This is a genomic window from Mixta hanseatica, assembly GCF_023517775.1.
Classification (GTDB): Bacteria; Pseudomonadota; Gammaproteobacteria; order Enterobacterales; family Enterobacteriaceae; genus Mixta; species Mixta hanseatica.
In genome coordinates, this window is record NZ_CP082904.1 from 171,809 (window position 1) to 287,151 (window position 115,343).

Annotated in this window: 96 protein-coding genes, 4 pseudogenes and 1 riboswitch (2 of these 101 running past the window's edge); of the genes and pseudogenes, 53 read left to right on the plus strand and 47 right to left on the minus strand. The window is 55.3% G+C overall.

What is annotated here, in order from left to right:
- Both pdeH and K6958_RS00785 read left to right on the plus strand, forming a co-directional pair.
- Window positions 1-734 carry the 3' portion of a cyclic-guanylate-specific phosphodiesterase gene (gene pdeH, locus K6958_RS00780; RefSeq protein WP_249892903.1) on the plus strand. Its footprint begins 46 nt before the window's first position, so 734 of the gene's 780 nt are visible here — the last part of the coding sequence; its start codon lies off the left edge, out of view; its stop codon occupies window positions 732-734.
- 53 nt (window positions 735-787) lie between these two features.
- On the plus strand, window positions 788-2,851 hold the full coding sequence (locus K6958_RS00785) for an AsmA family protein (protein WP_249892904.1): 2,064 nt from the start codon (window positions 788-790) through the stop codon (window positions 2,849-2,851).
- A 986-nt stretch (window positions 2,852-3,837) separates the two neighbouring features.
- Here K6958_RS00785 and K6958_RS00790 read toward each other — a convergent pair.
- The 3 genes from K6958_RS00790 to K6958_RS00800 form a co-directional block, all read right to left on the minus strand.
- The gene (locus K6958_RS00790; protein WP_249892905.1) at window positions 3,838-5,169 is read right to left on the minus strand and encodes an MFS transporter; all 1,332 of its coding nucleotides are present in this window, start codon (window positions 5,167-5,169) and stop codon (window positions 3,838-3,840) included.
- A gap of 282 nt (window positions 5,170-5,451) precedes the next feature.
- On the minus strand, window positions 5,452-6,456 hold the full coding sequence (gene yhjD / locus K6958_RS00795; RefSeq protein WP_249892906.1) for an inner membrane protein YhjD: 1,005 nt from the start codon (window positions 6,454-6,456) through the stop codon (window positions 5,452-5,454).
- A 54-nt stretch (window positions 6,457-6,510) separates the two neighbouring features.
- Window positions 6,511-7,410, minus strand: a complete 900-nt coding sequence (locus K6958_RS00800; protein ID WP_249892907.1) for a LysR family transcriptional regulator — start codon at window positions 7,408-7,410, stop codon at window positions 6,511-6,513.
- Between the two features lie 115 nt (window positions 7,411-7,525).
- Here K6958_RS00800 and K6958_RS00805 point away from each other — a divergent pair, with 115 nt between their 5' ends.
- On the plus strand, window positions 7,526-8,284 hold the full coding sequence (locus tag K6958_RS00805; protein ID WP_249892908.1) for an SDR family NAD(P)-dependent oxidoreductase: 759 nt from the start codon (window positions 7,526-7,528) through the stop codon (window positions 8,282-8,284).
- A 78-nt stretch (window positions 8,285-8,362) separates the two neighbouring features.
- On the opposite strand, the gene K6958_RS00810 is transcribed toward K6958_RS00805, so the two are convergent.
- Both K6958_RS00810 and K6958_RS00815 read right to left on the minus strand, forming a co-directional pair.
- Window positions 8,363-9,214 (minus strand): PhzF family phenazine biosynthesis protein, encoded by an 852-nt coding sequence (locus tag K6958_RS00810; protein ID WP_249892909.1) that lies wholly within the window; start codon window positions 9,212-9,214, stop codon window positions 8,363-8,365.
- A 245-nt stretch (window positions 9,215-9,459) separates the two neighbouring features.
- The gene (locus tag K6958_RS00815; protein WP_249892910.1) at window positions 9,460-9,672 is read right to left on the minus strand and encodes a microcin H47; all 213 of its coding nucleotides are present in this window, start codon (window positions 9,670-9,672) and stop codon (window positions 9,460-9,462) included.
- Window positions 9,673-10,299: 627 nt separating this feature from the next.
- Here K6958_RS00815 and K6958_RS00820 point away from each other — a divergent pair.
- Entirely contained in the window at window positions 10,300-10,923 is a 624-nt protein-coding gene (locus tag K6958_RS00820; RefSeq protein WP_249892911.1) for a glutathione S-transferase family protein, read from the plus strand.
- 5 nt (window positions 10,924-10,928) lie between these two features.
- On the opposite strand, the gene K6958_RS00825 is transcribed toward K6958_RS00820, so the two are convergent.
- Window positions 10,929-12,386 (minus strand): aminotransferase-like domain-containing protein, encoded by a 1,458-nt coding sequence (locus K6958_RS00825; RefSeq protein ID WP_249892912.1) that lies wholly within the window; start codon window positions 12,384-12,386, stop codon window positions 10,929-10,931.
- 134 nt (window positions 12,387-12,520) lie between these two features.
- Between K6958_RS00825 and K6958_RS00830 the strand changes: the two genes are divergently transcribed.
- Window positions 12,521-13,102, plus strand: coding sequence for a LysE family translocator (locus tag K6958_RS00830; protein WP_249892913.1), 582 nt, complete (start codon window positions 12,521-12,523; stop codon window positions 13,100-13,102).
- A gap of 39 nt (window positions 13,103-13,141) precedes the next feature.
- On the opposite strand, the gene K6958_RS00835 is transcribed toward K6958_RS00830, so the two are convergent.
- Window positions 13,142-15,532 carry a phosphoketolase family protein gene (locus tag K6958_RS00835; protein ID WP_249892914.1) on the minus strand — a complete coding sequence of 797 codons (2,391 nt, stop codon included), beginning with the start codon at window positions 15,530-15,532 and terminating at the stop codon, window positions 13,142-13,144.
- A 148-nt stretch (window positions 15,533-15,680) separates the two neighbouring features.
- Here K6958_RS00835 and K6958_RS00840 point away from each other — a divergent pair, with 148 nt between their 5' ends.
- Entirely contained in the window at window positions 15,681-16,982 is a 1,302-nt protein-coding gene (locus K6958_RS00840) for an SLC13 family permease (protein WP_249892915.1), read from the plus strand.
- A 155-nt stretch (window positions 16,983-17,137) separates the two neighbouring features.
- Here K6958_RS00840 and mqo read toward each other — a convergent pair whose 3' ends face one another.
- The 4 genes from mqo to K6958_RS00860 all read right to left on the minus strand — a co-directional run bounded on the left by mqo (window position 17,138) and on the right by K6958_RS00860 (window position 20,347).
- The gene (mqo, locus tag K6958_RS00845) at window positions 17,138-18,721 is read right to left on the minus strand and encodes a malate dehydrogenase (quinone) (RefSeq protein ID WP_434085231.1); all 1,584 of its coding nucleotides are present in this window, start codon (window positions 18,719-18,721) and stop codon (window positions 17,138-17,140) included.
- Between the two features lie 386 nt (window positions 18,722-19,107).
- On the minus strand, window positions 19,108-19,503 hold the full coding sequence (locus K6958_RS00850; protein ID WP_249892917.1) for a YgiW/YdeI family stress tolerance OB fold protein: 396 nt from the start codon (window positions 19,501-19,503) through the stop codon (window positions 19,108-19,110).
- Window positions 19,504-19,538: 35 nt separating this feature from the next.
- Entirely contained in the window at window positions 19,539-19,934 is a 396-nt protein-coding gene (locus K6958_RS00855) for a YgiW/YdeI family stress tolerance OB fold protein (protein ID WP_249892918.1), read from the minus strand.
- Window positions 19,935-20,104: 170 nt separating this feature from the next.
- Window positions 20,105-20,347 carry a DUF1158 family protein gene (locus K6958_RS00860; RefSeq protein WP_249892919.1) on the minus strand — a complete coding sequence of 81 codons (243 nt, stop codon included), beginning with the start codon at window positions 20,345-20,347 and terminating at the stop codon, window positions 20,105-20,107.
- Between the two features lie 306 nt (window positions 20,348-20,653).
- Here K6958_RS00860 and azuC point away from each other — a divergent pair, with 306 nt between their 5' ends.
- The 3 genes from azuC (at window position 20,654) to K6958_RS00870 (ending at window position 23,362) form a co-directional block, all read left to right on the plus strand.
- On the plus strand, window positions 20,654-20,731 hold the full coding sequence (gene azuC, locus K6958_RS21345; RefSeq protein WP_491562434.1) for a stress response protein AzuC: 78 nt from the start codon (window positions 20,654-20,656) through the stop codon (window positions 20,729-20,731).
- A gap of 377 nt (window positions 20,732-21,108) precedes the next feature.
- A complete protein-coding gene (locus K6958_RS00865) occupies window positions 21,109-21,978 on the plus strand; it encodes an alpha/beta fold hydrolase (protein ID WP_350355819.1) in 870 nt (289 codons plus the stop codon).
- Window positions 21,971-23,362, plus strand: a complete 1,392-nt coding sequence (locus K6958_RS00870; protein WP_249892921.1) for a hypothetical protein — start codon at window positions 21,971-21,973, stop codon at window positions 23,360-23,362. The genes K6958_RS00865 and K6958_RS00870 overlap by 8 nt, the downstream gene beginning before the upstream one ends.
- A 56-nt stretch (window positions 23,363-23,418) precedes the next feature.
- Here the strand turns inward: K6958_RS00870 and K6958_RS00875 are convergent, their stop codons facing one another.
- Together K6958_RS00875 and K6958_RS00880 are read right to left on the minus strand one after the other, a co-directional pair.
- On the minus strand, window positions 23,419-23,895 hold the full coding sequence (locus tag K6958_RS00875) for a YciE/YciF ferroxidase family protein (protein ID WP_249892922.1): 477 nt from the start codon (window positions 23,893-23,895) through the stop codon (window positions 23,419-23,421).
- Window positions 23,896-24,211: 316 nt separating this feature from the next.
- The gene (locus K6958_RS00880; RefSeq protein ID WP_249892923.1) at window positions 24,212-24,376 is read right to left on the minus strand and encodes a con-10 family general stress protein; all 165 of its coding nucleotides are present in this window, start codon (window positions 24,374-24,376) and stop codon (window positions 24,212-24,214) included.
- A gap of 400 nt (window positions 24,377-24,776) precedes the next feature.
- On the opposite strand from K6958_RS00880, the gene K6958_RS00885 reads away from it, so the two are divergent.
- Both K6958_RS00885 and K6958_RS00890 read left to right on the plus strand, forming a co-directional pair.
- Entirely contained in the window at window positions 24,777-24,959 is a 183-nt protein-coding gene (locus tag K6958_RS00885) for a hypothetical protein (protein ID WP_249892924.1), read from the plus strand.
- 345 nt (window positions 24,960-25,304) lie between these two features.
- A complete protein-coding gene (locus K6958_RS00890; protein WP_249892925.1) occupies window positions 25,305-26,651 on the plus strand; it encodes an SGNH/GDSL hydrolase family protein in 1,347 nt (448 codons plus the stop codon).
- Between the two features lie 209 nt (window positions 26,652-26,860).
- On the opposite strand, the gene K6958_RS00895 is transcribed toward K6958_RS00890, so the two are convergent.
- A complete protein-coding gene (locus K6958_RS00895) occupies window positions 26,861-27,862 on the minus strand; it encodes an acetyltransferase domain-containing protein (protein WP_249892926.1) in 1,002 nt (333 codons plus the stop codon).
- Between the two features lie 137 nt (window positions 27,863-27,999).
- Window positions 28,000-28,071: riboswitch (Fluoride riboswitch) on the plus strand.
- 101 nt (window positions 28,072-28,172) lie between these two features.
- On the opposite strand from K6958_RS00895, the gene crcB reads away from it, so the two are divergent.
- Window positions 28,173-28,550, plus strand: coding sequence for a fluoride efflux transporter CrcB (gene crcB, locus K6958_RS00900; RefSeq protein ID WP_249892927.1), 378 nt, complete (start codon window positions 28,173-28,175; stop codon window positions 28,548-28,550).
- Between the two features lie 68 nt (window positions 28,551-28,618).
- Window positions 28,619-29,437, plus strand: a complete 819-nt coding sequence (locus K6958_RS00905) for a sugar phosphate isomerase/epimerase family protein (RefSeq protein ID WP_249892928.1) — start codon at window positions 28,619-28,621, stop codon at window positions 29,435-29,437.
- Here the strand turns inward: K6958_RS00905 and K6958_RS00910 are convergent.
- Window positions 29,434-30,060 (minus strand): alpha/beta hydrolase, encoded by a 627-nt coding sequence (locus tag K6958_RS00910; protein ID WP_249892929.1) that lies wholly within the window; start codon window positions 30,058-30,060, stop codon window positions 29,434-29,436. The genes K6958_RS00905 and K6958_RS00910 overlap by 4 nt on opposite strands.
- Window positions 30,061-30,171: 111 nt before the next feature.
- Between K6958_RS00910 and K6958_RS00915 the strand changes: the two genes are divergently transcribed.
- Window positions 30,172-32,004 (plus strand): ABC transporter ATP-binding protein, encoded by a 1,833-nt coding sequence (locus K6958_RS00915; RefSeq protein WP_249892930.1) that lies wholly within the window; start codon window positions 30,172-30,174, stop codon window positions 32,002-32,004.
- On the opposite strand, the gene K6958_RS00920 is transcribed toward K6958_RS00915, so the two are convergent.
- From K6958_RS00920 to K6958_RS00945, 6 genes are all read right to left on the minus strand, one after another.
- Complete coding sequence (locus K6958_RS00920) at window positions 31,998-33,128, minus strand: GNAT family N-acetyltransferase (RefSeq protein WP_249892931.1); 1,131 nt, start codon at window positions 33,126-33,128, stop codon at window positions 31,998-32,000. The two genes, K6958_RS00915 and K6958_RS00920, sit on opposite strands and share 7 nt — an antisense overlap.
- A 76-nt stretch (window positions 33,129-33,204) precedes the next feature.
- Entirely contained in the window at window positions 33,205-33,969 is a 765-nt protein-coding gene (locus K6958_RS00925) for a hypothetical protein (RefSeq protein WP_249892932.1), read from the minus strand.
- Between the two features lies 1 nt (window position 33,970).
- A complete protein-coding gene (locus tag K6958_RS00930; protein WP_249892933.1) occupies window positions 33,971-34,168 on the minus strand; it encodes a hypothetical protein in 198 nt (65 codons plus the stop codon).
- 119 nt (window positions 34,169-34,287) lie between these two features.
- Window positions 34,288-36,375 (minus strand): TonB-dependent siderophore receptor, encoded by a 2,088-nt coding sequence (locus K6958_RS00935; RefSeq protein ID WP_249892934.1) that lies wholly within the window; start codon window positions 36,373-36,375, stop codon window positions 34,288-34,290.
- Complete coding sequence (locus K6958_RS00940; RefSeq protein WP_249892935.1) at window positions 36,368-37,468, minus strand: ABC transporter substrate-binding protein; 1,101 nt, start codon at window positions 37,466-37,468, stop codon at window positions 36,368-36,370. Before K6958_RS00940 ends, K6958_RS00935 begins: the two co-directional genes overlap by 8 nt.
- 428 nt (window positions 37,469-37,896) lie before the next feature.
- The gene (locus K6958_RS00945) at window positions 37,897-38,484 is read right to left on the minus strand and encodes a hypothetical protein (protein ID WP_249892936.1); all 588 of its coding nucleotides are present in this window, start codon (window positions 38,482-38,484) and stop codon (window positions 37,897-37,899) included.
- 42 nt (window positions 38,485-38,526) lie between these two features.
- On the opposite strand from K6958_RS00945, the gene K6958_RS00950 reads away from it, so the two are divergent.
- The 9 genes and pseudogenes from K6958_RS00950 to K6958_RS00990 all read left to right on the plus strand — a co-directional run bounded on the left by K6958_RS00950 (window position 38,527) and on the right by K6958_RS00990 (window position 49,726).
- Window positions 38,527-38,817 (plus strand): hypothetical protein, encoded by a 291-nt coding sequence (locus K6958_RS00950; RefSeq protein WP_249892937.1) that lies wholly within the window; start codon window positions 38,527-38,529, stop codon window positions 38,815-38,817.
- A 325-nt stretch (window positions 38,818-39,142) separates the two neighbouring features.
- A complete protein-coding gene (gene kdpF, locus K6958_RS00955; protein WP_249892938.1) occupies window positions 39,143-39,232 on the plus strand; it encodes a K(+)-transporting ATPase subunit F in 90 nt (29 codons plus the stop codon).
- Entirely contained in the window at window positions 39,232-40,911 is a 1,680-nt protein-coding gene (gene kdpA, locus K6958_RS00960) for a potassium-transporting ATPase subunit KdpA (RefSeq protein ID WP_249892939.1), read from the plus strand. The genes kdpF and kdpA overlap by 1 nt, the downstream gene beginning before the upstream one ends.
- A gap of 15 nt (window positions 40,912-40,926) precedes the next feature.
- Window positions 40,927-42,975, plus strand: coding sequence for a potassium-transporting ATPase subunit KdpB (kdpB, locus tag K6958_RS00965; protein WP_249892940.1), 2,049 nt, complete (start codon window positions 40,927-40,929; stop codon window positions 42,973-42,975).
- A gap of 10 nt (window positions 42,976-42,985) precedes the next feature.
- Window positions 42,986-43,563: pseudogene (gene kdpC / locus K6958_RS00970) on the plus strand (potassium-transporting ATPase subunit KdpC).
- A 71-nt stretch (window positions 43,564-43,634) separates the two neighbouring features.
- On the plus strand, window positions 43,635-46,313 hold the full coding sequence (gene kdpD / locus K6958_RS00975; protein WP_249892941.1) for a two-component system sensor histidine kinase KdpD: 2,679 nt from the start codon (window positions 43,635-43,637) through the stop codon (window positions 46,311-46,313).
- A 172-nt stretch (window positions 46,314-46,485) separates the two neighbouring features.
- Complete coding sequence (locus tag K6958_RS00980) at window positions 46,486-46,989, plus strand: TIGR00645 family protein (protein WP_249892942.1); 504 nt, start codon at window positions 46,486-46,488, stop codon at window positions 46,987-46,989.
- Window positions 46,990-47,207: 218 nt separating this feature from the next.
- A complete protein-coding gene (locus K6958_RS00985) occupies window positions 47,208-48,587 on the plus strand; it encodes a cation:proton antiporter (RefSeq protein WP_249892943.1) in 1,380 nt (459 codons plus the stop codon).
- A 197-nt stretch (window positions 48,588-48,784) separates the two neighbouring features.
- A complete protein-coding gene (locus K6958_RS00990; RefSeq protein WP_249892944.1) occupies window positions 48,785-49,726 on the plus strand; it encodes an alpha/beta hydrolase in 942 nt (313 codons plus the stop codon).
- Between the two features lie 32 nt (window positions 49,727-49,758).
- Here the strand turns inward: K6958_RS00990 and adhP are convergent, their stop codons facing one another.
- Window positions 49,759-50,772, minus strand: a complete 1,014-nt coding sequence (gene adhP / locus K6958_RS00995; RefSeq protein ID WP_249892945.1) for an alcohol dehydrogenase AdhP — start codon at window positions 50,770-50,772, stop codon at window positions 49,759-49,761.
- Window positions 50,773-50,996: 224 nt separating this feature from the next.
- Here adhP and K6958_RS01000 point away from each other — a divergent pair, with 224 nt between their 5' ends.
- A complete protein-coding gene (locus K6958_RS01000) occupies window positions 50,997-52,823 on the plus strand; it encodes a glycoside hydrolase family 15 protein (protein ID WP_249892946.1) in 1,827 nt (608 codons plus the stop codon).
- A gap of 37 nt (window positions 52,824-52,860) precedes the next feature.
- Here the strand turns inward: K6958_RS01000 and K6958_RS01005 are convergent, their stop codons facing one another.
- The 5 genes from K6958_RS01005 to K6958_RS01025 form a co-directional block, all read right to left on the minus strand.
- On the minus strand, window positions 52,861-54,138 hold the full coding sequence (locus tag K6958_RS01005) for a c-type cytochrome (protein ID WP_249892947.1): 1,278 nt from the start codon (window positions 54,136-54,138) through the stop codon (window positions 52,861-52,863).
- Window positions 54,139-54,142: 4 nt separating this feature from the next.
- Window positions 54,143-55,912 carry a GMC family oxidoreductase gene (locus tag K6958_RS01010; protein ID WP_249892948.1) on the minus strand — a complete coding sequence of 590 codons (1,770 nt, stop codon included), beginning with the start codon at window positions 55,910-55,912 and terminating at the stop codon, window positions 54,143-54,145.
- A 45-nt stretch (window positions 55,913-55,957) separates the two neighbouring features.
- Window positions 55,958-56,683, minus strand: a complete 726-nt coding sequence (locus K6958_RS01015; RefSeq protein WP_249892949.1) for a gluconate 2-dehydrogenase subunit 3 family protein — start codon at window positions 56,681-56,683, stop codon at window positions 55,958-55,960.
- A gap of 269 nt (window positions 56,684-56,952) precedes the next feature.
- A complete protein-coding gene (gene gorA / locus K6958_RS01020; protein WP_249892950.1) occupies window positions 56,953-58,305 on the minus strand; it encodes a glutathione-disulfide reductase in 1,353 nt (450 codons plus the stop codon).
- Window positions 58,306-58,517: 212 nt separating this feature from the next.
- The gene (locus K6958_RS01025; RefSeq protein WP_249892951.1) at window positions 58,518-59,741 is read right to left on the minus strand and encodes an RtcB family protein; all 1,224 of its coding nucleotides are present in this window, start codon (window positions 59,739-59,741) and stop codon (window positions 58,518-58,520) included.
- Between the two features lie 114 nt (window positions 59,742-59,855).
- On the opposite strand from K6958_RS01025, the pseudogene K6958_RS01030 reads away from it, so the two are divergent.
- Window positions 59,856-60,074: pseudogene (locus tag K6958_RS01030) on the plus strand (sigma 54-dependent transcriptional regulator); the annotation flags it as partial.
- A gap of 4 nt (window positions 60,075-60,078) precedes the next feature.
- A complete protein-coding gene (gene rnz / locus K6958_RS01035; protein WP_249892952.1) occupies window positions 60,079-60,990 on the plus strand; it encodes a ribonuclease Z in 912 nt (303 codons plus the stop codon).
- An 85-nt stretch (window positions 60,991-61,075) separates the two neighbouring features.
- Here the strand turns inward: rnz and K6958_RS01040 are convergent, their stop codons facing one another.
- A complete protein-coding gene (locus tag K6958_RS01040) occupies window positions 61,076-61,918 on the minus strand; it encodes a 23S rRNA (adenine(2030)-N(6))-methyltransferase RlmJ (RefSeq protein ID WP_249892953.1) in 843 nt (280 codons plus the stop codon).
- A gap of 102 nt (window positions 61,919-62,020) precedes the next feature.
- Window positions 62,021-62,836 carry a CPBP family intramembrane glutamic endopeptidase gene (locus K6958_RS01045; RefSeq protein WP_249892954.1) on the minus strand — a complete coding sequence of 272 codons (816 nt, stop codon included), beginning with the start codon at window positions 62,834-62,836 and terminating at the stop codon, window positions 62,021-62,023.
- Between the two features lie 174 nt (window positions 62,837-63,010).
- On the opposite strand from K6958_RS01045, the gene prlC reads away from it, so the two are divergent.
- Window positions 63,011-65,053: an oligopeptidase A gene (gene prlC, locus K6958_RS01050; protein WP_249892955.1), complete on the plus strand. Its 2,043-nt coding sequence runs from the start codon at window positions 63,011-63,013 to the stop codon at window positions 65,051-65,053.
- An 8-nt stretch (window positions 65,054-65,061) separates the two neighbouring features.
- Window positions 65,062-65,814, plus strand: coding sequence for a 16S rRNA (guanine(1516)-N(2))-methyltransferase RsmJ (rsmJ, locus tag K6958_RS01055; protein ID WP_249892956.1), 753 nt, complete (start codon window positions 65,062-65,064; stop codon window positions 65,812-65,814).
- A 277-nt stretch (window positions 65,815-66,091) separates the two neighbouring features.
- Here the strand turns inward: rsmJ and uspA are convergent, their stop codons facing one another.
- A complete protein-coding gene (uspA, locus tag K6958_RS01060; RefSeq protein WP_249892957.1) occupies window positions 66,092-66,529 on the minus strand; it encodes a universal stress protein UspA in 438 nt (145 codons plus the stop codon).
- 316 nt (window positions 66,530-66,845) lie between these two features.
- Here uspA and uspB point away from each other — a divergent pair, with 316 nt between their 5' ends.
- On the plus strand, window positions 66,846-67,181 hold the full coding sequence (uspB, locus tag K6958_RS01065) for a universal stress protein UspB (protein WP_249892958.1): 336 nt from the start codon (window positions 66,846-66,848) through the stop codon (window positions 67,179-67,181).
- Between the two features lie 44 nt (window positions 67,182-67,225).
- Here the strand turns inward: uspB and pitA are convergent, their stop codons facing one another.
- Window positions 67,226-68,725, minus strand: a complete 1,500-nt coding sequence (gene pitA, locus K6958_RS01070) for an inorganic phosphate transporter PitA (protein WP_249892959.1) — start codon at window positions 68,723-68,725, stop codon at window positions 67,226-67,228.
- 242 nt (window positions 68,726-68,967) lie between these two features.
- Here pitA and K6958_RS01075 point away from each other — a divergent pair, with 242 nt between their 5' ends.
- A complete protein-coding gene (locus tag K6958_RS01075) occupies window positions 68,968-70,161 on the plus strand; it encodes a BaiN/RdsA family NAD(P)/FAD-dependent oxidoreductase (protein WP_249892960.1) in 1,194 nt (397 codons plus the stop codon).
- Between the two features lie 161 nt (window positions 70,162-70,322).
- Here the strand turns inward: K6958_RS01075 and K6958_RS01080 are convergent, their stop codons facing one another.
- Both K6958_RS01080 and K6958_RS01085 read right to left on the minus strand, forming a co-directional pair.
- On the minus strand, window positions 70,323-70,787 hold the full coding sequence (locus K6958_RS01080) for a YqeJ family protein (protein WP_249892961.1): 465 nt from the start codon (window positions 70,785-70,787) through the stop codon (window positions 70,323-70,325).
- Window positions 70,784-71,530: a winged helix-turn-helix domain-containing protein gene (locus tag K6958_RS01085; protein WP_249892962.1), complete on the minus strand. Its 747-nt coding sequence runs from the start codon at window positions 71,528-71,530 to the stop codon at window positions 70,784-70,786. The genes K6958_RS01080 and K6958_RS01085 overlap by 4 nt, the downstream gene beginning before the upstream one ends.
- A gap of 670 nt (window positions 71,531-72,200) precedes the next feature.
- Between K6958_RS01085 and K6958_RS01090 the strand changes: the two genes are divergently transcribed.
- Together K6958_RS01090 and K6958_RS01095 are read left to right on the plus strand one after the other, a co-directional pair.
- Complete coding sequence (locus tag K6958_RS01090) at window positions 72,201-72,812, plus strand: helix-turn-helix transcriptional regulator (RefSeq protein ID WP_249892963.1); 612 nt, start codon at window positions 72,201-72,203, stop codon at window positions 72,810-72,812.
- 401 nt (window positions 72,813-73,213) lie between these two features.
- A complete protein-coding gene (locus K6958_RS01095) occupies window positions 73,214-74,407 on the plus strand; it encodes a zinc-dependent alcohol dehydrogenase (protein ID WP_249892964.1) in 1,194 nt (397 codons plus the stop codon).
- Window positions 74,408-74,467: 60 nt separating this feature from the next.
- On the opposite strand, the gene K6958_RS01100 is transcribed toward K6958_RS01095, so the two are convergent.
- Window positions 74,468-74,965 (minus strand): CinA family protein, encoded by a 498-nt coding sequence (locus K6958_RS01100; protein WP_249892965.1) that lies wholly within the window; start codon window positions 74,963-74,965, stop codon window positions 74,468-74,470.
- Between the two features lie 386 nt (window positions 74,966-75,351).
- Here K6958_RS01100 and K6958_RS01105 point away from each other — a divergent pair, with 386 nt between their 5' ends.
- The 9 genes from K6958_RS01105 to pqqF all read left to right on the plus strand — a co-directional run bounded on the left by K6958_RS01105 (window position 75,352) and on the right by pqqF (window position 86,194).
- Entirely contained in the window at window positions 75,352-78,294 is a 2,943-nt protein-coding gene (locus K6958_RS01105; protein ID WP_249892966.1) for an autotransporter outer membrane beta-barrel domain-containing protein, read from the plus strand.
- Window positions 78,295-78,419: 125 nt separating this feature from the next.
- Window positions 78,420-79,424 carry an alpha/beta fold hydrolase gene (locus tag K6958_RS01110; protein ID WP_249892967.1) on the plus strand — a complete coding sequence of 335 codons (1,005 nt, stop codon included), beginning with the start codon at window positions 78,420-78,422 and terminating at the stop codon, window positions 79,422-79,424.
- A complete protein-coding gene (locus K6958_RS01115) occupies window positions 79,421-80,461 on the plus strand; it encodes a dipeptidase (RefSeq protein ID WP_249892968.1) in 1,041 nt (346 codons plus the stop codon). The genes K6958_RS01110 and K6958_RS01115 overlap by 4 nt, the downstream gene beginning before the upstream one ends.
- Before the next feature lie 129 nt (window positions 80,462-80,590).
- Window positions 80,591-80,668 (plus strand): pyrroloquinoline quinone precursor peptide PqqA, encoded by a 78-nt coding sequence (gene pqqA / locus K6958_RS01120; protein ID WP_071883753.1) that lies wholly within the window; start codon window positions 80,591-80,593, stop codon window positions 80,666-80,668.
- A 53-nt stretch (window positions 80,669-80,721) separates the two neighbouring features.
- Window positions 80,722-81,633: a pyrroloquinoline quinone biosynthesis protein PqqB gene (gene pqqB, locus K6958_RS01125; protein WP_249892969.1), complete on the plus strand. Its 912-nt coding sequence runs from the start codon at window positions 80,722-80,724 to the stop codon at window positions 81,631-81,633.
- Between the two features lie 2 nt (window positions 81,634-81,635).
- Window positions 81,636-82,391, plus strand: coding sequence for a pyrroloquinoline-quinone synthase PqqC (gene pqqC, locus K6958_RS01130; RefSeq protein WP_249892970.1), 756 nt, complete (start codon window positions 81,636-81,638; stop codon window positions 82,389-82,391).
- Window positions 82,391-82,669 carry a pyrroloquinoline quinone biosynthesis peptide chaperone PqqD gene (pqqD, locus tag K6958_RS01135; RefSeq protein WP_249892971.1) on the plus strand — a complete coding sequence of 93 codons (279 nt, stop codon included), beginning with the start codon at window positions 82,391-82,393 and terminating at the stop codon, window positions 82,667-82,669. Before pqqC ends, pqqD begins: the two co-directional genes overlap by 1 nt.
- Window positions 82,638-83,801 (plus strand): pyrroloquinoline quinone biosynthesis protein PqqE, encoded by a 1,164-nt coding sequence (gene pqqE / locus K6958_RS01140; protein WP_249892972.1) that lies wholly within the window; start codon window positions 82,638-82,640, stop codon window positions 83,799-83,801. The genes pqqD and pqqE overlap by 32 nt, the downstream gene beginning before the upstream one ends.
- Window positions 83,801-86,194 carry a pyrroloquinoline quinone biosynthesis protein PqqF gene (gene pqqF, locus K6958_RS01145; protein WP_249892973.1) on the plus strand — a complete coding sequence of 798 codons (2,394 nt, stop codon included), beginning with the start codon at window positions 83,801-83,803 and terminating at the stop codon, window positions 86,192-86,194. Before pqqE ends, pqqF begins: the two co-directional genes overlap by 1 nt.
- On the opposite strand, the pseudogene K6958_RS01150 reads toward pqqF, so the two are convergent.
- Window positions 86,191-87,159, minus strand: a pseudogene (locus tag K6958_RS01150) (sensor domain-containing diguanylate cyclase). The gene pqqF and the pseudogene K6958_RS01150 overlap by 4 nt on opposite strands.
- A 242-nt stretch (window positions 87,160-87,401) precedes the next feature.
- Entirely contained in the window at window positions 87,402-88,379 is a 978-nt protein-coding gene (hemB, locus tag K6958_RS01155) for a porphobilinogen synthase (protein WP_249892974.1), read from the minus strand.
- 313 nt (window positions 88,380-88,692) lie between these two features.
- Here hemB and K6958_RS01160 point away from each other — a divergent pair, with 313 nt between their 5' ends.
- On the plus strand, window positions 88,693-89,166 hold the full coding sequence (locus K6958_RS01160) for an Hsp20 family protein (RefSeq protein WP_249892975.1): 474 nt from the start codon (window positions 88,693-88,695) through the stop codon (window positions 89,164-89,166).
- 31 nt (window positions 89,167-89,197) lie between these two features.
- On the opposite strand, the gene K6958_RS01165 is transcribed toward K6958_RS01160, so the two are convergent.
- Entirely contained in the window at window positions 89,198-90,028 is an 831-nt protein-coding gene (locus K6958_RS01165) for an MBL fold metallo-hydrolase (protein WP_249892976.1), read from the minus strand.
- A 205-nt stretch (window positions 90,029-90,233) separates the two neighbouring features.
- On the opposite strand from K6958_RS01165, the gene K6958_RS01170 reads away from it, so the two are divergent.
- Window positions 90,234-91,460, plus strand: a complete 1,227-nt coding sequence (locus K6958_RS01170) for a zinc-dependent alcohol dehydrogenase (RefSeq protein WP_249892977.1) — start codon at window positions 90,234-90,236, stop codon at window positions 91,458-91,460.
- A 44-nt stretch (window positions 91,461-91,504) separates the two neighbouring features.
- Here K6958_RS01170 and proP read toward each other — a convergent pair whose 3' ends face one another.
- Both proP and uxuA read right to left on the minus strand, forming a co-directional pair.
- On the minus strand, window positions 91,505-93,010 hold the full coding sequence (gene proP / locus K6958_RS01175; protein WP_249892978.1) for a glycine betaine/L-proline transporter ProP: 1,506 nt from the start codon (window positions 93,008-93,010) through the stop codon (window positions 91,505-91,507).
- Between the two features lie 409 nt (window positions 93,011-93,419).
- Complete coding sequence (uxuA, locus tag K6958_RS01180) at window positions 93,420-94,604, minus strand: mannonate dehydratase (RefSeq protein ID WP_249892979.1); 1,185 nt, start codon at window positions 94,602-94,604, stop codon at window positions 93,420-93,422.
- A gap of 235 nt (window positions 94,605-94,839) precedes the next feature.
- Here uxuA and K6958_RS01185 point away from each other — a divergent pair, with 235 nt between their 5' ends.
- A complete protein-coding gene (locus K6958_RS01185) occupies window positions 94,840-95,529 on the plus strand; it encodes a FadR/GntR family transcriptional regulator (RefSeq protein ID WP_249892980.1) in 690 nt (229 codons plus the stop codon).
- 10 nt (window positions 95,530-95,539) lie between these two features.
- Here the strand turns inward: K6958_RS01185 and K6958_RS01190 are convergent, their stop codons facing one another.
- Window positions 95,540-96,583 carry an AI-2E family transporter gene (locus K6958_RS01190; RefSeq protein ID WP_249892981.1) on the minus strand — a complete coding sequence of 348 codons (1,044 nt, stop codon included), beginning with the start codon at window positions 96,581-96,583 and terminating at the stop codon, window positions 95,540-95,542.
- A 133-nt stretch (window positions 96,584-96,716) separates the two neighbouring features.
- Here K6958_RS01190 and K6958_RS01195 point away from each other — a divergent pair, with 133 nt between their 5' ends.
- Window positions 96,717-97,916, plus strand: coding sequence for an MFS transporter (locus K6958_RS01195; protein ID WP_249892982.1), 1,200 nt, complete (start codon window positions 96,717-96,719; stop codon window positions 97,914-97,916).
- Between the two features lie 83 nt (window positions 97,917-97,999).
- Here K6958_RS01195 and K6958_RS01200 read toward each other — a convergent pair whose 3' ends face one another.
- Window positions 98,000-98,815 (minus strand): TIM barrel protein, encoded by an 816-nt coding sequence (locus K6958_RS01200; protein ID WP_249892983.1) that lies wholly within the window; start codon window positions 98,813-98,815, stop codon window positions 98,000-98,002.
- A gap of 414 nt (window positions 98,816-99,229) precedes the next feature.
- Between K6958_RS01200 and K6958_RS01205 the strand changes: the two genes are divergently transcribed.
- Window positions 99,230-100,735, plus strand: a complete 1,506-nt coding sequence (locus K6958_RS01205; RefSeq protein WP_249892984.1) for a CoA-acylating methylmalonate-semialdehyde dehydrogenase — start codon at window positions 99,230-99,232, stop codon at window positions 100,733-100,735.
- 21 nt (window positions 100,736-100,756) lie between these two features.
- Window positions 100,757-101,578 (plus strand): 5-deoxy-glucuronate isomerase, encoded by an 822-nt coding sequence (gene iolB / locus K6958_RS01210; protein WP_249892985.1) that lies wholly within the window; start codon window positions 100,757-100,759, stop codon window positions 101,576-101,578.
- A gap of 81 nt (window positions 101,579-101,659) precedes the next feature.
- Here the strand turns inward: iolB and K6958_RS01215 are convergent, their stop codons facing one another.
- Both K6958_RS01215 and K6958_RS01220 read right to left on the minus strand, forming a co-directional pair.
- Entirely contained in the window at window positions 101,660-102,499 is an 840-nt protein-coding gene (locus tag K6958_RS01215; protein ID WP_249892986.1) for a MurR/RpiR family transcriptional regulator, read from the minus strand.
- Between the two features lie 267 nt (window positions 102,500-102,766).
- Window positions 102,767-104,695 (minus strand): bifunctional 5-dehydro-2-deoxygluconokinase/5-dehydro-2-deoxyphosphogluconate aldolase, encoded by a 1,929-nt coding sequence (locus K6958_RS01220; RefSeq protein ID WP_249892987.1) that lies wholly within the window; start codon window positions 104,693-104,695, stop codon window positions 102,767-102,769.
- Window positions 104,696-105,249: 554 nt separating this feature from the next.
- On the opposite strand from K6958_RS01220, the gene iolD reads away from it, so the two are divergent.
- From iolD to K6958_RS01245, 5 genes and pseudogenes are all read left to right on the plus strand, one after another.
- Window positions 105,250-107,190: a 3D-(3,5/4)-trihydroxycyclohexane-1,2-dione acylhydrolase (decyclizing) gene (iolD, locus tag K6958_RS01225; protein WP_249892988.1), complete on the plus strand. Its 1,941-nt coding sequence runs from the start codon at window positions 105,250-105,252 to the stop codon at window positions 107,188-107,190.
- A 94-nt stretch (window positions 107,191-107,284) separates the two neighbouring features.
- Window positions 107,285-108,301 (plus strand): bifunctional inositol 2-dehydrogenase/D-chiro-inositol 1-dehydrogenase, encoded by a 1,017-nt coding sequence (gene iolG / locus K6958_RS01230; RefSeq protein WP_249892989.1) that lies wholly within the window; start codon window positions 107,285-107,287, stop codon window positions 108,299-108,301.
- A 68-nt stretch (window positions 108,302-108,369) separates the two neighbouring features.
- Window positions 108,370-109,254: a sugar phosphate isomerase/epimerase family protein gene (locus tag K6958_RS01235; RefSeq protein ID WP_249892990.1), complete on the plus strand. Its 885-nt coding sequence runs from the start codon at window positions 108,370-108,372 to the stop codon at window positions 109,252-109,254.
- A 69-nt stretch (window positions 109,255-109,323) separates the two neighbouring features.
- Entirely contained in the window at window positions 109,324-110,220 is an 897-nt protein-coding gene (iolE, locus tag K6958_RS01240) for a myo-inosose-2 dehydratase (protein WP_249892991.1), read from the plus strand.
- 12 nt (window positions 110,221-110,232) lie between these two features.
- Window positions 110,233-110,346: pseudogene (locus K6958_RS01245) on the plus strand (ISNCY family transposase); the annotation flags it as partial.
- A 123-nt stretch (window positions 110,347-110,469) separates the two neighbouring features.
- On the opposite strand, the gene K6958_RS01250 reads toward K6958_RS01245, so the two are convergent.
- On the minus strand, window positions 110,470-111,024 hold the full coding sequence (locus K6958_RS01250; protein WP_249892992.1) for a DcrB family lipoprotein: 555 nt from the start codon (window positions 111,022-111,024) through the stop codon (window positions 110,470-110,472).
- Between the two features lie 121 nt (window positions 111,025-111,145).
- Window positions 111,146-111,811: a 7-cyano-7-deazaguanine/7-aminomethyl-7-deazaguanine transporter gene (locus tag K6958_RS01255; protein WP_249892993.1), complete on the minus strand. Its 666-nt coding sequence runs from the start codon at window positions 111,809-111,811 to the stop codon at window positions 111,146-111,148.
- Window positions 111,812-112,066: 255 nt separating this feature from the next.
- Between K6958_RS01255 and tusA the strand changes: the two genes are divergently transcribed.
- Window positions 112,067-112,315 (plus strand): sulfurtransferase TusA, encoded by a 249-nt coding sequence (tusA, locus tag K6958_RS01260; RefSeq protein ID WP_249894756.1) that lies wholly within the window; start codon window positions 112,067-112,069, stop codon window positions 112,313-112,315.
- A 3-nt stretch (window positions 112,316-112,318) separates the two neighbouring features.
- Here the strand turns inward: tusA and trpC are convergent, their stop codons facing one another.
- Window positions 112,319-113,104, minus strand: a complete 786-nt coding sequence (gene trpC / locus K6958_RS01265; RefSeq protein WP_249892994.1) for an indole-3-glycerol phosphate synthase TrpC — start codon at window positions 113,102-113,104, stop codon at window positions 112,319-112,321.
- A gap of 84 nt (window positions 113,105-113,188) precedes the next feature.
- Window positions 113,189-115,343, minus strand: the 3' portion of a protein-coding gene (locus K6958_RS01270) for a zinc/cadmium/mercury/lead-transporting ATPase (protein WP_249892995.1). Its footprint extends 89 nt past the window's final position; the window shows 2,155 of its 2,244 coding nt (coding positions 90-2,244); its start codon lies beyond the right edge, outside the window; it ends in the stop codon at window positions 113,189-113,191.

Sequence of the window (115,343 nt, forward strand, 5' to 3'; positions counted from 1 at the left end):
TACAACAACATCAGGAACGGCGGCACTATTGGCTGGAATGCCAGCGTTTTTACACCTTTCAACCGATATATCAGGTTACGGGCCGCCTGATGGCAATTGAGCTGCTGACTGCGGTGTCGCATCCTTCTGCGCCGGGGCAGAAACAGTCGCCGGAACGTTATTTTGCTGCACTGGATATTTCTCAACGCTTATATGTCATTCAGGAACAGCTGGAGTTGCTAAGCCGCTGGGAACACTTTTTCGCCGAGTCCGGATGCGTGGCCTCGGTCAATATTGACGGGCCGGCGCTGCTGGCGATTCAGCACCATGCGCCGCTGCGCGCGCTGATTGCCCGACTGCCCTGGATCCGTTTTGAGCTGGTCGAGCATCATGTTTTGCCGCAGGAAGAAATGGTGGCGCAGATGCCGGAGCTGGGCGCGCTGTGGCTGGATGACTTCGGTTCCGGTATGGCGAATTTCTCAGCCCTGACGGAGCTCAGTTACGACCACATCAAGCTGGCGCGCGAGCTGTTTCTGCTGTTGCGTAATAGCGAAGAGGGCCGCAGCCTGTTTACTACGCTACTGGCGCTGATAAATCGCTACTGCAAAGGCGTGATTGTCGAAGGGGTAGAAACCGCCGAGCAGTGGGAGCAGGTGCGCAATTCGTCCGCTTTTGCCGCCCAGGGCTACTTCTTTGCGCGCCCGCAGCCTTTTGATGCGTTGGTTAACCTGCCGTTTCAGCTTCCAGGATGCTGATTTGCTTCCTCTCTACTATCTTTACCAAATAGCTTGCAGGTAAGGAGACGGAGATGTCACGCGCAGGAAAAATTACCAGCTGGGTGATTGGGATTTTTTGTTTGCTGGTTGTGGTGTTGGTGGTTGTCATCGCAACCTTCAACTGGAATCGCCTGAAACCAACCATCAACCAGAAAGTCTCAACGGAGCTGAACCGGCCTTTCGCTATTCGCGGCGACCTTGGCGTTAACTGGTCGCGCAACCGTGATGAACAGGGCTGGCGCCGTTGGGTGCCCTGGCCGCAAATTCATGCGGAAGATATTATGCTGGGCAACCCGCCCGATATTCCTGAAGTGACGATGGTGCACCTCCAGCGCGCCGATGCCACTATTTCACCGCTGGCGCTGTTGCACAAAGAGATCTTTATTCCCTGGATCAAGCTGCAACAGCCGGACGCCAGACTGATCCAGACCGCCAATAAAAAGAACAACTGGACCTTCGATCTGGCTAACAGCGACCAGCCGGAAACGGAGCCGTCGCCGCCTTCTGCCTGGTCATTCCGTCTGGATAATATTCAGTTTGACCGCGCGCATATCGCTTATCGCGATGCGGTCAATAAAGCCAATGTCAAAATGGAAGTGGATCCGTTGGGCAAACCGGTGCCGTATGGTCAGGTTGTCGGCGGCGATGATAAGCAGAAGGGCGCGGCGGATTTCATCTTCGGCTGGCGCGCCAGCGGAACCTGGAACGATCAGCAGCTGGATGGCCGCGGCAAACTGGGCGGCATGCTTTCGCTACGCAGTAAAAACACGCCGTTCCCGATCCAGGCGGAAGTACGCAATGGCACCACGCGCGTGGGAATTACCGGCAGCCTGCAGGATCCGCTGAACCTGGGCGGCCTGGATCTGCGCGTGCGATTCTCCGGCGATACGCTGGCTAACCTGTACGATTTAACCGGCGTCCTGCTGCCGGATACGCCGCCATATGAAACTGACGGTCATCTCAAAGTGAAGTTCCGCGAAAAAGGCGATGCCGTTTATCACTACGAGAATTTTAATGGTCATATCGGCGATAGCGATATTCATGGCACGCTGACCTATACGCAGGGTAAACCGCGACCGAAGCTGAGCGGCGAAGTGGTGTCACGCCAGCTGCGCATGGCGGATTTGGGGCCGCTGATCGGGGTAGATTCTGCTAAAGAGAGCGATAAGAGCACGCGCGCCGAGGCGCAACGTAGCGAAAGCAGCAATCAGCCCACCGATCGCGTCCTGCCCCACGATCGTTTTGATACTAAAAACTGGGACGTAATGGATGCCGACGTGAAGTTTAGCGGCAAGCGCATTGAACACAGTAATTCATTGCCGTTAAGCGACCTGTATACCCATCTGGAACTAAAGGACGGCGACCTGCTACTGGATCCGCTGCGTTTTGGCATTGCGGGCGGCAATATCAACTCAACGATTCGTCTGGAGGGCAGTAAGTCGCCGATGCGCGGCCGTGCCGATCTGCATGCGCGTCGGCTGCATCTGCGTCAGCTTTTCCCGGACGTAGAGGCGATGCGCAGCAGCATGGGCGAACTGAACGGCGATGCGAAGCTGAGCGGCACCGGCAACTCGGTCGCGGATTTGCTGGCCACCAGTAACGGCGATCTGAAGCTGTTGATGAATGACGGCGTCATCAGCCGTAGCCTGATGGAAATTGTCGGCCTGAATGTGGGCAATTACGTGGTGGGCAAACTGTTTGGCGATGACGAAGTACGTATCAACTGCGCGGCGGCTAACCTGGACGTGCGTAACGGCGTGGCCTCGTCACGGCTGTTTGTTTTCGATACCACTAATGCGGTCGTTAATCTCTCCGGTAACGTTAACTTCGCCAATGAGCGGATGGATCTGTCGATCAACCCAGAAAGTAAAGGCGTGCGTATCGTGACGCTGCGTTCACCGCTTTATGTACGCGGCACCTTTAAAAACCCGGATGCGGGCGTGAAGACCGGGCCGCTGTTAGCGCGCGGCGCGGCGGCGGTAGCGTTAGGTACGGTGCTGACGCCAGCGGCGGCGCTGCTGGCGTTAATCTCGCCCAGCGATAATGAAGATAACCAGTGCGTTAACGTGCTACAGCAGATGAAAGAGCAGAAGTAATCTTTTGCCTGGCTGAAGACTGACATAAGTTGATAAAACCCGTATTCAAATTTGAATACGGGTTTTTTTATTTTGTCGGATAAGTTTATATCTGGTCTGCGCTGCTGTGCATAAAATGACTGCTGCAACATCAATGGCGTTTCACGTCGACAACAAATGGTCGATAGCGGCAATACCATCCAATTCCATTTGATAGAAATTTAAGTGAGCCAATTGCTCGTTTATTTGGAGAAGGAATTCAATTATGAGAGTGCTAAATAATGAAAGCGTCACTAAAGTTTTCGGCGCGGGCGCTAATTCGGGATCTGAAAACGTTGGAATGAACAGGCATTCCGGGAAAGGCAGTCAGGGCCGTAACAATGGTGGCTCAGTTCCCAATACTCCTCAGAACTGCGTGGGATGGAATATTTTTGGTGGATTGATAGCAGGCTCGGTCGGTGGAGCGCCGGGAGTAGTGGCTGGGTCAATTGGCGGTGCGGTTGTAGGTATGGGAACTTGTTTTAACGATAACGGCGCTAACAACGGCTCGGGGTCTCACGGGTCTGATTCTAACTGCTCCGGCAATGATTGCTCTTGGTGAATTATGTGGCCTCCCTATACAACGATTAGAGCGAAAATCATAATCTCGTTCCTGTATCCTGTAGTGCTGTTTTACACGCTGCATCATTGCTCTATATTTTTCATGGCAGAAAACACAGCTGTGGCAGATTATTTTGTTGCATTATTGGCTGCATTTGGCACGAGAAGCTTGTTATTAACGATTTATAAGCTAATTATATGGTATCGCAACTAACTTTATTTTGAAAAGAGAGCTTAACCAATATGTTGTTAGCTCCATTCGTGCGCTTTATAAAGTGGCTGCGGGAAAAACTGTTTAGATACGCTAGTGAAGACAATTGGTCAATCTGACGGGTTTAACCAAGATAATTAATCAAAAAAAGGCCGCAGCATGGGTTTGCTGCGGCCTGTATCTAAACCAGCAAAAATTACGCTTCGTACAGTGTTTGATGGCGCGTCTCTTTGCAGGCGATCAGCGCAACCAGCGTCAGCAGCGCCATCGCCGCCAGATAGAGGCCGACGGCGAACAGCCCGTAATTGGCATTAAGCCAGGCGGCGATATAGGGCGCCACCGAGGCGCCGAGAATCGACGACAAATTGTAAGAGAACGATGCGCCGGTATAACGCACTTCGGTCGGGAACAGCTCCGGCAGCAGCGCGCCCATCGGGCCAAATGTCAGCCCCATAATGCTCAGGCCGATCAGCAGGAACAGCATCATCATCGTCTGGCTACCGGAGGCCATCAGTGACGGAAACAGCAGCGCAAACACCAGAATCCCCAGCGTAATGACGATCATGGTTTTACGACGGCCAAAGCGGTCAGCCAGCAGACCGGCAATCGGCACCATCACACCGAAACCAATTACCGCCACCATCAGCATCCACAGCAGACTATTTCGCGAGAAGCCAAGACCGGCAGGCACCGGCGCAGTGCCGTAGCTCATTGAGTAAACAGTCATAATATAAAACAACGTGTAGGTCGCCAGCATGATAAAGGTGCCGAGGATCGTTGCGCCCAGATGTTTGGTCAGCAGCGTACCGATGGGGATGCGCACCTGCTTTTTCTCTTTTTGCACTTTCGCGAATACCGGGCTTTCATGCAGCGAGACGCGGACATAAAGACCGATAATCACCAGCACCGCCGACAGTACGAACGGCACACGCCAGCCCCAGTTCATAAACTGCTCGTCGGTTAACAGCCAGGAGAGCAGCAGGAAGGTACCGTTGGCGAAGAAGAAACCAATCGGCGCGCCGAGCTGTGGAAAGGAACCATACAACGCGCGTTTTTTCGCCGGGGCGTTTTCCGTCGCCAGCAGCGCCGCGCCGCCCCATTCGCCGCCCAGCCCCAGACCCTGACCGAAGCGCGCCAGCGCCAGCAGCAGCGGCGCAAAGACGCCAATAGTGTCATAGCCGGGCAGCAGGCCGATCACCACCGTAGAGATGCCCATGGTTAACAGCGAGGCGACCAGCGTCGCTTTACGACCGACGCGATCGCCGAAATGACCAAAGAGCGCCGAACCGATGGGGCGGGCGACAAAAGCGATGGCGAAGGTGGCCAGCGACTGTAGCGTAGCCACCGTTGCGTCACCCTGCGGGAAGAAAATATGCGGGAAAACAATCACTGCGGCGGTGGCGTAAATATAAAAATCGAAGAATTCGATAGCGGTGCCCACCAGCGACGCAATAACCACTTTACTGCGTGAATTAACCTGAGCGTTGTCGTTCTCGGTATCGATTGTTGGAGCGATGGATGCTTGCATAATTGTTTCTTATTTTTAAGTCGTGTCGAGGAATCTTACGCACTGGCTCTAACGCGTTCAATGGTGAAAAGCCGCGTCACGGCTGGCTTCGACGGGCGAAAAGTGAATAATTTTTAACAATAAAGCTTTATCGGCGGATGGCAGGGCGAACGGCCTTTTTTCTGGCGGGAATCACTGCAAAACAGGGAAATAAAAGTGAGGGGTTAGTTATTCATGCTGGCTATCGGTTAAAGATTGCGCGCAACGCGGCATTTTCATCTGCGACGCCGCGTCGCGCGTGGGCTATTTTTTCCGGCGTAGCTCCAGTTTCGGGTCATCTTTATAATTAGCGGTCGCGATCCAGGCGGCACAAAACAGCGTCAGGCGCGCAAAGAAGTAGAAAAATGCCATCAGGCCCAGCACCGAACCAAAGGCCGCGCCGGAAGGCGAGGCGGCCAGCTTCGGCAGTGTCATGGTCATGATAAATTTAATCACTTCAAAACCGATTGCCGCCAGCAGCGTACCGCGCAGTAACGCTCGTTTATGGGGGCGATGGCGCGGCAGGATCCAGAAAATCCACAGGAACAGCAGATAATTAGCGAAGATCGAAATCGATAACGCAATCAGCGTCATCGCCGGCCGCAGCCATTCAATATCTTGTAGCCCCAGCGCCCGCACAATCGCATCCTGCGCCGAACCGGCGATAGAAGTCAGCGACAGGGTAATAATTAACGCTACCACTAGTCCGGTCAGGGAAATGAGATCGCGGGTATATTTGAAATAGATCTTTTCTTTGTCCTGCTTACCGCGCTCAAACACGTCGCGCGACTGGGCGCGAATCGCTTCACGCAGGTTACCCATCCAGTTGAGGCCGGAATAAAGCGCAACCAGCAGGCCGGTAATGCCCACCGTGGTGCGCTGCTGAACGGCGGTCTGGACAGTATTTTTTAACGTACTGGCTAAGGTGGGATCGCTGATGCTGTTGACAATGCGTTCAATTAGCTCGTTCAGCAGCGTGGGATGCGACGCCAGCACAAAGCCCACCGCCGCGAAAGAGACCATCAGGATCGGAATCAGCGATAAAAACGAGAAATAGGTAATCGCCGCGCCGAACTGGCTGCCGAGGCGATCGGTAAAGCGTTCCCCGGCGCGAATAAAGTGCGCCACTGCCGGAATGGCCTGGAACCAGCTTACAAAACGCGACACGCGGGTAATCGAACGGTCAACCGTCGCGTTGCCCGTCTTGATATTAATCAGGGGTTTCTCTTCTGCTTGTTCGGCAGGAGGCGTGGGGTTTTTGTCCGTCATCAACCGGAATCATCCTTATGTTTAGGGCTTTAGCTTGTCATTATAGCCGCGCTGTTACGTTACGTAGCCTTTCAACAGCTGCGTTAGCCATTCCATAAAGACCCTGACCCGCTGCGCCAGATTACGACGGTGCGGCCAAAGCAGCGATAGCGGCATCGGACGCGCGCGGAAGCCAGGTAGCACTTCTACCAGCTGCTGATTTTCCAGCAGCGGCTGAATGCCGTGGCGCGGCGCCTGGATAATGCCCAGCCCGGCAAGACAGGCGTGACGATAAGCCTGCGTCGAGTTCACCGTCAGCGCGCCGCCGGTCTGGATAAAGTGGCTGCGCTGACCGTCATAATATTCAAAGCCCGCCGGCGCGCCGCCAAACTGCTGACTGTAATGCACCATTGCATGTTGCGAAAGCGCTTCCAGCCGCAGCGGCATACCAAAACGCATCAGATAGCCGGGGCTGGCGCAGTTCGCCATTTGCAACAGGCCCAGCGTTCGGCTTATCAGGCCAGAATCCTGCAGCTGGCCCACGCGCACCACGCAGTCAAAGCCTTCCCGAATCACATCCACCTGCCGATCGCTGCTGCTGAGTTCCAGCTCCAGGCCCGGATAATGCTGTAGAAACTGCGGCAACTGGGGAATAACAATATCGGTCGCCAGTGCGACCGGCATATCCACTCGCAGGCGTCCGCTTAGGGTGGCCGGCTCTTTCTGAAACAGGGTATCCATTTCATCCAGCGTCGCCAGTACGTCGCGGCAGCGTTCATAATAGGCCAGACCGTCCTGAGTAAGCTGTACGCGGCGGGTGGTACGGTGTAGCAGCCGCGTTCCCAGCTGGTCTTCCAGCGCCTGCACCTGACGCGACAAACTGCCTTTTGGCTGGCCGAGACTCTCCGCCGCGCGGGTAAAACTTTCCATCTCTGCGACCGTAACAAACACCTTCATTGCATGAATTTTATCCATTTATGCACCGTTTGTTGCTAAAAATGAAACAGTGAAGCGTTACAAACCTGGTTTATCGCGATTGATGTTTTCAATATGCTCTATTTTTAAGCAATGTAAAGGCAGGAGAAGCATTATGAGCGATAAAATCGTATTAATAACCGGCGGCAGCCGTGGGTTAGGGCGTAATGCAGCGCTAAAGCTGGCGGAAAAGGGCATTGATGTGATCATTACCTGGCGTCAACAGCAGCAGGAAGCGGAAAACGTAGTGGAAGAGATCCGCGCTCTGGGTCGGCGTGCCGCAGCATTACAGTTGGACGTAGCCGAAGTCAGCAGCTTCGCGGATTTTACCGAACGGTTGCAGCAGACGCTGCGTACCCACTGGCAGCGCGCGCGCTTTGATTATCTGTTTAATAATGCTGGCATCGGCATGTATAACTCTTTTGCTGAAACCAGCGAGCAACAGTTCGATACGCTGATGCTGACCCACTTTAAGGGCCCTTTCTTTCTGACCCAGCGCCTGTTGCCGTTGATTAATGACGGCGGCCGCATTCTGAATGTCTCCAGCGGGCTGGCGCGCTTTAGCCCACCGGGCTATGCGGCCTATGCCTCAATGAAAGGCGCGATGGAAGTACTGACGCGCTATCAGGCGCGTGAACTGGGGCCGCGCGGGATTGCCGTTAATATTCTGGCGCCCGGGGCGATTGAAACTGATTTTGGCGGCGGCTCGGTGCGTGATAATCCTGAAGTTAACGCCTGGGTCGCAGCGCAAACTGCCATGGGACGTGCCGGTCAGCCGGATGATATCGGCCGCGCTGTCGCTGCGCTGCTTAGCGAGGATACCGGCTGGATCACCGCACAGCGTATTGAGGCGTCGGGCGGCATGTTTCTGTAAGCCTTAACGGGCGCGCCGGACCATCCGGCTGCCGGTATAGCAGGCCGGGCGGAGCATTTCCGCGCCGGCCGCAGGGCGTTAAACCGTTAAGGTACCGTCAATAAGGGTAACGGCTTTGCCGCCGATCCAGATGCCATCATCGCGATAGTGAACGGAAACCAGGCCGTTGCGTTGAATAGCGCTACCCTGACGCGCCAGGTAATCATGCGGGCGGCCCTGCACCGCCAGATAGCGCGCCAGGCAGGCATTGGCGCTGCCGGTAACTGGATCTTCCGTTAACGCGCCCTGTTCCACCAGCAGCCCGCGCACCTCATACTGTACCTGGCCGTCGTTGGCCGGGCCAAACGGCATCAGGCCGTTCACGCCGGCATCCTGCAACAGCTGCGCCAGACGCGGCACATCAGGAACGATATCCAGCACCGCCTGTGCCGAGGCCATCGGCACCAGCAGCCAACGAATGCCCATATCGACAATCGTTACCGCCTGCTGCATATCAAACGCTTCGCTGTTAAGGGCGGCGGCGATACCCGGATGCTCCCAGCCGGTCAGGGTCGCTTCCGGCGCGGAGAAGGCTAAATCGCCGTTAGCCGCTATGGTAACCGGCACCAGGCCTACGCCGCACTCCTGCACGATACGGCCCGGCGTCTTAACCTGATGGCCTGCTTCCAGTAGCGCGTGCGCTGTGCCCAGCGTGGGATGACCGGCAAACGGCAGTTCGCCTTCAATGGTAAAAATGCGTACCCGATAATCCGCGTCAGGGTGCTGCGGCGGCAGCACAAAAGTGGTTTCGGAAAGGTGCGTCCAGCGGGCGATCGCCTGCATTTGCGCATCGCTCAGCTCGCTGGCGGCCAGGATCACCGCCAGCGGATTGCCACAGAAAGCTGTATTGCTGAAAACATCGACCTGCTTAAAAGGAAGTTTGTTTGCCATAACCATCCCCACGTTGATCCAGAAAATGGATTACTAGCCTGTTTACATTGCCAACGTCAATCTTTAGATCGCTTTGCGCCTGGTTACTGGCCCCCGCTCGACCTTCTTACGGATGGGTTATTTGTTGCAGGAGTGGACTAATTATCTATAATGGGAAGGTTACGCTAATTACTTCTATAAGTGGCAAATATATTTTTTGCCGCTTAAATATTTAATTTATTGAACGGAGGAAAGCAGAGCATTAACTAAAATCTGAATAAAGGCCCGTTACTATTAATCATTCCTATACCTGTATAAATCCCTGCTAAAGCGGCACCGCTAACCATTCCCCATGGCCCAAAATATATGCCAGCTAAAGCCCCTGTAATCATGGATGCGCCAATATTATTAGCGGGTGAGGCAGGAGCGCCTCTCGCTCCAGATATTTTATCTAATACATTGAGAGAGATTTCTTTCATTTTACTTCCTTATGTGGTGTGTTTTTTTTGTTATTTGCTTTTTATAAAAAAATTAATAATTAATATTGTTATGTATTTTACGCCGAAGAATACCATCACAATAATTATAACATCCCATATGTGTTGGTGACTGCCATCATACATGATTTTCAATGAAGAGAGATGAGCCAGTAAGATACTGAAGCATAATCCCACTATGTTGGACACAGCGCTTTTTGTTAGCTTTTCCATCTTTTCCCCAATGCTTAATTATGGCGTGGCATGAGTATTATAGCGTGAGTTTTCAGGTAATAAGACTAACTCTCATATGATCGAATCGTTTATTTCTATTTTATGAAAATCATCATCACTTTCGCTAAAAAATAAAACTTTCTTATATAAAGGCAATAAAGATTTTGAACATAATAGTTTAACCTGTCTCGTGTTCGCTCAGGTCAACGTCTGGCGAGGGCATGCGGATACCGATAGAAAAGCGTCAGACAATAAGCCTCAACGTTTCATCCAGGTTTTGCGCACGGCGACGGCGTAACGACGACAGAAAATGGATTACTAGCCTGTTTACATTGCCAACGTCAACGGCGGCAACTATGAATAAGAGTAACCGTATAAAAATTCAGGGCTGAATTGATGCTGACAATTTTAGGACGCGCCTCCTCTATTAACGTACGCAAAGTGCTTTGGCTGTGCGATGAGCTCTCCCTGCCGTACCAGCGCGAGGAGTGGGGGGAGGGATTCAGATCAACGCACGAGGCGCGTTTTCTGGCGCTGAATCCTAATGCGATGATACCGGTGATCAAAGATGAAGAGTTTGTGCTGTGGGAGTCGAACACTATTATTCGCTACCTGGCCAATGCTTACCAGGGCGAATGGCTCTATCCCACCGCGCCGCGCGCGCGCGCGTTGGTTGATCGCTGGATTGACTGGCAGGCCACTGAACTGAATACCGCCTGGCGCTACGCCTTTATGGCGCTAGTGCGACAGTCGCCCGCCCATCAAAACGAACGGTTGCTGGCTGCCGCCTGTAAAGGCTGGACCTATACCATGGGCATTCTCAATCAGCAGCTGGAAAAAACCGGACGTTATATTGCGGGCGATCGCTTCAGCCTGGCGGATATTCCTATCGGCCTGTCGGTTAACCGCTGGTATGAAACCCCGCTTGAGCATGCGGATTACCCCGCTATTCGCGCCTACTATGAGCGACTGACCGCCAGAGCAGGCTACGTAACATGGGGGCGCAACGGCATCCCCTGACGGCCTTACGCCAGCGCGCCGGCGGGTAGCTTGCTTATTTCACACGCCAGCGCGCCCGCGCGACTGATGGCGTAGCGATAACGGTCGTCAAAGGGATAGCAGCAGGAGAGCCGCACCGCATGGTTAGCACGATCGCTTAGCGTGTAAAGCGCGCCGGGCGTCAGGCAGATTTTTTCCTGTAGCAGCTGATGAAACAGCTCCTCAGTATCAATGTTGTCCGGCAGCGTTATCCAGAAAACAAAGCCGCCCTGCGGCCGCGTGGCGCGGGTGCCAACCGGAAAATGCTGCGCAATTAACGCTCGCGCTTCATCCAGGTTCGCCGCATAGCGACGGCGCAGCGATCGCAGATGGCGATCGTAGCCGCCGGTTGCCAGAAACTGCGCCAGCGTCTCGCACAGCAGCGCCGATTCCGCCATGGAAGAGAAGGCTTTCAGCCGGGCGATCGCTTTACTGTAGCGGCCTGCCGCCATCCAGCCGATACGAAAATCCGGCGCTACGGTTTTGGTAAAGCTGGTGCAATAAATTATCCAGCCGTCGCGATCGAACGCTTTTACCGTTGGCAGCTGCGGCTCGCGGAACTGCAGCTCATCGTATAAGCCATCCTCAATCAGCGGCACCTGCCAATGGTTCATCAACGCCGCCAGCCGCTTTTTATTTTCCGGCGTCATGCTGCAGCCTAACGGATTTTGCAGGCCCGGCATGGCGATCAGCGCCTGAATGCGTCCTTCCTGCAACACCATCTCCAGCGCATCCAGCGACAGGCCGGTTTGCGGATCGGTGGGAATTTCCAGCGTCTTCAGGCCCAGGCTGGAGAGCAGCGGAAACAGGAAAAAATAGGTCGGCGTTTCCAGGCCAACGCAATCTCCCGGCCGCGTTGTGGCGCGCAGCGCCAGCTGTAGCGCTTCCATACAACCGTGCGTCAGCGTAATCGCTTCGGCCGTCAGCTTCATACCCATATAGCTGGCGCGCCGCGCGATCTCTTTACGTAAGCTCTCGCTACCTGGCGGCAGCGCATAACGTCCGATAATTTGCGGATGGCGGCGTAGCAGCGAGGCGGTAATGCGCGCCAGCCTGGCGGTAGGATAGAAATCGCCGTCGCGTGGGCAGGCCAGGGAGATATTGATATAGTCGGGGTGATTTTGCGCCGCGAACACCGTATCGATCAGATCCAGCTTAGCCTGCCCCGGCGTGCTGACGGTGGCCTGGTAGCTCAGACTTTTTTCCGGCGCGGGCAGCATACTGCGCACGTAATAACCGGACTGCGGACGCGATTCAATCAGCCCGCGATCTTCCAGCACGCGCCAGGCGCTAAGCACGGTATTAATGCTTACCTGCTGCGCCATCGCTACGCGGCGAATAGCGGGTAAACGGCTGCCCGGTAGCCAGGTACCGTCATGAATTGCGCTGGCGAAATTATCCGCCAGCTGCTGGTAACGCCGAGGTTCGCTGAGATCGATGGACACAGTTGCTCCCGGAAAGTATGGATACAGTGTTATAAGAGGCAGGTTGTACCCATCACAATACTCTTTTGCTGTCTCTGTTACCATTCTGTCGCGCTGCATAACATAAAGCTTCTGTTCTTAAGCCGGAGCTTGCCATGATCGATCCCTCTTTTTTCAGCTATGTCACCGTTATGTCGATAACGCCAGGGCCTAACAATCTGTTACTGGCGACCTCCGGCGTGAACTTTGGTTTGCGACGCACGTTGCCGATGGTCGGCGGCTTTATACTGGGTTGTCTGGTGCAACTGCTGCTGCTGGCCATGGCGCTTGATCTGCTGCTGGGCTGGATGGAAGAGATCCGCAAGCCGCTAACGCTGCTGGGCTGCGGCTGGATGCTGTGGTTGTCGTGGAAAATCTGGCGTTCGGCGGCGCCGACGCTCCAGGCCAAAGCGAGGCCGATGACCACGCTGGGCGGCGCGCTGTTTCAGGCGGTTAATCCAAAGGCCTGGCTGATGGTCAGCAACGTGGCGCTGCTCTATATCGCCGATAATGGACTGGTCACCGTACTGACGGGGTATGCGCTGTTGAATCTGCCCTGTATTTTGCTCTGGGCCTTTCTTGGGGAGCGCCTGCGCGTTCTGTTGACGGTAGAGTGGAAGCGTCGTCTGTTTAACAGCGTGATGGCCAGCTCGCTGGCGCTGACGGCGCTGTGGATGCTGTATGAGGTATGGCGTTAAGGGAATAAAGCGGCCTCGAGCAGGAGGCCGCCAGGCGGGTTATTCCGGCGCGTCGCTGCTGCCCTGCTGCGATGGCCATTTCCAGTTGCGCACTTCCGGCAGATCTTCGCCATATTCACGCACGTGACGATGGTGTCCAGCGATTTTCTCCGCCAGCTCATCAAGAATAGTGTCCGCCTTGCCCGCCAGCGACGGGATACGCAGTATCGCTTCCTGCGCCAGGTGATAGCGGTCCAGCTCATTCATTACCGTCATATCGAACGGCGTGGTGGTTGTGCCTTCTTCCATAAAGCCGCGGACGTGGAAGTTATGATGGTTGTTACGCTGATAGGCCAGCCGGTGCACCAGACTGGGATAGCCGTGGAACGCGAATATCACCGGTTTGTCACGGGTAAATATCTGGTCAAACTGATCGTCTTCCATACCGTGCGGATGTTGATCCTTAGTTTGCAACGCCATCAAATCCACTACGTTAACGACGCGCACTTTCAGTTCCGGCAGGTAAGTTTTGAGCAGATCCACCGCCGCCAGGGTTTCCATCGTCGGCACATCGCCCGCGCAGGCCATCACTACATCCGGCTCGTCGCCCGGCTGTTCGGTGCCTGCCCACGGCCAAATCCCTAACCCTGCTTCACAGTGCGCAATCGCCTGATCCATGGTCAGCCACTGCGGCTCCGGCTGTTTACCGGCCACGATAACGTTAATGCGGTCCCAGGTTTTCAGACAGTGATCCCCTACCCACAGCAGCGTATTGGCATCAGGCGGCAGATAGATACGCACAATATCCGCCTTTTTGTTGGCAACGTGGTCCATAAAGCCAGGATCCTGATGGCTGTAGCCGTTATGGTCCTGACGCCAGACGTGCGATGAGAGCAGGTAGTTAAGCGAGGAAACCGGCTCGCGCCACGGCAGCTTGCGCGTCACCTTCAGCCATTTCGCATGCTGGTTAAACATCGAATCGATGATATGAATAAAGGCTTCGTAGCAGTTAAACAGGCCATGGCGTCCGGTCAGCAGATAGCCTTCCAGCCAGCCCTGGCACTGATGCTCGCTCAGGATCTCCATCACCCGGCCATCACGCGCCAGCTGCTCATCATAAGGCTTCACCTCTTCCATCCAGGTGCGATTGGTAACATCAAACACGTCGCTCAGACGGTTAGAGGCGGTTTCATCCGGGCCAAACAGACGGAAGTTATCTTTATTACGCTGGAAAATTGCGCGCAGATACTGCCCCAGCACCTCGGTAGACTGCACCTGCTTTTCGCCCGGCGTGGTGACATCTACGGCGAACTCGCGAATATCAGGCGTATCCAGTTCGCGGCGCAGTCGTCCGCCGTTGGCGTAAGGTGAGGCGCCCATGCGTTTTTCGCCCTGCGGCGCCAGCGCGCGCAGTTCCGGCTTCAGCTTGCCCTGCTCATCAAACAGATCGTCCGGCTGATAGCTGCGCATCCACTGCTCAAGGATTTGGCGATGTTGGTCATTCTCACGACAGGAAGAGACCGGCACCTGATGCGCACGCCAGAAATCTTCGACCTTTTTGCCATCTACCGTTTTCGGGCCGGTCCAGCCTTTCGGGCTGCGCAGAATAATCATCGGCCAGCGCGGGATGCTCTCCTGCGCTTCGCCGCTACGGCCGCGCTGCTGATACTCGCGAATCTTATCGCAGGCCTTATCCAGCGTTTCAGCCATCTGCCGGTGCATTTTTTCCGGCTCGTCCCCGCAAACAAACAGCGGCTCATAGCCGTAGCCGCTGAACAGTTGATGCAAATCCTCATCGCTGCTGCGTCCAAGCAGCGTCGGGTTGGCAATCTTGTAGCCGTTAAGATGCAGGATCGGCAGCACCGCGCCGTCGCGAGCGGCGTTAAGGAATTTGATGCCGTGCCAGCTGGAAGAGAGCGGGCCGGTTTCCGCTTCGCCGTCGCCAATTACGCAGGCGGCGATCAGGTTGGGATAGTCGAATACCGCGCCAAAAGCGTGCGACAGCGAGTAACCCAGTTCGCCGCCTTCGTTAATCGAGCCAGGCGTTTCCGGCGCAGCGTGGCTGGGAATGCCGCCGGGAAAAGAGAACTGCTTAAACAGCCGCTGCATACCGGTCGCGTCCTCGCTTACCTGCGGATAGATCTCGCTGTAGCTGCCTTCCAGCCAGGTGTTCGCCACCATGCCCGGCCCGCCGTGGCCCGGCCCGCAGATGTAAATCATATCCAGGTCGCGATGGCGGATAAGGCGGTTAAGGTGCGCATAGATAAAATTCAGGCCGGGCGTGGTACCCCAGTGGCCGAGCAGACGCGGTTTAATATGTTCGGGCTGTAACGGCTCACGCAGCAGCGGGTTGTTCATTAAATAGATTTGGCCCACTGATAAATAGTTAGCGGCGCGCCAGTAGCGATCGAGCAATTTTAGTTCTTCCTGAGTATCTGGTGCATTCGTCATGCTTTTCCTCCGGTGACGTCAATCACAATTTCGGGCAGGGAGCGCTTTACCCGGGTGAAATGAAACTCAATACTCTTTAACCCTACTAGAAGAAAACTTAATCAGCCAAAAAACAGGCTTTTTAGACATGCTGGCAAGGAGCGGTGCTGTGTTTACCTCTGATGTTCATCTGTGGCTGACCGCGCTGGTGGTTACAGTCACTATCCTGCTATGGGCCAGCGCGCGCCTGCCGGAATTTATTACCGCACTACTGTTTTTTGCCGCCGCCATGCTGTTGCATATCGCGCCAGCGGCCAGCGTGTTTGGCGGCTTCGCCTCTTCGGCTTTCTGGCTGGTGCTCAGCGGTTTTATTCTTGGCGTGGCGATCCGCAAAGTTGGCCTGGCCGATCGGCTGGCGCACGTGTTGGCGCCGCGCTTAAGCGCCAGCTGGCCGCGGATGGTGGGCGGAACGATCATTATCAGCTATCTGCTGGCGTTTATTATGCCTTCCAATATGGGCCGCATAGCGCTGTTGATGCCGGTGGTCGGCGCGCTGGCGAAACAGGCTGGTCTAAAAGAGGGCAGCCGCGGCTGGGTGGGCCTGGCGCTGGCGGTGGGCTTTGGCACCTTCCAGCTTTCCGCCAGCATTCTGCCGGCTAATGTGCCCAATCTGGTGATGAGCGGGGCGGCGGAAACCGCTTACCATCTGCATCTGGGCTATATGCCGTGGCTGTTTTTACAGGCACCTGTGGTGGGGTTGTTGAAAGGGGCGATATTAACGCTGTGCATCTGCTGGCTGTTTCCGGCGCGACCGCAGACGGTTACGCGCGGCGCGCCCTTGCCGACGCTTAGCCGGGAAGAGTGGCGGCTGATTATTCTGTTGCTGCTGACGCTGATCCTGTGGATGACCGACAGCCAGCATGGTATTTCACCCGCCTGGATCGGCCTGTGCGCCGCCTGTTTTTGTTTGTTGCCGCGCGTCGGCTTTATCTCCAGCGAGGCGTTCGCCAGCGGAGTCAACTTCCGCACTTGTTTGTATGTGGCGGCTATTTTGGGCGTGACGGCGGTGGTGGTGGATTCCGGCCTGGGTCATCTCATCGCTCAGGGGCTGCTGCGCATTACACCGCTCGATCCTGCCACGCCCTTTGTTAATTTTGTCTCGCTAAGCGCCCTGACCAGCGCGCTGAATTTTGTGGTGACCGCCAACGGCGTTCCGGCGATGTTTACGCCGATGGCGCAGAGTTTCGCCGACGCCTCCGGTTTCCCATTAGGCAGCGTTATTATGCTGCAGGTGCTGGCGTACGCGACGCCGCTATTGCCCTATCAGGCCTCGCCGATCGTACTGGCGATGGCATTAGGCAATGTGTCGGCGCGCGACGGCCTCCGGCTATGTCTGCTGGTGGCGCTGATCGGTCTGGTGCTGTTGTTGCCGCTTTATTACGGCTGGTTTCTGCTGTTGGGATATTTGTAACGGCTGGCAAGGTTCCTCCTGCTGCCGCTGGGCTGCCTGGACGAAAAAGTCCAGCGATAAACCGCAGATGGCATAGCTAAGGTGGGCAAAAAAACAGGCGGCATTGCCGCCTGCTGATCTTGCTGTCAGGTTCAGCCTGACGGCTGCGTTCAGGCTTATTTATGGGCCGCGATGACAGCGTGAGAGGCTTCGTCGTTAGCGGCGGCTGGCGTCATCGGCGCATAATCCAGTTGCAGGATACGGCTGGTTTCCGCCAGCTCATGCTCGGTTGCACTGATATTGCCGTTCAGCTTCTGACCGTAAGATGGGATCATCTCTTTCAGCTTCGCCTGCCATTCTGGCGAGGCGAATCTATCTTTAAACACTTTCTGCATCAGGTTCACCATGATTGGCGCCGCGGTGGAAGCGCCCGGTGATGCGCCGAGCAGGGCAGAAACGGTGCCGTCCTGCGAGGTCACTACTTCCGTGCCCAGGCGCAGCACGCCGCCTTTTTCTGCATCTTTCTTGATGATCTGCACGCGCTGGCCAGCCTGAACCAGATGCCAGTCTTCTTTCTTCGCCTCCGGGAACCAGGCCTTCAGCGCCGTATAGCGATCGTCGTCGCTCAGCATCAGCTGGCTGACCAGATACTTCACCAGGTTAAAGTTATCCATTCCCACATGCACCATTGGCATAAGGTTGCTGGCGGTGATGGAACCGAACATATCCCACAGGGAGCCGGTTTTCAGAAACTTAGTTGAGAAGGTGGCGAACGGGCCAAACAGCAGAACCTGCTTGCCATCCAGCATGCGGGTATCCATATGCGGAACGGACATCGGCGGCGCGCCAACCGAGGCCTTCCCATATACTTTCGCCAGATGCTGCTTCACGACTTCCTGATTCTCCGTTACCAGGAAGGAGCCGCCCACCGGGAAACCGGCGTAGTTTTTCGCTTCCGGGATGCCGGTTTTTTGCAGCAGCGGCAGGGCCGCGCCGCCAGCGCCGATAAAGAGATACTTCGCGTTAACGATTTTCTCCGCGCCGTTATTCTTCAGATCGGCAATGACGACACGCCAGCTACCGTCGTCGTTACGCTTAATATCGCGCACTTCATGGCGGGTTTGCAGGCTAAAATTCGGGCTTTTTGCCAGCGAAGCGACCAGCTGACGCGTAATTTCGCCGAAGTTAACGTCAGTTCCGATATTGATGCGCGTGGCCGCCACTTTCTGCTGCGGATCGCGGCCTTTCATTACCAGCGGCACCCACTTCGCAATCTGCGCGTGGTCTTCTGAGTATTCCATGCCGCGGAACAGGGTGCTTTTCTGCAGCGCTTCATAACGTTTACGCAGGAAAGTAACGTTCTCTTCGCCCCAGGCAAAGCTCATATGCGGCGTCGTATTGATAAAACTGGGCGGGTCGTGCAGTACGCCTTTCTGTACCTGTGAGGCCCAGAATTGACGAGAGATCTGGAAGGCTTCGTTAATATCGATCGCTTTGTTGATGTCGATCGAACCCTCTTTTTCTGGCGTATAGTTCATTTCCGCCAGTGCGGAATGGCCAGTACCGGCGTTGTTCCAGCCGTTAGAGCTCTCTTCCGCGACGTTCTCCAGACGCTCTACCATTTTGATAGACCAGCCTGGTTCCAGCTCCTGAAGATAAGTCCCCAGGGTGGCGCTCATAATTCCCCCGCCGATGAGTAGTACATCGACGTCCTCTTTATCTTCTGCTACTGCATGCTTACTTAGGCCTAAAGCATTCATACACAGCGTCAGAAGTAATGCTGTTTTACGCATGAGGCGGCATCTCCGTCTGTTGATGGCTCAACAGATAATTGCAGGTGAAAGAGTCCAGCTTCTGCTAGGCGGGTTGCTCTCTTTCCACAACTAAAAGCGAACGAAATAACCCCACACAATGTGAAGGTTAACCACACGTTATAAGTGCGCTAAGGAATATAACATTCTCGCAATAAAATTGAATAATTTGTTTAAAATTTAAAAGTTGTTTGAATTTTAACCAAGCTGAAGCGGTTAGCCTCACACTTTTTGTGATAAAAAGGCCAGAAAAACGCAGAAGGCTTAACAAAAGGGATCCCAGGTAAGCGTTCCCTTACTTTTTGCGGTAAGGGAACGAAAAATCGCGAGGGATTTTACAGCAGGTGCAACTTCTTCACGTCAATCAACAGAGTTTTGCCGTGGCGCAACAGGGTACCGTTAACCGAGATCAAATCGTCCGGTTTTACTTCCTGACCCTGCCAGACGCCATCGTCAATTTGTAACTGTACGGTGCCGGAGCGATCGCGCAGTTCCCAGGTTTTTTTACCGGTCTGGCGGATAATATTGCCCTGCAAGGTTACCCAGGTGCCGGTAGAAAGCTGCGCTAGCTGATGGGTGGCGGTCAGCTGTTGATTATCCGTGACCGCGCGGTAGCCATCTTTCTGATCTTCCGGCGGCGGCGCTTTGCCGTCTGGATTAAAGCCGCCATCGGCGGCCAGAGCCGGAGCGGCAAACAGAGCTGCCAGGCATAACGTCAGGATTTTATTCATCGCCTTCTCCTGCGGTTATCAGTAGCGCTGCGCTATCAGGGATCGCCCAACTGTTGCACATCAATCCAGCGACGCTCACCATCCTGACGAACACGACCGTTCATACGCACCTGATCTTTGGCATCATAGGTTTTGCCTGCCCAGACTTTTTCCGGGATAACCAGGTCAATGGTTTGATCACCATGACCGCGTAGCTGATAGCGGTTATCGCCTTTTTGCTTAATGATATAGCCTTCAACCGTTACCCAGGCGCCATCTCGCATGGTTTTTACCAGTTCCAAAGGCGCTGAGGTGGTATCTTCGGTTCCTTTATAGCCGCTATCCTGATTGGTCGGCGGCGCTTCGCCGCTTTTATAGCCGCCGTTATCCTCGGCAAAGGCTGGCAGCGTGAAAAGGGCGATCAGGGCTGCAATAGTCAACTTTTTAGCCATACATTCTCCTTAATAACTGTCCGTTCGGGCCAGGCGAAAAACGCCTTTGCTGACTATAAGCCTGGCACAGTCTGGTGAAGTCGGGAGGAAAACGGCGTACGGCCGCCTTGATATTGCACAACTTTAGGAAAACAGGTCGTTACGTAAGGCTGAACGGTGCGCGGCAGGAATTAGACTTTACCGAAACGACGCCAGAGAAAACGCAGCACAAAAAATTCCATTGTTCCCAGTACCAGAAACCACAGGCACAGCACAAAAGTATAAAACTGATTCAGGTCGCTAAAATGAAACAGCGACATCATGCGGGCAGTCAGCTCCGGGCCTGGAGAAGGCGCGGGCAGCAGCAGCGCAGACAGAAAGCCCAGGAGCAAAATACTCATCGGAGCAAGCCAATTTTCAAACGTGGATTTCATAAGGTTCAGGACGGCAAAGAAACGAGAAGAGTATTGTCGGTGAATCCGCGTATGGGTTCAACGTTTAGCGGCCTGCCCGCACGGTGGCGAGAGCGTTAGCTGGTATTGATGCTAATTCAATAGCTTACCCTCTGCTTTTTTAACAAAAATGTTAAGAAACCTGGGCTCGTTTATCTTTTGTTTAAGTTTTGCTTTGCATAATCGCCGCGAATTTTGTGATCTGCTTCAAAAAAAGTTGCTGCAAAAAAGCGCGGTCGCTATAATTTTCGTTGTTTTTTTCAACAGAAGTTAAGCAGGTCATTTGTTATGAAAAAGTTCTTCCGGTATGTGTTTCACGCTTACGTTGAAACCTTTAAGCACGTACCGCCCGGCGCACTGAACTAACGGCGCCGCCGCACCGAAACCCTCGATAACCGCGGCCAGGGAACGACCGATGGTTATCAAACCCTGCTTTTATCTCTCTCCTGCGTTTATTTTACTTGCGCTCTTCCTGGTTAAACGCTGGCTCACGCCTGTTTATCGTACCCGCTTACCTTTTTGTTTCTCATCGCATTGCTCTGCCGGGTCTACGGCAATTTTCTTAAATCACCGTTGTTGCTAACCGCCGCACATTTTTATCAACCGTTGTTGTGAAGCGGCGCGGCAAACAAGGCGAAGCGCTATTTAGCGCCTAAACTTAGCGGGTATCCCTAACCTGAGAGCAGCTGATGAAGAGAGCAACCCGGAGACGCGGGCCGAATAACCGCACACTTCTTCTCGGTATGGCCGCAGCACTGGCCGGTACGGCGCTGTTTGTTAAGCAATGGCGCAAATGGCAGCAAACGCCGCCCGTGGGCATTCATAGTCATCAGGCGGGGCTGGCCGGGTATTATCAGCAGGTGGGGCCGTGGCGGATGTTCACTCGCGCCACGCCGGAGACCCGTCCCGGCTTGCCGGTGGTCCTGCTGCATGGCCTGGTGCTTTCCGGACGGGCGATGGAAGATTTAGCGCTGGCGCTGGGCTGGGAATATCGGGTGCTGGTGCCTGACCTGCCGGGCTTCGGCGGCAGCTCATTGCCGGTCTCGCAGCCGGTGCTCAATGTCGATCAGCTGGCAGAAGCGCTGTGGATGTGGATGCAGCAGAATCAGCTATCGCGCGCTATTTTCGTCGGCAACTCGATGGGTTGCCAGGTGCTGGCCGCACTGGCGGTTGCGCACCCTGAAGCGGTCGCCGGACTGGTGCTGCAAGGGCCGACCGTCGATCGCCATAACCGTTCGCTACTGCGCCAAATCTGGCTTGACTGGCGCAACGGTCGTCGGGAAGCGCATCGTTCGCCCGCTGCGCTCAGTCGAATCGATTATGCCAAGGCGGGCATCTGGCGCGCTATCGGTACCGTACGCGCCATGATGCGCGATCGCATTGAACAACGTTTGCCGCATATTAAAGCGCCTACGCTGGTAGTACGCGGCTCATACGATGTGGTTTCTCCCGCCCGCTGGGTGGCTGAAATGGTGGCGCTGCTGCCGCACGGCGAGCTGATGACCCTGCCGCAGGGTACCCATACGCTGCACTATGTTTATCCCTGGAGTTACAGCCGCGCTATACGGCCTTTTATCGCTCGCGTGCAGAAGGAACAGGAAAACCATGAGTAAACCGCCAAAAGGCATTGCCCGTTTTGACTCCGCTGCCGCGATGGTAATGGCGCTCAGCAATGCGTTACATCAGCGCCCTTTTAGCAGCCCCAGCCAGTCGCCGACGCTGGATCGCGTGTTGCCTGCCTTGAACAAGCTGCCTGAGCGCGTGCGCGAATGGGGCTACGCGCTTGGCGGCATGGCTGAAGGCATTTCGCTTAGCCAGGCGCAGCAGCTGGATATTGAAGGGATCGCGCGCTGGGTAGCGAATCAATATCCTCAGCAGCAATATCAGGCGGCGTTTGTCGGCTCCTCCAACGGCGCGATGGTGCATCTGGCGGCGGCGATGGGCGTGCCCTGGCTGCCGCAAACCTTTTTGTGTCCGGTACGTTCGCTACACAACGATCCGGATGATGCGCAAAAAGGTATGGCGGATGGCAAACCGATCACCGATGCGCTGCTGGCGGCCTCGCCGCATCTGGCGGTGCATCAAATGCAGGACCCGAATCAGGATCGATTGATGCTGGATCAGATGTCCTACTTCCGCCTGAAACACCGTAAGCTGCCGTTGGAATACCATGAGTTTTTATTAAGCGCACTGCCGCCGGGCGGCACGCTGGTGATCAATCACTGTACGCAGCAGTGGCCCGCCACACGCACCAGCGATCGCTCATTTTATCAGTTTGGCGCAGTGGGCGGCGCAACGGAGCAGGAATATTTTTCCGGTGGACCGCGCGTGATGGAATATTTGGCGCGCTGCGGTATCGAGCGGGAAAAATGGGAGCCGCCAGCGCCGGACACGACCGTACCGGAAGCGGAGTGGGGATTTGACGCGCATTTAATGGCCGAATTGAAAAAGCTGGCCAACAGCCAGAACTGGAAGCTGGTAGAACTGCGCTATGAAAATCCGGAGGCGCTAAGCTTTGTGACCGCCGAAATTTACCGCGACTGGTATCTGTCAGCTGGCGTTATCGCTTCACGCCTGGTGGTGGATAATTTTCTGTTAATGGACCCCTGGACCACCATGCAGCAGTATGCAGTTCCGTTCTGGCTAACGTTCTGCACTGAACCTTCCGCGAACAGTTTGCAGCGCTACCTCGATCGTCAGCCGCCGTTCCGTAATATTGATCTACTGTTGTTTTCTCACGGCACAGAAAGTATTGGTATGGCGTCGATTGAACGCTGGCAGCAATTGCTTAACTACGCCACGGATGAGGGTGCGTTTGTCGGTGTCGATACGGAACGTTATCCACGTGATTTCGCTACGTTAACGCGCTTCGATGAGGAGTTACGGCAGAGAGCGCCGCTATTGCCGCCGCCCGAGCCGCTAACAACAGAGAAATTTTTAGCGGGCGTACAGCGTTACGGAGAGAAATTTCAGGTGGAGTGTTTGCTGCATAACTAAACTCAGACGGGGCAGGGCCAGCAGCCAGGCCGGAAGCCTGACTGCTGATAAGGCAATTACTGCGTTTTTTCAGCGATGATGGTGAGTTTTTCATCAGTCGCTTTTTCTTCCTGCAATGTCTCTTCCAGCAGGCGAGCCGCTTCTTTATAGCCCAGTTTCTGAGCCAGCGCACGCAGGGTACCGTAGGCGGCGATTTCGTAGTGCTCAACTTTCTGCGCGGCACCGATCAGGCCCGCATCGCGCACCACGCCTTTCTCTACGGAATCGATAATTTCCTGCGCTTCTTCCACCAGGCCTTCCAGCGCGTGACATTTCATACGCTTAATCCGTACGTCAGGGGTAGCCTCAACCAGTTGGTCAAGACGCTCGATCTGACCCTGGGTTTCTTCCAGATGGGTTTTGAATGCTTCGATAAGTTTTTCATCGCTAGCGGCGCGTGCCATTTTCGGCAGAGCGCGGCTGATTTGCTTCTCAGCACTGTAAACATCGGACAGATCGTGAATAAACAGGTCTTCCAGCGTTTTAATACTCATCGTAATCTCCATAACCAAAGGATAATAATTTATAAGTTCAGGGTAACGTGCCCTGTTAATTTTCAGTATAGACAAAAATAAACAAATGCAACGGTAGAAATAGAATATTAGGATTCATCCGCTCGCTGCCGCTGCGCTTGTTTTAAATAAACCAACGATCGGGTAGCGAATATTTAGCAATAGTCAAATAGACGTACTGAATATTAAAAAAGGATAAGAGGACGCGTGGAGTACGGTCAATAAATGAGGCTACCCGCAGCACGTGACGCCGTGCTGCGGGTTTCGCTAATCTTTATAAGGGCTTACCTGGGAAAAATTAGCTGCGGCGGCTGTTCTGCCCGCCTTTTTTGCCTGCTTCAGAGGCTTTTTCGCGGTCATTTTTAAAGTTACCGCCGCTGTGTTGGCCGCCTTTTTTACCGGCTTCAGAGGCTTTCTCACGATCTTCTGCAAAGTTACCTGAACCGCCACGATGCTGAGTCATATTATTTCTCCTCATGTGTATTAACAGAATGCATATATTTATTAGTGGGCGATAAATATATGCGCATCCAACGTTTCTAAATCTAGCGGCTGAGGATGATATTGCAAGTCAGGCGCAGCTAAAAGTTTTTCTTGTGGCGATTAATATGACATAAGTTCGCGTTACGTAACGGGTAAATGAAAATGTTATATTTTATGAATGACAGGAGACATATATAATTAGCCGCTTCGCTTGTCACCTGTCAGGCGGCGTAATAACGGGTTTTAACAGCTAACCCAGTTTATTCCAGGCCTCATTCCCGCCTTTCCTTCAGGTCCGATCAGTTAAAAAATCGAGGCCGTTTCGTTTTGTTTGGTCTTTAATTAGTTAGCAAGCTAATACATTACGGAGGAGAGGACTGATGAACACCACATGGTTACGATCCCGTGAGCTTCCCCAACTGGGCTCCTTTATCGTGTTGAAGAAAGGTAAAGTGGCGTGGCTGCTGTTCCGCAACGGCGGCGCGATTTCCCGTTCTGCACAGTGGTTACGGCGGCATTGTCATACTTTCGAACCGGTAAACGCTTCCTCCCGGCTGCGTTAAGCTGATCTTACCGACGCCAGCTATGATGGATGGCGTCGGATTACCTCACATCATCCTGCATAAAAAAACAGCCATAACCGAATAATTTAGCAGATAAACCGTTCAAACCAATGGTCTGATAAGCAGGAATAAATTATCGACTTAATTAGCTTAATTATCATTAGCTATTCATTTAAGATTAAATATTGTTATTTGCCGGGATGTTTATAATACTGGCTGCGACGATTTATTGTTTAAACTCCTCTATTGCATTGATGTGCTCAACAGGAACGTACGAAAGGGAATGATTTGTTGAGCTTATAGATAATCAAAGTTTAGCCACAGGAAAAATAACAAGGAATATTCATGGAAAGAATAGCGGCTACATTTTTCTTAGGTTTAATGTCAATAAATAGCTACGCATCTAACGGTTTCTTTCCCGCAGGCGATAATATCTTCCCCAGCGACGCCATTGAAAGCACTTCTGTTACGCCGGTTTCCGAATATAACCTTATTCTTAAAAATAGCCACCGTAGCGGAGTTAAAGCCAACAACAGTACAACCTATATAAAGTGCACTTATAAAATTGATAAAGATCCGACCAATCCAGCTTCGTCATGGGTTTGGGCTATGGATCCGCAGCAGCCCGATCATTACGCCATCGTCAAAGGATACTGGCGCGACAACAGCGCGATGACCAATATGTTTTATACCACCGCATCCGCCCAGGAGCTGAAAGAGATTTGTCAGTATACCTTGCAGAGCGCCGGTATTAACGCAGATGTCGTCGTGCCGTACGCCGGTGACACGATGTTTTCCTACTACTATAACTTCTGGAGCCAGGGCAGTAATCTGCCGGAAGCGACGCTCGATGGGATTAAGCTGGACAGGCTGGTCGTTTTCGGCGATAGCCTGTCCGATACTATCAATAGCTACAATGCCAGCTATGGCGCGCTGCCTAAAAATAGCACCTGGTTTTATGGCCGCTTTTCTAATGGTTTGGTCTGGCACGAATATTGGGCCAATGCATTAAATATCCCCTCTTATTCCTGGGCGGTCGGCGGCGCAGAAAGCGCAGCAAAGCCTGTTTTTCCTGGCTTTATCGAACAGCTACATAATTTTAAACAGTACAAAGCCTACATGCAGGGGTACGATATAAAGAAAACGTTGTTTGCCGTACTGTTTGGCGGCAATGATTTCATTTCTGGCAACAAAACGCCTGGCGATGTTATTAATAATTATCGCAACGGTCTTACTCAATTAGCTCAATTGGGGGCTGCGCAGATAACTATATTAAAGCTGCCGGACCTGTCGGGCGTGCCTGCGGTACGTGAATGGCGTGAAAAAGATAAAAAAGCGCTACGGGAAAAATCAGTGGTCCTGAATAATAGACTGGACGTTTTGGCTGAGGAGTTAAGAGAATCCTGGCCCAACACGCAATTTATTGTGCTTTCTCTGGATAAAGCGTTTGATAACCTGATTACTTATGCTGATAAGCTGGGATATGTGAATACGGAAGAGACCTGCCTCGATCTAAAAAATGAGACGTTAACCTATCTTTATCATCATAATCCGCGTCCCGCCTGTAAAAGCAGCGGCGGTAGCTTTATTTTTTGGGATTACATGCATCCCACCACTCACGCCCATTCCGACCTGAGTAAAATGATCCTTCAGGAGCTGCGGTTAAAACTGCAGGAGGCGGCACATCATTAGCGATAACATATAGTCGCCCCGATCCGCCAGGCTGAAGAAGCCCGGCGGATCAGGTTACAGGCGGCGCATCAAAAATATTTCAGCCAGCGGATATCGCGTCTTTGCTGCTTCAGTCGGGCAAAGGCGCGTACCGGCCACCACAGCAGGAGCGACAGCAGCAGCATACAGATCCATAGCTGCCAGACGGCATCGAAGCCGAACCACTCGCCCTAGTTTTTCCCCCAGCGCGCTTCGGCGGCCAGATAAAGTCCCTTCAACACGTACAGGTGTAGCAGATAGAAAAACATCGGTGCGCTACCGAATACCGCCAACCAGGCGAGGGCGCGGCTACGCATTTCAACGCGTTCAAACAGCGCCAGCCCTACCGCCAGCGTCAGGCAAATAAATAGCAACGAGGGCGGATACTTAGTGATATTAAAAAACGCCATCGCGCTTTCGCTCAGCGTATTACCTGCCTGCCACGGCTTTTCGCCGTAGCCGTTAAGCAGGCGTAGCAGCACAAATAGCCCCAACAGGCTGGCGGCGCTGGTCAAGAGAACTTTACCGCGTGCTGCCCGGCTCCAGGCTGGCTGCCAAAGTTGGCCCGCACAGTAGCCCAGCGCAATTACGCCAATCCACGGCAGCAGCGGATAAGAGGTGCGCATCCGCAGCGTATCGCCGACTTCAATCCAGCCGCGCTCATGCAAAATCGCCCACGGCAGATGCCAGAACGAACCGGAAGCGGCGTGAAGGTTATCAAGCAGGTTATGACCCGCTACCAGCGCCACGCTGAGGGTAACCATCGCCCACAGCGGTAGCCACAACAGCCCGCCAAGCGCCAGCATACTCAGGCCAATCGCCCAGATAACCTGCAAGTAGAGCACTTCCGGCGGAAAGCTGAAAGTCCAGGCGAAGTTAACCAGTGTTAACTCCAGCGCCACCAGTACCAGGCCACGCTTCAACAAAAACAGCGAGGTCTCCCTCCGGCTCTGCTTTTTTTGCTGATAAAGCGCGGCGGAAAGCCCGGTAAGAAAGACAAAAACCGGCGCGCATAGATGCGCCAGCGTGCGGCTAATAAACAGCGCCGCATCGGTGTTAGCGACATCAATTGGATCGGCGAGCTGTTTATGCAGAAAAAACGTTTCGCGTACGTGATCCAGCAGCATGAGCAGGATCACGAAACCACGCAGCGCATCAATAGCCTGCAAACGTTGAACGAGCTTATCGGACATATCCTTTTCCCAGAAGTCACAAAATTATAATGTTATATCATAACAAAATATGGCGACTCAAGCAGGCAAGAAGTTATGTCATAGAGAGCAGGCGCGGGTGTTTTGATTGCCAGGCCGCGACGGCTAAGATTAAAATAGGCGCCTGAGGTGATGGCGTACCACCTTACCCAACCGCGACTCTTCTGAGAGCTGATGACGCCTGACACGACACTTTCTTGCACGCAAGGTGTGACGCATGTCAGGATCCCGCTCTGCCTGCTTGCTGTGTTATATCTTATTGAATAAAAATCATTAACAGGTATTAACCACCATGTTGAAATCTATGCTGGCAGTGATGCTGGGGGGCGCTGCGGGTTGTACGCTGCGCTGGCTGATCTCGTTGCGCTTTAATGCGCTATTTCCCAACCTGCCGCCGGGTACGCTGTTAGTGAATCTGCTGGGCGGACTCATTATCGGTATCGCCACCGCCTGGTTTATGAAAAACCCGCAACTATCGCCGGAATGGAAATTGCTGATTGTTACCGGACTGTGCGGCGGGCTGACTACCTTTTCTACCTTCTCTGTGGAAATCATGCTGCTGATGCAAAGCGGCAAATATCTTTGGGCAATGGGCCATGTGTTGGTTCATGTCATGGGATCGCTGCTGATGACCTTTGCCGGTTTTGCCCTGGTCACCCTGCTGGGCTAGATACCTTCTACAGTTAAACCGGGCGGCGCGATTTACGCGCCGGTTTTCCCGGTAAACAAGGAGGAAAAATGGCGAACAATCCGGTGTTTCTGAATCTGGTGCTGCTGGAAGGTCAGCCGTTAACGCTGCTGCACGCCGCAAAGCAGGCCGGTTTTGATGAGGTAGAAATCTGGCAGGAAAACGTCCTGGCGGCGGAAGGAGGCGCAGAAGCCATTCGTGCCCAGGCGCAGCGGCTTAACCTGGGCTTCACCAACTGCCAGGTGCTGCGCGATTTTGCCGGCGCGCCGCGGGTGCTGCGTGAAGAAAAACGACAGCAGGCGCAGCAATTTTTTCAGCTGGCGCAGGCGATAGGTTGCCGGACGGTTCAGGCGCCAGCCTGCACGCGCACGGACTGTCAGGCCGATCTGATTGATGAAGATTTATGCTGGCTTTCCGCCGAGGCGGCGCGTCACGATTTGCGCATCATGTATGAACCGATGGCGTGGAGCACGGTAGATAACCGGCTGGGACCCACCTGGCAACGGCTAAAGCGGCTTGATCTGCCCAACGTTGGGCTGGTGGTGGATCTGTTTCATATCGCTGCGCGCGGCGATGACGCCAGTGTGCTGGACGCGATTCCAGCGGATCGGATTTATGAAGTGCAACTGTGCGATATGGCAGAGGCGGTGACGCCGGGCGATATGACACAGCTGATGGAAACCGCCCGCCATTGTCGTCTGCTGCCTGGCGATGGCATACTGCCGATTGCGACCTTTGTGGCTGCGCTACAGCGTAAAGCTTATCGCGGCCCGGTCGGGATTGAAGTGTTTAACGATCGGCTGAAACAGCAGGCACCGCAGAGTGCCGCCGCGCAGGCGTTTGCCGCCCTGCGCCGCTGCTGGCCTTAATCCTTTCGGCCTGATTGCTCGCTGTCGTTAAAGCAGCGGGCGATAAAATTGACCGCCCGCTGTGCGCCGGAGCCGGAAATCGTGTGGCCGACGCCGCTTTCATACAGCGTTTCTACCGGCGTTCCCGCGGCCTTCAGCCGCAGCGCGGCGGATTCGGTCTCTTCCCAGGGGATAACCGGGTCAACTCTGCCGTGAACCAGCAGGACCGGCGTATTGCGGGTCGGCATCAGCGGATCGGGCGTTGCCAGACGACCGGAAAAAGCCACCACGCCCGCTAACGGCCAGCGCCCGGAAGCCAGCGCATCCAATGCCATAATCGAGCCCTGTGAAAAGCCCACCAGCAACACTTTTTCCGGCTGCGTCACCTGATGCGCGCTGAGCAGCCCGTGCAGCGTTTTATCGAAGGCGGCGCGCGCTTCCCGTACCCGTTCGCCGCGATTTTGCGCGGTAACGCCCTCCAGGCTGAACCACTGAAAGCCGGGGCCGTGATCGAAGCGAAAGGGCGCGTCGGGCGCGGCAAAGGCGGTGGCGGGCAGCAGCGGCGCCCAGTGCGGACCCAGACCGGCCAGATCGTCGCCGTTACTGCCGACGCCATGTAAAAAAATCACCAGTTTTTTTGTCATCTTCACCTCCGGGCGGAAAGTTTTATCCTGCGCTTTTACGTTTCGAAGTTAAACCCTTGCGTTAATTTGCACTAAGCTCAGTGATTCGTAGGGCAAAAAATGAGCGTGTCTATGCTATTTCGCCGTTTCGAACGTTATATCAATATCTTTCAGGATGCACCCGGCGAAGCGCCGCCGGATCGCGTGGGCGCCTTTTATGGTTATTTTCTCCGTCAGGTCTGGCGCAGTTTCGCCGCGCTGCTGGCGGTTGGCCTGATCGCTTCGCTGATTGAAGTGGCGCTTTATCGCTATTTAAGTCAGCTGATCGATATGGTCAACGCCTCCACCCCGGCCAGCTTTTTTCAGGAACACTGGGGAACGCTGCTGTGGATGGCGGCGGTGGCGATGATTCTGCGTCCGCTGTTTATCGGTTTACACGATCTGTTAATCCATCAAAGCATTGGTCCCAGCCTGGGCAGCCTGATCCTTTGGCAGAACCACAGCTATGTGCTGCGCCAGAGCCTGAAATTCTTCCAGAACGACTTCTCCGGGCGGATTGCCCAACGCATCATGCAGACCGGCAATGCGCTGCGTGATTCGGCGGTGCAGACCGTTGACGCCATGTGGCACGTCTCGATTTACGCGATTACGTCGCTGGTGCTGTTTGCCGAAGCGGACTGGCGGCTGATGCTGCCGCTGATCGTCTGGATATTCGCTTACGCCGGCACGCTGCGCTATTTTGTGCCGCGTATTAAAGCGCGTTCGGTAATCTCTTCCGAAGCGCGCTCTAAGCTGATGGGTTGCATTGTGGATGGTTATACCAATATCACCACGCTGAAGCTGTTTGCCCATACCGATTTAGAACAGCGCTATGCGCAGGACGCGATCGGCGAACAGACGGAGAAAACCCAGCAGGCCAGCCGGATGCTGACCAGCATGGACGTCACGCTCTCTACGCTGAATGGCTTATTGATCGGCTCTACTTGCGGGCTGGCGCTGTGGCTGTGGAGCGAATCACTGATTACCGTCGGCGCGATTGCATTGGTTACCGGACTGGTGATCCGCATTGTGAATATGTCCGGCTGGATTATGTGGGTGGTCAACGGCATTTTTGACAATATCGGTACGGTTCAGGATGGGCTGACCACCATCGCGCAGCCGCTCAGCGTGACCGACGCGCCGAATGCCAAACCGCTGCGCGTAACTCAGGGCGCCATCCATTTTAACAATGCCCATTTTGACTATGGCGGCGGCCGTCGGGTGATCAATAACCTGAATCTGGATATCAAGCCAGGCGAGAAAATCGGGCTGATTGGCCCGTCGGGCGCGGGCAAATCGACGCTGGTCAATCTGCTGCTGCGGTTGTATGACCTGGAGGGCGGCAGTATCAGCATTGATGGACAGAATATTACCCAGGTGACGCAGACCAGCCTGCGCGCGCAGATTGGTATGATCACGCAGGATACCTCGCTGTTGCACCGCTCTATCCGCGACAACCTGCTATATGGCCGCCCGGACGCCACCGAAGAGGAGCTGTGGACGGCGATTCGTCGGGCGCGCGCCGATGAGTTTATTCCGCTGCTTTCCGATAGTCAGGGGCGTACCGGGCTGGATGCGCATCTGGGCGAGCGCGGCGTGAAACTCTCTGGCGGTCAACGGCAGCGTATCGCCATCGCCCGCGTACTGTTAAAAGATGCGCCAATTTTGATTATGGATGAAGCCACCTCAGCGCTGGATTCAGAGGTAGAGGCGGCGATTCAGGAGAGCCTGGACACCCTGATGGAGGGCAAAACGGTGATCGCTATCGCTCACCGCCTCTCTACTATCGCCAGGCTCGATCGGCTGGTGGTGCTGCAGCAGGGTAAAATTATTGAAGAGGGTAATCATCAACAGCTGCTGGCGCATAACGGGCTCTACGCCCGCCTGTGGCGCCATCAAACCGGCAATTTTGTCGGCGATCACTGAACTGCACCACGGCGGTAGGGCAGCGCGTCGCGCGCTTCCTCCGCCCAGGCCAGGATGCCTGCTTGCTCCTGCTGTAAAAAATCGCCTACCGCTGCGCGTAATCCTGCATGCTGCAGCCAGTGCCAGGAGCGGGTAAGGGTGGGCTCAAAACCGCGCACCAGTTTATGTTCGCCCTGCGCGCCCGCGTCGAAATGACGCAGGCCGTGTGCAATGGCGTAATCCATCCCCTGCCAGAAGCAGGTTTCGAAATGCAGGCGATCAAACTCCGCCAGGCAGCCCCAGTAACGGCCATACAGCGTATCGTCACCGACCAGGCTGAATGCCATCGCCACCGGCTGCGCCTCGCGCTGGGCAAAGACCACCCGAATCGCTTCCGGCATCCGCTCCGCCAGCAGGCTGAAAAAGTCACGCGTTAAATAGGGCAGTTGCCCGCGCACAGCGTAAGTATTGGCGTAACAGGTATAAACAAAATCCCACTGCGCTTCGCTAACTTCGCCGCCGCCGAGCCAGTGAAGGTGAATACCGTTGGCGGCAACCTGCTCGCGCTCTTTACGAATCTGCTTACGTTTGCGCGACATCAGGGTATCGAGGAAATCCTGAAAGTCGCGGTAGCCGGGATTATGCCAGTGATACTGACAGCCAAGGCGTGACAGCCAGCCGGGTTGCGCTGCCAGCAGCGCATCGCTGCGTGCATCGGTAAAGTTAATGTGCGCGCCAGAGAAGCCGCTTTGGGCCAGCGCATCGGGCAATGCCTCCAGCAGCTGGGTTAGCGCCGAGGCCTCGCCTAACAGACGCGGTCCGCTAACCGGGCTAAACGGAATGGCGCCCAGCCACTTGGGATACCAGGGAATGCCGGCGCGATGGCAGGCGTCTGCCCAGCTGTGATCAAACACATATTCGCCCCAGGAATGGCTTTTTTGATAGCCCGGCAGCGCCGCGCGCAACCGCCCCTGCTCAAAGGTGACCAGATGCGCCGGTTGCCAACCGCTCTCGGCGCCAACGCTGCCGCTCTCTTCCAGCGTTTGCAGAAAGGCGTAACGTAAAAATGGATTGTTATCAGGCAGTAGCGCATCCCAGTCGGCGGCAGAAACTACAGCAAGCGAAGAGAGAAAGGAGAACGACATCAACAGGCTCCGGCAGAGGATGGGCGAACCGTAACACGGCTGCCCAGGAGTGATACTTCACCTTAGCATATTCGGCTTAGTCGCTATCTTCACGCATATTCAGCGCCAGCGCGCTGGCGGGATCGAACAGTGACAGGCTTTCAATTTGATCGAGCAGTATCACCTTACGAAAATCGAGCGCCGACTGCGGTTCGGTCGTCAGGCCAATATCATGTTTGGCATACCAGGCGCTGTAGTTATGCTCCACCACCAGATCCAACGTTTTACTGTCGCGGTAGCCGCTGAGCATCGGGATCACCACCACGTTATTGGCATCAACGCTGTCGAACGAGGAAGACATAATCATACCGATATAGATGCGATGAGAAGTCAGGGTAATCCACGCCAGTTCGCCGCCTTCCATACATTGATAAAGCAGATGCTCCACGCCGTTGGTCCGGGTTAGCGAATTATAGAGTTCACGACGGCCGCGGCCATCAAGCCGCGCGCTGCCCGCCCAGTTAGAGCGATAGAGACAAAACAGCACGGCAAAGGTCAGCATAATGACCACCGGCGCCTGGATGCCAAGAAAGCTCCAGTTCATAAATTCGATATGGTAGTGGTGGTGCCCGGGGCCGAAATATTGCGGCAGTTCATTCATCACCGCAGAGATGGCCAGCAGCAGCAGCCAGATAATCGCAGTAGCAATGACACCCTGGATAACGAAAATACAGCCATAAAGTGCGACCAGGAAGTAAACGTCCCAGCCAAAAGTACGCTTAAATTTGAAGCGGGTAGAGAGATCGCGACTGCTGTACCAGTAGCCACAAACCATCAGCACCATAAATATCGCGGTTCCCATCTTATGCCCTCTTTAATGCTGCGACGTGGCGGGCAAAATCTTTCTGCACCTCCTTGCTGTGAATATTGACCATCGCGCTGCCATTTTCATCGATGACGATGCGATCGCCATCTTCAATCGAATCCTGGACATCGTCCTGAGACATAACCTGCAGTAGTTTTTCCGGGCTGGTGAATAATGAACGAATCAGCTTTAACATCACTTTCCTCCTTTTTGCCCATAAGTGTAGGAAGGGATTGCGACTTTGGGGCGGGATCTGTCTGAATCAGACAGCGAAACGGCAAAAAAGGGCGCCATACTGCGCCCTTTATTCAGCTATCAGAAGTCAACGCTGGCCTTGAGCACGATTTCACGGGGTTCGCCCACCGCCACGCGCAGGTTATTGCCGCTGGAAGGATACCAGGTGGTATCAAACAGATTTTTTACGTTGACCTGCCACTTCACTTTGTAGCTATCAATTGGCGTACTCCAGGCGACAAAGGCATCGGCGACAGTGTAATCATCCAGATAAAAACTGTTGGCGGCGTCGCCAGCACGTCGCCCAACGTAGCGCGCGCCGATCCCTGCCCGTAGATCGTCCGCCGGCAACAGTCCGGTCTGGCCAAAATCGTTAGTCAGAAACAGCGCGGCGGTATGACGGGCGACATTGGCCAGCTCGTTGCCGTTATTCTCCGGATCGGAGGTAACGCGCGCGTCGGTCCAGGCATAGCTGCCGATCAGGCTCAGGCTGTCGGTCAGCTGGCCCGCGATATCCAGCTCAACGCCCTGTGAACGCACCTTGCCCGCCGTGCGGGTGACGGTTTCGCCATCAACCAGCTCGCTGACCATCACGTTGCGCTTGTGAATATCGAACAACGCCAGGGTGCCGGTAACCCGGCCCGGTAGATCGATCTTCGCGCCCACTTCATACGCTTTGCCGAGCTCCGGCGGCAGCGCGCCAATTTGCGTGGCGATCGAGGTATTCGGCTTAAACGATTCGGTATAGCTGGCGTAAAGGCTCGACCAGCTGTTGATGTTGTAAACCACCCCGGCGCGCGGCACCAGACGGCTATCTGACGCTTCGGTATTGGTTTTAAACGGACGACCTTTGCCGGACATCACATCGAAACTGTCGTAGCGCAGCCCGCCCAGTAACAGCCAGTTATCGTTCAGGCGCATCGCATCCTGTATAAACCAGCCACGGCTATCTACGTTTTCCCGCTGATCGCTGTCTTTGGCGCTCACCGTGGTGGAAGCAGGCATCACGCCGTAAACCGGATCGTAGATATTGAATGCACTATCTTTCGTGCCGCGGATCATATCGCCGCGGAAAGTACGATCCGCTTCGTAATCAAAACCGAACAGCAGCTGATGATTGACCTGGCCCCAGTCAACGTCGCCGTTAAAGGTCAGCTGCACCATTTGCGAACGGCTTTCTGCGGCGGCGGTAGCATCCGCCTGACGCGTCAGAATGCCGGTCTCGGCGTTAAAGGCGGTGGCCCGCGCCTGATTATCGCTGTAGCGATTGCGGCTAAAAGCGTAAGTCAGCTGCGAACGCCAGCGATCGCTTAGCGTTTGCTCCAGCTGAAAACTCAGCGTGTCCTGATCGCCGCGCGTGGCGTTATAGCTTTCATCAAAACGGCGTTCGCGCGGCGTATCGACCGGCTTACCGCTGCGCGGATCGATAACCGTACCGCGATCGAACGGCGTCAGATACTCCATATGCTCCCACGCAACGCGCACGGTGGTGTTTTCGCCATACCACATCAGCGAGGGGGCAATCACCGTCTGGCGGTTGCGGCCAAAGTTGCGCCAGTAATCGGTTTCATCATGGTCGATAATCATGCGGCCAGCGAAGCCGGTGGTGCCCAGCGGCCCGGTAACATCCAACTGACCGCCGCCGCCGCCAAAGCTGCTGCTGCGTCCTTCCAGATGCACCTGCGGCGTTAGCTGCGGCTTTTTGCTGATGACATTAATCAGGCCGCCGGGTTCATTCATGCCGTACAGCATGGAGGAGGGCCCTTTTAGCACTTCTACCCGCTCGCTGGTGGGCGTGAAGTTGCGCGCCTGAATCGAGCGCACGCCGTCGCGCAGAATCGAGCCGTCACGGTTATCGCCAAAGCCGCGTTTGATAATAGCATCCTGCGTGCCGCCCAGCGTGTTGGACTGAGTCATGCCGCTGACAAAGCTCAGCGCTTCATCCACATCCTGCGCAGCACGATCGTCAAGAAACTGATGTGGCACTACCGTCACGTTTTGCGGCGTATCGATAATCTTCATCGGCGCGCGCGCGGCGGTCACGCTGCTGTGCGGCTGATAGCTGGCGTCATCATGACTTTCCTGCGTCACTAACAGCGTATTTTCCTCAGCCTGCAGGGCTGGCGGCAGCAGCAGGCTGGCCAGCAGGCAAGGGGCGATTTTATTCATTAGGTAATTGACTCCAGAAGGTCCCTGAAAAATCCAGCGGTAAAGACTGCTGGTAAAGTTGCTGCATGGTGTGTTGCGGATTGATGTCAGCGAACAGCTGCGGATAGAGCATTTTGGCGATCCATTCGGTGGCGACGACGTGATAAGGGCTGAGATAGAAGTTATGCCACAGCGCGCCCGCGCGCCCGTTGCGCACCGCCGCCAGCTGTTCGATCAGCGGCTGAGCCGTCATTACCTGTTGAAAGCTTGCGCTGGCCTGCTGCGCATTCACCAGCGGCCCCAGCGCAACGGTTCTGGCATCGCTTCCGGCGCGGGCCATACCGGTAGCGATATAGACCTGCGGCTGGGCGGCCAGCACCTGCTCCGGGTTGAGCTCGCCGAATACCCCTTTAACCGTACCCGCCGCGATATTATCGCCGCCGGCAAAGGCCACCAGCTGACCGAGGTTGCCGTTTACCGCCGTCGTGCAGCAGGTATCGCGCCGCCCCAGATGCAGGTGCAGCATCACCGTGGTGCGCGGGCCTTGCCGGTTCGCCAGGCGTTGCTGGATGCGCTGCATATGATGTTGATAAAAGGCGCTAAACGCCTGCGCGCGCTGTGGCTGGTTCAGCAGTTCGCCAAGTATTTTTATACTGGGAAGGGTGTTATGCAGCAGATCGACGCGTAAATCGACGGTGACCACCGGTACGCCTGCCTGTTGCATGACTTGACGAAAACGCGCCTCTTCACCGCCGGTTTTCGCCAGCCTTGGCAGGATCACCAGATCGGGATGCAGTTGTAACACACGCTCGGCGTTCAGCTCGCGCAGGCTGCCGGAGCCCAGCTGGGGAATCTGCGCCATCTGCGGAAAGCGCTGCAGATATTGCTGCCAGCTTTGCGCATCATACTTCGCCATATCGCCCGGCCAGCCGGCAATATGCGCCGCTGGATAGTCGGGTTGCAGCAGCGCCAGCGTATAAAGCATCCGGCTTTCGCCCACAACAATGCGCTGCGGCCGATCGGGAACGGTAACAGTAGCGCCTGTAATATCAATGATTTGCCGCGCAAAAATCGAGTGGCTGAGCAGTAACAGCAGGAAAAGGAGTTTGCGCATGGGTAGATGTAAGAAAATGGAAAAGCAAATGATAATTAAAATCACTTACCATCTCAACATCTACCGCTGCGTTGTGACGCTGAAGGCGAACGGGTGAAAGCCGGAAGAGGGAGCAAACCTTATAAATTTTAGAAACGGTGATAACAACCAAAATAGTGGAGAAACGGAATAACTTCTTAGCCCGATGGTGGTTTCAGGTCCAGTGGCGCTATTATTGCCCTGATTTATGGTGATTAACTGGCCTCAATGAGTTTGCGATATCGCTCATATTCTTGGGCAAAATAATCAATTTTCCGCGGTAATTCCTCCAGATATAACCCTTGTGAGACATAGTCACCCGGGTTTCGTTGCAGCTCGGCTACTAGTTGCTCAACGATAAGGTAGAGAGGGATTTTATGTTCCGCCTGAAAGCGCCTGAATGCCCTCTCTCATATAAATGACACAAAATAATCTATGTACTGTCTGCCCTGTCGGAAAGGGAGTGTATGCAACTTTTCCAGCATAAAGTTGAAGGCTGGAAGGGCCAGCACACGAATACGCTCAGCTTCGGTCAGCTTGTCTTTTCCTATCGGTACAGTGGCATTAGACAAGCGCGAGCGTATGCAGGCAACTGGGTTGAGTACCCGAACAAGTTCATGACTCATGGATGCCCCGTGGCGATCAGGCATAACCATAAAAGGTTCTGTATTGAGCGCGAGTTTATCGCCCATAAAATCCCCTGGCTCGAAACCTGTAGGTCGGTCAATAATGTCAACAACATTCGCCTCGTTTAACCGCTCGTTGAGAAACTGGCCCTGTGTATCTTCTTTGACCTTGCCGGTGTCTTTGTCGATCAGATTCAGGACTGCGATAGACGGGGGATTAAAAATTTCCTGAACCCTACCTTCCACGTTAAATATCTTCGCAATGACTTCGACCCCTTCCTTTCGGGTTACATAATCGACATCGATTGAAGTTATGGCTGTTAGATCAGGCTGTTGGGGATAAAGATGAAAATTTCTCAGGTACCAGTACATAACGGCCTGACCGCCTACCGTTATAACAGGAGATGGGAGCTGATGAGCGTTATCGATCAGATAACGGTTGAGTTTGATGATCTGCTCTTCAGGGGTATGGAATACAAAGACATAAAAAGAGCCCACCGTTATGATGCGCTTATTGTAACACTTAACCAGTGCGGGACAAGAAGTCCTGTTTTATTAGAAAAAGGTCAGGCTGCGGCCCCCACTGACAGGCACAATCCCGTCAGGGCGTTTGTCCAGCACGCGCCCGGGAGCCAAACCATTTCGGACGGCTTCAACCCGCTGCTGATACTCACGCTGATGTCTTTTTTTATCGTCTTGAGCTGACATGATTTATCACCGGTTGCTGAGTGGTCTTTATTTCATCGCTCAAATATACGCCTGCATGCAACTTCTGGCAAATCCTGTGCATTAGTCGGCTAAGAGCCGTAAATGTATGGACAGGGGCAGTATGATTAAAAAGGTGGCAGGAACATCATGCCCTACAACCATAGGCAACGACCTTATTATCGTTAAACAGCGGCCCGCCAGAATCCGCCTGTTTTTCCGCCGTTTTTATACTTTTTTTACACCCCGGCCCGGTAATTTAACGCTAATTTTATACCCCTTTTTTTATCCTTGCGGCTAACTGAAATGCGCCGTGGAGGTGGCTGTGAGTATTGGAATTGTGGCCGGTATCGTGCTGCTGTTTTTACTGCTGGGGTATTTAATATATGCCCTGATCAATGCGGAGGCTTTCTGATGATTGCCTCCGCATTTTTACTGTTAGCCAGCTATCTGGTGATTTTATTGCTGCTGGCAAATCCGTTGGGCAAGGTCATGGCGGGCATGGTACGCGACAGGCCGCTGCTGCCGACGCTGGAAAGCGCAATATGGCGACTGAGCGGCGTCGATAAAAAGAGCATGGGCTGGCTGCACTATCTGCTGGCGATTTTGTTGTTTAACGCGGCGGGGCTACTGCTGCTGTTTATTATTCTGATGACGCAGCAGGCGTTGCCGCTTAATCCGCAGCATCTGCCGAATCTGAGCTGGCACCTGGCGTTGAACACCGCCGTTAGCTTTGTCACCAATACCAACTGGCAATCCTATGCCGGTGAAATCACCATGAGCAACTTCAGCCAGATGGCGGGACTGACGGTACAAAACTTCCTGTCGGCAGCCACCGGGATTGCCGTGGCGTTTGCCCTGATACGCGGCTTCGCCAACAAATCGTTGGCCACGCTGGGCAACGCCTGGCGCGATTTAACGCGCATCACGCTGTTTGTGCTGCTGCCGATCGGCCTGATTATCGCGCTGCTGCTGGTGAGTCAGGGCGTAGTGCAGACGTGGAACGCCAGCGTGGATCTGCACACCCTGGAAGGGGCAAAGCAGACGCTGGCGCTTGGCCCGGTCGCCTCGCAGGAAGCGATTAAAATGCTTGGTACCAACGGCGGCGGCTTCTTTAACGTCAACTCGGCCCATCCGTTTGAAAACCCCGGCGCCATCAGCAACATGATTGAAATGCTGGCGATCTTACTGATCCCCGCCGCGCTCTGCTTCACCTTTGGTGAAGTGGTCAGCGATCGCCGTCAGGGACACGCGCTGCTCTGGAGCATGAGCCTGATGTTTATCGCCGCGGTCGCGGTGGTGATGTGGGCCGAGCTGCGCGGCAATCCGCACTTCCTGACGCTGGGCGCGGACAGCGCCATCAATATGGAAGGCAAAGAGACGCGCTTCGGCATCCTCAACTCCAGCCTGTTTGCGGTGATCACCACTGCCGCCTCGTGCGGCGCGGTGAACGCCATGCATGACTCTTTCACCGCGCTGGGCGGCATGATCCCGATGTGGTTGATGCAGCTGGGCGAGGTGGTATTCGGCGGCGTCGGCGCCGGTCTGTACGGCATGCTGCTGTTTGTGGTGCTGGCGGTATTTATCGCCGGGCTGATGATCGGTCGCACGCCGGAATACCTTGGCAAAAAAATCGATGTGCGTGAAATGAAGCTGACCGCGCTGGCGATCCTGGTGACCCCGACGCTGGTGCTGCTCGGCACCGCGCTGGCGATGATGAGCGAGGCCGGACGCGCAGGGATGGCGAACCCCGGCACCCACGGCTTTAGCGAAGTGCTGTATGCCGTCTCCTCGGCGGCCAACAACAACGGCAGCGCTTTCGCCGGACTCAGCGCTAACACCCCGTTCTGGAACCTGCTGTTGGCGTTCTGCATGCTGGTGGGCCGCTTCGGCATCATTATTCCGATTATGGCGATCGCCGGTTCGCTGGCGGCGAAAAAAATCCAGCCGATCAGCAGCGGCACGTTACCGACTCACGGCCCGCTGTTTGTCTGTCTGCTGACAGGCACCGTGCTGCTGGTCGGCGCGCTGACCTTTATTCCTGCGCTGGCATTGGGGCCGGTGGCAGAACATCTACAACTGATTTCGCGTTAACGGGCGGAGAAGCTAATGAGTCGTCAACAACAGGCGCTGTTTGATGCGACGCTGATGCGCGTCGCGATCGTCGACGCGTGCAAAAAACTGCATCCACGGGTGCAGTTTCGTAATCCGGTTATGTTTCTGGTTTATTTCGGCAGCGTGCTGACCACGCTGCTGGCGGTGATGATGGCAAGCGGGCAGCTTGCCGGTGAGGCGGGTTTTACTGGCGCCATCGCGCTGTGGCTCTGGTTTACCGTACTGTTCGCTAACTTTGCCGAAGCGCTGGCGGAAGGGCGCAGCAAGGCGCAGGCCAGCAGCCTTAAAGGGGTGAAAAAAACCAGCTTTGCTAAAAAGCTCAGTGCGCCACGCCATGATGAATCCTGGCAGCAGGTAGCGGCGGAAACCCTGCGCAAAGGCGACTGGGTGCTGGTTGAGGCGGGCGACATCCTGCCGTGCGACGGCGAAGTGGTAGAAGGCGGCGCCTCAGTGGATGAAAGCGCCATCACTGGCGAATCAGCGCCAGTGATCCGCGAATCGGGTGGTGATTTCGCTTCGGTGACCGGCGGCACGCGCATTCTTTCCGACTGGCTGGTGATCCAGTGCAGCGTTAACCCGGGCGAAACCTTTCTTGATCGCATGATTGCGATGGTGGAAGGGGCGAAACGGCGTAAAACGCCCAACGAAATCGCCTTAAGCATCCTGCTGATCTCGCTGACCATCGTCTTTCTGCTGGCGACCGCCACGCTGTGGCCATTTACCGCGTGGGGCGGCCATGCGGTCAGCGTCACGGTATTGGTGGCGCTGCTGGTCTGTCTGATCCCGACCACTATCGGCGGCCTGTTGTCCGCTATCGGCGTGGCGGGGATGAGCCGCATGCTGGGCGCTAACGTGATCGCCACCAGCGGGCGGGCGGTAGAAGCAGCGGGCGATGTGGATGTACTGCTGCTGGATAAAACCGGCACTATTACGCTGGGCAACCGTCAGGCGACGCATTTTATGCCGGCGCCCGGCGTCAGCGAACAGCAACTGGCGGATGCGGCTCAGCTCGCTTCACTGGCGGATGAGACGCCGGAAGGACGCAGCATCGTGGTGCTGGCGAAGCAGAAATTCAATCTGCGCGAGCGCGATCTGCAAAGCATGGACGCCACCTTTATTCCCTTCTCGGCGCAAACGCGCATGAGCGGCGTTAACGTGCAGGGACGTAGCATTCGCAAAGGGGCGGTGGACGCGGTGCGCAAACATATTGCCGCTAACCATGGCGTGTTTCCGCAGCAGGTAGCATCGTTGGTTGAAGAGGTCGCGCGTACCGGCGGCACGCCGTTGGTGGTGGCGGAAAATGAGCAGGTATTAGGTGTTGTTGCGCTGAAAGATATTGTGAAGGGCGGTATTCGCGAACGCTTTGCCGAACTGCGCAAAATGGGCATTAAAACCGTGATGATCACGGGTGATAACCCATTAACGGCAGCGGCGATCGCCGCCGAAGCGGGCGTGGACGACTTTCTCTCGGAAGCGACGCCGGAGGCCAAACTGGCGCTGATCCGCCAGTATCAGGCGGAAGGGCGGCTGGTGGCGATGACCGGCGACGGCACTAACGATGCGCCGGCACTGGCGCAGGCGGATGTGGCGGTAGCGATGAACTCCGGTACCCAGGCAGCGAAAGAGGCGGGCAATATGGTCGATCTCGACTCTAACCCCACCAAGCTGCTGGAAGTAGTGCATATCGGCAAGCAAATGTTGATGACGCGCGGCTCGCTGACCACCTTCAGCATCGCCAACGATGTGGCGAAATATTTCGCCATTATTCCGGCGGCTTTCGCCGCCACGTATCCGCAGCTTAACCAGCTTAATGTGATGCATCTGCATTCGCCCAGCTCCGCCATTTTGTCAGCGGTAATTTTTAACGCGCTGGTGATTGTATTTCTCATTCCGCTGGCGTTGAAGGGCGTGAGCTATCGTCCGCTGAGCGCGGCGGCGCTGCTGCGCCGTAACCTGTGGCTGTATGGCGTAGGCGGACTGCTGGTACCTTTCGCCGGCATCAAGCTGATTGATATTGTGCTCACCCTGCTGGGCTGGGCCTGAGGAGAAGAATATGTCCATTTTACGTCCTGCTCTGACGCTGTTGATTTTGCTGACGCTGTTAACCGGCGGCGTGTATCCACTGGTTACCACGCAGCTGGCGCAGTGGCTGTTTCCCGCGCAGGCTAACGGCTCGCTGCTGCCGGAGGCGAACGGCGCGCGCGGCTCGGCGCTGATTGGCCAAACCTTTACCCGGCCCGACTATTTTTGGGGACGCCCTTCCGCCACGGCGGAAACACCTTATAACGGCGCGGCTTCATCGGGCAGCAACCTGGCGGCGAATAACCCGGCGCTGGATCAGGCGGTGCGCGAGCGGGTAGCGATGCTGCGCGCCGCTAACCCGCAGGCCAGCCGGACGGTGCCGGTCGATTTAGTCACCGCTTCCGCCAGCGGGCTGGATCCGCAGATTTCACCAGCGGCGGCGGAATGGCAGGCGGCGCGCGTGGCGGCGGCGCGTCAGCTGCCGCTCAGCACCGTACGGCAGCTGATCGATGAAAATACCGATCGCCGCTGCTGAAATTTCTTGGCGAACCCGGAGTGAATGTGGTGAAACTAAACATGGCCCTGGATGCGTTGGCTTCCGTTCGCTAACGATAAATAGCGCTGTCTTCGGTCCGACGCAGGCAAGCGGTAATTAACCTCATATTTTTTCAAGGAGAGGCATGAACGACGAGTTAGCCCGCCCCGATCCTGATGCGCTGTTGTTGCATGGCAGCCATCGCGGCAAGCTAAAAATTTACTTCGGCGCCTGCGCGGGCGTCGGTAAAACCTTTGCCATGCTGCAGGAGGCGCGGCGGCTGCGCGCTCAGGGGCTGGATGTGCTGGTCGGCATTGTGGAAACGCACGGACGGGAAGAGACCGCGCGCCTGCTGGAGGGATTAATGGTGCTGCCACGCCGGGCAACCGGTCGCTCGCGCTATGAGGAGTTCGACCTGGATGCGGCGCTAGCGCGGCAGCCGGCGGTGATACTTATGGATGAGCTGGCGCACAGCAACGTGGCCGGCTCGCGCCATCCGAAACGCTGGCAGGACATTGATGAACTGCTTGAGGCAGGCATTGATGTCATGACCACGGTTAACGTTCAGCATCTGGAAAGCCTGAACGATGTGGTGGGCGGCATCACCGGCATCCAGGTGCGCGAGACGGTGTCCGATCCCTTTTTTGATAAGGCGGATGAAGTCGTGCTGGTGGATTTGCCGCCGGACGATCTGCGTCAGCGCCTGAAAGAGGGCAAAGTTTACGTTGGCGATCGGGCGGAGCGGGCGATCGAGAATTTCTTCCGCAAAGGAAATTTATTTGCCCTGCGCGAGTTGGCGCTGCGGCGCACCGCCGATCGGGTAGATGAACAGATGCGCGCCTGGCGCGACGTGCAGGGGCGGGAAAAAGTGTGGCATACCCGCGACGCTATCCTGCTCTGCATTGGCGATCACACCGGCAGTGAAAAACTGGTGCGCACCGCTGCCCGGCTGGCGTCGCGGCTGGGCAGCGTCTGGCATGCGGTATATGTCGAAACGCCCCGGCTCTATCGGCTGCCGGAGGCGCGGCGGCGTGCAATTCTGCGTACGCTGCGGCTGGCGCAGGAGCTGGGCGCGGAAACCGCCACGCTGGCGGAAAGCGATGAGGCGCAGGCGGTGCTGCGTTACGCGCGCGCGCACAACCTTGGCAAAATCGTTATCGGCCGTCGGCCCACGCGCCGCTGGCGGCGCGACAGCTTCGCCGATCGTCTGGGCCAGCTGGGGCCGGAGCTGGATCTGGTGGTGGTCGCGCGGGAAGAGGCGACGCGCGACGCGCCGGACGTACGCAATGACGCGCGCGGCGTTGGCGAAAAGTGGGCTACCCAACTGCGCGGCACGCTGGCCGCGCTGCTGCTGTGCGCCCTGATTACCGCCATCGGGCAATACTGGCTGACCGGTTTTGACACCGCCAACGGCGTGATGATCTATTTGCTGGGCGTGGTGATTATCGCGCTGCGCTACGGGCGCTGGCCGTCGGTAGCGGCGACGGTAATGAATATCATCGCCTTCGACCTGTTTTTTGTGGCGCCCACCGGCACGGTGGCGGTCTCCGATTTACAGTATCTGGTAACCTTCGCGGTGATGCTGGCGGTGGGGGTGATCGTCGGCAACCTGACGGCTGGCGTGCGCTATCAGGCGCGTGTGGCGCGCTATCGTGAACAGCGGGCGCGCTATTTGTATGAAATGGCCCGCTCGCTGAGCAGCGCGCTGCGCTACGAAGATATTGCCGCTGCGGGTCAGCGTAGCTTGCAGGCGACGTTGCAGGCGCGTAGCGCACTGCTGTTGCCGGATGAGAACGGCGAGTTAACCATTGTCGGCGACAGTAGCCTGACGCTGCCGCCCGACGGCGCGATCGCCCGCTGGAGTTTCAGCAAAGGTCAGCCGGCCGGCGCGGGCACCGATACGTTGCCCGCAATGCCATGGCAGATGCTGGCGTTAAAAACCCATGATAAAAGCTGGGGGCTGCTGGTGATTGAACCAGACAACCTGCGTCAGCTGATGATCCCGGAACAACAACGGCTGCTGGAAACCTATTGCGTGCTGCTGGCGAACGCGCTGGAGCGTGTCGCCCTGACGCGTAGCGAGGCGGCTTCCCGCCTGGCGGCCGAGCGGGAGCAGCTGCGCAATGCGCTGCTGTCGGCGCTGTCGCACGATCTGCGTACGCCGCTCACCGTGTTGTTCGGTCAGGCGGAAATGTTGATGCTCGATCTCGCCGGCGAAGATTCAAAATTTGCGCCGCAGGCCAGCCAGATCCGCGAACAGACCCTCAGCACCATTCGGCTGGTGAGCAATATGCTGGATATGGCGCGTATCCAGTCGGGTGGATTGAATTTACAACAGGAGTGGCTGTCGCTGGAAGAGATTGTCGGCAGCGCCTTAACCCAGCTTTCAAGCCTGTTGCCGCATGACAACGTGCAGCTGGCGCTGCCGGAGCGGCTGGTATGGCTGCATGGCGACAGCACGCTGCTGGAGCGGGTGTTTATTAATTTGCTGGAGAACAGCGTGAAATATGCCGGTCCGCAAACGCCGCGCGGCATTCGCGCCACCGAGCAGGGCGGAAGGCTGGAGATTGAAGTCTGGGATAGCGGGCCAGGCATTCCCGCCGGGCTGGAAGAGAAAATTTTTGATAAGTTCTCCCGCGGTGATAAAGAGTCTGCGGTGCCGGGCGTCGGTCTGGGACTGGCGATCTGTAAGGCGATTATTGAGATGCATCACGGCGAGATCGGCGCTCAGCCACGGCCGCAGGGCGGCGTCAGCTTTTTGATTAACCTGCCGCAGACCGCGCCGCCGCCGTTACCGGAAAGCGTACATGAAGCGCTGCAATAACCTAATCACATTTCGGGTATGGCCTGATTTGCGTTGCAGCCAGCGGTAATAGTGTGAGTCGCTGCGAACCTGCGCCAGTAAATAGCCGGGATGAACGAGGAAAGTCAACGCGCATGCAACTTGAAGTATGACGGGTATAATGGAGATCTTGTTAATCAACTGACTGGACTGTATGGAACGTTTCACCGAAAACCTGATGTATGCATCGCGCTGGCTGCTGGCACCGGTTTATATTGGCCTGTCGCTGGGTCTGCTGGCGCTGACAATTAAGTTTTTTCAGGAAATACTCCATCTGCTGCCCAACATCCTGGATATTGCAGAAAACGATTTGATCCTGCTGCTGCTATCGCTGGTGGATATGACGCTGGTTGGCGGCCTGTTGGTGATGGTGATGCTTTCCGGCTATGAAAACTTTGTGTCTAAGCTTGATATTGATGAACATAAAGAGAAGCTGAGCTGGCTGGGAAAAATGGATTCAGGCTCGCTGAAAAACAAGGTGGCGGCATCCATCGTGGCGATCTCCTCTATTCATCTGCTGCGGGTGTTTATGGAAGCGCGCCATGTCGCCAACGATAAGCTGATGTGGTACGTACTGATTCATCTGACCTTTGTTTTCTCGGCCTTTTTAATGGGCTGGCTGGATTACATTACGCGTCAGGATAAGAAAAAAGCGTGATTTTGATGTTCCGCTGACGCTGTTTAGGGTTTTACGGAAGCCATGCCGGGCGGCATGGCTTTTTGCTCTCCGCGCCTTTGTCCTGTCTGTCATCACTCCCCTCCCGCTTTAGCTGAATTTTTCGCCTGTTTGTTATCAGGCAAAAAGCATTTCCCCGCATCAGCCACGGTTATATGCCAGGCTTAATTCATTCAGCGAGTAACTATCACGGGAGTAGTATGGATTTCCTTGCCTGGACCGCCACCAGCGGCGGGTTACTATTAATTATGTCTTTAGCATCGGGTTGGATTCACCGTGGCCCGGTGACCTCTTTCGGCCTGTTTCTGCTGATTGGCGTTCTGTTTGGTCCCTGGGTACTCAATTTTGTCTCACTTGATCTGTTAAGCCATCCCGATCTGACGGCGCATATTACTGAAATCATCATGGCCGCCTCGCTGTTTATTACCGGCCTGAAGCTGCGCCTGCCGCAACGGTTCGCCAACTGGCGCGATGGCATCCTGCTGGCGTTTCCCGCCATGCTATTAACGGTATTGGGCATGATGCTGGTGATCCATCTGATTACCGGCTTCTCCTGGCCATTGTCGCTGGCGTTTGCGGCCATTGTCGCGCCGACGGACCCGGTGCTGGCCAGTCTGATCTCCGTCAGCCATGCGGGCGATGAGGATGAATTGCGCGTCGCGCTCTCCAGCGAGGCGGGACTCAACGACGGCTCGGCGTTGCCGCTGCTGATGCTGGCGCTGATGCTGTTTCATCACACTACGCCGCTTTCCGCCGATCTGTTTGGCCATTGGCTGGCAAAAGATGTGCTGTGGGCGATCGGCATGGGCACGCTGATTGGCTACACTTTTGGCCGCGTGATTGGCGTAGTGGCGACCCGGCTGCGCAGCGTGAAAAATGATACTGCGCCGAATGATTTTCTGACGCTGGCGCTGATCGCCATTACCTACGCCTCGGCGCAGTATGTGGAAGCTTCCGGCTTTCTGGCGGCCTTTGCGGCGGGCGTCGGGCTGCGTCGGGCTGAAATCGCCGTAGTGCGCACTTTCCCACCGGAGCAACTGCCGGAAAACGAACGTATCCCGCCGGCGGAAGTGCTGGTTAATCCTAACAAGCGGCACAGACTGGAACAGGACTACACGCCGGCGCACACGGTCGGGCTGGTGGTGGGCGATGCGCTCTCATTTGGCGATACGGTCGAACGCCTGCTGGCGGCGGCGATGGTGGTGGTGCTGGGCGTCACGCTGGCGCTGCACTGGAACAGTACCGGTCTGCTACTGGCGGCGATTCTGTTTCTGGTTATTCGCCCGCTGGCAGTATGGATAGCGACTATCGGCACCGGCATCCCGTTAGCGCGGCGCCTGCTGATTGGCTGGCTGGGAATTCGCGGGATCGGCAGTATTAACTATATCGCTTACGCCTGGGTACACGGCATGTCCGGTCCACAGGCCGATGCGATGGTGGATATGGCGCTGACGCTGGTGGTCGCCAGTGTGGTGATCCATGGCATCACGGTGACCCCATTGCTTAATCGTCGCCAGGCCTGGCAGAAACGTAAAGCGGAGGAGGAAAAACAGCGGCAGGAACAGGCGCAACGGGAGTAAAGAAATCAATCGTATAACGTTAAATAAGGCTGACGGCGATCACGTTTTTCGCGCTACACTCTCTTTTGCGACGCTGTTCGGCGTCGGTCTAATGGGCAAACTCCGGCTTTTCTTCGCGCGCCGTTTTTATAACGGAGCGGGCCGTCCGTTGCCTTATCGTTAGCGCGTTTTACGTTTGAGATTGACGGAAGTAAAGCATGATAAGTCGTCGGCGTTTTCTTCTGGGAGCCGGTGCCAGTTTGTTTTCGATAAAGACCGGTAATTTGTTCGCCAGACAGAATGTTATCCCGTTGTGGCCTGACGCGCCGCCGGGCGGCGGCGGTCCTTCGGGCGCGTTGCATATTAATAAGTCCGGATCCTGGTCCAATATTGTCTCGCCATCCATTCAGCGTTTTCAACCCGAAACGCCCAACGGCGAAGCGGTGTTGATCGCCGCGGGCGGCGGCTATAACTGGATCGGCATGGGGCGCGAAGCCTGGCCGGTGGCCCGCTGGCTGAACGGCTTTGGCTATACCACCTATGTGTTGAGTTATCGGCTGCCGGGCGAAAAATGGCATGCCGGCCCGCTGGCGGCCTTGCAGGATGCGCAGCGGGCGATTCGGCTGGTGCGGGCGATGGAAGGGCGGGTGCATGCGCTGGGCTTCTCCGCCGGCGCGCATCTGTTGGGCATGGCGGCGGCCCGACCCGGGTTCGCCAGCTACCGTCCGCAGGATGAGCTGGATGCCAGCGCGGCGGTGATTGATAGCATAGGGCTGATCTATCCGGTGATTACGTTGGAGGCGCCCTATAACCACACCACCACGCATCGCATTCTGACCGGCAAGCACGCCACGCCGCAGGAAGAGGCGGAGTGGTCGATAGAGAATTATGTTACCGCCGCTTATCCGCCCACCTTTCTGGCGCAGGCAGAGGATGATCGTGTCTCGCCGCCGCAAAACTCAACGATTATGCGCGATGCCTGTCGGCGCGTGGGCGTGCCGGTGGAATGGGTGCAGATCAGCCAGGGCGGCCACGGCTTTGGCCTGGGGAAAGCGGGAACGCCAGCGGCTATCTGGGATCAAGCCTATGTGAGCTGGCTGCAATCGCCGCGCCAGCGCTATCAGCATCGTCGCAGGCCGCTGGTAACGGAAATGATTTAAACGGTCCGGCGCAGGCGCGCCGGACCGGACGCTTACTGGTGAGTGAAATCAATCACCATCCGGCCACGGATCTTGCCTTCTTCCATTTCTTGCAGGATCTCGTTGATCTCCTCGATCTGACGTCGCTGCACTTTCGGCACCACCTTGCCTTCGGCGGCAAACTGAAAGGCTTCCGCCAGATCTTCACGCGTGCCTACCAGCGAGCCGACCACCTCGATGCCATCCAGCACCAGACGCGGAATATTAAGGCTCATTGACTCCGGCGGCAGGCCAACGGCGACAATGCGGCCGCCGGCGCGCATCGCATCCACCGCAGAGTTAAACGCCGATTTAGCCACGGCGGTGACTACCGCCGCATGTGCGCCGCCCGTGCGCTCCTGAATCACTTTCGCTGCATCTTCATTACGTGAGTTAATCACCATATCCGCGCCCATCTCGCTGGCGAAAGCGAGCTGATCGTCATTGATATCCACGGCGATTACTTTGGCGTTAAAGACGTTTTTCGCGTACTGCAGTGCCAGATTACCCAGGCCGCCGAGGCCGTAAATAGCGATCCATTTGCCCGGACGGATACCGGAAACTTTCACCGCTTTATAGGTGGTAACGCCTGCGCAAGTCACGCTGCTGGCGGCGGCAGGATCAAGGCCATCCGGTACTTTAACGGCGTAGTCAGCGACCACAATACACGCTTCCGCCATGCCGCCATCCACGCTATAGCCGGCGTTTTTCACAGCGCGGCAGAGCGTCTCATTGCCGCTGTTGCAGTATTCGCAATGGCCGCAGCCCTGATAAAACCAGGCAACGCTGGCGCGGTCGCCCGGCTTAAGCGAGGTCACGCCCGGCCCGACTTCTTCCACGATTCCGATCCCTTCATGGCCCAGCGTAATACCGGTGGTATCGCCGAAATCTCCATTCTTCACGTGCAGGTCGGTATGACAAACGCCACAGCATTCCATTTTCAGACGAGCTTCGCCATGTTCCAGGGCCCGCAACGTTTTTTCCACTACGGCTACGCGGTGATCTTTCGTTACAACGGCTGCTTTCATGCGGAATCTCCATTGATGAGATGATAGTCAATCCTTCTTGCTGCCGTCTTATGCTACCTATTTTGAGTTACCTAAGGCAAAACGTTTGAGCGGAGTGTGACAACGATCACCGGTGTACTACGCTTTAAAGACCCTGCCAGCGTAGCGCGGGCAAGGCGCCATAACGATGCAAAAGCCGCCTGTGTGTACCTGCGCCACCATTCAGAATAAGGAAAATATCGCCTGTGAAAAATATAACCTGGCACTCTCCCGCCAGACAAAAAGGTTATGCCGGACTGGGCGACTATGCCGCGATTGGCGAAGGGCGCTCCGTGGCGCTGATTGCACCCGACGGAGCGATCGACTGGTGGTGCGCGCCGAATATGGATTCGCCGCCGCTGTTCGATCGCATCCTTGACGCCGGTACGGGCGGTTATTTTCAGGTGGCGCCGGTAGGTGAATGGCAGATGCAGCGTAAATATCGCGAAAACAGCAATGTGCTGGAGACGCGCTATCAAACGGCAACCGGCGAGGTGCTGATTACGGAATCTCTGAACAGTACGCTGGCTGGGCGACTGCCGTGGAATGAGCTGGCGCGACGGGTGGAAGGCATTAGCGGAGAGGTCAAGATGCAGGTGATTTTCCAGCCCGGCACGCGCGCCGAAACCTGTTCGCCCTGGCAAAAGCGCATGAACGGTCATCCGGTTTATCACGTTGGCGAGCTGATGGCGATGCTGCGTTTGACGGATGATGTAGAAATTAACGAGTGCGGCGATGAGCGCTTTACCGCCACCTTTACCGCCTCGCCCGATTCACGCACGCTGGTGGCGTTAGTGACCACCGAACGCGAGCCGTTGGCGATTCCGGCGCCGGAAAAAATCGACGAACGCATTGAAACCAGTCATACCGCCTGGCGCGACTGGGCGGACGGGTTAAGCTGGGACGGCCCTTACGATAACCATGTACGGCGCTCGGCGCTGGCGCTGAAGTTTCTCTGGTACTCGCCAACCGGCGCACTGGCCGCCGCCGCCACCAGTTCGCTGCCGGAAAAGCCTGGCAACGATAAAAACTATGATTATCGCTATGCCTGGATCCGTGATGCCTGCCTGATTATTAAAGCGTTTGTGTATCTTGGCTCGCTGGAGGATTGTAAAGCGGCCTTTTCCTGGCTATCGAACACCATACGGCGACATGAGGGCGGCCTGCGCGCCTGCTATACGCTGGAAGGCGGGCAGGTGCCGGAAGAGCGTATCCCGCCGCTGGAGGGCTATCAGGGTACGCAGCCGGTGCGGGTGGGCAATAATGCGCGCGATCAGGTGCAGCTAAGTATGTATGGCGATATGCTGGCGACCGCGCGGCTATTTCTTCGCGCCGGGCACGTGCTGGATCTTTCTACGTCACGCTTGCTGGGTAAGCTGGCGAATCACTGCGCCGACGGCTGGCGGCAAAAGGATTCCGGTATTTGGGAACTGCCGGAGGAGCAACATTATACCCATTCCAAAATGGCCTGCTGGCTGGCGCTCGATCAGGCGGTGGAGCTGGCGCGGGATGAACATATCGAACCGACCTGGGTACACCGCTGGGAGCGCGAACGGGATCGCATCCGCGACTGGATTGAAACGCACTGCTGGTCAGAAAAACGGCAGGCCTACACCTTCTATGCTGGCAGCGATCGGCTGGATGCGGCGGTGGCGCTCACGCACTACTACGGCAGTAAGGTTAACCCGCAGCGCATGCTGTCGACCCTGACGCAAATACGCGAGGAGCTGGGGCACGGCGGGGTGATGCTTTATCGCTATTCTGAAGTAGAGAAAGAGGAAGCCACCTTTGTCGCCTGTGGGTTCTGGCTGGTCGAGGCGCTGGCGCAGCTGGGCAAGCGGGAAGAGGCGCAGCGCACCATGGATGAGATCCTTGAGCAGCTGTGCCAGCGCGGCAATATCGAGATTTTCAATGAGATGTTCGATACGCGCACCCAAAGCTGGATGGGCAATATGCCGCAGGGGCTGAGTCATCTGTCGCTGGTGTGCGCCGCTAAGGCGTTGGCGGACGATAATTCGGGATCGAAGGTATAAAAAAGGCCGGAGATCCGGCCTTTAGGCGGCTTAACGGTTACTCGGCGTGCTTCAGGCTTGCTCGCACGTCCTTCACCTGCTCGCTGGTCACCGCCGGGGCGTTGTTGCTCCAGCCCTGACGGATAAAGGTAGCCAGCTTCGCCACTTCTTCATCGCTCAAACGGGCAGCAAAGCCAGGCATCGCCAGCATTGACGGCGCTTTAGCCGTTGATGGCTGCTGTGCGCCAGCAAGAATGGTATGAATCAATCCCACCGGGCTTTCAGCGTTGACAATCGAGGCTTGATCCAGCTCCGGGAAGACGCCAGGCGCGCCTTTGCCGTTGACAAAATGGCAGGCGTTGCAGTTATCCAGGTACAGACGCTCGCCTTCCGTCAGATTTTTCGCGGCGGTAAGTTTCGCGGCGGTGTTCTCCACTGCCTGCGGATTGACGTTATGCAGGCTCGGGTTGCCGCCGAGGAACTTCAGATAAGCGGCAATCGCTTTTAAATCGGCATCGCTCATATGTGAAGAGCTGTGCTCCACTACCGAAGTCATCTCACCGCCCACCGACGCTTTATCATTGCGGCCGGTTTGCAGGTAATCGACGATTTCCTGCTCGCTCCAGCGCGGCATGCCACGTAATGAAGGTACCGCCCAGCCGTTCAGGTCGCCACCCGCCAGAAAGGTTTCCTCGCTGCTGTCGAGCGATTTTTCATTCATGGTGATACGACGTGGCGTATGACAGCTGCCGCAGTGGCCCAGGCTCTCTACAATGTAGGCGCCACGGTTGATCTCCGCTGACGCGCCGCCAATCGGCTGGAACGGCTTATCAGAGGTAAAGGCCCAGTTCCAGAAACGCATGCCCCAACGCTGGTTAAAAGGAAAACTCAGCTTCGTTTCTGGCGCGGCGGCGGCGGCGGCGGCGGGCTTCACTCCCTGCATAAAGTAGAGGTAAAGCGCATGCATATCCGCATCGCTGATTTTTGCATAGTCGGGATAAGGCATCGCCGGGTAGAGGCGTGACCCATCCGGCAGGATCCCTTTGCGCACGGCATCGGAAAACTGCTGTTCGCTATAGTTGCCGATACCGTACTGCTTATCAGGCGTGATGTTGGTTGAATAGATGGTGCCCAGATTCGATTCGATCGCCAGGCCGCCGGAATAAGCGGGCTTGCCCGGCAGCGAGTGACAGGCCATGCAGTCGCCAAGACGGGAGAGATATTCGCCCTGCTTGATCAGCTGGGCGGAATCGTCGGCCTGCGCGCCGACGGAAAAGCCCGCAGCCAGCGCCAGCAGGTTGCCAAAGATGAAATTTCTGAAATTAAACAGCTTCATGCGCTTATACCTGTACCAGTGGACCGGGATTTTTCAAATACTGCTCTTTGATTGCCTGTGCCGCCATCAGGGTGATCGCGCCGATAGTATCGGTGGGGTTCGCCTGGAAGTTCTGCGGGAAGGCATTGCCGCCTGGTACGAACACGTTATGTACATCCCAGCTTTGCAGGTAACGGTTAAGCGCTGAGGTTTTCGGGTTATCGCCCATTACCGCGCCGCCCACGTTATGAGTAGAGACATATTTGGTCAGATCAAATTGCGCATCCATCGGTAGGAAGCTCATGCTCATGCTGTCCGGATTCAGCTCTTTAGCAATATTGCCCACAATGCCTTTCAGGTATTGCTGTAGCTTCAGCTCATTCTGTTTCCAGTTGAAGGTCATACGCAGCAGCGGCTGCCCATGTTCGTTGGTGTAATTAGGATCGAGATCCAGATACACGTCACGGTAAGACATGCAGGTGGTGGTAATGCTGATCTTCATGGAATGGCCATACCACTCCTCCAGCCCCTCTTTCCAGCCCATGCCCCAGGAAGGGGTGCCTTTTGGCAATGCGGTGCCGCCAGGCGTGCCGGTAGCCTGAGAGCTGTGGATTTTGGCGCCGCCGATAAAGCCCAGCCCCGGACCATCGAAATTACCCGGCGAGATATCATTGAACATCTGGCCGGTCGGACCGGAGGTAGCAAACGGATTAAAGTTTTTATCTTTAAAAAACAGCGTGGCACCGCCGTTGCTCAGGAAGGCGTAGTTACGTCCAACGACACCTTCTTCCGTGATAGGGTTATAAGGTTTGCCGATACCGGAAAGCAGCATCAAATGCACGTTGTAAAGCTGGAAGCTGCTTAACACCACGATTTTCGCTGGCTGGAAGCATTCATTGCCCTGCTCATCAATGTAGATAACGCCTTTCGCCGTTTTCTTGTCATCGTGCAGCACCACTTTTAGGACGTTGGCGTTCACTTCATAGGAGAAGTTATCCATACGCTTCAGCGCATCCATCACGGCGGTTTGCGGTGACGCCTTCGAGTAGTTCAGACAGGGATACTTACTGCAATAGCCGCAGTAGTTACAGGGCGCGATCTGGTTGCCGTACGGGTTGGTCCAGGCGCGCGATACCGCAGCTGACGGGTTAGGAAACGGATGATATCCCAGCTTTTTCGCCGCTTCGGCGAACATCACGTTGTTCAGCGTATCTTCCAGCGCCGGCAGCGGATAAGGATTAGAGCGCGGGCCTTCAAACGGATCGCCGCCTTCGAGGATTTTGCCACGCAGGTTACCGGTATTGCCGGACTGGCCGCAAATACGCTCAAACTTATCATAGTAAGGCTCGATTTCATCCCAGGTGAACGGGAAGTCCATAATCCGCATCTCTTCCTGCAGAATGCCCGGCTTGTATGCCTCGTCTGCGTAGGTTTTGAGCTTTAAATCGGTTGGTGTAGGGCGGATAAGCACGCCGGTCCAGTGCAGACCTGAGCCGCCCACGCCGCCGCCCGGTACAAAAGCGCCCCATTTACGGGTCGGCAGGGCGGTCTGGTCCATGTTATAACGCACCGTCACTGCCGACTCGGCAGGCGTGGTCATGACTTTATTGCGTACCGCGTAAGCATATTCATCGGCCGGTTTCGGATAGGCAAACTCTGCATAATCCCGGTCCGGCCCTTTTTCCAGCGCCCGTACCGTTAATCCCGCCATTGCCAGCTCAATACTCATCAAAGAGCCGGCCCAACCCAGGCCGACCACAACGACGTCGACTTCTTTTTTATTTAGCTGTGCCATTATTAACCCTGTAAAACTTACAAAAAAACAAATCAGTCACGCCGATCAGGCGCGTTCACCTTTGATACTCACTGGCCCTAACGGATAAGGCACCTTGTGCTGCTTAACCCATTCCAGGAAGCTGGCGCGAGCGCCGGGGAAGCCGATGGCGATCCAGGCTTTCATACCTTTGTTGCCGCCATACATCGGATCGGAGAGGTAGCCATGCTTGGTATCGGAAATCAGCTGGCTGAAAAAATGCGAAGGCTTCATGCTCTCTTCGCCCAGAGCGGCAAAGTCGATGCCATCTTTTTGCAGATGGGTTAGCACTTCATCTTTTTCCTGCTGTGATAGCTGATGAAAAGGTTTCTGATAGGTTGTCTTGCTCCATTTATCGATCAGGGGAATAGCAATCTTATAGAGCTGCTGCGGACGGTAAGGAATTTGATAACCCATCGTGGCGGGCGCATGGGCGTTAAACGGCCCCTGCATATAAATTTCTTCGCCCATATCGCCATGAAGCTGCTGGTCGATGAAAACCGGCACGTTAGTTTCCAGCGCGCCGGGGGCGTTGCCTTTACCACCGGCCGGAATTAAACGATCGGTTGCGGCCAGAATAAACTGCCACTCTTCAGCGTTAAAAAAGATGGGTTTATAGTCCATTAACTCGGGGGCGGCCATTTCAGCGGCCTGTGCTGCGGTAAGTCCTTTGAAAATCATATCGCTTAATGGCAAAGCGACAAGAGCGCCGAGTAGAAACTTACGGCGGGATGTTTCTTTATTGAACAACATAGCCCTGAATATCTCACATAATGTTAAAAAAGATGAGTCTATTTTTTATTGATGTTCAGTTTATGTTTATTTATTAGCAAGATATACAGATATCTAAGTTACCTAATATTGATCTATGTAACAAAATAACTAAGTGGCAGGGTTGTTTGCCGTTTGGCGGCGGTTGAGCAGTAAAATAATTATTGGCGCTAATAATAAAAAAAGCCAAATACCCGAGGGTATCTGGCCCATAACGCCTGGTTTTAGCTGTGTGGATTCTCCAGGAGAACTCAACGCATGGTCACGAACTCTTCGGCAGCCGTTGGGTGAATCGCCACGGTATTATCAAAGTCTTGCTTAGTGGCGCCCATTTTCAACGCCACCGCGAAGCCCTGCAATATTTCATCCATGCCGAAACCAATTCCGTGGATGCCGACAATTTTCTCTTCCGGGCCGACGCACACCAGCTTCATACGGCACGGCTGACGATGCTGCGTAACGGCGGTATACATCGCGGTAAAGGAAGATTTGTAGACTTTTACCGCGTCGTCGCCGTACTGTTCGCGCGCCTGCGGCTCGGTCAGACCAACGGTGCCGATCGGCGGATGGCTGAACACCACGGTTGGGATATTGCTGTAATCCAGATGCTCTTCAGGCTTGTTGTTAAACAGGCGCTCGGAGAGTCGACGACCTGCCGCTACCGCTACCGGCGTTAGCTCAACCGCGCCGGTGTTGTCGCCCACGGCGTAGATGCCGGAAATGCTGGTGTTCTGGAATTTATCAACCTTGATATAGCCTTTTTCATTCAGCTCTACGCCGGTTACGCTCAGGTTGAGGTTATCGGTTGCCGGTTCGCGGCCGATAGCCCAAATCAGGCAATCAACGGTTTGCTCTTTGCCGTTCTCCAGCTGCAGCGTCAGGCTGCCGTCGCTGTTCTTCACTATCGCTTTCGGCACGGACTGGGGATGCAGCGTAGGACCTTCGGCGTTCATCACTTCAACCAGCGTTTCGCTCAGCAGCGGATCGAACTGACGCAGCGGCGCATCTTTACGCACGAACAGATGGGTTTCAGAGCCCAGCGCATTCAGCACGCCAGCAATCTCAACCGCAATATAGCCAGCGCCCACAACAGCGGTACGCTTCGGCATATCGTCCAGCTCGAAGAAGCCGTCAGAGTTGATGCCATATTCCGCGCCTGGAATCGTCGGCTGAACCGGACGTCCGCCGGTGGCGATCAGGATATGGTCGGCGGTGATTTTCTCGCCGTTAACTTCTACGGTATGCGCATCAACAAAACGGGCGAAACCTTTAATCACGTCGACATTGTTTTTGCCCAGCACCGTTTCGTATGAGGTATGAATACGATCGATATAGGCCGTCCGGTTTTTTACCACCGTCTGCCAGCTAAAGTTATTTACGGTAGTATCGAAGCCGTAATCGGGGCCGTAGTTATGGATCGCTTCAGCAATCTGAGCCGCATGCCACATGACTTTTTTCGGCACGCAGCCGACGTTTACGCAGGTACCGCCCAGCTCTTTGGCTTCAATCAGGGCGCATTTCTGCCCGTACATTGCCGCACGGTTAATGGATGCGATACCGCCGCTGCCGCCGCCAATAGCGAGATAATCATAATGTCGGGTCATTGAGCGCACTCCAAAAGTAAGAAAAAGAAACTGGCGTAAGTGTACCGTTACTCAGCGATTTCCCGCAAAGTTTGCGCCTATGATTGTAACAGGAGCCGTCTTTTTAACCGATGCCGCGCCAGCGCTGGCCTTTATGCCATCACCGGGCGCAGCAGTAGCGGGTTCAGCGGCGCATCATCGTGCTGACGCCTGTTATTTCCATTTTCATTATTTTAGCCTTTTACGCAGACCACCTGACGCAGGGTATGTACGATCTCCACCAGCGAAGACTGCGCCGCCATGACCGCATCGATATCCTTATAGGCCATGGGAATTTCATCAATCACGTCGCTATCTTTACGGCATTCCACATGGGCGGTAGCACGCTGCTGATCGGCGACGGTAAAACGTTTTTTAGCGGCGGCGCGGCTCATGGTGCGCCCTGCGCCGTGGCTGCATGAGCAAAAGCTCTCTTCATTGCCCAGCCCGCGCACGATAAAGCTTTTGGCGCCCATTGAGCCGGGAATAATCCCCATTTCGCCGCGCTGAGCCGAGACCGCGCCTTTACGCGTCACCAGCACCTGTTCGCCGAAATGCCGCTCGCGCTGCACATAGTTATGGTGGCAGTTAACCGCTTCCGCCGTGGCGCTAAAGGGTTTGCTGATTTCTCGCGACAGCGCCGCCAGCACCTGCTGCATCATCACTTCGCGGTTATGACGTGCATAGTCCTGCGCCCAGCCGACCGCCTCAATATAGTCATCAAAATGACGGCTGCCCTCGGCAAACCAGGCTAAATCGCGATCTGGCAGGTTGGCGATATGCTGCCGCATATCCTGCTGCGCCAGATTAATAAATAGCGTGCCGATAGCATTGCCTACGCCACGCGATCCGCTGTGCAGCATGACCCAGACGCGATCCGCCTCATCCAGGCACAGCTCAATGAAATGATTACCGGTGCCGAGCGTACCAAGATGCGCGTAATTATTGGTTTTCAGCAGGGCCGGATACTTATCGGTAATGCGTTTAAATCCTTTTTGCAGAGTAGCCCAGTGCTGATCCACGATTTCCGGCGCGCGTTTCCAGGCGCCCTTATCGTTGCCGGAGCGGTTGCTGGTGCGCCCGTGCGGCACCGCACGCTCAATGGCGCTGCGGATGCCGTAGAGATTATCGGGCAGATCGCCAGCGGCCAGCGAAGTGCGCACCGCAATCATGCCGCAGCCAATATCAACGCCGACCGCCGCCGGGATAATGGCGCCGCGCGTCGGGATAACGCTGCCGATAGTGGAGCCTTTGCCTAAATGGACATCGGGCATCACCGCCAAATGCTTAAAGATAAACGGCATTTTTGCCGTATTCAGTAGCTGATTGCGCGCCTCCGGCTCCACCGGCACACCATTGGTCCACATTTTTACCGGTGCGCCGTTGGGCGCGGATAACACCTGATATTGCGATTTCATGTACGTTTCCTTGCGGCAAAAAGAGAGTGGGCCGGATCTGGAGTATGGATGACAGCGCGTTGTTCGCCATCGTCAAATGCAAGCACGCTTTGATAGCGACATACGGCAGCGATCCTGCCGATGACGCTGTCCGATCGCGATCTTTTCGATCACGATCGGTTGGAAACGGTATTGACGATCTGCCAGCAATCCGCCAGCCTTTCAAAGGCGGGACATAAACTGTTTGTCGTTTCGCGCCAGCATAAGAAGCAGCCGAACGATGCCGATCGGCTACGTAAATACCTTGCCCGCTTTGGGCTGAGCTGGGAAGCCATTCAACATCAACAAGGTTAATCCTATGCAACTGACTTTTCTGGGCACCAGCGCGGGTACGCCAAGCCTGCAGCGCAACGTTAGCGCCATTGCGCTGACTTTATCCCGCCGGGGCGACTACTGGCTGTTTGACTGCGGCGAAGCGACGCAGCATCAGTTTATGCGCAGCGCGCTCAAGCCCGGTAAGCTGGACAAAATTTTTATCACTCATCTGCACGGCGACCATATCTTCGGCCTGCCCGGACTGCTGACCAGCCGCTCTATGGGCGGTATCAGCGAGCCGCTAACGCTGTATGGCCCGGCCGGCCTGAAAACCTTTGTTGAGACCACGCTCAGCCTGAGCGGATCTTTTGTCACCTATCCGCTGGAGGTGATCGAAATCGAAGCGGGTGAAGTGTTTGATGACGGTAAATTTAAAGTTACCGCGTATCCGTTAAACCATGTTCTGCCATGCTTTGGCTATCGCATTGAAGAGCATGATAAGCCTGGCTTTCTCGACGCGCAGCGGCTTAAGGCGGAGAATGTGCCGCGCGGTCCCTGGTTTCAGCAGCTGAAACGGGGCGAGGTTGTTACGCTGGAGGATGGCCGGGTGATTAACGGACAGGACTATCTTGGCCCCGCCACGCCGGGCAGAAAGCTGGCGATTTTCGGCGATACCGCGCCGGTAGCGACCGCGCTGGAGCTGGCGGCGGAGGTGGATGTGATGGTGCATGAAGCCACGCTGGAGGCGGCGATGGAGGAGAAAGCCAACGGTCGGGGACACTCTACTACCGTACAGGCGGCAACCGTAGCCAGAGACGCGCGCGCTAAGCGCTTTATCGCCACCCACTTTAGCTCACGCTATCGTTTTGAGGATATGCCCCGGCTGCTGGCGGAGTGTCAGGCAATATTTCCTGCCACCGAGCTGGCGCGGGATTTCGCCGTATTCAATCTATAACGATAAGGGCACCCGGCCTTCGCGCCTGATGCCCTGAGCCGCCGTAAAAAGCAAAATATTGCTCGCAGGACGGCGTAGTTTGCGCTTATTCCGGCACGATCCAGTTGACGCTGGTATGGCCGGTGCCTGCCGGTACCAGTACGCGGTGCAGCCAGGGCAGCAGGTCGCGCATTTGTTGTTCCAGCTTCCACGGCGGGTTAACCACGATCATGCCAGATCCGGTCATGCCGAAACGATCGCTGTCCGGACGCACCGCCAGCTCAATCTGCAAAATGCGACGGATACCTGTGGCTTCCAGATCGTGGATCATGCGCTTGATCTGCTGACGCAGGACGACCGGATACCAGAGGGCGAAAACGCCGGTGCCGAAGCGACGATAGCCTTCCTGAATGCCTTTCACTACCGCCTGATAATCGCTTTTCATCTCATAGGGCGGATCGATCAGAATTAAACCACGGCGCGACGGCGGCGGCAGCTTGGCTTTCAACTGCTGATAGCCATCGGCGCGCGCCAGGCGGGCCCGGCTATCTTTTTGAAACTCGCTGCGCAGCAAGGGAAAATCACTGGAATGCAGCTCCGTCAGCTCCAGCTTGTCATCTTCACGCAGCAGGTGACGGGCAATCAGCGGCGAACCTGGGTAATAACGCAGGCCCGGCCCGCGATTAAGCGCTTTTACGCAGCTGATATAGGGCTCCAGCTCTGCCGGCAAATCGTCTTGCTGCCAGACGCGGGCAATGCCTTCCAGATATTCACCGGTACGCTCCGCATGTTCGCCGCTCAGCAAATAACGGCCAGCGCCGGCGTGCGTATCGAGATAAAGAAACGGTTTTTCTTTTTCTTTCAGCGCGGTGATGATCAGGCTTTGTACGGTGTGCTTCAGCACATCCGCATGGTTGCCAGCGTGAAAACTGTGACGGTAACTAAGCATATAAACAATGTATCCGGTGATGCCTGATGAAATAAGGCCGGAGCATGAACGCTCCGGCGGAAACTGAGGCTAGTATAGCTGGACGCCGATAAAAATACTCGGCTAGCGTTGCAGCACGGGGTAGGTAAACAGCAGCAGATGCGTCAGGTTAAAGGCAAAATGCACCAGCGTCGCGACCCATAACCGGCCGCTCCACTGCCAGGCCAGGCCGTAAAGGATGCCGGCCAGTGCGGCGAAGAAAATCAGCAACGGGCCGCCAGCGGCGTGCGCCAGGCCAAAAACCAGCGCCGCAATCAGCAAACCCGGCCAGCGCCCCAGCCATTGGCTCAGCCGCTGCTGCAGCCAGGCACGGAATAGCGCCTCCTCCGCCAGCGACACGAAAAACAGATTCGCCAGCATAAACTCGCCCAGCCAGGCGGGCGCGTGCGGCTCAATGCGCAGCCCGCCCGCCAGCGTAGCCAGCAGCAGCAAAGCCGGGATGGCGGCAATCAGCGCAGGCCAGGCGAAACGCCAGCGCGGCGCGGCGGCGGGCGCCTGCACCAGCGTCGGCAAACAGGCCAGCAGAACAAAGGGCACCAGCGCTTTATCCAGGTTGTAGTAAAATGTAAAAGGCGCGCTGAGCGGACCGGCCTGCTGCTTGATCACCACCGGGGCATTATGAAAGCCGGGCGCGAGATGAAGGGTTAGCGCCACGGCGCCGGCAAGCAGAATCGCTTCCAGCACTGGCATCAGCCGCACATGGTACGCATAGTGCTTGTGTAGCCACGCCGCCAGCGCCAGGCCCGCCAGCAGCAGCAGACCCGGCCATTGCAGCGTCTGTTGCCACAGGGCCAGCGCCAGCGTTAACAGCAATAACGGTTTTACTGCGGGTCGGAAAAACAGCAGCGCCAAAAGCGCCGCCGCCAGTAGATACCACATGATCTTCTCTTCCTTAAGTACTAAAAATCAACGGGGTAGAGACTATAACAAACCGGCCGGGTCAGATCAGTACTACTAAAGCAGCAGGTGCCCCCATTGATTTTCGGGCGGCTTAACCGCATGTTAGTGATATTGCGCCCGTGCGCGCCCACATCAAACTTAAAGGACTGCGCGATGACCAATCCATTATTGACGCCATTTACCCTTCCGCCTTTCTCTGCCATTCAGCCGGAACATGTGGTACCCGCCGTTGAGCAGGCGCTGGCGGTATGCCGCGAAACGGTAGAAAAAGTGGTGGCTCAGGGAGCGCCCTACAGCTGGGAAAACCTGTGCCAGCCGCTGGCCGAGGTGGACGATCATCTGGGGCGTATTTTCTCGCCGGTCAGCCATCTTAACTCGGTAAAAAACAGCCCGGAACTGCGTCAGGCTTACGAGCAGACGCTGCCGCTGCTTTCTGAATACAGCACCTGGGTGGGACAGCATGAAGGGCTGTATCAGGCGTATCGCAACCTGAAAGAGGGCGATAACTACGCGCAGCTGAGCCTGGAGCAGAAAAAAGCGGTGGATAATGCGCTGCGTGATTTTGAGCTGTCAGGCATCGGCCTGCCAAAAGAGAAGCAGCAGCGCTACGGTGAAATCGCCGCGCGCCTGTCAGAGCTGGGCTCGACCTATAGCAACAATGTGCTCGACGCCACCATGGGCTGGAGCAAGCTGATCACCGATGAAAGCGAGCTGGCCGGCATGCCGGAAAGCGCGCTGGCGGCGGCCAAAGCGCAGGCGGAGGCCAAAGGGCAAGCAGGCTGGCTGCTGACGCTGGATATCCCCAGCTATTTGCCGGTAATGACCTATTGCGATAATCAGGCACTGCGTGAAGAGATGTATCGCGCCTATGCGACGCGCGCCTCCGATCAGGGCCCGCACGCCGGTAAATGGGATAATGGCCCGATTATGGCGGAAGAGCTGGCGCTGCGTCATGAACTGGCGCAACTACTGGGTTTTGACTCTTACGCCCATAAATCGCTGGCAACCAAAATGGCGCAAAGCCCATCGCAGGTGATCGATTTCCTGAACGATCTGGCGCAGCGCGCTCGTCCCCAGGCGGAAAAAGAGCTGGAACGCCTGCGCGCCTTCGCCAAACAGCAGCACGGTATCGATGAGCTGCAGCCGTGGGATATTACCTACTATGGTGAGAAGCAGAAGCAGCATCTGTATGCGATCAGCGATGAGCAGCTGCGTCCCTATTTCCCGGAAGAGCGTGCGGTTAACGGCCTGTTTGAAGTGGTTAAACGCATCTACGGCATCAGTGCGCAAGAGCGCAAAGATGTGGATGTCTGGCATCCGGACGTGCGGTTCTTCGATCTGTTTGATGAAAGCGGCGAGCTGCGCGGCAGTTTCTATCTTGACCTGTATGCGCGTGAAAACAAACGCGGCGGTGCATGGATGGATGACTGCGTAGGAATGATGCGTAAAGCGGACGGCAGCCTGCAGAAGCCGGTCGCCTATCTGACCTGTAACTTCAACCGTCCGGTAAACGGCAAACCGGCGCTGTTTACTCATGATGAAGTGACCACTCTGTTCCATGAGTTCGGACACGGCCTGCACCATATGCTGACGCGCGTGGATGTCCCGGGCGTTTCCGGCATCAGCGGGGTACCGTGGGATGCGGTCGAGCTGCCGAGCCAGTTTATGGAAAACTGGTGCTGGGAGCCGGAAGCGCTGGCATTTATCTCTGGTCATTATGAAACCGGCGAGCCGCTGCCGCAGGAGCTGTTAGACAAAATGCTGGCGGCAAAAAACTACCAGGCGGCACTGTTTATTCTGCGTCAGCTGGAGTTCGGCCTGTTCGATTTCCGGCTGCATACCGAATTCGATCCGGCTAAGGGCGCACAGATTCTGGACACCCTGGCGGAAGTGAAAAAACAGGTGGCGGTAGTGCCAAGCCCGTCCTGGGGCCGTTTCCCGCACGCTTTCAGCCATATTTTCGCCGGCGGCTATGCCGCGGGTTACTACAGCTATCTGTGGGCGGATGTGCTGGCGGCGGATGCTTATTCGCGCTTTGAAGAGGAAGGTATTTTTAACCGTGAAACCGGTCAGTCATTCCTGGACAACATCCTGACGCGTGGCGGTTCTGAAGAGCCGATGGAACTGTTCAAACGCTTCCGTGGCCGTGAGCCGCAGCTTGATGCGATGCTGGAACACTACGGTATTCAGGGATAACCTCAGGCGTGAAAATTGCTTTAATTGACGAATCAGGCACCGGAGACGGTGCCTTATCTGTTTTGGCCGCCCGCTGGGGGCTGGAGCAGGATGAACAGTCGGTGATGGCGTTAGTGATGACGCCGGAGCACCTGGAATTGCGCAAGCGCGATGAGCCAAAGCTGGGCGGCATCTGGGTCGACTTTATCGGCGGCGCGATGGCGCATCGGCGTCGCTTTGGCGGCGGACGTGGCGAGGCGGTGGCGAAGGCAGTCGGCATCAAAGGGGATTACCTGCCGGATGTGGTGGACGCTACCGCCGGGTTAGGGCGCGATGCCTTTGTGCTGGCGGCTGTCGGCTGTCGGGTGAGGATGCTGGAACGGCATCCGGTGGTGGCGGTGCTACTGGACGATGGCTTGCAGCGCGGCTACCAGGATGCGGAAATCGGTGCCTGGCTCCGGGAGCGGTTAACGCTGCTGCATGCCTCCAGCCTGACGGCGCTGGAGGCAATTACGCCCGCGCCGGATGTGGTTTACCTCGATCCCATGTATCCACATCGGCAGAAAAGCGCGCTGGTAAAGAAAGAGATGCGGGTATTTCAGTCGCTGGTGGGCGCAGATAATGATGCGGACGGCCTGCTGCTGCCTGCGCGCCAGTTGGCGAAAAAACGGGTGGTAGTGAAGCGCCCGGACTACGCGCCGCCGCTAGCTGGCGTGACGACCCAATCGGCAGTGACCACCAAAAGTCATCGCTTTGACATCTACCCGCCGCTGAAAAGCTGACTAAGTTATCGCTTTGATCTTTTCCTGACAAACAACACTGAAATCCAGGCGCAGGGAGTGCAGGCAGAAGAGTAAAGCGTCCCGCGCCATGGAAGGCGCGGAACGAGCTGTCAGGGATGACGTTTTTTGCGTCTTTACGATCGGCCTGCACTCCCTGCGCAGGCACGGACTTTTGTGAAAGATTAACGCATATTCCCTATGCAGACACGGTCTTTAGCGCAGGGCTAACGCATACTCCCTGTGCAGCCACGCTATTTCTTCGCGGCAAGCCTGGCGCTTACTCTTCGTCTTCATCGCGCAGCGGCACAATCAGCATATCGATATGTACCGTATTAATCAGCTGACGCGCAGAGGACATCAGCTTGCTCCAGAAATCCTGATGATGCCCGCAGACCACTAAATCGATATCATATTTCTTAATCGCCTCAACCAGCACCTGCGCCAGATCGCCGCTGCCGCTCAGCGTCTCGCTCACCGGATAGCCAGCTCCCTGAGACAGCTCAGTCAGAGCGTGATGCGTCTCTTCAGAAATACGCTTTTGCATATCGCCAAGGTTCACATCAATCAAACCGGTATACAGATCGGAATAATTCACATCCACGTGAATCAGGGATATTTTGGCATCGTAAGGACGCGCCAGTGAAACCGCTTTTTCAACCAGCAGTTTACTTTCCGGCGAGAGATCAACGGCAATCAGAATGTGTTTATAAGCCATGACGGAACTCCTTCCATGTGTCACATACTGTCAGTATAGCGCCAGTTGTTAACAAATGTGCTTGCAGCACGCCCGCTTTGCGAGCCGGATCAAGGAGTGTTTTACCTGCTTTTCCGCCGTAATGAAAATCGAAGCTGGAAAAATTTTAAACTCATCTCCTACACTAATTCTTAACGGTCCTGCTTCTGCAAAAGGCCGTACTCTTCTGTTCAGACATAATTCAGACCGGTTCAATAGAGGTTGGCGAGTAGGGTGGGGCGTATTCAGCGTATCCCCGCTGAGCACGCTTCGGCAGTTGTAAGCCGGGAGGGGAAACATGATTAGCACCGTCGCGCTTTTCTGGGCTTTATGTGTGGTTTGTTTGGTGAACATGGCGCGCTACTTTTCTTCTTTGCGTGCGCTATTGGTTGTGTTGCGCGGGTGCGATCCGTTGCTGTATCAGTATGTGGACGGCGCAGGCTTTTTTACCGCGCATGGCCAGCCAAGTAAACAAGTCAGGCTGGTGCGCTATATCTGGAAACGGTATTACCTCGATCATCATGATGAAGAGTTTATTCGCCGCTGTGAGCGGGTGCGCGGGCAGTTTGTCTTAACCAGCTCGCTATGCGCTCTGGTGGTGATTAGTCTGGTGGGATTAGCGATTTGGCATTAAGCGTCAGAAAAGAAACGGGCCGGATTAACCGGCCCGTAGAGACATCAGATAAGCTTTAGCGCCACCCAATAGAGGCTGCCCGAAAGCAGAATCGAGACAGGCAGGGTAAATACCCACGCCAGCGCGATACTTTTAATCGTACGGCTCTGCACGCCGCCGCCATCAACCAGCATGGTACCGGCAACCGATGACGACAGAATATGCGTGGTGGACACCGGCATCCCGGTATAGCTGGCGACGCCAATTGATACCGCGGCCGTCACCTGCGCCGACATGCCCTGCGCATAGGTCATGCCTTTCTTACCGATTTTCTCGCCGATGGTGGTGGCGACGCGACGCCAGCCGACCATCGTACCGAGCGACAACGCCAGCGCCACTGCAATGATAATCCACACCGGCGCATACTCAACGGTATTCAGCAGGTCGCCTTTCAGCTTGCCAAGGAAGCGTTGATCTTCAGCCTTCACATCCGGCATCTTGGCCGCTTTTTCGGCGGTATCGGAAATACAGAGCAGCAGGCGGCGCAGATGGCTGCGCTGTTCCACGCTCAGCGCGTCGTAGCTGGAGAGGTTATTCAACAGCTGCTGCGCACGGTTAATCGCAATCAACGCCCGTGAACTGTCGCAGTGAAACTCCTTCGGCCCGTTCGGCACTTCTTCCGGCGTCGGCAGCGCTGGCGGCGTCAGCTCGACAACGTGCTGCAGCGTATCGCCATGCTGGTTATAGTACTGCTCCAGATGGTTTACCGCGTCACGGGTACGCGTGATGTCATAGCCGGAGGCGTTCATGTTAATCACGAAGCCTGCGGGCGCAACGCCAATCAGCACCAGCATAATCAGGCCGATGCCTTTCTGACCGTCATTGGCGCCGTGAGAATAGCTCACGCCGATGGCGGAAATAATCAGCGCGATACGTGTCCAGAACGGCGGCTTTTTCTTGCCGTCTTCCTTTTCACGATCGGCGGGCGTCATATGAATACGACGACGCTTTTTGGTATTGCTCCAGTAGCGGCGCAGCAGGAAGATCAACCCGCCCGCCACCACCAGGCCAATAATCGGCGACAGGATAAGCGAAGCGAAAATGCTGATCATTTTTGGGATATTGAGCGCATCCACCACTGAGGTGCCGGTAAGTAAGGCGTTGGTCAGGCCAATACCGATGATAGCGCCAATAAGCGTATGGGAGCTGGACGCAGGCAAACCAAAATACCAGGTTCCCAGGTTCCAGATAATAGCGGCGAGCAGCATGGAGAAGACCATAGCCAGCCCGTGCGCCGAACCGACATTCAACAGCAGGTCGGTAGGAAGCAGATGTACAATGGCATAAGCGACGCTCAAACCACCTAACAGCACACCAAAAAAGTTAAACACCCCGGCCATCACTACGGCCAGCTGCGCACGCATCGCACGCGTATAGATTACCGTCGCCACTGCGTTAGCCGTGTCATGGAAACCATTGATGGCTTCGTAAAACAGAACAAACAGCAGAGCAAGTACTAATAACAGGCCGGTATTAAAATCGAGACCAGCAAACAGATGTAGCATAAGCGTTACGCCATTTTCGGGGACATGAACGCGGCGCATTATCAGCGACAAACCGCGCCGGGGGAAAGAAAAATATAGACTTTTTTTGCCATAAAAGTGTAAAACGCGCGTCATCAAGCAGGAAAAGAGCTCATAAATCCGTTAGTTACATTATGTTACTTTCAGTTCCCTTTAGTTACGCTGGTCTGCGCGGAAGCAACCTATTACAATCGCGGTCTTTGCCCCGTCGGCAGGAGTGAGCAGTGGAAAAGTATGACGTTATCATTATTGGCGCCGGGGCTGCCGGGCTGTTTTGCGCGGCTCAGGCAGGGCAGCGCGGACTGCGCGTATTGCTGCTGGATAACGGCAAAAAACCGGGCCGCAAAATCCTGATGTCCGGCGGCGGCCGCTGCAACTTTACTAACCTTTATACCGAACCGGCGGCCTATCTCTCGCATAATCCTCATTTTTGTAAATCAGCGCTGGCGCGCTATACGCAGTGGGATTTTATCGCGCTGGTTAACCAGTACGGCATTGCGTATCACGAAAAAACGCTGGGCCAGCTGTTTTGCGATGACTCGGCGCAGCAGATTGTCGATCTGCTGATGGCGGAGTGCGAAAAAGGGCAGGTGACGCTGCGACTGCGCAGTGAAGTCCTGTCGGTCAGCCGTGACGATGCAGGTTATGCTGTTCAACTGAACGGCGCGGAAGTGCGGGCGGGTAAACTGGTAATCGCCAGCGGCGGGCTGTCGATGCCGGGGCTGGGCGCGTCGCCTTTCGGCTACCGGCTGGCGGAGCAGTTTGGCCTGCGCGTCTATCCCACGCGCGCCGCTCTGGTGCCTTTTACGCTGCATAAACCCCTGTTGGAGCAGCTTCAAACCCTGTCGGGCGTCTCGCTGCCAGCCACTATCGAAGCAGCGAACGGCAAACGTTTTAAAGAGGCGATGTTGTTTACGCATCGTGGCCTCTCCGGACCGTCGGTGTTGCAAATCTCCAGCTACTGGCAGCCGGGTGAATTCGTTACCATCGATCTATCACCGGAACGCGATCTGGATGCCTTTATCAATGAAGAACGGCAGGCGCGCCCGAATCAAAGCCTGAAAAATACGCTGGCGAAGCCTTTGCCGAAGCGGCTGGTAGAGGTACTGCAATTATTGGGCATCGTACCGGAAGTGACATTGAAACAGCTCAACGCGAAGCAGCAGCGCGAGCTAACCGAAACCCTGCATGGTTGGCGCGTACAGCCCAACGGCACCGAAGGCTATCGCACCGCGGAAGTCACGCTGGGCGGCGTGGATACCACGCAGCTCTCCTCGAAAACCATGGAAGCGCGTGACATACCCGGTTTGTATTTTATCGGCGAAGTGGTAGATGTCACCGGCTGGCTGGGCGGCTATAACTTCCAGTGGGCCTGGAGTTCCGCCTGGGCCTGCGCGCAAGCGCTGAATGCTGATTGAAGATAAAACGCGGCTGTGGTGATATTCAGCTGCAAAAAAAAGCAGGCCCCGTTATGGCGCGCATTGGCGGGGCCTGAAAATAAAACAGCAAAATTTTTCGTCTGTCATCCTACCGGCTTTACTGGGCAGCCTAATCAAGCGCAGAGGCGTTAGTTTTTTGATCAGGCATTGGCGCAAAGCAGAACCGGAACGTTACCGTTCATAAAAATATAACCGCCGTTACCATCATAATAGATATTATATTGTGCCGGCTGATTTTTGCTTGTATAAAACCCCTCCAGTAAATAAGCCAGAGAGTGATTGTCGGTATTATCAAAGGCCGCAGGAATAATGGCTTTTGACGTTAGCAAGTAGTTACTTTTGGTGGTAGTGAAATCAAATAACACCTTCCTGCTTAGCACTTTGTGATGTCCTGAAGCATTGATAAATTCACCATCCATCGTCACGAAACCCGAGACGTCATCAAAAAAGAAGTGCATCAGCATATTCGCACGCAGACCATTATTCTGCACATGATACTGTGCCAGACAGGAAAAATGGCGGTTGGTAGTATTCATGGTAAGGTAAATTGCAGCGGCGATGATGAGAGTTAATATTGCTGTTAAGATCTTAAATTTATTATTCATATCGCTTCGCCTAATAACCAAGAAGCACAAGACCTGCTGTTGTTAGCGATCGGTTCGAAACAGGAAAAAAATGTTATCTTTTTATTGAATTTGTCGTAAGTAATATAAACGTAGGGCCGCGAGTTGCAGTCGATATACTGCTTTATTCTGCTATTTATCTTTTCTTTTAGGGGCAGGTTATTGCGATAGATATAGAGCTGGCAGGCCTCTTGTCCGTCTATTTTATCATAGCTTCCCGTCAGCTTTTTAAAATCGGCGTTAACCGGATGAATAAAGAAGGCGAGGGCAAAGCACAGCACGAAAAGGGAAGCCGGAAGCAAAGAGTTGAGCGGCCTGGCTTTGGCAGGGAAAACCGGAGGGGGAAATGGCTCAGGAAGCGCGACAGGCAGCGTATCTTCCGAGGTTACCTGCCTGACAGTGATGCTGTGATCGAACCTGAACCCTTTACGCGGGACGGTAATGATCCAGCGGTCTGCGCCGGGCCTGACATTTTTTAGCGCTCTGCGGATCAGAGAAATATTTTGGTAAAGCGTATTAGGTGAAACGTTATGACTATTATCTCCCCAGGCATAATCATACAGATCGCTTTGCGATACCAATCCACCGGTTGTAATTAATAGCTCAAGACATTTAGCTGCCGGCTGGGTTAATGTTTTGTCCTCCTTTTCCTGAGGATGACAAAAAAGCCTCTGATTCCCTGGATAAAAATAAACAGACTCATCAATAAGAAAAACTGGACCCATAGCCACATCCTGTTCGCTAAGTCATTTACGTGCTCCTGATGATGGAGACATTATCACGCTTTTATAAGAATGTGCATGCTATTTTACTCAATATTGGTAGGAAATAAATCGCTTATAAAGCTGCGGAAATTTCGTTATTTCATGCGACGACATAAAATTTGCCTTTTATTTGCTGAAAAGAGAGCAAAAAACGCCTTAAATTTGTCGAGGGAGTGACTAACATCCTTTTGTGGATAGAAACAATATCACTAAGAATCAATCTCACAGACATACTTTTAAAAGTAATAATTAAAAAGGCACTTTATCCTTTGTTGATTTTTCCGCTAGCAGCAATTTTTTTAAAAGAGCTTACGTTGCCATACGGAAAGGGCAGACAAGATTTGTTTTCATTTTTTTGTAACTAAATTAACAAGTTGGCTGTTTCTTAAATGCCAAACTTAACTTCTTAAACGAAAAATAAATCTTATTTAAAACAGTTAGGGTTGTCTGAGTTAATAGTAAAGGTAATATCGGTTTCGTTATCGCCGTATCGAAAGGGTTCGTCGGTTAAAAGAAAAATTAAAAATATAATATATGGTGTAGGAAATGACGTAGCATTCGATTTGTTGAAGGTGGCGATCGTTCTGACTGCATATTTACGTAATTATTCAAAAAGGATTGTTGAAATATTATGGAAATTATTGTGTGTTCTGATAATTTTTTCTTTGCCAGCGGCATAACCGCGCTGCTAAATCAGGCGGGCCACGACACCTGGGATTTTTTTTATCATCCTAAAAGGAAGCTTTCTATAACAGAAAATGAAGAAATTGTTATCATTATTGATACTAATGAGCGCAGGCCTTTACGCCACCTTTTTGCTTCATTAGGTAAAAAGCCGCTCAGAGTGTTCTTTATTACCGATGATTTGTCAGAGCAGCAGGATATGCGTTCCCCTTGCCAGGGGGTGATACCGCGAAAAATCAGTGCCGCAGCTCTGTTAAGCGTGCTGGCGGAAACCTCGGCTGGGGTGAGGCCGCTAGAGTTTTTACTTACGATTCAACAGCGCAAAGTGCTGCAATACCTGATACGCGGCGTAACCCCTGGCGTCATTGCTCGCGTGATGAATATCTCTGTTAAAACCGTATCAGCGCATAAACGTAAGGTCATGATGAACTTTGGTCTGAAAAAAATGAATGCGCGATCGTTAAACTGCATGGCCGATTTTATTTATAAATCGCTGCTGGTTTCAGAACATCTTAACCGGCTAAAACATCCGCAGTTCATCAGTCGTCCGGTCTATTAATTGGGCAGGTGGCCTTAGCGTTAAAATTAACAGCATGAACGCCTCTGGGGTAACAATATTGAAATTCCTTAGTGCTTTTCGTAACGGGTTAAGTTTAAAAAAGCTTTAACTTTTGTTTACAAAGCGATGCTACGCCCCTTTTTGTAGCATCGCTATTTTTATTACTCTTCCTTTTGGCTTCGCTGACATCCCGCTCCGACCCGCTTCATGTCTCCCTTCCTGTCCGAAAATGTCACGTTTTTGCCTGCTGTCACTTGCACAATCACCACAAGATACTAAATTTTAACTAATAGATTCCCTGGTGTTGGCGCAGATGCGCTCCCCGCTTGATGCGGGTTTTTTTTATATTTCCTGCGTCAAGAGATGGTCATCTCATTCATTTTCCAGCATGGAGAAAGCCAATGAAAGCATTGACTTATCATGGCCCGCATCGTGTCAAAGTTGATAATGTTCCCGATCCCGGTCTGGAAGCGGCGGATGATATTATTTTGCGCGTAACGGCGACGGCAATCTGCGGTTCCGATCTGCATCTCTATCGCGGCAAGATCCCGGGCACCTCCCATGGCGATATTTTTGGTCATGAATTTATGGGCGAAGTGGTAGAGGCTGGCCCGGACGTCACGGCGGTCAAAAAGGGCGATCGGGTAGTGATTCCTTTTGTCATTGCCTGCGGCGACTGTTTTTTCTGTCGTTTGCAAGAGTTCGCCGCTTGTGAAACCACTAACCCTGGCCGTGGCGCGATCCTGAATAAAAAACAAATTACCTCTCCCGCCGCGCTGTTTGGCTTTAGCGCGCTGTACGGCGGCGTGCCGGGCGGGCAGGCGGAATATGTGCGCGTACCGAAAGCGAATACCGGGCCATTTAAAGTGCCGCCAGTGCTGGCTGATGATCAGGTGCTGTTTTTATCTGATATTTTACCGACAGCCTGGCAGGCCGTGAAAAACGCGCAGGTGACTAAGGGCAGCAGCCTGGCAATTTTTGGCGCTGGTCCGGTCGGCCTGTTAACTGCCGCCTGTGCGCGCATGTTAGGCGCGGAAAAGATCTTTATGGTCGATCACCATCCCTATCGTCTGGCGTTTGCCAGAGATCGCTATGATGTTATTCCCATTAACTTTGATGAAAATGACGATCCGGCTGCTTTCATTATCGAAAATACCACGAACCATCGTGGCGTCGATGCGGTGATTGATGCGGTGGGTTTTGAAGCGAAAGGCAGCCTGACCGAAACCGTAATGACCAACCTGAAGCTGGAAGGCAGCAGCGGTAAAGCGTTACGCCAGTGCATTGCCGCCGTAAGACGCGGCGGGATTGTTAGCGTGCCGGGCGTGTATGCGGGCTTTATTCACGGCTTCCTGTTCGGCGATGCGTTCGATAAAGGGCTGACGTTTAAAATGGGCCAGACGCATGTTCAGGCTTATCTGCCGGAGCTGCTGAACTTAATTGAGCAGGGTTTTATCAAGCCGGAAGAGATTATTACGCACCATATGCCGCTGGAGCGTGCGGAAGAAGCCTACAAAATTTTTGAAAAACGTGAAGAGGAGTGCCGTAAGGTCATTCTGGTGCCGGGACTAACGGAAACGTTACGTCACGCCTAAGCGCCTTTTCAGGCCTAATTTCGGGTTTCAGCGATCATGCTGAAACCCGTTTTTTTATCTTCACTCGTTCGCTTTTTTCAGCAGCGTTATCAGCCGGGTCAGGGCGAAAAGCGCCGCCTGGTTAATAACCGACTCGCTGTCACCGCTAAAATGTCTCATCTCTGCCTTTATCGTCCCGTCCGGTAAGCCCCAGCCAAACCAGATAGTGCCGGCTGGCGTACCGTCCGGGCCATCATCCGGCCCGGCATAGCCGGTGACCGACAGGCTGACCGCTTCGCCGGATTGCGCTTTAGCACCCGCCGCCATTTCTCGGGCGGTTGGCTGACTCACGGCGGTAAATTTTTCCAGCGTTCGTACGTCAACGTTCAGCAGACGCATTTTGGCCTCATTGGTATAGGTGACGAAACCGCTGCTGAAATAATCCGCGCTGCTGCTGGCGGAGCACATTGACATGCTCACCAGCCCACCGGTACAGGATTCTGCCGTTGCCAGCTTAACCTTTGCTGTCGTAAGCATTTCCCCCAGTTCTGAAGCAGCCTGCCGCAATTGTTCATTCATTCTCGTTCTCCTTGTCTGGTGAATAAACTAAGTGTAGAAGACGCGCTTTATTTTGATTGAAATAAATCCCGACGATAAATCAGAAAAATCGTGATGCGTTCGGGCAGTTATTCCCATTGCTGTTTAATCAATGTATTAACACCATTCTTTTTCTATATTTTCTTAAGCAAGCAATAACTGAACGGCTAATAAATATGATTTCTTCCTGGTTAACAACCAAGTAACTCGTATTTACACTATCTTTTTAATAATGGTGATACTTTTTGCATGCGCCTTTTTACTTTTCCCCTCTGCTTTATAACGGAGTGATGATTATTTTCTCGGTTTTAGTAAATAATTTTCTCTCTGGTGCGCAGAAATAAGCGAGGCTTAAGAGGAACGAAACAGTGATTACACCCTTATTTAAAATAAAGCCGTTAGTTAAACTTATTCGGCCCAGGGCTGCCCTTAGCGGAACATTATCGATCTCATTACTCTCTTTTACCCCCGCCATAGGCGATGCGGCCTTGCTGGATGCGGTTAACGTTGAAAAGAACGGCGTTCTGATACTGCATGACGGCGACGAAATAGTGGTAACGGGCAGCAAAAATGGCCTTTGCGGTATTTGCAACAAACCGGGCGCGCCAGATAGTACGCTTAATTTAGGCAATGGCGTCAGTATTAATGTTAATGGTCCAGTGGCTGGCGGCATTATGCTAAAGGGCGAACGGTCCACCCTGCAAGCTAATCAATTACAGGTTAACGTTAATGGCCAGTATGGTATTCATGTAGAGGCGAAGGAAGCGCAGGTTAATTTAGGTAGCGGCAGCCGTATCGAATTAAATAACAATACTCTGATGGCCAATGGCATTTATCTTGGCAATCAGGCTTCTTTGTCAGCAAACGCATTAACTATTAATACTCACGGCACAGGCAGTGGAGTATATATTTCCGATGCTGGCACCCAAATGGATATCGGCGATAATTCGCTTGTTCAGACGCAGGGTGCGCAGGCAACCGGCATTTATATTTTCGGTCGGGATAATCGCGCTTCCGGTATGCCGGCCAGCCTGAAGGCGAACCGGCTTACCGTAACGACCGAAGGCGAATTAGCCTACGGTATGAATATTCAGGCTAATTCGGCGGTGAACTTAGGGCGCGGCAGCCGCATCGAAACCCGTGGCGCAGGGGCAATGGGGATCTGGAACCTCGGCAAGCTAACGGCGGATGAGCTACATATCAAAACCGCCGGCGGCAACCTCGCCAACGCGCTGGAAGTAAGGCAGCAGGGCGTGGCGACAATTGGCCCCGGCAGCTCGCTTTATAGCGAGAACAGCGGTGCGCTGGTTGTTCGCGGCGAAGCGGCTACCGCAAACTTTCACGGTAGCGAAACAGAGCGTAACCGCATTTTTTCCAGCGGCTCTTACGCCGTCTCGGCGCAGTATGACGGGGCGAAGGTCAATCTCTCCTGGAGCGACATTGATATCCGCAGCAGGCAGGGGTTGGCGATAGGCATATGGGCAATGAGAGGGGGGGAAATACAGGGCGATAACCTGTCGATTAGCGGTAACAGCGGGACGATAGGCATACATGCGATGGACGGAAGCAAGGTTGAACTAACCGGAAAAACGGTTATTCGAATGGCATCGCCGCTCGATATGGCGTTAAGTACGCAAGATAGCGCAGGCTATCGCGCCAGCCGCATCAGCCTGAGCGGGCTAGTTGATATTGTCGGCAGTGCGAATGCCGTCGCCGGTGACATCATACTGTCGATGGCTGCGGGCTCGCAGCTAACGGGCGTAGCGGTCAGCAATGGTGTTAACGGTGGCTCCGTGAATATCAATATGGACCAAAGCCAGTGGAATATGCCAGGTAATTCGCAGATAGATAATTTAACTCTGCACAGCAGTACGGTTAACTTTACCGCTGAAGAGGTGGGAACGCGTCTGACGGTAGGTAATTTGGCAGGAAACGGCACCTTCGCGCTAAAGACCGATATCGTAGAACGCCGTAGCGATCGGCTGACGGTGACCGGCAGCAGCGCGGGCAGCCACTATTTGCAGATAGGCAATCGCGGCGATCTACAGACCACCGGACAAGAAGTGTTGACGGTGGTAGAAACGCAGGATGGTCAGGCACGCTTTGCATTTTCGCCCACAACAGGAAAAGTAGAGCTGGGCGGTTATCTTTATGGCCTGCAGCAAGCGGGATCGAACTGGCAGCTGGCCGCCACCGGCGAGATAGACACGCCAACGCCGGGGCCGGAAGAGGAGGAAGTTATACCGACGCCTACACCCAATCCCATACCAGATACGGAGCTGGAAGAAGAGGAACTGGAGATAACGCCGACGCCCAATCCCGCGCCGCTACCTGAACCTGAAAAGAAGGAAGAGGAGCTGGAGATCGTGCCGCCCGCCCGGCAACCAGACGAGCCGGAAATCACCAGCACGGCCGATGCCGGCGCTAACTTCCTGAATATCAATTACCTGATTAACTACGTGGAAACGCAAACGCTGATGCAGCGCTTTGGCGATCTGCGACAAAAAAAGAGCGGCGGCAACGGCTGGATCCGCGGCATCGGCGGACGTTTCGATGATTTCGGCAGCAACAAGCTCAACGGTTTTCGTCTGAGCTATTCCGGCATGCAGTTTGGCGTTGATAAACAGATTGCGCCAGAAACGCCGGTAACGCTGGGTCTTTTTATGGGCGTCACCAACGGTAAGGCTCATTACGCCTCCGGCCGTGGCGATCAAAGCTCGAAACATACCGGTTTCTATCTTAGCGCGCTGGCCGATAACGGCCTGTGGCTGGATGGTCTGGTGAAATATGCGCGTATGAAAAACAGCTTTAACGTCAGAGATTCTCAGGGAACGGCAGTCGGCGGTCATAGCGCCGCTGATAGCTACAGCGCCTCGCTGGAGGGAGGGAAACGCATTAACCTGACGGCGGCAGCGCAGGGTTTCTACCTGGAACCGCAGCTGCAGCTAAGCTGGAGCCATCAGCAGAAGGATCGTCTGGTTGCTTCCAACGGTCTGCATATCGACCTTGAGGGCTATCATTCTTTACTGGGACGCGCCAGTGCGCTGCTCGGCTATCGCGTGCAGCAGAAAGGCCTGGATCTCAATCTTTATCTGAAAAGCGGCATCGTGCGCGAATTTAAGGGCGATACCCGCTATCGTCTTAACGGTTCGCCGGAGAGGCACAGTTTTAACGGCGACTGGTGGAATAATGGCCTTGGCGTCAGCGCGCAAATCGCCGACCAGCACGTGGTCTATCTGGAGGGTGATAGCTCGACCGGCAGCCAGTTTAATCAACGGCGGTTTAACGCTGGCTATCGCTTTAGCTTCTGAGGTTAACGCACCTTTACCTGCTTTTACCTAAGCAGCGCGCCTGGCTGGCCTGATTGCGCTTATATTTTTGCCGTACGGGTTGTTTTTTACCGCTTCAGGCGGCCACATTCCACAGGAGCAGAATAATGAACAAGCTAACGTCTATGGCCTCGGCCCTGACGCTGATGCTGGCGACGGGTCATGCCGCCGCCGCTTCCTACGGCGAGCAGCTGGAAGGCTTTTCAATGCCTTATCCGCTACAGCATTTCACCTTTACCTCTCAGCAGCAGAACCTCAGCATGGGGTATATGGACGTTAAGCCGGTCGGCAACGCCAATGGTCACGTAGTGGTACTGATGCATGGTAAGAACTTTTGCGGCGCCACCTGGGAAAGTACGCTGCGAGCGTTAAGCCAGCAGGGCTATCGGGTTATCGCACCGGATCAGATCGGTTTCTGTACCTCAACCAAACCGGATAACTACCAGTACAGCTTCCAGCAGCTGGCTAACAATACCCATCAGCTATTGCAGCGCCTTGGCGTGGAGAAAGCGATCGTTATCGGCCACTCCACCGGCGGCATGCTGGCGGCGCGCTACGCGCTAATGTATCCGCAGCAGACGGAAAAGCTGGTGATGGTCAACCCTATCGGCCTTGAAGACTGGAAAGCCAAAGGCGCGCCCTGGCGATCGGTGGACGACTGGTATCAGCGCGAACTGAAACTGTCGGCGGAGGGTATAAAAAAGTATGAGCAGCAAACCTACTATTCTGGTCAGTGGAAGCCGGAATATGACAAATGGGTCGATATGCTGGCCGGGCTGAACAGCGGGCCGGGGCATAAAAAAGTCGCCTGGAACTCTGCGCTGATCTACGACATGATCTATACCCAGCCGGTTTACTATGAATTGCCGGACCTGCGTGTTCCCACCACCTTATTTATCGGCACCGCTGATACCACCGCCATCGGCAGCGATATTGCTTCGCCGGAGGTGAAGGCGCAGCTGGGTCATTATCAGGTGCTGGGCAAAGAGGCAGCCAAACGCATTCCTCATGCCCGCCTGGTAGAGTTTGACGGTATGGGACACGCGCCACAAATGGAAGCGCCGGATAAGTTTCATCAGGCGCTGATCGAGGATTTAGCGACGTTAAAATGATAAACGCGGGAAAATTTTTTGATGGCCACAACGATCTGTTGCTGCGCCTGTGGGTAAATCACGCGGACAATCCGGTGCAGGCTTTTTTCAACGGCCGGGAGCAGGGCCATCTCGATTTTCCTCGTATGCGTCAGGGCGGTTTTGCCGGCGGTCTGTTTGCGGTTTTTGTGCCGCCGGTCGCCTGGCTGGCCGGGGAGCGCGGTCAGGAGGTGACGCTGGTGCAGGCGCAGCACGACGCGCTGGCGATAGCCGAGGCGCAGATTGCCATTCTGCGTCAGCTGGCGGAGGCGTCCGCAGGTCGGGCGCGGCTCTGCCTGTCCGCCGCCGATATTGAACAGTGTCTGCAACAGGATGTGCTGGCGTTGGTAATGCATATCGAAGGCGCAGAGATGTTGGATGAGGAACTGACGCTGCTGGATCGTTTTTATCAGCTTGGGCTGCGCAGCATCGGACCGTTCTGGAATCTGCCCAATCGCTTCGGCGTCGGGGTGAACGGTGGTTTTCCCGGCTCGCCCGATACTGGCGAAGGCATGACGGCAGCGGGTAAGGCGCTGATTCGTGCCTGTAATCAGCGACGGCTGCTGATTGACCTGTCGCATATGAATGAGAAAACCTTCTGGCAAACCGCTGAGCTGAGCGATGCGCCGCTGGTGGCCACGCATTCTAATGCGCACGCGCTTTGCGCGCAGCCGCGTAACCTGACCAATGCGCAGCTGGAGGCGATCGCCGCCAGCAACGGATTTGTCGGGGTTAACTTCGGCAATGCTTTTCTGCGCGCCGACGGGCAGCGCAACGCCGACACCTCCCTTAACGAAATTGTTAAGCATTTGTGTTTTCTGCTGGATAAGTTAGGGGAAGATCGGGTGGGCTTTGGCTCTGATTTCGACGGCATCAGCGTGCCGGAAAGCCTGGGTGATGTCACCGGGATGCCCGCGCTGTTTAACGCCTTAACCGCTGCGGGTATTGATGCGGATCTGCAACAAAAGCTGGCCTGGCGCAACTGGCTGCGAGTGTTAAAGCGCACGTGGGGTCAATAGAAAAGTTGCGATCTAAGTCACATTAGAGCAACATCTGCGCTGCCAAATTTTCATATTTGACAAGTTACGGATTGCCTGCCGCAATTAAGGGTGACAATCCGTCATTTTAACACCAAGAGGAGAACCCCTATGTCCGCATGGATCAAACCTGCATTTGAAGATTTACGTCTGGGTCTGGAAGTAACGCTGTATATTTCCAACCGCTAATCCCTGCGCCCGCGCCCGTCGCGGGCCTGTTACTCTCCTTTCCCGGTTATCACATGCAGATCAAAGTTCTTGGCTCCGCGGCTGGCGGAGGGTTCCCGCAATGGAACTGTAACTGTAAAAACTGCCAGGGCGTGCGTAACGGCACGATGAAAACCTCACGGCGTACGCAATCTTCTATTGCGCTCAGCGACAATGGAAAAGATTGGGTACTGTGCAATGTCTCGCCCGATATTTGCCATCAGCTGCTGGCTTCGCCCGAATTGAATAACCCCGACGTGCTGCGCGGCACCGGTATTGGCGCCATTATCCTTACCGACAGCCAGATCGATCACAGCGCGGGCTTACTCAATTTGCGTGAAGGCTGTCCGCACCATGTCTGGTGTACTGAAGAGGTTCATCAGGATCTCACTACCGGCTTTCCGGTTTTTACCATGCTTTCTCACTGGAACGGCGGGCTGATCCATCATGCCATCGTACCGGAGCAGACATTCAGCGTCAGCGTCTGCCAGAGTCTGCGCTTTACCGCCATTCCACTGTTGAGCAACGCGCCGCCTTACTCGCCGTATCGCGACCGTCCGCTGCCGGGCCATAACGTGGCGCTATTTATCGAAGATGGCAATAGCGGTAAAAGCCTGCTGTATGCGCCGGGCCTGGGCGAGCCGGATAATGCGCTGATGCCGTGGCTGCAAAAGGCGGACTGCCTGTTGATCGACGGCACGCTGTGGCGCGATAACGAGCTGGCGGCGACCGGCGTCGGCAAAAATACCGGTAAAGATATGGGCCACCTGGCGCTGTCAGAAGAACAGGGACTGGCCGCGCTGCTGGCATCGCTACCGGCGGAACGTAAAATTCTGATCCATATTAACAACACCAACCCCATCCTGGATGAAGAGTCCCCCGAGCGCCAAAGCCTGACGCAGCAGGGCATCGAAGTGAGCTGGGATGGCATGTTAATCGAGGTATAACCATGACGCAGGCACAGCCGCTTTCGCCGCAGGCTTTTGAACAGGCGCTGCGCGCCAAAGGCGCTTATTACCATATTCATCATCCCTATCACATCGCGATGCACAACGGCAAAGCGACGCGTGAGCAGATTCAGGGCTGGGTGGCGAACCGCTACTACTATCAGACCAATATCCCGCTGAAAGATGCCGCTATTATGGCTAACTGCCCGCATCCGGAGGTGCGCCGCAAATGGGTGCAGCGCATTCTCGATCACGACGGCTACGGTGACAGCGAAGGCGGCATTGAAGCCTGGCTGCGCCTGGGCGAGGCGGTAGGTCTGGATCGCGAAGTGGTGCAATCGGAAGCGTTGGTGCTGCCCGGCGTGCGCTTCGCGGTAGATGCCTATGTTAATTTCGCCCGCCGCGCCAACTGGCAGGAAGCGGCCTGTAGCTCGCTGACCGAGCTGTTCGCGCCGCAGATCCATCAGGCGCGGCTCGACAGCTGGCCGCAGCACTATCCGTGGATCGAAGCGGAAGGCTACGACTATTTCCGCAGCCGCCTGAGTCAGGCGAACCGCGACGTAGAGCATGGCCTGCAGCTGGCGCTGGAGTATTGCGACACGGTAGAGAAACAGCAGCGGATGCTGGAAATCCTGCAGTTTAAGCTGGATATTCTGTGGAGCATGCTGGATGCGATGACCATGGCGTACGAAATGAAACGTCCCCCTTACCATACGGTCACGGCGGATCTCGCCTGGCATAAAACGAGACTGGTGTAATGGAAATTACCGCATCACAGATCCCGCAGTTCCGCCGCGGTTTCCGCCTGCAGTGGGAAGAGGCGCAAAACTGTCATGTCATCCTCTATCCGGAAGGCATGGCGCGTCTGAACGGCAGCGCCGCAGAAATTTTACTGCTGGTGGATGGCAAGCGCACCTTGGGCGATATCGTCGCCGAGCTGAGCGCGCGTTTCCCCGGCGTGCCCGATCTGGGCAATGACGTGACTGATTTTTTTGGCCAGGCCTATGAACAGAAGTGGATCATCTTCCGTGACTGAACGGAAACCGGCGGTTAACCCGCCGCTGTGGCTGCTGGCGGAGCTAACCTACCGCTGTCCGCTGCAGTGCCCGTACTGCTCTAACCCGCTCGATTTTGCCCAGCAGGATAAAGAGCTGACCACCGAGCAGTGGATTGAGGTATTTCGCCAGGCACGGGCGATGGGCAGCGTGCAGATCGGTTTCTCCGGCGGCGAGCCGCTGGTGCGCAAAGATCTGCCGGAGCTGATCGCCGCCGCGCGCAATCTTGGCTTTTACACCAACCTGATCACCTCCGGCATCGGGCTGACCGAGAAAAAGCTGGATAGCTTTGCCGAGGCCGGACTGGATCATATTCAGATCAGCTTTCAGGCGAGTGATGAAACGCTGAACGCCGCGCTGGCCGGCTCGGAAAAGGCGTTCCGGCAAAAGCTGGAAATGGCGCGGGCGGTTAAAGCGCACGGCTATCCGATGGTGCTGAACTTTGTGCTGCACCGCCATAACATCGACCAGATCGATCGCATTATTGAACTGTGCATCGAGCTGGAGGCGGACGACGTCGAGCTGGCGACCTGTCAGTTTTACGGCTGGGCGCAGCTCAATCGCGAAGGATTGCTACCCACACGCGAGCAGATCGAGCGGGCCGAGCAGGTGGTGAAGCAATATCGTCAGCGCATGGCGGAAAGCGGCAGCCTGACCAATCTGCTGTTTGTGACGCCTGATTATTATGAAGAGCGCCCCAAAGGCTGTATGGGCGGCTGGGGAGCAATTTTTCTCAGCGTGACGCCGGAAGGCACCGCGCTGCCGTGCCACAGTGCGCGCCAGCTGCCGGTAGAGTTCCCGTCGGTGCTGGAGCACGATCTGCAGCATATCTGGTATGAATCCTTCGGCTTTAATCGCTATCGTGGCTTTGACTGGATGCCGGAACCTTGCCGTTCCTGCGACGAAAAAGAGAAGGATTTCGGCGGCTGCCGCTGTCAGGCCTTTATGCTGACCGGCAACGCCGATAATGCCGATCCGGTCTGCGCTAAATCGCCGCATCACGGCAAAATCCTTGCGGCGCGTGAGGAGGCCAACTGTACCCAGATGCAGATTAGCCAGCTGCAGTTCCGCAATCGGGTTAATTCTCAGCTGATCTTTAAGGCGAACGCGTAATGTCGCAGGCGGCCTCGTTACGGCTGGATAACGGCCTGACGGTGCGGCTCCAGCACGACGCGCAGGCGTCGGAGGCCGCAGCGCTGCTGCAGGTCGCCAGCGGCAGCGACAATGAGCCGGCGCAGTGGCCTGGGTTGGCGCACCTGCTGGAGCATCTGCTGTTTACCGGCAGTGCAGGCTATACCGGGCAGCAGCGGCTGATGAGCTGGGTGCCTGCGCAGAGCGGTCGCCTGAACGCCACAACCCGCGCCGATCGCACCGCTTACTTCTTTAGCCTGCCCGCCAGCGGGCTGGAGGCGGGGCTGGCGCGTCTGGTGGATATGCTGGCGCAGCCGTTGCTGGCATCAGACGCGATCGCGCAGGAAACGGCGGTGATTGACGCGGAATATCGCCTGCTGCGTCAGGATACGCCGACGTTAACCGGCGTGGCGCAGCGGCATTTTTTTCACGGTCCACCCGCTATGCAGCGCTTTCAGGTCGGCAGCCGCGCCAGTTTTGGCGACGATGTTAGCCGATTACGGCAGGCGTTAATCGATTTCCATCAGCAACGTTATCACGCAGGGGCGATGACGCTCTGGCTTTGCGGGCCGCAGCCGCTGGCTGAGCTGGAAACCCTTGCCCGACGCTACGGAGCCAGTCTGTCCGGCTCCGCTTCTGCTTCCGCTGACGCGGCGGTGTCGCTCTCTCCCTGCTTACGGGCGCGCGCGGATGCGGCGGTACGCGCAACAGGCGCGACGCAGCTTACGCTAACCTTTGCGCTTAATCGTTGGCAGGAGAGCGATGCAGGCTGGTGTGCGCTATTGCAACAGCTGCTGCGGGATGAAGCGGAAGGCAGCCTGCTGGCGCAGCTGCGGGCCGCTGACGCCTGTGACGGCGTCAGTTTACAGGAGGTCTGGCGCGGCGGCGGCGCTGCGCTGATTGCCGTTTGTTTCTTACCGGCGCATCCGCGTACGGATCTTACCGCGCAGCTGGAGGGCGCGCTGCGACAGTGGCTGGCTCAGCTTGCCACCTTTACCGCCGCGCAGCTAAACCATTATTTGCAACTGGCGCAGCGCCAGTATGCCCACAAAAGCGTGCTTGATCGCCTGCGCGAACAGGCATTCGGCTTTGCCCCGCCGACAGCGGTAACGCCAGAGGCCTGGCAGCGCTGGCTGAAACAGTTGCAGCAGGCGGAGATCGGCCGCCTGTGGCTGGATGAGAGCGTGCAGGGCGAGGTGACTTCCTCGGCAGGATTCGAATTTATCAGCGCGCCTTTCCACTCGGTTCCAACGGTCTCCGCTTTACCGCTGCGTTTCTGGCCTTTCCCGCCGCTGGCTGCGCCGTCCACCTTACCCCATAGCGCAGCGCCTTTACTGCATTTGCCTTCGTCCGCGCCTGCGGTATTAACGCTGCGCCCGGCGCTGGAAACCCCGATTACCGACCCGCTGGGTTATGCTCTGCAGGCGGCGCTACGCGCGTTGTCGGCCAGCCTGGCGCATCAGAACGGCAGGCTGAGCGTTGAGCGTCAGCAGGGGATTTGGCAGCTGCAGCTGAGCGGCGAACCGGTATTTATGCTGGCGGCAATGGCGGCTATCGTTACGCAGCTGCAGGCGTTTACGCCGTCAGACGCCAGCGCGCGCGCCTGGCAACGGGAGCGGCAAAAAGAGCAGGGCGATATTCCGGTGCGTCGGCTGCTTAACCGGCTACCGGGCTGGCTGCTGGCGCAACAGCCCGCCTGCGCCGCGCTGGAAAAAGTAGTATGGCAGGCAGCGCTGTCAGGCGGCAGCCCGACGCTGGCTCAGCAACTGGCCCGTTTGCTGAGTCAGCTGCCGGGAAGCGTAAAAAACGCAGCCCGCTGGCTGCGGTGCGATCCGCTGGCGGGGCAGCGTCAGACGCTGCGCCTGAGCCAGGGCGATACGGCGCTGCTGCTGTTTTGCCCGTTAACGCAGCCAGGCCTGGAGGCGCAGCTGGCGTGGAGAATGCTGGCGTTAATTTATCAGCCAGCCTTTTTTCAGCGCCTGCGGGTAGAACAGCAGATCGGCTATGTGGTCAGCTGCAGCTTTCATCATGTCGCCGATCGGGCAGGCGTGCTGTTTGCTTTACAATCGCCGCAGTGCAAGGCTGCCGACCTGTTAATACATATTCAGCGCTTTTTGCAGACGATGGAAGAAAATATCGCTCAGCTTGCCGCTGATGAGCTGGTGGACAAGCGTGAGCGGCTATGGCAGCGGCTCCAGCCCGACGGCGATGTGCTGGAGCGGGCGCGCCAGGCGCTGGCATTTCCCGAGCTGGTCTCTCCGGCGGCGCGCGTCCAACTGGACAGGCTGGATGCGCCCACGCTGCTTGCATGGCATCGTGCGCTTTGCAACCCCATCTACTGGTGGCAGTGCGCTGCCGAGCCGGATCCGGTTTAATGCTGCTGGCGTCGCGCCTTTTTATGCTGATACATAATACCGTCGCTGTGATTAAGCAGGCTCGTTAGCGGCTGCGGCTGGGCCGGATCGAACTCCACCATCCCCACGGAAAAATCGAGGCGGTAGCGGCGCTCCAGCGGTTCGATATACCGCTCCAGCTCGGCGCGAAAATCCTTTAGCCGTTCATCCGCCTGCTGCTGATTCATATCGATAAACAGCACGACAAACTCATCGCCGCCGAGACGGGCAAACAGCGCCGAATGGCGAAAACTGATTTTCAGTGCGTCGGCAAAATCCATTAACGCCCGATCGCCTTCCCGATGACCGAAGTTATCATTGATCTGCTTAAACTGGTCGAGATCGAAAAACGCCAGACAGGCGAAGCATTGGCGCAGCGCGCACTCTTACAGCAGCATCTGCCCCAGCGCCATAAAGCCGCGCCGGTTGGATATCTGCGTCAACTCATCGGAGGTGGCTGTCTGGAAATTAACCAGTTCGGCTTCCACCATTGAGGCCAGGTCGCGCAAGGCGCAGGCATCATCGGCATCAAAGGCACGGGGCTGGCTATCCAGAATGCACAGCGTGCCCACTTTCGCCCCGTTAGGCGCGCGCAGCGGACAGCCAGCATAAAAGCGAATATGCGGCTCGCCGGTAACCAGTGGATTATCATGAAAGCGCGGATCTTCACTGGCATTCTCCACAATCATCACCTCATCCTGCAGAATCGCATGGCCGCAGAAAGAGATATTGCGTGGCGTTTGGGTCGCGCTGATGCCGTCGCTCGATTTAAACCATTGATGATCGGCATCCAGCAGGCTGACAACCGAAATTGGAACATTGAACAAGCGTTTTGTCAGCCGCGTCAGGCGATCGAAACGCTCTTCGGCTGGCGTATTTAATATTTTCAGCGCATAAAGTTCGCTCAGGCGCTGATGCTCATTAGCAGGGATTTCTGGTGTTTTCATAAAAACCTTCGAACTTCATTGTTATTTGATTTATTTACTCTCCGTGACAGTATCGGTCAGAAAAGGCACAACTTCAGGAAAAAACAGCGTGGATGTTATTCCGCCTTCCATCAAGCTGAGCAGGCACCAGCGCTTGACCTGAACCGTTACCTTAGTTTGTCGGCAGGGAAAGGTAAAATCTGCGGGAAAAATAGTTAAAAATGAGCATGATCCAGGCAGCCGGGCGGCTGCCTGAAAGGGAACTACAGCAGATTACGTTCCGCCAGATCGAGCGCGAAGTAGCTGAAGATAACATCGGCGCCGGCGCGTTTAATCGCGCCCAGGCTTTCCAGAATCACCGCATCTTCATTGATCGCGCCAGCCTGCGCGGCAAACTTGATCATCGCATATTCACCGCTTACCTGATAAGCCGCCAGCGGCAGCTCGGTGCGCTCACGGATATCGCGCAGAATATCAAGGTAGGCGCCAGCCGGTTTCACCATCAGCGAATCCGCGCCTTCCGCCGCATCGATTAAGGATTCACGGATCGCTTCGCGGCGGTTCATTGGGTTCATCTGATAGGTTTTACGATCGCCTTTCAGCGCGGTGCCGGCGGCTTCGCGGAACGGACCGTAGAACGAAGAGGCGAACTTGGTGGAGTAGGACATGATCGCAGTATCGGTAAAACCCGCTTCATCCAGCGCCCGGCGAATCGCCGCTACCTGGCCATCCATCGCCGCAGAAGGAGCGATAAAATCAGCGCCCGCCTGCGCGGCTACCACCGCCTGCTTGCCAAGGTTAATCAGCGTCGCGTCATTATCCACGCCGTGATCGCACAATACGCCGCAGTGACCGTGCGAGGTATATTCGCAGAAACAGGTATCGGACATGACGATCATTTCCGGCACCGTATCTTTGCAGATGCGCGACATACGCGCCACCAGGCCGTTTTCCTGCCAGGCATCGCTGCCGGTGGCATCGGTGTGGTGTGAAATGCCGAAGGTCATTACCGAACGGATACCCGCTTTAGCAATGCGTTCAATCTCCCAGGCCAGGCGCTTTTCCGGGATGCGCATAACGCCCGGCATCGCTTCAATCGCTTTGTAATCATCCACGCCTTCTTCCACAAAGATTGGCAGGGCCAGATCGTTGCGGCTTAGGGTGGTTTCCTGGAACATATCGCGCAGCGCGGCGCTTTTACGTAATCTTCTGGGGCGATTAATCAGAGAAATATCAGACATAGTTATTTGCTGTACAGGTGAAAAAGTCATCATAGTGTACGCGCTTTTAAATTAGCGGGTGAAACTTCCCGTGCGGAGTTGCTGGCAAAAATAAAACGCAACGTGACCTTAATCGCTATATTTAACAGCTATGCAACATCATGCCGTTTAATATTCCAGCCGGATCTGAGCAGCCTTGTTTAATATAAAAAATCATTATTTTTTTGTGCCGCTTGAAAAAGCGTCGGCCGCACATAAATAGCTGTCAGGGAGCGACTTCCCTGACATGTTTAAGCTTTTGATGGCTCAACAGCAGATTTTCAGGAGGTTATTCATGGCATTCAAAACACTTTCCCTGTTCCCCGACGTTACCGACAGCCTGTTCTCCGATCGTTTTAACCGTATCGACCGGCTGTTTAGCCAGTTAACCGGCGATGCGCCACTGGCCACCACGCCAGCTTGTGATATTAAACGGCTCGATGAAAGCCATTATTCCATTACGCTTAGCGTGCCGGGCTGGAAAGAGGATGAGCTGGAAATTAGCGCTACGGGCGGCCAGCTGACCGTGAGCGGTAAACGCGCCGCAGAGCAAAACCAGCAGGATGAAAAAAATAGCTGGCTGCACCGTGGCATTAGCCGCCACAACTTTAGCGTCAGCTACGCTCTGCCGCAGCATGTAAAAGTAGAACGCGCGCGTCTGGAGCACGGCCTGCTGGAAATTTCGCTCTATCAGGAGATCCCTGAAAGTGAGAAACCGCGCAAAATTGCTATTGAAAGCCAGCAGCGCGTAATTGAACACCACTCTTAATCATGACCCCCGGCCTGGCGCCGGGGTTTTTTTATCGACTACGCGCCTGCATTTTTTCCAGCTCTTTCGCGTCGTGGCTGCAAAACAGCGTGATATTTTCCTGCTGGCTTAGCGACAGTGTCCGTAGCCGCTGCTGATTCTCCCGCCGCGCCGCATTATCGGCCGCCATCATCCACTGGTAAAAACGCAGCCCCGGCGTGCAATGACGCTGCGGCTGATGCATTTCGCCGCGATAAAACCAGGCGTCACCGCCGTGCAGCAGCCAGCCGTCGTCTTGCTGAATAGCCACGCCCGCATGGCCTGGCGTATGACCCGGCAGCGGAATCAGCAGGATTTCGGGCGGCAGCCCGTTTAACGCCTTCACTGCGGCAAATCCCTGCCAGCTTTCGCCCTGCGGCTGATAGGTCTGCCACTGGACGTTGGCGGGCCATTGAGCAGGAAGATAGCGCCGACGCTGTAGCCAGTTGTCGCGTTGATGGCTGGTCTCCAGCTCCTGTTGCAGCAGGTGAACGCGCGCATGCGGGAAGTCGGTTAGCCCGCCAGCGTGGTCGAAATCGAGGTGGGTCAGCACGATATGACGCACATCCTGCGCCTGAAAGCCCAGACGCTGCACCTGCGCCAGCGCGCTCAGTTCAGGGCTGCGCTGAATATTATTGAACCGTCGAAAGAAGAGGGCAATACGTGAGTCGTGACGGAGATCCTGTTCGCCGAAGCCGGTATCCACCAGCACCAGTCCGTCGCGATCGGTTTCAATCAGCAAGCAGTGACAAACTAAGTGAGCGTGCACGCCTTTACTGAAGCCGTCATACAACGCCCCGCCAAAAGGACACATCGAACCACAGCTCAGGTGGTGTATCCGCATAGCCTTCCTCCTTAAACGTAAAGCTTAAGTGTGGGCGCTAATGTGCCAGCACGCCAGACGGTAACTTTCAGAACAATCGGGCCGCCACAGGGCGCGCTTTCGTGCCGCTGCGTCTGTTGATCGCCTGAATCGTTTCTACACTTAGATTTTTATGGGCGCGGTACCGCGCCGTCAATAATGAACGCAACGCGTAATAGGAGGTTCTATGAAAGCTCTTGTCTGGCATGGTGTCGGTGATATTCGCCTAGATGATGTTCCTGAACCACGTATTGAAAGCCCGGATGACGCGGTGATCAGGCTAACCGCCTCGGCCATCTGCGGCACTGATTTACACTTTATTCGCGGCACCTTTAGCAATATGCGTCAGGGCACCATTCTGGGTCATGAAGGGGTCGGTATTGTTGAAGCGCTGGGCGATAACGTACGCAATTTCGATATCGGCGATCGGGTGGTGGTCTGCTCTACGGTCTCCTGCGGCTACTGTCCGCCCTGTCGGGAAGGCAATACTGCCCAGTGCGATAACGCTAACCCCAACGGCCCGGAGGCGGGCACCTGCTTCTTCGGCGGCCCGGAAGCTACCGGTCCGGTAAACGGCCTGCAGGCAGAGAAAGCGCGCATTCCTTTCGCCTCTAATACGCTGATAAAAGTGCCGACTGAGGTCACCGATGAACAGGCCATTCTGGTTAGCGATATTTTTCCGACCGCCTGGTTCGGCGCTGAGCTGGCGGAAATTGAGCGCGGCGATATTGTGACGGTTTTCGGTGCCGGGCCGGTTGGGCAGTTTACCGTCGCCAGCGCGCTGTTAATGGGCGCGGCGCGCGTGATTGCTATTGACTGCCATGAAGATCGGCTGGCGATGGCGCGTCGTCAGGGCGCCTTTACCATCAACTTTGAGAAAGAAGATCCGGTCGCCACCATCAAAAAGCTGACCGGCGGCGTTGGCGCTGACTGCGCCATTGATGCAGTTGGGGTAGATAGCCAGCACGTCCACAGCGGTCCGGCGGCAGCACAGGCTGAGGAAGAGGCGGATAAGTTTCAGCAGGAAGTGGCGCAGGTCGCGCCGGAAAATAGTGATCATCAGCATGTTGACAATGGAAACTGGGTGCCGGGCGACGCACCTGGTCAGGCGCTGGAGTGGGCCATCGCCTCGCTGAAAAAAGCGGGTACGCTGAGCATTATCGGCGTCTATCCGCCGGAAGCGGAAACCTTCCCTATTGGTATGGCGATGAACAAGAACCTGACGATGAGAATGGGCAACTGTAACCATCACACCATAATTCCGCAGCTGCTGGAGCTGGTGCGAATGGGCGCCATCGATCCGGTAGAGGTGCTGACGCAGGTAGAGCCGCTCAGCGATGTGGTGTCTGCCTATAAAGCGTTTGATAAGCGCGAGCCAGGTTGGATTAAAACCGAATTGCTGCCGCAAGATTAAGCGCCGCAGCCTGAAAAAAAGCCCCTCAGTGAGGGGCTTTTTGGTTACTCGTTAATGCGCGGATGCTGCTGGATCAGATTCTTACGTCTTTCCTCCAGCTTAGCAATCTCCTCGGTAATATCGTCGATTTTCTGCTCGATATTATCGTGATGCTCCTGCAGGATTTCACGCGCCTCGTTAATATCGGAGGCAGCAGGAGTTGCGCCCTTCAACGGTTTGTTGGCCGTCTCTTTCATAGTGATACCGGTAATTAAACCGATCACCGCGATCACCATCAGATAGTAAGCCGGCATATAAAGATCGTTCGAGGCTTCTACCAACCAGGCGGCCACGGTAGGCGTCAGACCGGCAATTAATACCGAAATGTTAAAGGCGCTGGCCAGCGCGCTATAGCGAATATGGGTTGGAAACATCGCCGGTAGCGACGACGCCATTACGCCAGTAAAACAGTTAAGCACAATCGCCAACATCAGCAGACCGGCAAAAATCAGCCCCAGTACGTTACTGTTGATCAGCATAAAGGCGGGAATAGCCAGGGCAAACAGCGCGATACTGCCGATAATCACAAACGGACGGCGGCCAAAACGGTCGCTCAGCAGGCCAATGACCGGCTGAATAAACAGCATGCCGATCATAATAGCGATAATGATCAGCACACCGTGATCTTCCGAATAGTGGAGGTTATGCGAGAGATAGCTCGGCATATAGGTCAGCAGCATGTAATAGGTGACGTTAGTCGCGATCACCAGGCCAATACAGGCCAGCAGGCTTTTCCAGTGCTTAGTGGCAATATCGCGGAAAGAGACCTTTGGACCTTCACGCAGGCCTTCGCGGTCGCCCTGTTCCAGTTTCTCCACATGCTGTTGAAACGCTGGTGTCTCTTCCAGCGCATGACGCAGATAAAGCCCAATAATGCCCAGCGGCAGCGCTACAAAGAAAGGCAAACGCCAGCCCCACGAGAGGAAGTTTTCTTCGCCGATAATAGCGGAAATCAGCACTACCAGGCCCGCGCCCAACACAAAACCGGCGATAGAGCCGAAATCAAGCCAACTGCCCATAAAGCCGCGTTTACGGTCAGGCGAGTATTCCGCCACGAAGATCGAGGCGCCGGTATATTCGCCGCCTACCGAAAAACCCTGGGCCATTTTCGCCAGCAGCAGCAGTATCGGCGCCCAGATGCCAATCGAGGCGTAAGAGGGGATCAGACCGATACAGAACGTACTGAGCGACATGATAATAATGGTGATTGACAGGATTTTCTGACGCCCATATTTATCGCCAAGTCTGCCAAAAAACAGGCCGCCCAGCGGGCGAATCAGAAAGGGAACGGAAAAGGTGGCCAGCGCGGCGATCATCTGCACGCCAGGATCGGCGCCAGGAAAAAAGACTTTACCTAAGGCATAGGCGACAAAACCGTATACCCCAAAATCGAACCACTCCATCGCATTACCCAGCGATGCGGCGGTAATTGCCTTGCGTAAACGCGCGTCATCGATGATGGTAACGTCATCAAGCGCAATTGGTTTTACACGCTTCCTACGTAGTTTCATATCATTCGCCCTGTGTTTGCTGATTAATTTAATCTCCTCTACGGTGCGAACCGAAGTGAGAAACGATCAGGTCGCCACGTTGAGGAAATTTTTTCTGGCCTAACACCAGCTCATTTTGCCATCACTCGTAATAGTCACTTAACGGAATGATTACGTTATGATCCCACAGTATATCGTCAGAACGCGGAAAATGTTACATCTGAGCCATAAGTAGCGGAAAATGGCGTATAAAAAGTAATCATTAACCGCACAAACAGCAGACTCTGCTGTCACTTAAGCTTATTTAAAGCCTGGCAGTAAAGACGCCTTTTTTCCGCTATCGGCAGGACTAAAAAGGGAAAGACATAAAAAAGCGCCGGAGACCGGCGCTTTAAGTGAGCGTTAACCAGAAGAGGAAAGACGATCGAGGTTAATCAGCGAAAAAGCACTGTTTTAGCGCCAGCTCAACGCCGCGTAGCTCAGCCAGCCCTTTCAGGCGGCCAATGGCGGAATAGCCGGGGTTAGTCTGTTTATGCAGATCGTCCAGCATCTGATGACCATGATCGGGACGCATAGGTATCGCGCGTGCGGCGCCGGCACGGCGGCGGCGCTGCTCCTCTTCCAGGATCACCTTTATTACGCCGACCATATCTACGTCGCCTGTCAGATGCGCGGCTTCATGAAAACTGTTGGGGTTTTCTTCCCGCTGCGTGGCGCGCAGATGGATAAAATGGATACGGTCGGCATAGGTTTTCGCCATCTGTACCAGATCGTTATCGGCGCGTACGCCGTAAGAGCCGGTACAGAAAGTAAAGCCATTATGCAGGCTGCTGACCGTCTCGGTAAGCCACTGCATATCCTCCTGAGTAGAGACAATACGTGGCAGACCCAGAATAGGACGCGGCGGATCGTCCGGATGCACCGCCAGCATAATGCCTACTTCTTCCGCCACCGGCACGATAGCGCGCAGGAACGTGGCCATATGTTCGCGCAGGCGCGCCTTATCAATGCCGTCATACTGCGACAGCTGCGCCTGAAACTGCTCCAGCGTATAGCCTTCTTCCGCGCCGGGCAGGCCGGCGATAATGTTGCGCGTCAGCGTGGCGATCGCCTCTGGCGTCATGGCGGCATAATAATCGGCCGCCTGACGCTGCTCGTCTGCGCTGTAGGTTTGCTGGGCGCCGGGACGCTTTAGAATATGCAATTCAAACGCAGCGAAAGCGACGGCATCGAAGCGCAGCGCGCGTGCGCCGTTGGGCAACAGCCAGCCGAGATCGGTGCGCGTCCAGTCCAGCACCGGCATAAAGTTATAGCAGACGGTATCAATGCCACAGGCGGCGAGGTTACGCAGCGACTGCTGATAGTTAGCGATATAACGCTGCCAGTCACCGCGTTGGGTTTTAATCGCTTCATGTACCGGAACGCTTTCCACCACCGACCAGTAAAGCCCTTTTTCCGCCAGCTGTGCCTGCCGCGCCTTGATCTCATCTGTTGTCCAGATTTCACCGTTCGGAATATGATGCAGAGCGGTAACGATACCGGTCGCGCCAGCCTGCCTGGCATCATCCAGCGAGACGGGGTCGTTAGGGCCATACCAGCGCCAGGTGTGTTCCATAAGCTCTCCTGTAGTCGATTTATCTCGAAGCGGCGACCCAACGCAGCGGCCAGCCGATTAATGTAAAGGGCCATTGGTCCGGCCGCTGGGCCAGAATAGGGGAGTTTTTTGCCTGAAAGAGTGATGATTGTCCCATTATCAGGCGTTGTACCCGATAAACCAGGGCGTTGGCTGTAACAATAACGCCTCGTGAAATCGTGTTTACAGCAGCCTTAACCGGATAGAGAGAATTGTTATGACACTACCCGCCATCAAAACCGAGCGGCTCTATCGACAAATTTCCAGCCTGATAAGCGCTGCGATCGCCCGCGGCGAGTTTGCGCCGGGCACGTTGCTGCCGCCGGAGCGTGAACTGGCCAGGCAACTCAACGTCAGCCGTTCGTCAGTACGTGAAGCACTAATTGCGCTGGAGGTGACTGGCTGGGTAGAGATCCGCAGCGGCAACGGCGTACAGGTGGCGAATCCGCTGCCGGGCAAACCGACTGAGCCGGTGGATACCTTTAGCCTGCGCGATCTGATTAAAGCGCGTCAGGCTTTTGAGGCGATGACCGCCGAACTGGCGGCGCGTCACGGTACGGCGCAACAGCGGCAGGAGTTGCTGGAGGTTGCTCATCAACTGGCGCAGCATCAGGTAAATGACGACGAGTTTTTGCGTCATGATAAGCGCTTTCATCTACTGATCAGCGAAATGACCGGCAATGACCTGTTACGGGAGATGATGGAGCAGCTGTGGAACCGGCGTAAAAGCCAGCGCTTTGTGCGGCTGGAGAGCCACTTTGCGGATCGGGATTTTCCTCAGGCGTTGAACCATGACCATCAGCTGATCGCCAATGCCATCGCGCAGCAGAATCCGCAGCTTGCCCGCGACAGCATGGCGCTGCATTTGCAGCGCGTTTACGATCATCTGTTTGATACCTCCGCCTGATATCCGATGGTTAACGCTTCACCGGCGGACGGCCGTTGCCTAATAAAATAGCCAGCTTGCTGCCGCCCGGCGTGGTTTCCATCAGAATTTTACACACGCTGGTCAGCGGCACCGACAGCAGCATCCCTACCGGGCCGAGTAGCCAGCCCCAAAAGATCAACGACAGAAACACCACCAGCGTGGACAAGCCGAGGCCGCGCCCCATTACGCGCGGCTCCAGCATATTGCCGAATACCATATGAATGGCGCTGAACAGGGCGGCGACCAGCAGCGCATCATAAAAATCGTTTAGCACCAGCGCCTGAATAAAAGGCGGCACGCCGGCAATTATTGGCCCGATATTGGGAATAAAGTTCAGCACAAACGCGACCACGCCCCAGAACAGGGCGAACTTGACATCCAGCAACAACAGGCTGATCCAGACGGCAATGCCGGTAATCAGGCTGATCAGCGTTTTTAATGCCAGATAGTGGGTCACTCCTTTCAGCGCCTTATGCAGGCCGGCGATGCGGATCTGCGGATTAATCAGCGCGTTGCGCAGCTTATAAGGCAGATGGCGTACTTCAAACAGCATGAAAATCACCGTCATGATCAGCAGCACAAAGTTACTCATCGCTCCGGAAAACTGCGTCAGCACCATGGTGGCGACATTCATAATTGCGTTCGGATCAAGCTGTTCCGCCAGCGCGCGGGTAGAGACAGGGATGTTTAGTCGCCCGGCATAGTGCTGAATCACCGTCAGCTTTTGCTCAAGAATGGCGCGTATTTGCGGATAAACCAGCGAGAACTCATTGACCGAGCTGGCCAGCATGGCGACCAGCATCAGAATAACCATCAGCACCACCACCATCACCAGCGTAATCGCCCAGCTGCGGCGCAGACCGCGACGCATTAGCATATTGACCAGCGGGTTGAGAATGATCGCCAGAAAGATGGCTAACAAAAAAGGAACGATAATATCGGATGCAGCACGAATCCCTGCCAGAATGACCACCAGCGTTGCCATCTTCAGCAACATGTTTTGTCCCATCTTTTCCTGCTGCGGCGCGAGCATAGTTTTCCCTGTAAATAATTTCAGCACAGCAAATTGTAGCTGCTAACCCTTGCCAACGAACTGATTATTGCTACTAACCTGCGTATAGTAAAAACTTAGCCGGTTAATTATCACCCGTAACGAGTTAAATATTATGTCTGGACAGCCTGAGACGGAAGCCTCTGTCAGCGCTTTTCGTCTGAATCAGCGTATTCTTTCAATAGTGATTTTCAACTTTGCCAGCTATCTTGCCATCGGCCTGCCGCTGGCGGTCTTGCCTGGCTACGTGCATGACGTGATGGGATACAGCGCGTTTTGGGCGGGGCTGGTGATTAGCCTGCAATATCTCTCTACGCTACTCAGTCGACCCCACGCCGGCCGCTATGCTGATTTATGGGGGCCGAAAAAGGTGGTGATTTTTGGCCTGTTTGGTTGTCTGCTGAGCGGTATTTGTTACGCGCTAGCCGCCCTTAGCGCCGCCTGGCCGCTCATCAGCCTGAGTTTGCTCTGTATTGGCCGGCTGGCGTTAGGCATTGGACAAAGCTTTGCCGGCACCGGTTCTACCTTGTGGGGCGTGGGCGTGGTCGGCTCGCTGCATATTGGCCGGGTAATCTCCTGGAACGGCATCTGCACCTATGGCGCGATGGCGTTGGGCGCGCCGCTTGGCGCGTTGATTTATCATCTGGGCGGTATTCTGCTGTTGGCGGCGGTTATTATGCTGATCGTAATTGTCGCGATCCTGCTGGCGTTGCCGCGGCCGTCGGTCAAAGGCAGTAAAGGTAAACCGCTGCCGTTTCGTGCGGTGCTGGGAAGAATTTGGCCATTCGGTCTGCTGCTGGCGATGGCCTCAGCGGGATTTGGCGTGATCGCCACCTTTATTACCCTGTTTTATCAGGCGAAAGGCTGGCCGGGGGCAGCATTCTCATTAACCCTGTTTAGCCTGGCGTTTGTCGGCACTCGCCTGCTGTTTCCCAACAGCATCAACCGGCACGGCGGATTGCGTGTGTCGTTGGTCTGTTTTGCGGTGGAGGCGCTGGGGCTGTTTATTGTCTGGCTCTCTTTTTCCCCATGGTTGGCGAATTTGGGTGCCTTACTGACCGGCGCAGGCTTTTCGCTGGTTTTTCCGGCGCTGGGCGTGGTGGCGGTGAAAGCGGTGCCGCAGCAGAATCAGGGCAGCGCGCTGGCCACCTTTACCGCATTCATGGATCTCTCGCTGGGTATTACCGGGCCGGTCGCCGGTTTTATCATGAGCTATGCGGGTGTGCCGGTGATCTATCTACTGAGCGCCCTGCTGGTATGCCTGGCGCTGCTGCTAACGTGGCGCATGCGTCGGCAGCCCGAAGCGTCGTCATAAAGGCGCTATAAAAAAGGCCTCCGTTGGAGGCCAGAAACTGCAAAGACACAAATAACAGATAACTCTTGCAGAACCGCGCCGCATTAAGCCTGCAGCAGTTCAATACTTTGGCGGATTTCACGTTCGATATCCGCCTCACGCCAGTTCGCTAAATCAGAAGAGAAAGGTTCAAAGGCGTAAACGCCGCGATAGCCCATCTGCTCAAGGCGCCGTACCTGCGCCACGCTGTTCAGCACATCGCCCTTGCTGAGCATAATACGTTCTTCATCGGTCAGCTCCGCGATGGGACGCGTGTCTTCTACCCCGGAAAGATGCACCAGACCGATGCGCTCGATATCAATGCCGGATGCGAACTCCTGCTCAGCCTGTTCATAGAGATGATGATGGAAAGTATCGATCAGCAGGTTAAAGGGAACCTGCGCATCGCGGATCAGCGACTGAGTTTGTACCGCAGAGCGCAGCGAGCTTTGCGGGAACCCCAGCGGCTCTACCAGACCTTTAATTCCATACTGTGCAAACAGCGGCGCGAGCTTTTGCAGCGCGGCGATGGTTTTTTCCGCCGCGATCGGCTGCCCCTCATTTAACGGGCAAAGCACCAGCGCACCAGCGCCAATCGCCTGCGCCTCTTTCAATAGCGCTTCCGCCTGCGCCAGCAGCGCGTCATCCAGTCGGTTAAAAGGATAAAGCGCGTTAATAGTCACAATCTCCATGCCGTACTGCTGCGCCAGCGCGTTTACCTGCTGGTGGCTCAGGCTATCGGTCACCTTGCCGCTGGGCATGTCATTACGCAATTCCACCTTATTCAGGCCAAGCCGCTGAACCAGCTTGAAAAACGATTCAATGCTGAGACTGGGCGCAATTTTGCGGTTGATACAGAAACGGGTGGGATCGATGGCCATGATGTGCTCCTGCAAAACGTTAAGTAAAAACCGACATTGCTACGCGTCGGGCGGTTGGCCTAAAGAGAACATTTATTTCAAAAATAAGGAATAATGAAATGGTGGTTTTTGGATCTGCTTCGCAAAAATTTCATTTTTCATTGCACGCTATGCAGAAAAGAAGAAGGCGACCGTAAGGCGCCGCCATACAAGGCACAGCGCATAGCCTCCCGGGCAGCTTAACTGACTGAAACAGGCGCGTTACGTTACGGGAAAAATGCGATCCATCCCGCTAAAAACGAATTTTCCAATCTGAACTATTTGAAAAATTTATTTCAATATAATAGGGTCAATGCACGGAAACGGGTTAAATCCCGGCAGCCAATGGCGAAGCGGGCCGTGCGGCAGGGACCACCACATTAATGAGGCATGAACATGAATATCGTTGGAAACTTTATTGGCGGCAAAATCACACATAGCGCCAGCAATGAAACTATTCCGGTTTACGATCCTGCTACCGGAAAAGTGGTGCGCGAACTGACGCAAAGCACCGCGGATGAAGTGGCGCAGGCGATAACGGCGGCGCATAATGCCTTCCCGGAATGGTCGAATACCTCTCCGCTGCGCCGCGCCCGCGTCATGTTCAATTTTAAAATGCTGTTGGAAAAACACCGCGATGAACTGGCGGAGCTGATTGTCAGCGAGCATGGCAAAGTGTGGTCGGACGCCCTGGGCGAGCTGACGCGCGGCATGGAAGTTGTCGAGTTCGCCTGCGGCATTCCGCACCTGATCAAAGGGGAATACTCGCCGAACGTCGGCACCGGCGTGGATAGCTATTCGCTAATGCAGCCGCTGGGCGTGGTGGCGGGCATTACGCCGTTTAACTTCCCGGCGATGGTGCCGATGTGGATGTTCCCGATTGCGCTGGCCTGCGGCAATACCTTTGTCCTGAAGCCGCCGGCGCTGGATCCCTCCGCTGCCGTGCGCATGGCTGAGCTGCTGAGCGAAGCCGGGCTGCCGGATGGCGTATTCAATGTGGTGCATTGTTCTAATGAGGATGCCGAACAGCTTTATACTGACAGCCGTGTCCAGGCGGTCAGCTTTGTCGGCTCTTCAGGCGTTGCGGAGCATATCTATAAAACCGCCAGCGCTTACGGCAAACGCGTTCAGGCGTTCGGCGCGGCCAAAAATCACGCCATCGTTATGCCGGACGCCGATCCGGATGCGACAGTGAACGCCATTATGGGCGGGGCTTATGGTTCTGCGGGCGAACGCTGCATGGCGCTGCCGGTGGTGGTCGCGGTTGGCGATGATACCGCGGATAAGCTGATCGCGCGCCTGACACCATTGGTCAAAGCGCTGCGTGTAGGACCGGGTATGCAAAAAGGCAGTGAGGAAAATGAGATGGGCCCGGTGGTTTCCGCCATCCATCAGAAAAAGGTGCTGGGCTATATCGATAAAGGCGTAGCGGAAGGGGCGGCGCTGGTGGTTGACGGGCGTAACTTCCAGGTGCCGGGGTACGCAGAAGGTTACTACGTGGGTGGCACGCTGTTTGATCACGTCACCACGGATATGGTTATCTGGCGCGAAGAGATCTTCGGACCGGTATTAGGCATTATGCGCGCACCGGATTACCAGAGCGCGCTGGCGCTGGTCAACAGCCATGAGTTCGGCAACGGCAGCGCGATCTTTACCAGCAACGGCCATACCGCGCGTGATTTTGTGCAAAACGTCGAGGCGGGCATGGTTGGCGTCAATGTGCCGGTACCGGTGCCGATGGCATTCCATAGCTTTGGCGGCTGGAAGCGTTCGGTATTCGGCGCGCTTAACGTGCATGGTCCGGACGGCGTGCGTTTCTATACGCGCATGAAAACCGCCACGGCGCGCTGGCCGAGCGGCCAGCAGACGGTATCTGAATTCAGTATGCCAACGCTGAGCTAACCGGTTTACAAGGAGGAACGTATGTCTTTGCTTGCGAAACGTCAGCAGCCTGACACCAACGGCCGTATCCAACACATTACTCCGGAAAGCGCCGGCTGGCGCTTTGTTGGTTTTGATGTCTATCTGCTGAAACAGGGGCAAATCCTGACGCTGGAAAGCGGGGATAAAGAGCTATGCCTGGTGCTGGTCGCCGGGTTGGCTTCGGTGAAAACGCGACAGGCAGAATTTCCCAATATCGGTAAACGTCAGTCGCCTTTTGAACGTACGCCGCCTTACTCGGTGTATGTGCCGCACCAGGATCGCGTTGAGGTGGTAGCGGACTCTGACCTGGAGCTGGCGGTATGCAGCGCGCCAGGGCAAGGGCATTTACCGGCACGGCTGATTGCGCCAGAAGATGTGGGCGTTGAGCATCGCGGTAAAGGGCGCAACAAGCGGCTGGTGCATAATATCTTGCCGGATGATAAGCCCGCCGACAGCCTGCTGGTGGTAGAGGTTTATACTGATGAGGGCGATACCAGCTCTTACCCCAGCCATAAGCATGACCAGGAAGATTCACCGGATGAAACCTATCTGGAAGAAACCTATTATCATCGTTTTCAGCCGGAGCAGGGCTTCGCCATGCAGCGCGTCTATACTGACGATCGATCGCTGGATGAATGTATGGCCCCCTATAATCGCGACGTGGTGACGGTGCCGCGCGGCTACCATCCGGTTGCCACGATTGCCGGATACGATAACTATTACCTGAACGTCATGGCCGGGCCGGTGCGAAAATGGAAATTTACCTGGGAGAAGGATCACGCCTGGGTTAACAGCGACGATTACCCCGCGAACGGGAAATAAGCGTAGCCGGGAAAAGAACAGAAAAAAGCAGCCTAAATCACGGGCTGCTTTTTTATTAGCGACAGGAATTTAATAGTACTACTACTCTTTGGCGTTGTTTAATGCCAGCGATACCGCCAGAGTCTGGGCAAGACAAAGAGAAGCCACCTGAGAACGGAAACCATCTACCTGTGCTTCGCGCACCACAAAACAGACGTCGCTGAAGGCGGCCAATGGGCTAACCTGACTATCAGTAATGGCTATCTGCTGCGCGCCACGCCGGGCGCCCATCTCTACCAGCTCCACACCTTCACGTGCATAAGGTGAGTAGCTGATGGCGATCACCACATCTTTTGGGTTCACCAGGCTAAGCTGCTCGGTGAACATGCCGCCCAGCCCATCGATCAGGAAAGCGCGGCGTTCCAGATGGCGTAAAGCGTAAGTCAAATAGGAGGCCACGCTAAAGGAGCGGCGCAGGCCGATCACGTAGATGTTTTCAGCGTTATTCAGCATCTCTACCGCTTTATTAAGCTGCTCGGGGTTGGTCTGCATCGCCAGCTGCTGCAAGGCCTGTGAATTCACCATGGTAAACACGTTGAGAATTTCCGCTGGGTTTTCAGGAGAGGCGGCCGCCTCGTCGGTCGCCGTCTGCCTGAATAGCCGCGCCCGCTCGGTATAGTTAACCGTTTCTTCCATCAGGTGCTGGCGGAATACCTGCTTCATTTCGTTAAAGCCGCTGAAGCCAAACGCGTTAGAAAAGCGAATTAATGTCGAAGGCGGAACGTCAGCCTGCTGAGCAATAGACGCGACGGTATCAAAAGCGATGCTGTTGCTGTTATCAAGTATATAGCGTGCGACCTGCTTCAGGCGTTTACTGAGCGTATCGTAACGACGGCGAATGTCGTCCTGTAACAGGGAAAGCTGGGTAGGATTAGTTGTCATTACTTCGGCCTGCTAAAAATGATGGGCATATTGCTGAGCGATATTCTACCAGACGAATGGAAAATTTCATTTGAATCCCCGATTAGCAGTCTTTATTTCATCGCAACATGAATTGCCTCACAAAATGTGGTGCTAAATGCCGCACGTTTAGGTAATCAGTGCGCATTAATGCGGATAATTCAGGCTTATCCGGCTGAACGCGCCCGCCGTCCAGATAAAAAAACTAACGCCGCCGATTGAGTGAAGCGGCGGCGTTAGCAAAGGAGATTAGCTTGCCTGGCGTACTGGCCTGGCTTCTCGCCAATAGCCGATGAGCGTCAGGTAGTTATTTTTTACCTGCTCAATCAACTGATTATCGTTCAGTTCGCCCTGTAGCCACTGACGCGAAGGCTGCCCGAAAATGGTACGGCCTACGGCAAAACCCTTCACCCATGGCGCTTGAGCCGCGTCGCGGAAGCCCTTTTTCAGTTTATCTTCCGGCGCATCCAGCCCCAACAGCAGAATGCCCCGGCACCAGGGATCGTGCTGTTCAATGATGGCGCCTAGCGCCTGCCAGCTTTTCAGCGATAGCGGCGGCAGCTTCCACCAATCGGGCTGCACGCCAAGACGGTAAAAATGCTGAACAATATCCAGATAATAAGACTCCTGACGATCCGGGTTCTCTTCCGGCAGGATCACTTCCAGCAGCAGTTCGTGGCCCGATTTATTACAGCCGCGCCAGACGTCGCGAATCAACGCATCCTGCTGTTCACGCAGTTCAGTCTCATCATGGGGATGATAAAAAACCAGGCATTTCACTACATGCTCCTGCGGCCAGTCGATAAGCTGCGAGCCGATATTGCCATGTTCAAGGCGCAGCGGGCGCGAACCCGGCATTTCAATCGGCCGTCCGATCCACCAGCCTTTACCGGTAATCGCATTCAGCGCCTGCTGGCCGTAGGTGGTGTCGGCCAGAATACCGCTGTGGTTTTCTAAGCCCGCCTCGCTGGCTGCCGCTTCCGCCGCCTGCAGCAGCAGCATTTTCAACTGCGGAATACGTGATGGATCGGCGCCAGCCTCCTGGGCCATATCAGCCAACTGTTTGCGATGGTCGAAGGCAAATACGCAGAGCTCTTGCCAGCTCTGTTTGCGGGTAGTGACGCGATGCAGATGGTTAAGCTGCACGTCACGGTCTGGACGTTTTACTTCGCTATCGCGGCTGAGATAATCGTCCAGCTCCGCTTTGGTCGGCATCGCCGGCGCGCAGCCGTGACGCGAAACCACCAGCGCGCCGCAGGCGTTGGCATAGCGACACGCCTGCGGCCAGCCCTCGTCATTAAGCCAGCCGCGCAGCAGGCCCGACATAAAGGCATCGCCCGCGCCCAGCACGTTTAACACCTCCACACGCACGCCGCTTTGCAGCGTCGTTTGCTCCCAGCTATCCGGAATATCGCCTTCAAAAACTACGCAGCCTAACGGACCGCGTTTGCACACCAGCGTAGCTTTGCTGGCCTGACGGACCGCCTTCAATGCCTGCAGCGTATCGGTGCTGCCACCGGCAATATGAAACTCTTCTTCCGTGCCTACGATCAGATCAAAATAGTGCAGCACTTCCTGCAGTTGCTGGGTCACGCGGCCTGATTCGATAAACCGGGTTTCGCCATCGCCCAGCGAGGTCAACCCCCATAACACCGGACGATAATCAATATCCAGCGCGGTACGTAGCCCGTGCCGCCGCGCAATCTCCAGCGCTTTTAGTACCGCCGCACGCGTATCGGGATGGGAAAGGTGGGTACCGGTAACCGCAACCGCGCGGGCGGAAGCGATATAGTCTTCATCGATATCCTGCGGCGTCAAGCCCATATCTGCGCAGTTATCGCGATAGAAAATTAACGGAAAGGTATCTTCATCTTTAATGCCTAATATCACCAGGCCGGTCAGGCGGTGTTTATCGGTTATTAAAAATTCGGTATCGACGCCTACGCGCTGCAGCTCTTCACGCAGGAAACGACCATTGTGCTCATCGCCGACGCGCGCCAGCATCGCTGATTTCAGGCCCTGAATGGCGGTGCCATAAGCGACATTACCGGAGGAGCCGCCGAGATACTTGGCAAAGGTGCTGGTATCTTCCAGACGCGCACCGATCTGCTGACCATAAAGGTCAACGGCAATACGGCCAATACAAATCACATCAAGCCGCTTCTGTTGTGTACTCATACCTGTTGTTTCCTTCTGTGATAAGCCGTCACTGTCAAGCGTCTCCAGAGATCTTACGGGAAAGACCCGATAATCCGATCGCACCGGATCAACTGTGCTGGCAGTATGGGGAATAAATATTCCAAAAACAATATGAAATGAAATTATCAACCCAAAACTGTGAGGGCGGTAAAAAACTCCCTGCTTTTTTATTATGTCCAGAGCGACGGTTACTGCTTCGCGCAGCGCGGAATTTCACCGATTTAGCCTAAACATTGAAGAAGTTAGGCTTGCGCAGTAAATGGAACGGAATATTTGTTTTTTGCGCACTCTTCTACTGACGTTTCACTTTCCTCTGCTGGCAGGCCCCGTTGCAGGCTGGCTGCAGCTATTATTTGATCTCACTCGCAAAATGAAATGTTTCTTCTGTAATCGTATTTTATGGAAAAAATATTTGTTTATAATCGCCTCACGTTTCACTAATGAGCCGTCGGCCGATCGCCGTTTTGGTCGCCGACATATGCGAATTACGGCGCGCCCTGTTAACGGTTCCGCCACGGGTAAAGGATAAGCAAATGGGCAAGATCAGATTAACCACGGCACAGGCGCTGGTGAAATTTCTCGATAATCAATATCTCGCCGTTGACGGGGTTGAAACGAAATTTGTTAAAGGCATTTTCGCCATTTTCGGTCACGGTAACGTACTGGGGCTGGGCCAGGCGCTGGAACAGGATAACGGCGATTTGGTGGTGCATCAGGGGCGTAACGAGCAGGGAATGGCTCATGCCGCCACCGGCTACGCCAAGCAGAAGCTGCGCCGTGAAATCATCGCCTGTACCTCCTCAGTGGGCCCCGGCGCGGCTAATATGATTACCGCCGCCGCCACCGCGACGGCGAACCGTATTCCGCTGCTGCTGCTGCCTGGCGATGTGTTCGCTACGCGCCAGCCCGATCCGGTGCTGCAGCAAATTGAACAGAGCCACGACCTGAGCCTGAGTACGAATGATGCGTTCCGCGCCGTCAGTAAATACTGGGATCGCGTCAGCCGCCCTGAGCAGCTAATGACCGCCTGCATCAACGCCATGCGTGTATTAACCGATCCGGCGGAAACCGGCGCGGTAACGCTGTCGCTGCCGCAGGATGTGCAGGGCGAAGCCTGGGATTACCCCGATTATTTCTTCCAGAAACGCGTCCACCGTTTAGAGCGCCGTCCCGCCACCGAAGCACAGCTGCAAGATGCGCTGGCGCTGCTGGCGCGTAAGCATAAACCGCTGATCGTCTGCGGCGGCGGGGTGAAATATTCCGGTGCGGGCGAGGCGCTGCGCCAGTTTGCTGAACAGCATCAGATCCCCTTTGCGGAAACACAGGCGGGAAAAGGCACGTTAGTTTCCGATCATCCGTTGAATGTGGGCGGCGTTGGCGAAACCGGCTGTCTGGCGGCGAATTTGCTGGCAAAAGAGGCCGATCTGGTGATTGGCGTCGGCACGCGCTACACCGATTTCACCACTGCATCGAAATGGATATTCCAGCATCCTGACGTCAGCTTCATCAACATTAACATCAGCAATTTCGACGCGTATAAACTCGATGGCGTTCAGGTGGTTGCCGATGCGCGCGAAGCGTTAACCGCGCTAAATGAGCGTCTGGCCGCGCAGGGTTTTAGCAGCGAATGGGGCGCTAAAATCGAACAAGCGCAAAGCAAGCTGCTCAGGGAGACGCAACGCGTTTATCAGGTGGCCTACAGCGAAGAGAATTTTGTGCCGGAAATAGATGACAGCATCGATCGCGACGCGCTGTTCGCCGAGTTTAATCGCCTGACCGGCTCCTTTCTGACCCAGAGCAGCGTGCTGGGCACGCTGAATGAGCAACTGCCGGAGGATGCGGTAATCGTCGCGGCGGCAGGCAGCCTGCCGGGCGATCTGCAACGCGTGTGGCGCACCAAAGCGCCGAACGGCTATCACGTTGAATATGGCTATTCCTGCATGGGCTATGAAATTAACGCTGCGCTTGGCGTCAAGCTGGCTGAGCCGCAGCGCGAAGTTTACGCGCTGGTTGGCGATGGCTCTTTTATGATGCTGCATTCCGAACTGGTGACCTCCATTCAGGAGAGAGCCAAAATCAACGTAGTGCTGTTCGACAATATGACCAACGGCTGCATCAACAACCTGCAGCTGGAACACGGCATGGACAGTTTTACCACCGAGTTTCGCTTTCGCGATAACGAAAGCGGCAAGCTTGACGGCGGCTTTATCCCGGTTGATTTCGCCGCCATCGCCGCCGGCTACGGCTGCAAAACCTGGCGCGTTACCACGCTGGAAGAGCTGAGCCACGCGCTGGAAGCGGCACGCAAGGAAACCGTATCCACCCTGATTGACGTAAAAGTTCTGCCCAAAACCATGGTGCATAAGTATTTCAGCTGGTGGCATGTCGGCGGCGCGCAGGTTTCGACCTCGGAGCGTATTGATGCCGTGGCTAAAATGCTGAACGAGCATGTCGAGCAGGCGCGTAAATACTAACTAAAAATTTAGTCCCTAACTTTCTGACATCTACCCTGACAGCGAATCTGGCCTGGCTGGAAGGTTCGCGCTTACCCTAAATTCTGGAGACATCATGACTCTGAAACTTGGCGTTATCGGCACCGGCGCAATCGGCCAGGAACATATTCGTCGCTGCAGTAAAGTGCTGCAGGGCGCCACGGTAGTGGCGGTCTCTGATATTAATCTTGAAGGCGCCAGGGCGGCGCTAACGCGTCTTGGCCTGCAGGCGGAAGTGTATGCCAATGGCCACGATGTAGTGAATTCTCCCGACGTAGATGCGCTGCTGGTGACCTCATGGGATCCCACCCATGAAGAGTACACGCTGGCCGCCATTGCCGCTGGCAAGCCGGTTTTTTGCGAAAAGCCGCTGGCAATGACCGCAGAAGGCTGCCGTCGCGTAGTGGATGCCGAAATGAAATTCGGCAAGCGTTTGGTGCAGGTGGGATTTATGCGCCCTTACGACGTAGGCTACCGCGCGCTGAAAAAAGTGATTACCGACGGCGAAATTGGCGAGCCGCTGATGTTGCACTGCGCGCACCGCAACCCGACGGTGCCAGAAAGCTATACCACCGACATGGCGATCACCAGCACCCTAATCCACGAGTTGGATGTGCTGCGCTGGCTGACCAATGACGACTATAAAACCGTGCAGGTGGTTTTCCCGCGTGTGACGTCAAAAAGCCATGCCCGTTTGAAAGATCCGCAAATTGTCCTGTTTGAAACCCAGAAGGGCATCCGCATTGACGTCGAAATCTTTGTGAATTGCGCCTACGGCTACGACATTCAGTGCGAAGTGGTCGGTGAAGAAGGTATCGCCAGGCTGCCGGAGCCTTCAGCGGTGCAGATGCGTAAAAGCGCCCAGCTTTCCACCTCGATTCTTACCGACTGGAAAGATCGCTTTATTGATGCCTATGACGTCGAACTGCAGGCCTTTATTAATGATATCAGCAACGGCACGCTGACCGGTCCGTCCGCCTGGGACGGCTATGCCGCCTCGGTAGCCGCCGATGCTTGTCTGAAGGCGCAGGAGAGCGGTGCGATCGAGCCTGTTACGCTGCCGCCGCGCCCGGCTTTCTACGATAAGGCTTAATTTTCCGCGTTTCTCCCACTACGGCGGGAGGCGTGTGCAACATGCACTGAGCAATCAGGGAGAAGGTTATGAAAATCGCTTTCGATGTGGATGTCATTAGAGATTTAGGCATCACAAAGATGGTTCATCAGGTGGCTGACTGGGGCTACAAATATATTGAGCAGTCGCCGCACCCGCAGATTAACCCTTTTTATAAGCACCCAAAGGCCAGCCGGGAAATCATGACGGAGTACAAAAACGCGCTGAAGGCCACCGGCGTGGAGATCTCCTCGTTTATTGTAGTTTATCGCTGGTCAGGCCCGGATGAGTTACGTCGCCAGGCGGCGGTCAAAAACTGGAAGCGCATGATTGAAATTGCGGTTGAGATGGGTGTGCAGGTCATTAACACCGAATTATCCGGCAACCCGAACGAACCGGAGATCTGCGAAGAGATGTTCTATCGCTCTATGGAAGAGTTGCTGCCGATTGTAGAACGCGAAGGCATTCGCCTTGAGATCCAGTCGCACCCGTGGGACTTCTGCGAGCGCAACAATGAAACCGCCGATATTGTAAAATCGTTCCGCAGCGATAACGTGAAGTATGTCTATAGCGTGCCGCATACCTTCTTCTATGACAACGGCAAAGGCGATGTAAAAAACATGCTGGAGTACGTGGGCGATGACCTTTCGCATGTGCTGATTGCCGATACCATGAACCACACCAAACACTGTCGCTATATCGTTAATCCGCCGGGCGTTGATGCTGCGGTGCATCAGCATGTCGGCGTAGGGGAAGGCGAGGTGGATTTCACCACGCTATTTAAAACTTTGCGTGAAATGGATTTTGCCAACCGCAGCTGGAAAGTCGGCGGCGAGTCGATTATTACCTCCGCACTGTTTGGCTACCCGGAAAAGATGAAATACCAGGCAGTTGAAACGCGTGAGCTGATGGAACGCGAGCTGCTGGGCAAATAAGGTGGTTAGCTCCGCCGGAGCCTGACCGCGTGACGGCTAAAAGCCGCCGTACCGAACAGAGAATGCATCATGAACAAAGATAACGTGAAGCTGGCGATTGCGCCGATTGGCTGGACCAACGACGATATGCCAGAGCTGGGAAAAGAGAACACTTTTCAGCAGACCGTCAGTGAAATGGCGCTGGCAGGCTTCTGCGGTAGCGAAGTCGGTAGCAAATATCCGCGCGATCCGGCGGTGCTGAAGCCCATGCTGGAGATCCGCGGCATACAGATCTGCAACGCCTGGTTCAGCACCTTTTTCGCCAACGGCGAAAGGGCGAAAACCATTGATGAGTTCATTAATCATATGAACTTCCTGCACGCCATGGGAGCGAAAGTGATTGGTTGCTCTGAGCAGAGCAAAAGTATCCAGGGCACCTCGCTGGCGGTCTTTGAACAGAAGCCGGTGTTTACTGAAGAAGAGTGGCGCTTAACCGCAGAAGGCTATAACGAGCTGGCACAGATTGCCGCTGAAAAGGGGATGCAGGTTTGTCTGCACCATCATATGGGCACCGGCATTCAAACGCCGGATGAAATCGACCGCTTCCTGGCGTTGACTAACGATGACGTTTATCTCCTGTACGATACCGGCCATCTTTACTACTCAGAAAACAGCGAGCAGGCGATGCTGGCGGTGCTGGAGAAGCATCTGCCGCGCATTAATCATGTTCACCTGAAGGATGTACGTGATGAGGTGGTGGCAGAAGTACGTGAGCAGCGTCTCTCTTTTCTTGATGGCGTTAAGCGCGGCACCTTTACCGTACCCGGCGACGGCGTGATTGATTTTAAACCGGTGTTTAAATTGTTGGACGAAGCAGGTTATCACGGCTGGATGGTGGTGGAGGCGGAGCAGGATCCGGCGTTAGCGAACCCGTTTGAATATGCGGTAAAAGCCCGCAAATATATTCGCGAGACTGCCGGGATTTAATCCCAGCCCTAAACTTCAGATGCAGAGACCTTGGTACGCGAACTGGCACAGTGGGTGCCGCAACATAAGGATAAACTGATGGCCATCGCGCAGCAGCTTGAACAGAAGGGCATCGAGAAGGGTATCGCTTCGCGCCATTTGCCACATCGTCGGTCAGCTGGACCGTCAGCGTGCTGGCCTACCTGAGGCGCGCAAATAAAAACGCCGTCAGAGAGTGACGGCGTTTTTTTATCGCAGGTTTGCTACGGCTTATTTGAGCGTAATGGTGTTAATGATGTTTTCAGCCTGCGTCTGCGCCTGCTGTTGATTATCAGCCGGTAGGGTAATCTGCAGCGTCAGCAGTTTGCCTTCAGTCTTCGCTAACACCACGGAAGACCAGGCGGTTTGGTTATTGGCGGAAATCACCGTATCCAGCTGCTGAGCCGCTTCGCCTTTCAGGCTGATCGCCTTATTGGTAACCACCTGAAGCTGCGGATCGCGGTTGCGCTGCTGTTGTTCCAGACGCTGACTCAGCACGTCCAGCCCTTCATTAGTCGCATCGCCTTCAATCACGATAATGGCGCGCTGGCCGCTTTCATCGGCGTAAACGTGCATGTTGTTGGACTGGGTGCCCAGCTTGCCGCTTTTATCCGACATGCCGGCAGGCAAATTAAAGCTCAGCTTGCCATCCATTAATGACACGGTCTGCACTGAAGTGCTGGCGCTGGCGCCGTTATCGTCCGCCGTGGCTTTATCCTGCTGATCGCAAGCGGCCAGACCCACCACCAGTAAACCTATTCCAAGATATTTCGTAAGTTGACGCATCAGGTTCCCTTTTATTTATTTGCCTGGCATACAAAGCTTAATACAAACTGAATCAGCGCTTAAAAGCAACCAATCGTAAGTCACGATCTTAGACGCGCTGACGCCAGCTGGCTATTGCCGCTTAGCCGAAATTGTATTGCGCACGCTGCGAGCGTTCCGCCAGACGCTTAAGCGCCGCGTTAAGCAGTACGCCGTAGGCTGGCAAAAAGAAAACCATGCAGATTAAGACTTTAAAGCTGTAATCCACCAGCGCGATTTCTACCCAGTGCTGCGCCATAAAGGCATCAGTGCTCTTGTAAAAGGCGATAAAGAAAAAAGCGATGGTATCGCTGATATTGCCTAAAAACATGGCGCAGGCGGGAGCAGGCCACCATTGCGGCAGCTGACGCAGGCGGTTGAAAACCTGAACGTCCAGCACCTGACCCAGCGCATAAGCCATAAAGCTGGCGCAGGCGATACGGGCCACAAACAGGTTTACCTCGCTCAGCGCGCCCAGCCCCTGCCAGCTGCCGTTATAAAACAGCGACGAGATGACGTAGGAAATAAACAGTGCCGGGATCATCACCGATAAAATAATACGACGGGCCAGTGGCGCGCCAAAAATCCGCACGGTCAGATCGGTTGCCAGAAAGATAAAGGGAAAGCTGAAGGCACCCCAGGTGGTATGGAAGCCAAAAATGGAAATAGGCAGCTGTACCAGATAGTTACTGGAGGTGATAACCAGAATATGGAACAGAGAAAGCCAGACAAGCGCATGCTTCCGCTGGCGCGGTGTAAAGGAGATCATAATTTACCTTTTTACGTTGGGGTGAGGGAACCCAGTCTTCATTCAGTTTCTTGCCGCGGCCGGTTAACAGCGGCGAAGAGCAAATCTTACAGCGCGATAACCGGCGTGAAGCGGTATCGCGGGCGCATCTTACCGCGTTGTTTTCGCATTGCAATGGTTAATTTTAACGCAAACGTTCACCTTTAGCCGACCGCTTGCGCAACAGGACGCCGGGGGTAGAATAGGGTGCAACAGAATTCAGCTACTGAGAAAATTATGAACGATCGCTTCGACAATCCCGATCACACCCTGGACGCGCTTGGTTTACGCTGCCCGGAACCGGTGATGATGGTGCGTAAAACCGTACGCCATATGCAGGATGGGGAAACGCTATTAATTATTGCTGACGATCCGGCGACCACCCGCGATATTCCGGGCTTCTGCCGCTTTATGGAGCATACGCTGGTGGCGCAGGAGACGGATGAAAAGCCCTACCGCTATCTGCTGCGTAAGGGCCTTTCCTGACGGTCAGAAGAACAGCTTCGCCAGCTCTGCGCCCGGCTCGGCGGCGCGCATAAAGGCTTCGCCGACCAGAAAATTATTAACGCCCGCCTGACGCAGCCGTTGTACATCCTGCACGTTGGCTATGCCTGACTCGGTCACCACCAGACGATCCGACGGCAGTTGGGTCAGCAGGCCCAGCGTAGTCTCAATTGACGTTTCGAAGCTACGCAGGTTGCGGTTGTTAATGCCAATCAATGGAGTGGCCAGGTTCAGCGCCCGCTCCAGCTCAGCGCCGTCGTGCACCTCTACCAGCACCGCCATGCCCAACTGATGCGCACAGGCTTCCAGCTCCTGCATCTGGCTATCTTCCAGCGCAGCCGCAATTAGCAGGATGCAGTCGGCACCCATCGCCCGCGCTTCCTCAATCTGCCAGCTATCAATCATAAAATCTTTACGCAGCACCGGCAGCGTACAGGCGGCGCGCGCCTGCTGTAAATAGCGCTCGCTGCCCTGAAAGAATTGCGCATCGGTTAATACCGAAAGGCAGGCCGCGCCGCCCTGCTGATAGCTTTTAGCAATCTCGGCGGGATGAAAGTCAGCACGGATCAACCCTTTAGACGGGCTGGCTTTTTTTACCTCGGCAATGATACCCGGTTTGCCCTGCTGATTATGCTGACGCAGCGCCGCGATAAAATCACGCTGGCTTTGCTGCCGGGCGCGATCGCGCAGCGTGCTAAGCGAGGAAGCGCGTTTTGCCGCGTCGATCTCCTCACGCTTCACCGCCAGGATTTTATTTAAAATGTCAGACATGAGGCGCTTCCTTAACTAAGATTATGACCCGGATTATGCAGGCCGCTACGATGTTTTAATGGTTTCCCGCGTTAGGCGCAAGCCTTAGCGCTTACGCAACAGGCGTAACGCATTGGCAGTCACCAGCGCGGTAGCGCCGCTGTCCGCCAGCACCGCCAGCCACAGGCCGGTCAGGCCAAGCAGCGTGGTGACCAGCAGTAGCGCTTTCAGTCCCAGCGCGATGGCGATATTTTGGCGAATATTGGCCTGTGTGGCGCGTGACAGACGGATCATCGCCGCCAGCCCGCTTAAGCGGTTGTGCGTTAAGGCGGCATCGGCCGTTTCCAGCGCCACGTCGCTGCCGCTGCCCATGGCAATGCCCAGCGTTGCCGCTTTCATCGCGGGCGCATCGTTAATGCCATCGCCCACCATCGCCACCGGCTGCATCTCACTGAGCTGGCGGATGGCCGCGACTTTATCCACAGGCAGCAGACCTGCGCGATAATCCAGGCCGATCTCGGTGGCGATAGCGGCGGCGGCGCGCGGGTTATCACCGGTCAGCATCACAGCCTTTATCCCAAGCTGCTGTAGCTCAGCCAGCGCTGGCCGCACATCGTCCCGTAAGGTATCGCGCAGGGCCAACAGGCCCTGCGGCTGCTGCTCTTGATAAACTATCACTACCGTTTTGCCTGTGCTTTCCAGTTCGTCAATCTGTGCCGCCAGCGCTTCCGTCTGGTCCGTCAGAGGTGCGGATAAGCGCCAGCGCTGACCGTTGATTTGCGCTTCGATGCCGCGCCCTGGCAGCACGCGCTGATCCTGCGCCAGCGGCAACGGCTGATTTAACTGCCGGGCCTGCGCAACAATCGCCAGCGCCAGTGGATGCGTCGCCCCTTGTTCAACCGCGGCGGCATACAGCAGCAACTGCGCCTTATCTATATCGGTTAACGGAATAATGTCGGTCAGTTCAGGTTTGCCGATGGTCAGGGTGCCGGTTTTATCAAAGGCCAGCAGTTGGATAGCGCCCAGCTTTTCCAGCGCCGCGCCGCCTTTGATCAGCGCGCCGCGCCGGGCTGCGGCGGCCAGTCCTGAGGTAATTGCCGCTGGCGTAGAGATGACCAACGCGCAGGGGCAGCTGATCAATAGCAGCGTCAGCCCTTTATACATCCACGTTTGCCAGTCGGCGGCCCACAGCAGAGGCGGCAACAGGGCGACCAGCAGCGCCAGAAGCATTACCAGCGGCGTATAGATACGACTGAAACGATCGAGAAAACGCTCAAGCGGCGCACGATGCGCTTCGGCCTGCTCAATCAACTGCAGAATCCGATCGATAGCGCTTTCACCCGGTTTGGAAACCACCTCCAACCTGACCTGACGATCGATGCTGATGCAGCCCGCGGCGATAAGGGCAGTCTGCTGATGTTCAGCAGGCATGGATTCGCCGGTTAACGCGCTTTCATCAAAGCTGGCGAAGGGCGAAATCAACCGCGCGTCGGCAGGCAGCCGTTCGCCCGCCGCAACCTCGATAATGTCGCCGGGGCACAGCAGGCTGGCGGGGATCGCTTCCCGCTGCTCATTACGCACGCGTACCGCTTTATCCGGCTTCAGCGCCATTAGCGCGGTAACGCCGCGTCGCGCCCGGTTGGCGGCGATGCCTTCCAGCCGCTCGCCCAGCAGAAAAAGCAGCAGTACCATGGCCGCCTCAGCACCGGCACCGATAAACAGCGCGCCGACCGCCGCGACCGTCATTAAGGTTTCAATCGCGAAGGGGCTACCGCTGCGCGCCAGCCGCCAGGCCTTACGGCCGATTGGCCACAGTCCCGTCAGCGTAGTGACGATAAACGCCGTCTGTCCCACTGTGGGCGCGATAAAATGCAGCAGCCAGCTTACCAGCATCAGCAGGCCTAACACGCAGATCAGGCGATTTTCCTGCCAGACCCCCGCTGACTTTTTAACGCGGGTCGTCGTATCCTGCAAATGAAATCCGGCCTGTTTAACCGCCTGTTCCACCTCGGCTTTGATATTGCGCTCGGCGTTAATCAGCAACGTTTGTGTGGCGAATGACACCTGAACGTTACGGATGCCCGCCAGCGTGCTGACCGCTTTTTCTACTTTGCGTGCGCAACTGGGGCAATCCATGCCGTTAATGGTCCAACGATAGTGAGATGCCGTCAGCGGCGTTTGTGCTGGCGCAGCAGCCGGGCTGTCGGCGCAGCAGGCCTGTTGGCAGGATGAAGTCTCGTCAGGCGAAAGAGAAAAGCGG

Bases quoted from the DNA above. Each gene is read 5' to 3' on its own strand.
- mqo (WP_434085231.1), bottom strand. From the start codon at position 18,721: ATGAATGCTTTAGGCCTAAGTAAGCATGCAGTAGCAGAAGATAAAGAG.
- K6958_RS00855 (WP_249892918.1), bottom strand. From the start codon at position 19,934: ATGGCTAAAAAGTTGACTATTGCAGCCCTGATCGCCCTTTTCACGCTG.
- K6958_RS00860 (WP_249892919.1), bottom strand. From the start codon at position 20,347: ATGAAATCCACGTTTGAAAATTGGCTTGCTCCGATGAGTATTTTGCTC.
- K6958_RS01165 (WP_249892976.1), bottom strand. From the start codon at position 90,028: ATGCGGATACACCACCTGAGCTGTGGTTCGATGTGTCCTTTTGGCGGG.
- iolB (WP_249892985.1), top strand. From the start codon at position 100,757: ATGTCTTTGCTTGCGAAACGTCAGCAGCCTGACACCAACGGCCGTATC.
- K6958_RS01235 (WP_249892990.1), top strand. From the start codon at position 108,370: ATGAAAATCGCTTTCGATGTGGATGTCATTAGAGATTTAGGCATCACA.
- K6958_RS00890 (WP_249892925.1), top strand. From the start codon at position 25,305: ATGGAAAGAATAGCGGCTACATTTTTCTTAGGTTTAATGTCAATAAAT.
- rnz (WP_249892952.1), top strand. From the start codon at position 60,079: ATGCAACTGACTTTTCTGGGCACCAGCGCGGGTACGCCAAGCCTGCAG.
- K6958_RS01095 (WP_249892964.1), top strand. From the start codon at position 73,214: ATGAAAGCATTGACTTATCATGGCCCGCATCGTGTCAAAGTTGATAAT.
- K6958_RS00980 (WP_249892942.1), top strand. From the start codon at position 46,486: ATGGAACGTTTCACCGAAAACCTGATGTATGCATCGCGCTGGCTGCTG.
- K6958_RS01215 (WP_249892986.1), bottom strand. From the start codon at position 102,499: ATGACAACTAATCCTACCCAGCTTTCCCTGTTACAGGACGACATTCGC.
- K6958_RS00830 (WP_249892913.1), top strand. From the start codon at position 12,521: ATGATCGATCCCTCTTTTTTCAGCTATGTCACCGTTATGTCGATAACG.
- K6958_RS00790 (WP_249892905.1), bottom strand. From the start codon at position 5,169: ATGCAAGCATCCATCGCTCCAACAATCGATACCGAGAACGACAACGCT.
- iolE (WP_249892991.1), top strand. From the start codon at position 109,324: ATGAACAAAGATAACGTGAAGCTGGCGATTGCGCCGATTGGCTGGACC.
- tusA (WP_249894756.1), top strand. From the start codon at position 112,067: ATGAACGATCGCTTCGACAATCCCGATCACACCCTGGACGCGCTTGGT.
- K6958_RS01195 (WP_249892982.1), top strand. From the start codon at position 96,717: ATGTCTGGACAGCCTGAGACGGAAGCCTCTGTCAGCGCTTTTCGTCTG.
- kdpD (WP_249892941.1), top strand. From the start codon at position 43,635: ATGAACGACGAGTTAGCCCGCCCCGATCCTGATGCGCTGTTGTTGCAT.
- K6958_RS01190 (WP_249892981.1), bottom strand. From the start codon at position 96,583: ATGCTCGCGCCGCAGCAGGAAAAGATGGGACAAAACATGTTGCTGAAG.
- crcB (WP_249892927.1), top strand. From the start codon at position 28,173: ATGTTGAAATCTATGCTGGCAGTGATGCTGGGGGGCGCTGCGGGTTGT.
- kdpB (WP_249892940.1), top strand. From the start codon at position 40,927: ATGAGTCGTCAACAACAGGCGCTGTTTGATGCGACGCTGATGCGCGTC.
- uspA (WP_249892957.1), bottom strand. From the start codon at position 66,529: ATGGCTTATAAACACATTCTGATTGCCGTTGATCTCTCGCCGGAAAGT.
- K6958_RS00885 (WP_249892924.1), top strand. From the start codon at position 24,777: ATGAACACCACATGGTTACGATCCCGTGAGCTTCCCCAACTGGGCTCC.
- uxuA (WP_249892979.1), bottom strand. From the start codon at position 94,604: ATGGAACACACCTGGCGCTGGTATGGCCCTAACGACCCCGTCTCGCTG.
- K6958_RS00805 (WP_249892908.1), top strand. From the start codon at position 7,526: ATGAGCGATAAAATCGTATTAATAACCGGCGGCAGCCGTGGGTTAGGG.
- K6958_RS00950 (WP_249892937.1), top strand. From the start codon at position 38,527: ATGAGCGTTATCGATCAGATAACGGTTGAGTTTGATGATCTGCTCTTC.
- K6958_RS01220 (WP_249892987.1), bottom strand. From the start codon at position 104,695: ATGAGTACACAACAGAAGCGGCTTGATGTGATTTGTATTGGCCGTATT.
- pitA (WP_249892959.1), bottom strand. From the start codon at position 68,725: ATGCTACATCTGTTTGCTGGTCTCGATTTTAATACCGGCCTGTTATTA.
- uspB (WP_249892958.1), top strand. From the start codon at position 66,846: ATGATTAGCACCGTCGCGCTTTTCTGGGCTTTATGTGTGGTTTGTTTG.
- pqqE (WP_249892972.1), top strand. From the start codon at position 82,638: ATGAACAGAAGTGGATCATCTTCCGTGACTGAACGGAAACCGGCGGTT.
- yhjD (WP_249892906.1), bottom strand. From the start codon at position 6,456: ATGACGGACAAAAACCCCACGCCTCCTGCCGAACAAGCAGAAGAGAAA.
- K6958_RS01090 (WP_249892963.1), top strand. From the start codon at position 72,201: ATGGAAATTATTGTGTGTTCTGATAATTTTTTCTTTGCCAGCGGCATA.
- adhP (WP_249892945.1), bottom strand. From the start codon at position 50,772: ATGAAAGCAGCCGTTGTAACGAAAGATCACCGCGTAGCCGTAGTGGAA.
- K6958_RS00985 (WP_249892943.1), top strand. From the start codon at position 47,208: ATGGATTTCCTTGCCTGGACCGCCACCAGCGGCGGGTTACTATTAATT.
- K6958_RS01115 (WP_249892968.1), top strand. From the start codon at position 79,421: ATGATAAACGCGGGAAAATTTTTTGATGGCCACAACGATCTGTTGCTG.
- K6958_RS01045 (WP_249892954.1), bottom strand. From the start codon at position 62,836: ATGTGGTATCTACTGGCGGCGGCGCTTTTGGCGCTGCTGTTTTTCCGA.
- K6958_RS01040 (WP_249892953.1), bottom strand. From the start codon at position 61,918: ATGCTTAGTTACCGTCACAGTTTTCACGCTGGCAACCATGCGGATGTG.
- K6958_RS00910 (WP_249892929.1), bottom strand. From the start codon at position 30,060: ATGACAAAAAAACTGGTGATTTTTTTACATGGCGTCGGCAGTAACGGC.
- K6958_RS00925 (WP_249892932.1), bottom strand. From the start codon at position 33,969: ATGGGAACCGCGATATTTATGGTGCTGATGGTTTGTGGCTACTGGTAC.
- K6958_RS00800 (WP_249892907.1), bottom strand. From the start codon at position 7,410: ATGGATAAAATTCATGCAATGAAGGTGTTTGTTACGGTCGCAGAGATG.
- pqqF (WP_249892973.1), top strand. From the start codon at position 83,801: ATGTCGCAGGCGGCCTCGTTACGGCTGGATAACGGCCTGACGGTGCGG.
- K6958_RS00880 (WP_249892923.1), bottom strand. From the start codon at position 24,376: ATGACTCAGCATCGTGGCGGTTCAGGTAACTTTGCAGAAGATCGTGAG.
- K6958_RS00930 (WP_249892933.1), bottom strand. From the start codon at position 34,168: ATGTTAAAGCTGATTCGTTCATTATTCACCAGCCCGGAAAAACTACTG.
- K6958_RS00920 (WP_249892931.1), bottom strand. From the start codon at position 33,128: ATGTCGTTCTCCTTTCTCTCTTCGCTTGCTGTAGTTTCTGCCGCCGAC.
- K6958_RS01205 (WP_249892984.1), top strand. From the start codon at position 99,230: ATGAATATCGTTGGAAACTTTATTGGCGGCAAAATCACACATAGCGCC.
- K6958_RS00785 (WP_249892904.1), top strand. From the start codon at position 788: ATGTCACGCGCAGGAAAAATTACCAGCTGGGTGATTGGGATTTTTTGT.
- K6958_RS00835 (WP_249892914.1), bottom strand. From the start codon at position 15,532: ATGACGAATGCACCAGATACTCAGGAAGAACTAAAATTGCTCGATCGC.
- K6958_RS01015 (WP_249892949.1), bottom strand. From the start codon at position 56,683: ATGTTGTTCAATAAAGAAACATCCCGCCGTAAGTTTCTACTCGGCGCT.
- K6958_RS00820 (WP_249892911.1), top strand. From the start codon at position 10,300: ATGCTGACAATTTTAGGACGCGCCTCCTCTATTAACGTACGCAAAGTG.
- K6958_RS01100 (WP_249892965.1), bottom strand. From the start codon at position 74,965: ATGAATGAACAATTGCGGCAGGCTGCTTCAGAACTGGGGGAAATGCTT.
- K6958_RS01160 (WP_249892975.1), top strand. From the start codon at position 88,693: ATGGCATTCAAAACACTTTCCCTGTTCCCCGACGTTACCGACAGCCTG.
- K6958_RS00915 (WP_249892930.1), top strand. From the start codon at position 30,172: ATGCTATTTCGCCGTTTCGAACGTTATATCAATATCTTTCAGGATGCA.
- trpC (WP_249892994.1), bottom strand. From the start codon at position 113,104: ATGTCTGACATTTTAAATAAAATCCTGGCGGTGAAGCGTGAGGAGATC.
- pqqA (WP_071883753.1), top strand. From the start codon at position 80,591: ATGTCCGCATGGATCAAACCTGCATTTGAAGATTTACGTCTGGGTCTG.
- iolD (WP_249892988.1), top strand. From the start codon at position 105,250: ATGGGCAAGATCAGATTAACCACGGCACAGGCGCTGGTGAAATTTCTC.
- K6958_RS00935 (WP_249892934.1), bottom strand. From the start codon at position 36,375: ATGAATAAAATCGCCCCTTGCCTGCTGGCCAGCCTGCTGCTGCCGCCA.
- K6958_RS01200 (WP_249892983.1), bottom strand. From the start codon at position 98,815: ATGGCCATCGATCCCACCCGTTTCTGTATCAACCGCAAAATTGCGCCC.
- K6958_RS00895 (WP_249892926.1), bottom strand. From the start codon at position 27,862: ATGTCCGATAAGCTCGTTCAACGTTTGCAGGCTATTGATGCGCTGCGT.
- K6958_RS01010 (WP_249892948.1), bottom strand. From the start codon at position 55,912: ATGGCACAGCTAAATAAAAAAGAAGTCGACGTCGTTGTGGTCGGCCTG.
- K6958_RS00990 (WP_249892944.1), top strand. From the start codon at position 48,785: ATGATAAGTCGTCGGCGTTTTCTTCTGGGAGCCGGTGCCAGTTTGTTT.
- K6958_RS00875 (WP_249892922.1), bottom strand. From the start codon at position 23,895: ATGAGTATTAAAACGCTGGAAGACCTGTTTATTCACGATCTGTCCGAT.
- kdpA (WP_249892939.1), top strand. From the start codon at position 39,232: ATGATTGCCTCCGCATTTTTACTGTTAGCCAGCTATCTGGTGATTTTA.
- gorA (WP_249892950.1), bottom strand. From the start codon at position 58,305: ATGACCCGACATTATGATTATCTCGCTATTGGCGGCGGCAGCGGCGGT.
- K6958_RS01085 (WP_249892962.1), bottom strand. From the start codon at position 71,530: ATGGGTCCAGTTTTTCTTATTGATGAGTCTGTTTATTTTTATCCAGGG.
- K6958_RS00865 (WP_350355819.1), top strand. From the start codon at position 21,109: ATGGCCGCAGCACTGGCCGGTACGGCGCTGTTTGTTAAGCAATGGCGC.
- K6958_RS00815 (WP_249892910.1), bottom strand. From the start codon at position 9,672: ATGAAAGAAATCTCTCTCAATGTATTAGATAAAATATCTGGAGCGAGA.
- K6958_RS00850 (WP_249892917.1), bottom strand. From the start codon at position 19,503: ATGAATAAAATCCTGACGTTATGCCTGGCAGCTCTGTTTGCCGCTCCG.
- K6958_RS00870 (WP_249892921.1), top strand. From the start codon at position 21,971: ATGAGTAAACCGCCAAAAGGCATTGCCCGTTTTGACTCCGCTGCCGCG.
- K6958_RS01080 (WP_249892961.1), bottom strand. From the start codon at position 70,787: ATGAATAATAAATTTAAGATCTTAACAGCAATATTAACTCTCATCATC.
- K6958_RS01005 (WP_249892947.1), bottom strand. From the start codon at position 54,138: ATGAAGCTGTTTAATTTCAGAAATTTCATCTTTGGCAACCTGCTGGCG.
- K6958_RS01110 (WP_249892967.1), top strand. From the start codon at position 78,420: ATGAACAAGCTAACGTCTATGGCCTCGGCCCTGACGCTGATGCTGGCG.
- iolG (WP_249892989.1), top strand. From the start codon at position 107,285: ATGACTCTGAAACTTGGCGTTATCGGCACCGGCGCAATCGGCCAGGAA.
- proP (WP_249892978.1), bottom strand. From the start codon at position 93,010: ATGAAACTACGTAGGAAGCGTGTAAAACCAATTGCGCTTGATGACGTT.
- pqqD (WP_249892971.1), top strand. From the start codon at position 82,391: ATGGAAATTACCGCATCACAGATCCCGCAGTTCCGCCGCGGTTTCCGC.
- K6958_RS00940 (WP_249892935.1), bottom strand. From the start codon at position 37,468: ATGCGCAAACTCCTTTTCCTGCTGTTACTGCTCAGCCACTCGATTTTT.
- K6958_RS01185 (WP_249892980.1), top strand. From the start codon at position 94,840: ATGACACTACCCGCCATCAAAACCGAGCGGCTCTATCGACAAATTTCC.
- pqqC (WP_249892970.1), top strand. From the start codon at position 81,636: ATGACGCAGGCACAGCCGCTTTCGCCGCAGGCTTTTGAACAGGCGCTG.
- prlC (WP_249892955.1), top strand. From the start codon at position 63,011: ATGACCAATCCATTATTGACGCCATTTACCCTTCCGCCTTTCTCTGCC.
- pqqB (WP_249892969.1), top strand. From the start codon at position 80,722: ATGCAGATCAAAGTTCTTGGCTCCGCGGCTGGCGGAGGGTTCCCGCAA.
- hemB (WP_249892974.1), bottom strand. From the start codon at position 88,379: ATGTCTGATATTTCTCTGATTAATCGCCCCAGAAGATTACGTAAAAGC.
- azuC (WP_491562434.1), top strand. From the start codon at position 20,654: ATGAAAAAGTTCTTCCGGTATGTGTTTCACGCTTACGTTGAAACCTTT.
- K6958_RS01255 (WP_249892993.1), bottom strand. From the start codon at position 111,811: ATGATCTCCTTTACACCGCGCCAGCGGAAGCATGCGCTTGTCTGGCTT.
- K6958_RS00945 (WP_249892936.1), bottom strand. From the start codon at position 38,484: ATGTACTGGTACCTGAGAAATTTTCATCTTTATCCCCAACAGCCTGAT.
- K6958_RS00905 (WP_249892928.1), top strand. From the start codon at position 28,619: ATGGCGAACAATCCGGTGTTTCTGAATCTGGTGCTGCTGGAAGGTCAG.
- K6958_RS00810 (WP_249892909.1), bottom strand. From the start codon at position 9,214: ATGGCAAACAAACTTCCTTTTAAGCAGGTCGATGTTTTCAGCAATACA.
- K6958_RS01025 (WP_249892951.1), bottom strand. From the start codon at position 59,741: ATGAAATCGCAATATCAGGTGTTATCCGCGCCCAACGGCGCACCGGTA.
- K6958_RS01170 (WP_249892977.1), top strand. From the start codon at position 90,234: ATGAAAGCTCTTGTCTGGCATGGTGTCGGTGATATTCGCCTAGATGAT.
- K6958_RS01250 (WP_249892992.1), bottom strand. From the start codon at position 111,024: ATGCGTCAACTTACGAAATATCTTGGAATAGGTTTACTGGTGGTGGGT.